Raw genomic sequence first — 114,211 nt, forward strand, 5'->3', positions numbered from 1 at the left:
GGCCCGGATTCAGGCGTCCGGGGAGAAGCGGATGGCGGCGGCGGGCAGCCGTGCCTCGCACCACACGCGGGCGCCGGCGCGCAGTTCGTTGTCGGCTCCCACCTCGGCCCCGTCGCCGACGACCGTGCCGTCGAGGACGGTCCGCGCGCCGACCTCGGCGCGGGCGCCGATCAGGCTGGCGTTCACCTGGGCGTCCGGGCCGATGACGGCGTCGTCGAGGACGATGGAGCCCTGGACGACCGCTCCGGCCCCGATCCGGGCGCCCGCACCCACGACGGTGCCCCCGGACAGCTTGGCCCCGGCCGCCACCTCGGCGCCGGGCAGGACCAGGTACTCGCCGCGGCGTCCGGGGACGGCCGGGGAGGAGACCACGCCGCGTACGAGGTCGGCGGAGGCCTGGATGATCGACTCGGGCTTGCCGAGGTCCATCCAGTACGTGTTCTCGGTGACGCCGTGCAGCTTGGCCCCGGCGGCGAGCAGACCGGGGAAGGTCTCGCGCTCGACGGAGACCGGCCGGCCGGCCGGGATGGAGTCGATCACGCTGCGGCGGAAGACGTAGCAGCCGGCGTTGATCTGGTCGGTGATGATCTCCTCGGGGGTCTGCGGCTTCTCGGTGAAGGCCAGCACCCGCCCCTCGGAGTCGGTGGGGACCAGGCCGAAGGCGCGCGGGTCCTCGACGCGGACCAGGTGCAGGGAGACGTCGGCGTCGGCCGCCTCGTGCGACTCGACCAGCCCGGCGATGTCCAGGCCGGTGAGGATGTCGCCGTTGAAGACGAGGACGGAGGAGTCCGGGCCGCCGGTCAGGCGTGCTCCGGCGTTGCGGATGGCGCCGCCGGTGCCGAGGGGCTCGTCCTCGACCACGTATTCGAGGCTGAGGCCGAAGTCGGAGCCGTCGCCGAAGTAGGGCTCGAAGACCTCGGCCAGGTAGCAGGTGGCCATCACGATGTGCGTGACACCGGCGGCGGCGGCCCTGGCTATCTGGTGGGCGAGGAACGGGACGCCGGCCGTGGGGACCATCGGCTTGGGCGTGTTCACCGTCACGGGGCGCAAGCGCGTCCCTTGTCCGCCGACCAGCAGGATCGCTTCCGTCATTGCGTTCTCCCCAACCGATTCCGGCGTACGAAGGTCCAAATTTAGCCCATGCGGGTGCCCCCACGGGCGAGGTGTGCGTCGCCTGCGCCGCAGGCCAGGGCCTCAGGCGGCGAACGGGTTCGCGTGGCCGGGCAACTGCTGCCCCGGGCGCAGGAATCGCTGCCCGCCCTGCTCGTCGCGCACCGCGAAGCACCCGGCTTCCGTCAGGCGCCGGGCCAGTTGCTTCCGGCGGAGCTGCCCGCCCTTCAGCGCCACTGTGAGGATCACCACGAGGCTGCCGCCGGAGGCAAGCGCCTCGACCCGCGGGCCGGTGGCGAGCTGGAGCGCGGTCACGAGCACGCAGCCGAGGTAGCACAGCACCATCTGGCCCCGGCTGGTGACGAAGCGGGCCGCGAGGTCGAAGGCGATGAGGTCCTTCAGCACGGCCACGGCGCCGGCCGCCTCGGGGACGGGCTTCAGCGACCCGGGCTCCAGCCCCGGCACCGTCCCGCCGATCCCCGCCCGCGGATGGGCGGTGAGGGTGGCCGCCTCGCGGGAGCGCGCCCCGGGACTCGGGTCCCGGTACATCCGCAGGAGGATCTGCGCGTCCTTGTACCCGGTCGCGTGGGCCGAGCCGTACACGTAGCCGTACTGCTCCGCCACGTACGCGAGGGCGGCCGCCTTCGGGCGGGAGCCCTGGGGGCCTATCTCGATGACGTCCTGCTGCCGGGCGATCTGCCGGAGCATCGCCGATATCTGACGTTCCGCGGACATCCCGCTCCCCCCTGGGCCCCGCGCCCGGGGGCCGACCGGCGGACAGCCTAGGGTGCGCCGCCGGCCCGTCGCACGTGGCCCCCGGCCGCACGCCGGGAGCCACGTGTTCGGGCGGGGCCGGGCCCCTACGGCAGGTTGCGGGCCATGACGATCCGCTGGACCTGGTTGGTGCCCTCGTAGATCTGCGTGATCTTGGCGTCGCGCATCATGCGCTCCACCGGGTAGTCACGGGTGTAGCCGTAGCCACCGAGGAGCTGAACGGCGTCCGTGGTGACCTCCATGGCCACGTCGGAGGCGAAGCACTTGGCCGCGGCGCCGAAGAAGGTCAGATCGCCGTCGACGCGCTCGGACTTGGCCGCGGCCGAGTACGTGAGCTGACGGGCGGCCTCGATCTTCATGGCCATGTCCGCGAGCATGAACTGCACGCCCTGGAAGTCGCCGATCGGCTTGCCGAACTGCTTGCGCTCCTGGACGTAGCCCTTGGCGTAGTCCAGCGCGCCCTGGGCGATGCCGAGCGCCTGGGCCGCGATGGTGATGCGGGTGTGGTCCAGGGTCTTCATCGCGGTGGCGAAGCCGGTGCCCTCGGCGCCGATCATGCGGTCGGCCGGGATCCGGACGTTGTCGAGGTAGACCTCGCGCGTCGGGGAGCCCTTGATGCCGAGCTTCTTCTCCGGGGCGCCGAAGGAGACGCCCTCGTCGGACTTCTCGACGACGAAGGCGCTGATGCCCTTGGAGCGCTTCTCCGGGTCGGTGACGGCCATGACCGTGTAGTACTCGGAGACGCCCGCGTTGGTGATCCAGCGCTTGACGCCGTTGAGGACCCAGAAGTCCCCGTCGCGCACGGCGCGGGTCTTCATGCCGGCGGCGTCGGAGCCCGCGTCCGGCTCGGAGAGCGCGTACGAGAACATCGCGTCGCCCTTGGCCAGCGGGCCGAGGTACTTGGCCTTGAGCTCCTCGGAGCCGGAGAGGATCACCGGGAGCGAGCCGAGCTTGTTCACGGCCGGGATGAGGGAGGAGGAGGCGCAGACACGGGCCACCTCCTCGATCACGATCACGGTGGCGAGGGCGTCGGCACCCGCGCCGCCGTAGGTCTCGGGCACGTGGACGGCGTGCAGGTCGCTGGCGACCAGGGCGTCCAGGGCCTCCTGCGGGAAGCGGGATTCCTCGTCGACCGCGGCGGCGAACGGCAGGATCTTCGCCTCGGCGAGCGAGCGGACCGACTCGCGGAGCATGTCGTGCTCCTCGGCCGGGCGGTACAGGTCGAAGTCGGCAGAACCCGCCAAGATCTCTCACTCCCCAGGGTGATGCGTGATGCTAACTACCGTTAAGTAACCCAAGCCTAGTGGTCCGGTCACGGATGGCGATATGGACGGACCACGTGAGATGGGTGACAGCGGGGGTCTCCTGGGGAACGTCCCCGCTGGTGGGCCCGACTATGCTCAGTGGCCGCAAACGGCCCCGCACCTCTGGAGCACCCATGGCCCCCCTCAGGATCACAGTGATCGGCACCGGATACCTCGGTGCGACCCACGCCGCCGCGATGGCGGAGCTGGGATTCGAGGTGCTGGGGCTGGACGTGGTGCCCGAGAAGATCGAGATGCTGTCCTCGGGCCGGGTCCCGATGTACGAGCCCGGACTCGAGGAACTGCTGGCCAAGCACGTGGCCGGACTGCCCGGCTCGACCGGACGCCTGCGCTTCACGACCTCCTACGAGGAGGTCGGCGCCTTCGGCGACGTCCACTTCGTCTGCGTGAACACCCCGCAGAAGCACGGCGAGTACGCCTGCGACATGTCCTACGTGGACTCCGCCATCGCCTCGCTGGCGCCGCACCTGACGCGGCCGGTCCTGGTGGTCGGCAAGTCCACGGTGCCGGTGGGCTCGGCGGAGCGGCTCGCGGTGAAGCTCGCGGAACTGGCCCCGGCGGGCACTGACGTGGAGCTGGCCTGGAACCCGGAGTTCCTGCGGGAGGGCTTCGCGGTGGACGACACCCTGCACCCCGACCGGATCGTGATCGGGGTCCAGGGCGACCGCGGCGAGAAGGTGCTGCGGGAGGTGTACGAGACGCCGATGTCGGAGGGGACCCCGCTGGTGGTCACCGACTTCCCGACCTCGGAGCTGGTGAAGACCGCCGCGAACTCCTTCCTCGCCACGAAGATCTCCTTCATCAACGCGATGGCCGAGGTGTGCGAGGCGGGCGGCGGCGACGTGGTCAAGCTGGCGGAGGCCATCGGCTACGACGAGCGGATCGGCGCGAAGTTCCTGCGCGCCGGGATCGGCTTCGGCGGCGGCTGCCTGCCCAAGGACATCCGGGCCTTCATGGCGCGCGCCGGTGAGCTGGGCGCCGACCAGGCGCTGACCTTCCTGCGCGAGGTCGACTCCATCAACATGCGGCGCCGCGGGCACATGGTCGAGCTGGCCCGGGAGGCCGTGGGCGGTTCGTTCCTCGGCAAGCGGGTCGCCGTGCTCGGAGCCACCTTCAAGCCCGACTCCGACGACGTACGGGACTCCCCCGCGCTGAACGTGGCCGGGCAGATCCACCTCCAGGGCGGCCAGGTCACCGTCTACGACCCCAAGGGCATGGACAACGCCCGCCTCGTCTTCCCGACCCTCGGCTACGCGGACTCCGCACTGGAGGCGGCCCGCGGCGCGGAGGTCGTCCTGCACCTCACCGAGTGGCGCGAGTTCCGTGACCTCGACCCGGCGGAGCTGGCCGGCGTGGTGACCGACCGGCTCGTCCTGGACGGCCGCAACGCGCTGGACCCGGTGCGGTGGCGTGCCGCGGGCTGGACGTACCGTGCGATGGGCCGTCCGCGGGCCTGAGCCGTCCGCCGGTGCGGCGCCGTTGCGGGGGCGCTGCCCCCGAACCCCCGCGCCTCGATCGCCGGCGGGGCTGTTTCTGGCGGGGCCGAGCTAGCGGCGGTGGCCGGCGGCGCGGGAGGTGAATTCCGCGTCGCGCAGGACGCGCGCGGCGTTGCCCCAGGTCAGCAGGGCCACCTCGGACTCCGGCCAGCCGCGCTCCAGGAGCTCCGCGATCAGCCGCGGATAGCCCGAGGGGTCGGTCAGGCCCGTCGGGCGGGGGTGGCCCGGTCCGGTGCCGAAGGTGGCGCCGAGTCCGACGCCGTGCGGGCCCGCGATGGCCCGTACGTGGTCCAGGTGGTCGGCCACCGCGTGCAGCGAGTCCCCGGTGCGCGCGGTGTCGAAGGTGACCATCGCCAGGCCGTTGGCCTCCCGCAGCGCGGCCAGGACCTCGTCGGTCACGTTCCCCGGATGCGGGTTCAGCGAGGCCGCCCCCGTGTTCGAGATGATCACCGGCGCCTTGGAGGCCCCGGCGAGCCGGCGGGCGACCGCCGGCGCGCAGCCCGTGAGGTCCAGCAGGATGGCCAGCCGGTTCGCCTCACGGACCACCTCGTGGCCGAAGGCCGTCAGCTCGTCCCGCGCCCAGGGCGCTCCCGCGGGCGCGAGGATCCGTACGCCCAGTGCGTGGAAGGCGCGCAGCGCGCCCAGGGAGCCGGTCAGGGTGCGGCCGGGCACCGGGCCCAGGAACGAGGCGATGCGGCCCCGGTTGCGGGCGTCCGCCAGATCGCCGGCGCCGAGGGCCAGGCAGAGGCTGTCGGGGTAGCTGCGCAGCAGGGTCAGCGCCGTGTCGATCTGGTCCAGCGTGTCGGAGAGCACCTGGTCGCAGGGGGCGTCCTCGCCCGCCCGCGCCGACGGCACCAGCAGGGACCAGAACTGGGCCCCCACTCCCCCGGCGCGCAGCCGCGGGATGTCGGTGTCCACACCCGTGTCCGAGGTCTCGATGTCGTGGTACGGGCTCTGGTGCAGGGTCCGGACCAGGGTGTTGCACCCGTCGGCCACGGGATGGACGGCCAGCAGCGCCACGGCCCGGTCCAGGGCGCCCGCCGCCACCGCCACCGCGGGTGCGGGGAGGTCTTCGGCTCCGATGCCCCCGGAGTGGGGTTCGTCCTGCAGGTCGGCCATGGCGTTCGCTCCGGTCTCGGCGGCAGCGGGGAAGAGGCGCTGCCACCGTGACACGCGGGACGGCCGGGCCGCCCGGCGGACGCGGCGTTCGGGTGACCCGCAGGTCACACCCTGTCACCGCGTCCGCCGGGTGGTGCGTCCGCTATCGGATCACCGCGTTCGACGGGCCCCGGGAGGCCGACAGGTCGCGGGCCACCGACTCCGCGTCGCGCAGCACCCGTACCGCGTTGGTCCAGGTCAGCTTCGCCAGGTCGGCCCTGGACCAGCCGCGCGTGAGCAGCTCGGCGACGAGGTTCGGGTAGCCCGCCACGTCGTCCAGGCCGGACGGGGTGAAGGCCGTGCCGTCGTAGTCCCCGCCGATGCCGATGTGGTCGATGCCGGCCACCTCGCGCATGTGGTCCAGGTGGTCGGCCACCGTCGCGGCCGTGGCCACGGGGCGCGGGCGCCCCTCCTCGAAGGCCCGGTGCAGGGCCATCGCCTCGGGGGTGGTGTCCAGGTGGTGGAAACCGTGCGCCCGCAGGTTCTCGTCCGCGGCCAGGGTCCACTCGACGGCCGCCGGGAGGATGAACTTCGGTACGAAGGTGGCCATCGCCACGCCGCCGTTGCCCGGCAGCGTCGCCAGTACGTCGTCGGGGATGTTGCGCGGGTGGTCGCAGACCGCGCGCGCCGAGGAGTGCGAGAAGACCACCGGAGCGGCCGAGACCTCGATCGCGTCCCGCATCGTCGTCGCCGCGACGTGCGAGAGGTCCACCAGCATGCCGACGCGGTTCATCTCGCGGACGACCTCGCGGCCGAAGTCGGTCAGGCCGCCGTGCCGGGGCTCGTCGGTCGCCGAGTCCGCCCAGTCGATGTTGTCGTTGTGCGTGAGCGTCATGTACCGCACGCCCAGCTGGTGCAGGGCGCGCAGGGTGGCCAGCGAGTTGTTGATGGAGTGGCCGCCCTCGGCACCCATCAGCGAGGCGATCCGGCCGTCGGCGCGGGCCGCTTCCATGTCGTCCGCCGTCAGCGCCCGCACCAGGTCGCCGGGGTAGCGGTCGATCAGCTGGGCGACGACGTCGATCTGCTCCAGGGTGGCGCTGACGGCCTCGTCACCGGCGTAGTCGGAGCGCACGTAGACGGACCAGAACTGCGCGCCCACCCCGCCGGCGCGCAGCCGGGGGATGTCGGTGTGCAGGTGCGCGGACTGGTCGCCCGCGATGTCCCGTCGCGCCAGGTCGTAGCGCACCTGCTCGCGCAGCGCCCAGGGCAGGTCGTTGTGGCCGTCCACGACGGGGTGTTCGGCCAGCAGCTCGCGCGCCTCGTCCAGACGCTGCGCCGCGCTCACTTCCCGAACCCGAAGGACTCCGCGTTCGCGACCTTCGTGCGCAGCCGCTTGCCCTTCTCGGTGGCCTGGTCGTTGAGCTCCTGCTGGAAGTCGCGCATCCGGGCCAGCAGCTCCGTGTCGTGCGCGGCCAGCATCCGTACGGCCAGCAGGCCCGCGTTGCGCGCTCCGGCGACCGAGACGGTGGCGACGGGGACCCCGGCCGGCATCTGGACGATCGACAGCAGCGAGTCCATGCCGTCGAGGTACTTCAGCGGCACCGGCACGCCGATGACGGGCAGCGGGGTGACCGAGGCGAGCATGCCGGGCAGGTGGGCGGCTCCGCCCGCGCCCGCGATGATCGCCTTCAGCCCGCGGTCGGCGGCCCGCTCCCCGTACTCGACCATCTCGCGCGGCATCCGGTGGGCGGAGACGACGTCGACCTCGTAGGGGATCTCGAACTCGTCGAGGGCCTGGGCGGCCGCCTCCATGACGGGCCAGTCCGAGTCGGAGCCCATCACGATGCCGATGACGGGGCCTGCGGCGGTGGTGCTCATGCGGTGACCGTTCCTCTGAGGTAGTCGGCGGCGTGGCGTGCGCGCTCCAGCACGTCGTCCAGGTCGTCGCCGTAGGTGTTGACGTGGCCGACCTTGCGACCGTGTTTCACGTCCTTGCCGTACATGTGGATCTTGAGCTGGGGGTCGTGGGCCATGCAGTGCAGGTAGGCCGCGTACATGTCGGGGTAGTCCCCGCCCAGCACGTTCGCCATGACCGTCCAGGTGGCACGGGGACGCGGGTCGCCCAGCGGCAGGTCCAGGACCGCGCGCACGTGGTTGGCGAACTGGGAGGTCACGGCCCCGTCCTGGGTCCAGTGACCGCTGTTGTGCGGGCGCATCGCCAGTTCGTTGACCAGGATCCGGCCGTCGGTGGTCTCGAACAGCTCCACGGCCAGGTGGCCGGTCACGCCGAGTTCCTTGGCGATGCGCAGGGCGAGGGCCTGGGCCTCGCCCGCGAGGGCCTCCGAGAGGTTCGGGGCCGGGGCGATCACCGTGTCGCAGACCCCGTCCACCTGGCGGGACTCGACGACGGGGTAGGCCACCGCCTGGCCGTGCGGGGAGCGGACGATGTTCGCCGCGAGCTCGCGGACGAAATCGACCTTCTCCTCCGCGAGGACCGGGACGCCCGCCTTGAAGGGGGCCGCCGCGTCCTCGGGGGTGCGGACGAACCACACGCCCTTGCCGTCGTAGCCGCCCCGCACGGTCTTGAGGATGACGGGGAACCCGCCCACCTCTTCGGCGAAGGCGGCCACGTCGTCCGGATCGCCCACGATCCGGTGGCGGGGGCTGGGCGCGCCGATCTCGTCGAGCTTGGCGCGCATCACCCCCTTGTCCTGGGCATGCACCAAAGCGTCGGGCCCCGGGCGGACGGGGATGCCGTCCGCTTCCAGGGCCCGAAGGTGCTCCGTGGGTACATGCTCGTGGTCGAAGGTGATCACGTCACAGCCGCGCGCGAAGGCACGCAACGTCTCCAGGTCGCGATAGTCGCCGATGACGACATCGCTCACGACCTGGGCCGCCGAATCCTGCGGGGTGTCACTGAGGAGCTTGAATCTGATGCCGAGGGGGATGCCCGCCTCGTGGGTCATGCGGGCGAGCTGGCCGCCGCCGACCATACCGACTACCGGGAACGTCACTCCTCCAGGGTATCCGCCGGTATTCGGCCATCGGGACCCGCATGGACACGGCCCCGGCCCGGTCCGCCCGTGTGCCGTGTGTCGCAGGGTGCCGGAAGGCACAGACGCGGCGCAGGGGGGAGACTTAGCATGGGTGGGTTGACGGAGAACACCGGACGCCCCGTAAGCGGGCGGTGACCGACAGGACTGACCTACTGATGAGCACGCCTGGCGGATCTGTCGTCGAACGTGTACGCGGCCTCGTACGAGAGGTGGCCAAGTTCGGGGCGGTCGGCGGTCTGGGTGTCCTGGTCAACCTGGGTGTCTTCAACCTGATCCGCAACACCACCGATCTGCAGGTGGTGCGCGCGAGCGTGATAGCCACCGTCGTGGCCATCGCCACGAACTACATCGGCTTCCGCTACTTCGCCTACCGGGACCGCGCCAAGAGCGGCCGCACCCGCGAGCTGGTCCTGTTCGCCGCCTTCAGCGGCATCGGCCTGGTCATCGAGAGCGGCGTGCTCTACACCGCCACCTACGGGTTCGGCTGGGACGGCCCGCTCGCCAGCAACGTGTTCAAGTTCATCGGCATCGGGACCGCCACCGTGTTCCGCTTCTGGTCGTACCGGACCTGGGTCTTCAAGGCCCTGCCCGCGCCGGCGGAGCCGGCCGAGCCGATGCCGGAGCCGGCGCCCCTGCCGAAGCCGGACCGCAGGCCGGAGCCGATCCCCGAGCCGGCACCCGCGAGCAACTAGTACGCCTCAATGCCCCTGGGGACGGCTCAGCGGACCGTGGCCTGCGGTTCGGCCCGTTCCGGGGCCGTGCGGCTGAGGAACAGCGCGAACACCGGCGGCTGGGTCTGGAGCAGCTCCAGGCGCCCGCCGTCCGCCTCCGCGAGGTCCCGGGCCACGGCGAGGCCGATCCCGGTGGAGTTGCGGCCGCTGATGGCCCGCTCGAAGATCCGGTTGCCGAGGTCCGGCGGGACGCCCGGTCCCTCGTCCGTGACCTCCAGCACCGCCTGGTTGCCGATCACCCGGGTGCGCAGCGCGACCGTGCCGCCGCCGTGCATCAGGGCGTTCTCCACCAGCGTGGCCAGCACCTGCGAGACCGCGCCCGGGGTGCCGACGGCCCGTACGCCCTGGCGTCCGGAGCGCACGATGGCCCGGCCCGCGCTGCGGTAGGCCGGCCGCCACTCCTCGACCTGCTGCTTGACGACCTCGTCCAGGTCGAAGGGGACCGCCGAGCCCGTCCGCGGGTCCCGCGAGTTCGTGAGCAGCCGCTGCACCACGTCCGTGAGCCGCTCCACCTGGGTCAGGGCGATCGTCGCCTCCTCCCGGACGGTCGCCAGGTCGTCGGTGACCGTGATCTCCTCCAGCCGCATGGAGAGCGCGGTGAGCGGGGTGCGCAGCTGGTGGGAGGCGTCGGCGGCCAGGCGCCGCTCGGCCGTCAGCATCCGGCCGATCCGCTCGGCGCTGGAGTCCAGCACGTCCGCGACCCGGTCCAGCTCGGGAACTCCGTAGCGCTTGTGCCGGGGCCGCGGGTCGCCCGATCCGAGCCGCTCCGCGGTCTCGGCCAGGTCGGTGAGCGGGGAGGCCAGCCGGTTGGCCTGCCGTACGGCGAGCAGGACGGCCGCCACGACGGCCAGCAGGGCCACCGCGCCGACCACGGCCAGGGTCCGCCCGACCTCGCGGGTCACGGTGGCGCGGGACTCCTCGACGACCACGACCTCGCCCTGCTCCCCGCGGGCCGTGCCGCGGATCACGCTTTCGGGGATCGGGGTGCCCACGTCCACGGCCGGCTGGCCGGGGACGGTGATCCGCGCGTGGTGGCCGGCGTCCAGCTGCTCGCCGAGGGCCACGGGGTCGATCGGCTTCTTCTCCAGGACGTTCGCCTCGACGACGCCCACGAGCCGCAGCGCCTCGGACTCGATGCGGTCCTGGGCGCTGCTGGTGATGGTCCGGGTCTCCACGATGACGAGGGAGACCCCGAAGACGGCGATCACGACGAGCACCACGGCGAGCGTGGAGTTGATGAGGCGGCGGCGCATGCCCTAGAGCATGCCCCAGGTGGGGCCGGAGGAGGCGGTCAGCTCTTCTCGAAGCGGAATCCGACGCCCCGCACGGTGGCGATGTACCGGGGGTTGGCGGCGTCGTCGCCCAGCTTCTTGCGCAGCCAGGAGATGTGCATGTCGAGGGTCTTGGTGGAGGACCACCAGGTGGTGTCCCACACCTCGCGCATGAGCTGGTCGCGGGTGACGACCCGGCCCGCGTCGCGGACCAGGACCCGCAGCAGGTCGAACTCCTTGGCCGTGAGCTGGAGCTCTTCCTCGCCCATCCAGGCCCGGTGCGATTCGACGTCGATCCGCACGCCGTGGGTGGCGGGGGGCTGGAGGGCCTCGGTGGCGCCGCGCCGGAGCAGGGCCCGGACCCGGGCGAGCAGTTCGGCCAGCCGGAAGGGCTTGGTCACGTAGTCGTCGGCGCCGGCGTCCAGGCCCACGACCGTGTCGACCTCGTCCGCCCGGGCGGTGAGGACCAGGATCGGGAATCCGTGGCCCTCGGCGCGCAGCCGGCGGGCGACCTCCAGGCCGTCCATGCCGGGCAGGCCCAGGTCGAGGACGACGAGATCGACGCCGCCCTGCAGTCCCGCGTCCAGGGCGGTGGGGCCGTCCTCCCGGACCTCGACCTCGTACCCCTCCCGGCGCAGGGCGCGGGCCAGGGGCTCCGAGATGGATGCGTCGTCCTCGGCGAGCAGTACACGCGTCATGTGGGTGATGTTAGTCCGCGGCGGCTGAAAGCAGAGGCCCCCGGGAAGGCCCCTCTCTATCTGGGCTTATGAACTACTAAGCGCCTTCGAATATGGTCGAACGGTTCCCGGCGCGCCTTGTGATCCATCTCTCAAGTCCTTTCATATGCCGCAGTGTCGTGTCGTATGGTGGCGAGACGCCTGATGCAATACCTCAGGGACCTTTGTGCCGAAAAGCAGCGCAAAGGTCTCTATTTCTGTCCTGAACCGGACGGACGGTCCTCTGGGGGGCCGGCCCGGCCCGTCTTGACGACAGTGAATGACCTGTTGGCCGGGCCCCTCGCGTGATGACTGCGCGGGCGGGCGTGGATCCCGGATACGGATGTCCTTCCGCCCCCATCCCGTGGGGCGGGCCCCGAGGCGTGGGGTGGGAGATCCGTCCGCCGGTGCCGGCCACCCCCCACCGGGCGCGGATGAGCTCACGAAGCCGATGCGTCCCGAGCAAGCAAGGATCGACCATGGCTTCCAGCCTGACGACGGCTTCTCCGAGCCCCGCTCACGAGAAGACCCTCCTCGGCCACCCGATCGGCCTGGCCACGCTGTTCATGACCGAGATGTGGGAGCGCTTCTCCTACTACGGCATGCGTGCGCTTCTCGTCCTGTACTTGGTCTCCGGCGGTGTCGACGCCGCGACCGGCAGCCAGGGCGGCGGCCTCGGCTTCACTGCGGCGACGGCCACGGCGATCTACTCCGTCTACGTGGCCATGGTCTACCTGATGGCCATGCCCGGCGGCTGGTTCGGTGACCGCGTCTGGGGCGCCCGCAAGACGGTCGCCATCGCCGGTGTCGTGATCATGGCGGGCCACGTGTCGCTCGCGCTGCCCGGCCAGATCGCGTTCTTCGTCGGTCTGCTGCTGGTCGCGGTCGGCTCCGGTCTGCTGAAGGCCAACATCTCCACGATGGTCGGCCACCTGTACCGCGGTGTGGACGACCCGCGCCGTGACAGCGGCTTCACGATCTTCTACATCGGCATCAACGTGGGTGCCCTCCTCGCCCCGGTCGGCATCGGCATCGTCGGCGAGACCGTGAACTGGCACCTCGGCTTCGCGCTGGCCGCCGTCGGCATGGCCATCGGCCTCGTGGTCTACCTGCTCGCCGGCCGCACCCTGAGCCCGCAGAGCAGCATCGTCCCGAACCCGCTGAGCGCGGTCGAGCGCAAGGCCGTGATCGTCAAGGCCCTGGCCGTCCTGGCCGCCGTCGCCGTCTTCTACGGCGCCGTGGTCGCCGCGGACATGTTCACCATCAAGTGGGCGCTGTACCCGATCACCATCGCCGGTCTGCTCATCCCGGTCGCCGTCCTCGTGCGCATCAAGCGGGACAAGGACCTGTCCGCCGTCGAGCAGACCCGGATGAGCGCCTACATCTGGTTCTTCGTGGCCGCCGCCGTGTTCTGGATGATCTACGACCAGGGCGGTTCGACGCTCTCGCTCTTCGGTGACAAGAACTCCGAGCGCTCCCTGTTCGGCTGGGAAGTCCCGACCACCATCTTCCAGTCGCTGAACCCGCTCTTCGTGGTGGCCCTGGCCCCGGTCTTCGCCGCCGCCTGGGTGGCCCTGGCCCGCCGCAACCGCGAGCCCAGCACCATCGTGAAGTTCTCGGTGGCCCTGGTCATCGTCGGCGCCTCGTTCTTCGTCTTCGCCCTGCCGCTGAGCCAGACCTCCGGCAACGACACCAAGGTCACCATGTGGTGGCTGGTGCTCATCTTCCTGATGCACACCCTCGCCGAGCTGTGCCTCTCCCCGGTCGGCCTGTCGGTCACCACGAAGATGGCGCCGCAGAAGTACGGCTCCCAGATGATGGGCGTCTGGTTCCTGGCCGTCACCGCCGGTGACTGCATCACCGGTCTGATGGGTCTGGCCGACGTGCAGCTGAACGGCGTCGGAGTCATCCTCTTCCAGGCGGTCGCCGCGACGCTCGCCGGCCTCGCGATCTTCATGTACCGCAAGAAGGTCAACGCCCTCATGGGCGGTATGGGCTGACGCGTTCACGCCCCGTACGACGGAAGCGGCCCGGCACACCGGAAGGTGTGCCGGGCCGCTTCCGTGTCAGCGGGTGCCGCGCAGGCGGCGCCACGGGGTGAAGGTGAACACCGCGCCGCCGAGCAGGATCACCGTGCCGGCGACCAGGGCCAGGGCCTTGATTCCGCCCTCGTCCTGCGCGCCGGTCTCGGCGAGGCCGCCCGAGGTGGCGCTGCCGGTGGTGCTCGTGGAGGAGCCGGAGCCGCCCGGCTGGGCGGTGGTGTCCAGTTCCAGCGAGACGCCGCTGCTCGTCGCCTTGCAGGGCACGTTGATCGGCGTGGATCCGGGGGCCATCGTGACGTCGATCGTCAGCTGGTCCGGGCTGAGCGTCACCTTGCCGGACTTGCCGGGCTTGTAGGTGCCGGTCATGTCGCTGAGGCTGACCGGGGCCTTGTCCGGGATCGGCTCCGCGTTGGCCGGGCCGGAGACCTTGACCGTGCCGCTGTCCGCCCCGCCGAGCTTCACGTCCATGGAGGGCTTGAGCGCTCCGGCGGGCAGGGCCATGGGTGCCGCCATCGCGCCCTTGGCGGTCTTGACCGTCAGGTCGTAGCTGCCGCCGTTCTTCTTCGCGTTGATCGTGACCGGGGTCTTGATGCCGCCCGGGACGACCGGCCCGCAGTCGAAGGCCACCTCGACCGCCTTGCCCGGGAAGTCGGTCTGGCCGCCCCCGCCGCCGGTGGTCGTGCCACCAGTGGTCGTACCGCCGGTCGTCGTGCCGCCCGTGGTGGCCCCACCGGCCGTCGTGCCGCCGGTCGTCGTGCCGCCCGTGGTGGTTCCACCGGTCGTCGTGCCACCGCTGGAGCCGGCCGCCACGTCGATGGTGGCCCCGACCCCCACGCTGCCGGTCGGGGCGCACTTGGTGACGAAGGTGCCGAAGGAGAAGGTGACGGCCACGTCGTACTTGCCGGGGGTCAGCGTGATCTTCCCGGCCTTGGTGAGCTTCAGCTTGCCCTTCATCACGGACATCACCATGGGCGCCTTCTTCGGGATCGGCGGGTTCTTCTTCTCCCCGACGACCTTCAGCTCACCGCCGCCGCCCACGGTGATCCAGCCGGTGGGCTGGACGGCGTCCTGCGGGATGTCCATCAGGTCCGTGTTGTTCGAGGCCGGCTTCACCGTCTCCCAGGACACGTCGACCTCGTCGCCGACCTTCGCCGAGGCGGGAGCGGTGACCTTGGCGGTGGTCTCCCCCTCCACCGGACCGCCGCCCCCGGCCGGGGGAACGCATTTGACGTTGAACTTGGTCTCCGCGGCCTGGGCGGGAGTGGCTCCGATGGCGATACCGGCGCCGCCGAGCAGCAGCGCGATCACGGCCGCGCTCACCCTCCGTTGGGTATTCACGAATGTCCCTTCGTCGTCGAACGGTTCTCAGACGGTGCGGACGCCTGTGGTGCTGTGCCCGGCGGGTTGTCCGGGGTGAACCACGGCAGGACCGCCGTGGTGGTCTGGGGGGACCGCTCCGGGTGGTCGGGGCCCGGGGGCGGCTCGGGGGTCCGCGGGGCCCCGAGCCTCGGCAGCCGGGCCGTCACCGCGGAGGCGGAGGCCGGGGGACCCGTACCGCGGTGCCGGCCGGCGGCGGGCGCGGCGCGCGGGCGCACCCGGTCGACGATCGCCATGCCGATACGGAAGACCGCGGCCGGGACCACCAGCAGGAGCAGGGCCCGGAAGAGCAGCACCCCGTACGGCCGGTCCACGCCCCAGGGCTGCGTGGCCACCACGGTCTCGCCGTACTTGAGGGAGATCGTGTAGTCGCCGTGGGCGCCGGCGGCGAGGCCCACGTCGAGCGCGATCTCCGCCTTGCCGCCGGGCGCGATGGTGCCCTTCCAGCGGGCCTCCTCCCACAGCGGGGCGAACACCCCGTGCGCGGTGCCGAGCTGGAAGACCGGGTCCTTGACCGGGACCGGGCCGAGATTGCCGACGGTGACCTTGAACTTCCGGGTGGGCGGGGCACCGAACCAGGTCAGCACCCCGTCCTCGCCCTCCAGCCGGACCCCGGTGAGCATCGCGAGGCGGGCCGTGCCGGATTCGGCGGGCAGCTCGGCCACCGGGTGGTCGGTGATCTTCAGGGGGGTCGCGACGGTGGACCGGTCGCCGTTGACGGAGGTGGCGTTGACGATGCAGGGGCACGGTTTGGGCGGTGCCACCACGGGCAGCCGGGCGGTGAACCGGCCGTCGTCGCCGACCGAGACGGCGGCGCCGTCGGCGTTGGCGCAGCTGTTGGTACCGCCGATCATGTTCTGGCCGCAGACCAGCAGCATCACCAGCGTCCTGGCCGGCCAGCCGGTACCGGTGACGGTGATCCCGGTGCCCTTGGCGGCCTCCTGGAGCGAGAGCGACACGGCCGGGTTGCCCTCGGCGGCGGCGGCCGGGCCCGCGGGGAACAGGGCGAGGGCGCACACCGCCAGCCCCGCGGCCAGCAGCGCTCCGACTCTTCTCACCTGGCGGCTCCCGTCAGTTCGTGGTGCGGTGCTGGGGGCGTCGGGCCGGCCGCGGGCGGCGCGTCCGGCGCCGGGCCCGGGCCGGGCACGGCCCGTCGGCCCCGTACGAGGTACAGCGCGGCGGCGGTGGCCGCGCCGAGGCCGAGCAGGCCGGCCCCGGCCCGGCCGGCCGGGCCCCCGGGGACGAGCCAGCGCGAGCCGGTGCCCACCGCGCGGGCGCCGCCGGGGGCGGTCACGGTGAGGGTGACGCGGACCCGGTCGAGGGCCGGGGCGCCGGGCCAGGGCTCGGTGAGCTCCACCCGACGGCCGGGGAGCAGTTCCACGGGCAGGGCGCGGCCGCGGGGCGGGTCGGACACCTCGCCGAGGAAGCCCTCGGCACGGATCCGGAGCTCGGGGGCGAGGGCCACGTTGCCGCGGTTGACGAGGGTGTAGGCGATGACGGCGGCCGGGCCCCGGCCCCGTACGGCGACGTCCTCGACCGTGAGGGCGGCCAGGGCGGGACCGCCGACCCGCAGGTGGACCCGTACTCCGACCTCGTGGCCGCCCTCGGTGGCGATCACGGCGGCGGGGTGGTCGCCGGGCGGCGACGCGGGCGGCACGGTGAGGGTGAAGGGGACCACGGCGCGGGTGCGGGGCGGGACCTTCACGGTGGCGGCCGCACCGAAGCTGATCCAGGAACCGGCCGCGTCGGCCCCGCGCAGGGTGATGGTGCGCTCCTGGTCGGAGGTGTTCGCCAGGGTGAGGCGGTCCTCCAGCACGGTGCCGGCGGCACCGGCCAGGTAGAAGTACGGGCGGACGGTGGCCGCCGCTCCGGAGGCGGGCTCGGCGGTCCAGCCGGGTTCGCCGGCCGCCGCGGGGCGCGCGGGAGCCGCGTACAGCGTCACGGCGGCGAGCAGGAGGACGGCGGCGGCGCGCCTCGGGGTGCGGAGCACGGGCATGACCGGGGTGCTCCGTTCAGGACCCGGCCCGCCGGCCGCGCCGGGTCAGCCAGAGCACGCCGACGGCCCCGGAGAGCAGCACGGTGCCGCCGAGGGTGCCGAGGGCCGGGGCGGAGTCGGCGGGCCCGGTCTGCGGGAGGGTGTCGCCGGTGGTTTCGGCGCCGGACTGCACGGCCCCGCCGCCGGGTGCCTTGACGTCGAGCTCCAGGGAGGGCTTCGGGCTGTTGCCGGGGGTGCAGGTCGTGGTGGTGCCCATCGCCATGATGGTGAGCACCCCGGCGGTGAAGGTGACCTTGCCGCTCTTCTTGGGCGTGTAGGTGCCCGAGAGGTCGGTGATCTTGATGGGGGTGTCCGGGGGCACGGCCTCGGGGTTGGACGGACCCGAGACCGGTACGGACGCCTTCTCGGCGCCGTCGACGAGGATGACGGCGCTGGGGCTCATCGCCCCCTTGCCGAGTTCGATCGGGCTGGACGAGACACCCTTCTGGAAGGTCATCGTCAGCTTGTATCCGCCGCCCTGCTCGACGGCCTTGATGTCGATGGGCGACACCGCCGACTTGTCGCCGATCGGGGTCTTGCAGTCGTAGGCGACGTCGACGACGGCGGCATGGGCCGCGGGGGCGGTGAACAGCACCGCCGATCCGGCCAGCGCGGAGGCCAGCGCGAGCGCGGTGGAGCGTTTGCGGTCGGACACCTTCGTCTTCCCCTCGGGCCACGGAAAACTGACGACACATCAGATCGGTGGCTCAAGGTAAGCCCGGGGGCCTACGGAGGGAAGACAAAGGACAACCCGGGATTGACCGTTCGTCAGTGCACGCGGCGGCCCCGCTGCCAGACGCCGGAAACGAGCGGTACGCCCGGCCGGTAGGCGAGGTGGACATGGCTCGGGGCGTCCAGCAGGGCCAGGTCGGCGCGGGCCCCCGGGGCCACGCGGCCGATGTCCTCGCGGCGCAGGGCGCGGGCGCCGCCGGCGGTGGCCGACCAGAGGGCCTCGTCGGGGGTCATCCGCATGTCGCGGACGGCGAGCGCGATGCAGAACGGCATCGAGCTCGTGTAGGAGGACCCGGGGTTGCAGTCCGTGGACAGGGCGACGGTGGCGCCCGCGTCGATCAGGCGCCGGGCGTCGGGCCACTGGGCGCGCGTGGAGAACTCGGCGCCGGGCAGCAGGGTGGCGACGGTGGTGCCGGCGGCCTGCGCGAGGGCGTCCACGTCGGCGTCGGTGAGGTGGGTGCAGTGGTCGGCGGAGGCGGCCTCCAGCTCCACGGCGAGCTGGACGCCGGGTCCGTAGGAGAGCTGGTTGGCGTGCACGCGGGGGATCAGCCCGGCGGCGGCCCCGGCGGTGAGGATCGCGCGGGCCTGGTCGCCGTCGAAGGCGCCCTTCTCGCAGAAGACGTCCACCCAGCGGGCGTACGGGGCGCAGGCCTCCAGCATCTCGCCGGTGACGAGGCCGACGTAGCCGGCCGGGTCCTCGGCGAAGTCGGGGGAGACGATGTGCGCGCCGAGGTAGGTGACCTCCTCGGTGTGCGCCGCGGCGATGCGCAGGGCGCGGGCCTCGTCGGCGACGGTGAGGCCGTAGCCGGACTTGGTCTCGAAGGTGGTGGTGCCCTGGCGGCGGGCCTCGTCGAGGTGGCGCACCAGATTGGCCTCGAGCTCCGCGTCGGTGGCGGCGCGGGTGGCGGCGACGGTGGTGCGGATGCCGCCGGCGGAGTAGGCGCGGCCCGACATCCGGGCGTTGAACTCCTGGGTGCGGTCACCGGCGAAGACGAGGTGGGAGTGGGAGTCGACGAAGCCGGGGATCAGAGCCCGGCCCTGCGCGTCGAAGCTCTCGTCGGCGGCCGGGGCCTGTGCCGTCGGGCCGACCCAGGCGATGCGGTCGCCGTCGATGACGACGGCGGCGTTCTCGATCAGACCGAGGGGGCTGCCGTCGCCGAGGGCTGGGTCGTTGGTGACGAGGCTGCCGACATTGGTGATGACGGTGGTGGTCATGGGGTCCTCTCAGAGGGTTCGTTCCCCCACCCCGCCCTTTCGCCGTTTCCTGGGGCTCCGCCCCGGACCCCGCGCCTCAAACGCCGGCGGGGCTGTATTTCAGCCCGTCCGGCGTTTGAGGACCGGGTCCGGGCAGAGCCCGGTTTCAGGAAGGGGCGGGGTGGGGGAAAGCCCGCCGCAGGCGGCACGGTCAGGAGCGCAGGGCTGCGATGGACTCGGCAAGGGCGGACGGGACGTCGGCGACCAGGGTGTGGTGGCCGTCGCGGACGATGTGGCGGCCGCCGACCACCGTGTGGCGGACGTCCGAGGCGGTGGCGGCGAACACCGCCGTCTCGGCGCCGAGGCGCGCCGGCGGACCCGCCGTGCGTACGGAGTCCAGCGCGATCGTGGTGAAGTCCGCGAGCGCGCCCGCCTCCAGACGGCCCGCGTCCGGGAGTCCGAGGGCGGCGTGGCCGTCCCCGGTGGCGGCGGTCAGCAGGGCGTTCGCCGTCCAGTGGCCCCGGGTGCGGCTGCGCAGGCGCTCGTCGAGCTCCATCGCGCGGGCCTCTTCGAGCAGGTCGATCACCGCGTGGCTGTCGCTGCCCAGGGACAGCGGGCTGCCCGCGTGCTGGAGCCGGGTCGCCGGGCCGATGCCGTCCGCGAGGTCGCGTTCGGTGGTGGGGCACATGCACGTACCGGTCGTGGTCCCGCCCAGGAGGGCGATGTCCGCATCGGTGAGGTGCGTGTTGTGGACGCCGGTGGTGCGCGGGCCGAGCACGCCGTGGTCGGCCAGCAGCTGGGTCGGGGTGCGCCCGTGGGCGGCCTGGCAGGCGTCGTTCTCCGCGGTCTGCTCGGAGAGGTGGACGTGCAGGGGCGCCCGGCGCTCCTCGGCCCAGCCGGCCACGGTGGCCAGTTCGGCGGCGGGTACCGCGCGGACCGAGTGGACGGCCGCGCCGATCAGGGCGTGCTCGCGGGGCTTCAGCGCGCTCGCGCGCTCGGCCCAGGCCTCGGCGGTGCCGTCGGAGAAACGCAGCTGGTGGGTGTTGGGGGCTTCGCCGAAGCCCGAGGACAGGTACGCGGTGTCCAGGAGCGTGATCCGGATGCCGGCCGCGGCCGCGGCCTCGATCAGGGCCTCGCCCATCGCGTTCGGGTCGGCGTAGGCGGTGCCGCCGGGCGCGTGGTGGACGTAGTGGAACTCGCCGACGTTGGTGATGCCGGCCAGCGCCATCTCCGCGTACACCGCGCGGGCGAGCGCGAAGTAGCTGTCGGGGGTGAGGTTCTGGGCGACCTTGTACATGAGGTCGCGCCAGGTCCAGAAGGTGCCCGAGCCGACCTGGACCGTGCCCCGCAGGGCCCGGTGGAAGGCGTGGCTGTGCGCGTTGGCCAGCCCGGGGACCGTCAGGCCGCGCAGCACCTCGGCGCCCGGCGGCGGGGTCTGCACCCCGGTGCGCAGGGCGCCGATCCGCCCGTCTTCGGTGACATCGAGGGCCACGCCCGGCTCGACATGAGTGCCGAGCCAGGCGTGCTCCAGCCAGTACGTCGTCAACGACATGCCAGGCCTTCCAGTACGTCGGCGAGGGCGAGGACGCCGGCCACGCAGTCGTCCTCGGCGGCGAACTCCCGCGGGGAGTGGGAGACGCCGGTCGGGTTCCGTACGAACAGCATCGCGGTCGGCACGGCGGCGGAGAGGATTCCGGCGTCGTGTCCCGCTCCGGTACCGAGGACGGGGACCGAACCTCCCAGGATCCGGTTCATCTCGTCGCGCAGGGCGTGCTCGAACTCGACGACCGGGGTGAAGGACTCCCGGACGATGCCGAGGTCGATGCCGTCCTGGTCGGCGCGCTCGCGGGCGGCCTTCTCGATGGCCGTGACGACCGTGTCGAGGGTGGCCTGGTCGGCGGCGCGGGAGTCGAGCCAGCCGCGCACGAGCGAGGGGATGGCGTTGACCCCGTTGGGCTCGACCGAGATCTTCCCGAAGGTGGCGACGGCGCCGGCGAGGGCCGCCTCCGTACGGGCGGCCAGCACGGTCGCCGCGTACGTCAGCATCGGGTCGCGCCGGTCCACCAGGCGGGTGGTGCCGGCGTGGTTGGCCTCGCCGCGGAAGTCGAACCGCCAGCGGCCGTGCGGCCAGATCGCGGAGGCGATGCCGACCCGGTCCCCGGACAGGTCCAGGGCCCGGCCCTGTTCCACGTGCAGCTCGACGAAGGCGCCGATCCGGCCGAGGCGTTCGGGGTCGGCCCCGATGGCCTCGGGGTCGTATCCGGCGGCCTCCATGGCCTGGGGCAGGGAGATGCCCTCGGCGTCGCGCAGCTCGTACGCCTTGTCCTTGGTCAGCTGCCCGGCGGCGAGCCGGGAGCCGACGCAGGCGAGCCCGAAGCGGGCGCCCTCCTCGTCACCGAAATTGGTGATGGCGAGCGGCCGGGAGAACTCCGCGCCCCTGCTGCGGAGCTCGTCCAGGGCCGCGAAGGAGGACACCACGCCGAGGGGGCCGTCGAAGGCCCCGCCGTCGGGGACGGAGTCCAGGTGCGAGCCGGTGACCACGGCGTCCCCCGCGAGGGGGTCGCCGAGCCAGGCCCACTGGTTGCCGTTGCGGTCCGTCTCGTACGTCAGCCCGCGCGCCTCGGCCTGCTCCTGGAACCAGGTCCGGCAGTCGGCGTCGGCCCCGCTCCAGGCGTACCGGCGGTATCCGCCGGTACCGGCGTCGCGGCCGATGGGCGCGAGCTCGGCCCACATGTCGTGGAAGGTCACGCGTCGTCGCCCTCACGCATGGGGACGCGGACGCCGCGCTCGTCGGCGACCGTCTCGGCGATGTCGTAGCCGGCGTCGACGTGGCGGATGACGCCCATGCCGGGGTCGTTGGTGAGGACGCGGCGGATCTTCTCGCCGGCCAGCGCGGTGCCGTCGGCGACCGTGACCTGGCCCGCGTGGATCGAGCGGCCCATGCCGACGCCGCCGCCGTGGTGGATGGAGACCCAGGAGGCGCCGGAGGCGACGTTGACCATGGCGTTGAGCAGCGGCCAGTCGGCGATCGCGTCGGAGCCGTCGAGCATGGCCTCGGTCTCGCGGTACGGGGAGGCCACCGAGCCGCAGTCGAGGTGGTCGCGGCCGATCGCCAGCGGGGCGGCGAGGGTGCCGTCGGCCACCATCTCGTTGAAGCGCTCGCCGGCCTTGTCGCGCTCGCCGTAGCCGAGCCAGCAGATGCGCGCGGGCAGGCCCTGGAAGTGGACGCGCTCGCCGGCCATCTTGATCCAGCGGTGCAGGGACTCGTTCTCCGGGAAGAGCTCCAGCATCGCCTTGTCGGTCTTGTGGATGTCCGAGGCCTGGCCGGACAGGGCGGCCCAGCGGAAGGGGCCCTTGCCCTCGCAGAACAGCGGGCGGATGTAGGCCGGGACGAAGCCGGGGAAGGCGAAGGCGCGGTCGTAGCCGGCCAGCTGGGCCTCGCCGCGGATGGAGTTGCCGTAGTCGAAGACCTCGGCGCCGGCGTCCATGAAGCCGACCATGGCCTCGACGTGCTTGGCCATGGACTCGCGGGCGCGGGTGGTGAAGCCGGCCGGGTCCTTGGCGGCGTAGGAGGCCATGTCGTCGAAGTCGACGCCCACGGGCAGGTACGACAGCGGGTCGTGGGCGGAGGTCTGGTCCGTCACGATGTCGATCGGGGCGCCCTCGGCCAGCATCTGCGGGAGCAGCTCGGCGGCGTTGCCGAGGAGGCCGATGGAGAGCGGCTTGCGGGCGTCGCGGGCCTCGACGGCCAGCTGGAGGGCGTGGCGCAGGTTGTCGGCCTTGACGTCCAGGTAGCGGTGCTCGATGCGGCGGTCGATGGCACGCGGGTCGACGTCGATGCAGATCGCGACGCCGTCGTTCATCGTGACGGCCAGCGGCTGGGCGCCGCCCATGCCGCCGAGGCCGGCGGTGAGGGTGATGGTGCCGGCCAGGGTGCCGTTGAACTTCTTCGCGGCGACGGCGGCGAACGTCTCGTAGGTGCCCTGGAGGATGCCCTGGGTGCCGATGTAGATCCAGGACCCGGCGGTCATCTGGCCGTACATGGTCAGGCCGAGGTGCTCCAGGCGGCGGAACTCCTCCCAGTTGGCCCAGTCGCCGACGAGGTTGGAGTTGGCGAGCAGGACGCGCGGCGCCCACTCGTGGGTCTGCATCACGCCGACCGGGCGGCCGGACTGGACCAGCATCGTCTCGTCCTGCTTGAGGGTCTGCAGGGTGCGGACCATCGCGTCGTACGAGCGCCAGTCGCGGGCGGCCTTGCCGGTGCCGCCGTAGACGACGAGCTTGTCGGGGTGCTCGGCGACCTCGGGGTCGAGGTTGTTCTGCAGCATCCGCAGGGCGGCTTCCTGCTGCCATCCCAGGGTGCTGAGCTCGGTGCCTCGCGCGGCACGTACGGGGCGGGGTCCTGACATGGCGTTGCCTCCTCCGATGTTGGTCAATCTATTCATATCCTCCCGCCCTGAATAGATTCAGTCAACAGCTGCGGGCGGCCCCGTCGAATGATGGGATGGCCGACATGGGCACCGAGGACGCCGCCGAGAGCGCCGCCGCGAGCACTGCCGCGCGCCGTGACCTGGCCGTACGAGCCGCCGTCGAGCAGGGGATCGTCGGCGGGGCCGACCCCGCACCGCCCCTGGTCTGCCTGCTGGACGTCACCGGGATCCGGGCCTCCGCAGCCGCCCTGACCGGTGCCTTCGCCGCCGCCCCGGCGCCCGGCACCCCCGTCCTGCACACCTTCGCCGTCAAGGCCTGCCCGCTCGTCCCGGTACTGCGGCTGCTCGCCGCCGCCGGGCTGGGCTGCGAGGTGGCCAGCCCCGGCGAGCTGGCACTGGCCCGGGCCGCAGGAGTCCCCGCCGACCGGATCGTCCTGGACTCCCCCGCCAAGACGGTGGCCGAGCTGCGCGAGGCCCTGGCGCTCGGCGTCGCCGTCAACGCCGACAACCGGCAGGAGCTGGAACGCCTCGACGCGCTCGTCGGCCGGGCGCCGACCACGTCCCCGATCGGCGTCCGGATCAATCCGCAGACCGGCGCCGGGGCCATCGACGCCCTGTCCACGGCGACCGCGACCTCGAAGTTCGGCATCGCCCTGCGCGACCCGGGCGCGCGCGCCCGGCTCGTCCGGGCCTGCCTGGACCGGCCCTGGCTCACCCGCCTGCACGTCCACTCGGGCTCCCAGGGCGTCCCCCTGCCCCTGATCGCGGAAGGCGTACGGGACCTGCACGCCCTCGCCGAGGAGATCAACGCGGCGGCCGGGCGGCGGCAGATCGACACCCTCGACATCGGCGGCGGCCTGCCGGTGAACTTCGCCTCGGACGAGGAGACCCCCACCCACGCGCAGTACGCGGCCGCCCTGCGCGCGGCGGTCCCCGCCCTGTTCGACGGCTCGTACGGCCTGGTCACGGAGTTCGGCCGGTCCCTGCTGGCCAAGCACGGCCTGGTCCTGGCCCGGGTGGAGTACACCAAGAGCAGCGGCTCCCGGCCGATCGCGCTCACCCACGCCGGGGTCCAGCTGGCGACCCGCACCGCGTACGCCCCGGCGGCCTGGCCCGTGCGGATCCTGCCCTACGACGCGAAGGGCGCCCCGAAGACCGGCGACCCGGTGGCCCATGACATCGCGGGCCCCGCATGCTTCGCGGGCGACCTGCTCGCCGCGGCCCGCGAGCTGCCGCCGCTCGCCCCCGGCGACCTGATCGGCGTCCCGGACACCGGCGCGTACTTCTTCACGGCCCACTACGGCTACAACAGCCTGCCCCGCCCGGCGGTCCACGGCTTCACGCTCACCCCGTCGGGCGAGGTCCGCTTCAGCCTCGTCCGACCCGCACAGGACCTGCCGTCGATCGTCGCGGAGGCGGGCGGCGCACTGCGCGACGCCCTGCTGTAGCGGGCCCAGGCCGTCTCTTCCGGAGCACCCTGCTGCCGCTGCTCGCCCGCATCCCGGCGCTGCGCGACCGCCTCGCCGCCGAGCTGGCGGAGCTCAACTACCGCTGAGACTCATTCCACGGCTCACTCCACGAAGAGGCCACGGGCCGCGGCCCGCGCGTCGAAGGCCTCCAGACGGGCCTGCGCGTCCGGCAGGGCGTCCGCCATCGACTCCAGCAGCACCCGGCCCAGGAGCATCGGCGCACAGGCCGTGTCGAAGGCCAGCCCGGTGCCGACCTGCGCCGGGATCAGCAGGTCCGAGTGGCGCGCCACGGGGGCGAAGGCCGAGTCAGCGACCGTGACCACCGTGAGGCCGGCCCGCCGCGAGCGTTCCAGCGTGTCCACGACCTCCCGGGAGTGGCGGGGCAGCGCGAAGCAGATCAGCGCCGTGGCCCCCTCGTAGCGCGCCGCGTCGATGCGGTCCTCCATCATCGAGCCGCCCTCGTCGAGGAGCCGGACGTCCGGGTGGACCTTCGACGCGAAGTACGCGAACCCGCGCGCCTGCGAGGAGGCCGCCCGCAGCCCGAGCACCAGCAGCGGGGTCGAGGCGGCGAGCAGCCGCCCCGCCTCCTGGACCGGCGCGGGATCGGCGAGCATCGCCGCCAGCTGCCGGAGGTTCTCGATCTCGCCGAGGACGGCCTGCTGGTACTCGTTGTACGAATCCTCGTGCGCGGCCTCGGGCCGCTCGGCGGGGGCCACCTCGCGCAGGTGGCGGCGCAGCGCCGGATATCCGTCGAAGCCCAGTGCCACGGCGAAGCGGGTCACCGAGGGCTGGCTCACCCCGGCCAGTTCGGCGAGCTCGACGCTCGACAGGAAGGGCACCTCCGCCGCCCCGCGCACCATGCAGTGCGCGATCCGCCGCTGGGTCGGCGTCAGCCGGTGCCCCTCGAACAGCTTCTGCAGCCGCGCGGCCGGGCTGTCACTCATCCCGTCCCCTCCGTCCCGGTGAAATATTCAGTCACGGAGCACTCTGCATGCGGTTATGCAGCGGGGCAAGCCGTGCCCGCGATCCGGATACGGGGGCTAGCCCCCGTGCCGGGGCGGGCCGGGGTTCCTACGGTGGGGGCATGGACGCCCACGCCCAAGAGCTGAAGAAGGAATTCGACGCGACGATGGACGCCCGGCGCGAGCTGGGTCCGGAGTACGAGGCCGCGCTCGTGGACTCGTTCGTCGAGAAGGTCGACACGCAGGTCCGGCGCCGGCTCGCGGAGGAACGCCTGTCCGCGGCCCGCGGTGGCGGCCGAGCGCCCGCCACCGCACCGGGGGACGGGAACTTCGGCGAACGCTTCGGATTCGCGATCATCACCCTGGTCCTGGCGATCCCGCTGTCGGCGATCGCCGCCACGCAGGCGCGGCTGCCGGGGCTGATCGTCGCCTGGGCGGGGATCGCGGGCGTGAACTTCATCCATGCCCATCGCCTCCGGCGCGGTACGCAGGACCCCGGGGACTGACCCCGGGCCGCCGCCGCCACCGCGGAGGCGAACGGAGCCCCGGAAAAGCTTGCGCGGGGACCGCCGCACCCTCGGTCGCCCGAGGGGCGGGACGACGGCGGTCCCCGCGATGGACACGGCCGGGTCAGGGCCGTCCGCGTCCGTGGCGCACGCGCTGTCCGGGAGCCGCTCCGGAGGCACGCACACGCCGTTCCGTGGTGCCGGCCGGGTTCCGGTCTCCCGGACCTCCCTGCCGACAACCACCACTGTGCCGGAGCCGTGTTAAGCCGGTGCTGCCGTCACGTGTCATGCCCGTACCGTTTGCGCGAAGGCCGCGCCATCCGCCGGGTGCCCGGGGCGGGAGGCGGGCCGTGGGCCCGCGCCCCGCCCCCGGGCGCGCCGCGGGCTACTTCGCGGACTTGGCCAGGAAGGCCAGCAGGTCCTGACGGCTCACCACACCGGTGGGCTTGCCCTCGACCAGCACGATCGCCGCGTCGGCCTCGCCGAGCACCGACATCAGCTCGGACACCGGCTCACCGGAGCCGACCTGCGGCAGCGGGGAGCTCATGTGCTTCTCCAGCGGGTCCGTCAGGGAGGCCCGCTGGGCGAACAGCGCCGCCAGGAGCTCCTTCTCGACGACGGAGCCGATGACCTCGGCGGCCATCACGTCCGGGTGACCGGCGCCCGGCTTGACGATCGGCATCTGGGAGACGCCGTACTCGCGCAGGACCTCGATGGCCTCGCCGACGGTCTCCTCGGGGTGCATGTGGACGAGGGAGGGGATGCCGCCCTCCTTGTCGTTCAGCACGTCACCGATGCGCGCGGCGGGTCCGGCCTCCTCCAGGAAGCCGTGTCCCGCCATCCACTCGTCGCTGAAGATCTTGCTGAGGTAGCCGCGGCCGCTGTCCGGCAGCAGGACGACGACCACGTCGTCCGGGCCGAGGCCCTCGGCGGCCTTCAGCGCCGCGACGACCGCCATGCCGCAGGAGCCGCCGACGAGCAGGCCCTCCTCCTTGGCGAGGCGGCGGGTCATCTGGAAGGAGTCCTTGTCGGACACCGCGATGATCTCGTCGGTGACGTTGGGGTCGTAGGCGGTCGGCCAGAAGTCCTCGCCGACGCCCTCGACGAGGTACGGACGGCCGGAGCCGCCGGAGTAGACCGAGCCCTCGGGGTCGGCGCCGATGACCTTGACTTTCCCGCCGCTGACCTCCTTGAGGTAGTTGCCGGTGCCGGAGATCGTGCCGCCCGTGCCGACGCCCGCGACGAAGTGGGTGATCTTCCCGTCCGTCTGGTCCCACAGCTCGGGGCCGGTGGTCTCGTAGTGCGAACGGGGGTTGTTCGGGTTGCTGTACTGGTCGGGCTTCCAGGCGCCGGGCTCACGCGCGAGGCGGTCGGACACGTTGTAGTACGAGTCCGGGTGCTCGGGGTCGACGGCGGTCGGGCAGACCACGACCTCGGCGCCGTACGCGCGCATCACGTTGATCTTGTCCATGGACACCTTGTCAGGGCAGACGAAGATGCACTTGTAGCCCTTCTGCTGGGCCACGATGGCGAGTCCTACCCCCGTGTTGCCGCTGGTCGGCTCCACGATGGTGCCGCCGGGCTTGAGGGCTCCGCTCTGCTCGGCGGCCTCGATCATCCGTACGGCGATCCGGTCCTTCACGGATCCACCGGGATTGAAGTACTCGACCTTCGCAAGGACGGTGGCCTGCAGGCCTTCGGTCACACGGTTGAGCTTCACCAGCGGGGTGTTGCCGACGAGGCTGATCATCGAGTCGTGGAATTGCACCATGTTCTCCAAGGAGGGGACTCCACGGGTTCTCCGGGAGGTCTGGCCAGAGTATGCGGAAAGGGATTGGCCGACCGTCCGTACGGGGCAGGTAGGGATCAATGAGGACCGAGGAGGTGGCCTGAAGGATGTCCAGGGCGAGAACAGCCCGCCGGATCGCGGCGGGGGCAGCGTACGGCGGAGGCGGACTCGGACTGGTCGGGGCCGCCGCGGTCGGGCTGGTGGTGGCCGAGATGCAGTTCGCCAGGCGGGCGGTGGGCTCGGGGCTGCCGGAGCCACCGCGGGCCGACGGGCTGTACGGGAGCGAATTCGGCGGGCCGGAGCAGAGCCCGGGCCCGCTGCACCTGGGCATGCTGGGTGATTCCACGGCCGCGGGACTGGGCGTACGGCGGGCCCGGCAGACTCCCGCGGCCCTGATGGCCTCCGGGCTGGCGGCGGTGGCGGAGCGGCCCGTGGAGCTGCGCAACGTAGCCCTTTCGGGGGCCATGTCGGACGACCTGGACCGGCAGGTCGGCCTGCTGCTGGACGGCCCCGGGCCGCCCCCGGACGTCTGCGTGATCATGATCGGGGCGAACGACGTGACCCGCCGGATGCCGCCGACGCAGTCGGTGCGGCTGCTCACCGCGGCCGTGCGCAGGCTGCGCATGGCCGGTTCCGAGGTCGTCGTGGGCACCTGCCCCGACCTGGGCACGATCGAGCCGGTCTACCAGCCGCTGCGCTGGCTGGCGCGCCGGGTCTCGCGCCAGCTGGCGGCCGCGCAGACCATAGGAGTGGTCGCGCTGGGTGCCCGTACGGTCTCCATGGGGGACCTGCTGGGCCCGGAGTTCGCCGCGAACCCGCGCGAGATGTTCGGCCCGGACTCCTACCACCCCTCGGCCGAGGGGTACGCGACCGCCGCCATGGCCGTGCTGCCGACGCTGTGCGCGACACTGGGCCTGTGGCCGGAGTCGGACCGGCTGGACGTGTCCCGGGACGAGGACATGCTGCCGGTGGCGAAGGCCGCGTCGGCCGCGGCGGGCCAGGCGGGCACGGAGGTCACGGCCGCCCGCGGCCCCTGGGTGCTGCTCAAGCACCGCCGGAGGCGGCGGGTGCCGGCCACGGACCCGGCCCAGCCGGTGGTGCCGTAGGCCCCGGCCGGGTGGTCCGTGCGGGTTCGGACGGCCCGCCGCGACGCCCTGACCGTCGTCGCGTCCGGCGCCCACGGCCCGATGCCGCGGGCGAGTGCGGCCCGTGTCACACGCCCCGGCCGGTGACCTGGACCGTACGGGGCGGTAACTTCGCTTGCGGTCCCGCTCAGAGCCGCAACACACCCTTGGAGTCCCGATGCCCGAAGCAGTCATCGTTTCCACCGCCCGCTCCCCCATCGGGCGCGCCTTCAAGGGGTCCCTCAAGGACGTGCGGCCGGACGACCTGACCGCGACGATCATCCAGGCCGCCCTGGCCAAGGTCCCCGGCCTGGACCCGCGCGAGATCGACGACCTGATGCTCGGCTGCGGCCTGCCCGGCGGTGAGCAGGGCAACAACCTGGCCCGCATCGTGGCCGTGCAGATGGGCATGGACTTCCTGCCCGGCACCACCATCACCCGCTACTGCTCCTCCTCGCTGCAGACCTCCCGGATGGCCCTGCACGCCATCAAGGCGGGCGAGGGCGACGTGTTCATCTCCGCGGGCGTGGAGACGGTGTCGCGGTTCGCGAAGGGCAACTCGGACTCCTGGCCCGACACCCACAACCCGCTCTTCGGCGACGCGGAGGCCCGTACGGCCGCCGTCGCCGAGTCGACCGGCTCCGACTGGCACGACCCGCGCGAGGACGGCCTCGTCCCCGACGCGTACATCTCGATGGGCCAGACCGCCGAGAACCTGGCCCGCCTCAAGGGCGTGACCCGCCAGGACATGGACGAGTTCGGCGTCCGCTCCCAGAACCTGGCCGAGGAAGCCATCAAGAACGGCTTCTGGGCCCGCGAGATCACCCCGATCACCACCCCGGACGGCACGGTCGTCTCCACGGACGACGGCCCGCGCGCGGGCGTGACCCTGGAGGGCGTGCAGGGCCTCAAGCCCGTCTTCCGCCCCGACGGCCTGGTCACGGCCGGCAACTGCTGCCCGCTGAACGACGGCGCCGCCGCGCTGGTCATCATGAGCGACACCAAGGCCCGGGAGCTGGGCCTGACCCCGCTGGCCCGGATCGTCTCCACCGGTGTCACCGGCCTCTCCCCCGAGATCATGGGCCTGGGCCCGGTCGAGGCGTCGAAGCAGGCCCTGAAGCGGGCCGGCCTGACCGTCGGCGACATCGACCTCTTCGAGATCAACGAGGCCTTCGCGGCCCAGGTCATCCCGTCGTACCGGGACCTGGAGATCCCCCTCGACAAGCTGAACGTCAACGGCGGAGCCATCGCCGTCGGTCACCCCTTCGGGATGACCGGCGCGCGCATCACCGGCACTCTGATCAACAGCCTGCAGTTCCACGACAAGCAGTTCGGTCTCGAGACCATGTGCGTGGGCGGCGGCCAGGGCATGGCCATGGTCATCGAGCGGCTGAGCTGAGCCGTAGCGGAGGGTAGGGGTCGTTCTGAGGCACGAAGAACGGCACCTGCCCGCAGCGGTGGCGAAGCTCAGCGCGACCACGAGATCGAGCGTATGAGCTAATTCGATCAAGAGCTCGACCCAGACGCCGCAAGGGATCCGGCCGGATCCCTTGCGGCGTACTGACACCGGATCTAACCCGGTCGCAGCCGACCTGTGACCAAATTTCCCCCAGGATGTGACCTATCTCCTGGGGGATCAATGTTTACGCAGGTCAAGGCTGGTACAGATGCGACCTGTGTGACCAAAGCCCTGTCCATTTCGTGACGTAATGCACTGCACGCCATTCCCAGGTCGGGACACTCTGATGTAGGAAGTCGGGGGATCGAATCACCTCAGGAGTTAGTCAGTGAGCGCCATGTCTCTTGCCCTGCTGCTGACCACGGCCGCTGCCACGGCCGTGGGCGCTGCTGCGCTGCACGCCGTCCATGGTCTGCGCAAGCAGGTCGCCGCCCTGCGCACTGAGCTTTCGGTGCCGGTCCACCCCCGCGGTGCGACCGTCCCGCACGCCCGCAGCGCCGTGGAGTCCCCCGCCGCGGAGATACGAGCCGCTGTGGCCGAGGCCCTCGCCGAGGAGCGCGAGCGCGAGCTCGCCGAGGCGCGGGCCTTCTGGGCCGCGCAGGAGGCCCGTGACGCCGCCGACGCCCCCTCGCTGCTGGGCGGCCTGCCCGGGCTCGGCGAGGACAGCCCGGTCTTCCTGCCCCGGCAGGCCGACCTGGTGGGGCTGGAGCCCGTGCTCGGCGAGGAGATCCTCGACGAGCTCCCCGGATATCCCGAGGATTCGGCCGAGCTGGCCGCCGCGCGCCGGCGCCACCCCTCGCACCCCGACTTCGTACCGGTCCAGGCCGCGCACCCCGGCGCCGACCACGAGCGCACCGTGAACCGCCTGGAGGAGCTCGCAGAGGCCCGTACGGCCCTCGCGGACGTCCGTCCGGGCCCGCTCGGCACGCTCGACGTGTACGTCTTCACCGACGGCACGACGCTGTGCATGACCCCGGGGCACCGGGAGACCGCGGAGCGCCTCGCCGAGGCCCTGCGCTCGGGCACCGCGCCGGTCCTGCTGGGCGGCTCGGGCATCTCCGGCGCCTACGCGCTGACCTTCTCCTGCGGTGACGCCGAGGACCCCGACAGCAACGTCTACATCCTCGCGGACCGCGTCATCGCATCGCTCTGATCTCCGCCTGCTCCACCAGCCGCACGGCCTCGTCCAGCACCTCGGACGGGGCCTTCGCGCCGTCCGGGGCCGAGGCCGGGGCCGCGCCGCGCAGTGCTTCGGCGAGGTCCAGCCCGGTCACCGCCACCTGGTCGCCGACGACGAAGAGGCCGACGTCCGGCACCTCCTTCGGCTCCTGACCGGGCGTCTCGATCCGCTGGGCCCGTACGGAGAGTTCGCGGGCCAGGTCCAGTGCCGCGGCGGCGGCGCCCTGCTGCAGGCGGCTCTGCGGTGCGGCCCGCAGCCGGTCGGCGAAACGGTCCACGACGGCGGTCAGGGGCGAAGTATCAAGCACCCGGCCGACCTTACGCGCCGCCCGGGCACCATTGCCAACGGGCGAACTCTCCGGCACGGTGGCGTGAAGAGAACAGCACGGCGATACCTCCGGAGGCGCCCATGTCCGTAGAGTTCTCCGAGCAGACACACCGCAACATGATCGACAGAATCCCCCAGACCACCGGTCGTGAAGTCTCCGACTGGCTCCGCACCGTGGACGACGGCCCCTCGCTCGTCCGGTTCGAGGAGAAGGTCAGCTGGCTCCGCGGCGCGCACGAGCTGTCGTACGGCCAGGCCAAGGCGATCATCCACGAGTACGACCTGCGCAGAGCCGCACGCCGGTTCGGCTGAGCCCCCCTCCCCCGATGTCCGACCGTTCCCGCACCCTGGATGCGGGAAGGCCCCGCGAGCGGTGTGCTCGCGGGGCCTTCCCCATGCCGTGCACGCGGGCCGGTGGCCGGCCCGCGGGTCCTGCTAGTCGTCGCCCGAGAGGATCGAGAAGATGCGCAGCATCTCGACGTAGATCCACACCAGGGTCATGGTGAGGGCGAAGGCCGCCAGCCAGGCCTCCTCGCGCGGGGCACCGTAGGCGATGCCGTCCTCGACCTGCTTGAAGTCGAGGGCGAGGAAGCAGGCGCCGAGGATGACACCGATGGCGCCGAACAGCAGGCCGAGGCCGCCGCTGCGGAAGCCGAGGCCGTCACCGCCGCCGAAGACCGCGAACAGCGAGTTCACGAGCATGAGCAGGATGAAGCCCAGCGTCGCCGCCATCACGAAGCCGTAGAAGCGGCGGGTGACGCGGATCCAGCGCATCTTGTACGCGAAGAGCACGGCGGCGAAGACGCACATCGTGCCCATCACGGCCTGCATGACCACGCCGGGGCCGAGGTACGTGCTGACGGCCGCGCTGATGACGCCGAGGAAGACACCCTCGAACGCCGCGTACGCCATGATCAGGGCCGGGACGGGCTTGCTCTTGAAGGACTGCACCATCGCCAGGACGAACGCGACGAGGGCCGCGCCGATGGCGATGCCGTACGACATGCCGAGGTTGTCGGGGTCGACCGGCAGCGCCACCCAGGCGAGGGTCGCCGTCACGATGAGCGTGCCGAGCGTCATGGCCGTACGGCTCACGACGTCGTCCATGGTCATCACGTTGGCGCGGGCCGGGGCCTGCGGCATGCCGGTGGCCGGGTCGGCGGCGTACGGGTTGGTCGCGTACGGGTTGGTCCCGGCCTGCTGCGGCTGCGCGTCAAAGCCCGCGTAGCCACCGTTGTCGCGGCTGAACCCCCGTCGCGAGAAGACCGGGTTACTGCTCCTCATCTCACTCCTCCATGGCCACCGAGCGCGGCCTTGCAACAAGAGTAATGCGCTCGCAAAAAAAGCACCCTACTGCTGGAGGAGGATCTTAGGAGAGGCCGCGACGGAGCGCAGTGAATAAAGGGACGGTATGACCGACGGCCGGACCGGCCCGGACCGGAGACCCCGGGTCCGGTCGCCGGGGGCACGCGCCCGGCCGCGGCCCGGTTCCCGTGCTTCACCCGGCCCGGCGGGCGACGGGCGTCCGCCCGGTTGACGTCGTCGGGAAGGACCTCGGCCGGTCCTGCGGGCCGGACACCGTGCCATTGATGGTGCCCGGAGCCGGACTTGAACCGGCACGGCCCGAAGGCCAGCGAGGTTTAAGCTCGCCGTGTCTGCATTCCACCATCCGGGCAAGGCGTGGCGGCCCCCGTGAAAAAGCCTTGAACGCTGAGCCGAGCCTATCCGGATCGCTCCCCCTGCCAACCTGCGAACTTTCCGATGTTGTCTGATTTTATTGGCGCTTGAGGGTTCGTCAGACCCGAGAACGCACGGTCGGCCCGCCCTGGACGTCGATCATCCCCTGTACGGGAATGACGGGATTTCGATGGCCCTCGCCACCCCCCGCGCCACCCTCCCCGCCACCCCGGTCGTCCCCCGCTGATCAGGGTCCTGTCATACCAGAGGAGGACACGGGCCCGCCCGCCGTCAGACTCCAGTGGGCCGAGGAACAGGCACGGCGGCTGATCCGGGGCGGGGGTGCCCGCGGTGAGGATGGAGACGTCCCCGCACAGCAGACCGAGGAGCCGTCCCGTGACCACCATGAACTACGCCCCGCACACCGCCCAGGCCGTGGCCGCCCGCGCCACCGGCCTCTCGAAGGTGTACGGCCAGGGCGAGACCCAGGTGGTCGCGCTCAACAAGGTCACCGTGGACTTCGCGCAGGGCCAGTTCACCGCGATCATGGGCCCCTCGGGCTCCGGCAAGTCCACGCTGATGCACTGCGTCGCCGGCCTCGACACCTTCTCCGAGGGTTCCGTCCGCATCGGCGACACCGAGCTGAGCAGCCTCAAGGACAAGCAGCTCACCCAGCTCCGCCGGGACAAGATCGGCTTCATCTTCCAGGCCTTCAACCTGCTGCCGACCCTGACGGCCCTGGAGAACATCACGCTCCCCATGGACATCGCCGGCCGCAAGCCCGACAAGCAGTGGCTGGACTCGGTGATCAGCATGGTCGGCCTCTCGGGCCGCCTCTCCCACCGCCCCACCCAGCTCTCCGGCGGCCAGCAGCAGCGCGTGGCCGTGGCCCGCGCCCTGGCCTCCCGCCCCGAGATCATCTTCGGTGACGAGCCCACCGGAAACCTCGACTCCCGCTCCGGCGCCGAGGTCCTCGGCTTCCTGCGCAACTCGGTGCGCGAGCTCGGCCAGACCGTGGTGATGGTCACCCACGACGCCGTCGCCGCCTCCTACGCGGACCGCGTCATCTTCCTCGCCGACGGCGAGATCGTCCACGAGATGCTCAACCCGACCGCCGACAGCGTGCTCGACCGGATGAAGGCCTTCGACGCCAAGGGCCGTACGAGCTGATCCGGGCCACCCCCGCAGCCCTCCTCCAGACTTCCAGCCCCAGGACTCGAATCCCATGTTCCGTACAGCCCTGCGCAACGTCCTCGCGCACAAGGCCCGGCTGCTGATGACGGTGCTCGCCGTCACCCTCGGCGTCGCCTTCGTCTCCGGCACCCTCGTCTTCACCGACACCCTCAAGAAGTCCCTCTCCGGCCAGTCCGCCAAGGACTACGCGGGCGTCGCCGTCTCCGTCACCTCGTACGGCCAGGGCCGCAACGACCAGGGCGAGAAGGAGGGCGAGCCCGGCCTGAGCCAGGCCACCCTCGACAAGGTCAAGGCGCTCCCGGGCGTCGCGACCGTCTCCGGACGCGTCACCGGTTTCGCCGGTGTCGGCGACGAGCACGGCAAGCTGATCGGCGCCGGCTGGTCCAACCAGGGTGCCAACTACACGCCCGTCAAGGACGGCAAGGACCCGCGCTACACCTTCGTCCAGGGCGCGGGCCCGGCCAAGGCCGACGAGGTCGCGCTCGACAAGGCGACCGCGGACACGGGCAAGTACCAGGTCGGGGACAAGGTCCGCGTCGCCACCAACGGCCCGGTCAAGGAGTACTCCCTCGCCGGTGTCTTCACCACCGAGGACGGCGGCGTCCAGGCCGGCGGCAGCCTGGTGCTCTTCGAGACCAAGGTCGCCCAGGAGCTCTTCCTCAAGCCCGGCTACTTCCAGGAGATGTCGGTCGCGGCCAAGGACGGCACCTCCGCCGACAAGCTCCTCGCCGACGTCAAGCCGCTGGTCGACAGCAAGCACACCGAGGCGCAGACGGGCGCCGCGCTCGCCGCGAAGCAGTCCAAGGACATCGAGAAGGGCCTCAGCCAGGTCAGCACCATGCTGCTCGTCTTCGCCGGCATCTCGCTCTTCGTCGGCATCTTCCTGATCTACAACACCTTCACCATGCTGGTCACCCAGCGCACCAAGGAGCTGGCCCTGCTGCGCGCCGTCGGCGCCAACCGCGGTCAGGTCATGCGCTCGGTGCTCGCCGAGGCCCTGGTCGTCGGCGTGCTGTCCGCCATCATCGGTCTGATCAGCGGTATCGGCCTGGCGATCGGCATCCGGTCCGTGATCGCTTCCTTCGGCGCCAAGCTCCCGGGCGGCGGCCTCGTGATCGCCCCGGGCACCATCGTCGCGGCGCTCGTCATCGGCGTCCTGGTCACGACGATCGCCGCGGTGCTGCCGGCCTGGCGCACCGGCCGGATCGCCCCGGTCGCCGCCATGGGCAGCGCCCACCTGCCGGCCACCGCGAAGTCCCTGCTCGTCCGCAACATCATCGGTTCGATCATCAGCGCCCTCGGCATCGGCCTGGTCCTGCTCGGCGTGTCCAACGGCGGCAACCCCGGCCGCATGACCATCGGCGCGGGCGCGTTCTTCATGCTCATCGGCATGATCGTGCTGCTGCCGCTGCTCTCCAAGCCGGTCATCGGGGCCATCCGCCCGCTGCTGCAGAAGGTGTTCGGCGTCGCCGGCAAGCTGGCCGCCCAGAACGCCGTCCGCAACCCGCGCCGCACCGCCGTCACCGCCGCCTCCCTGGCGATCGGCCTGACCCTGGTCACCACCCTGTCGGTGCTCGGCATCACCGTCGGCAAGGTCGTCGACCGGATGAGCACCGAGAAGCTCAAGGCCGACTACAAGGTCTCCATGGCCGACAACAGGGGCTACCTCGACAAGTCGGTGGCCGAGACCCTGGCCAAGACCCCCGGCATCAAGGCCGTCTCCCCGCAGACGGCCGGCTACTTCATGGTCAACGACGACTTCCGGGCCGCCTCCGGCGTCAACCCGGCCGCCATCGGCCAGCTGCTGAACATCGAGACCGTCAGCGGCTCGGTGGACTCCCTCGGCAAGGGCGAGGTCCTGGTCGCCGAGAAGACCGCCAAGAAGGCGAACCTCGGCCCCGGCTCCACCATCAAGGTGAAGTACGAGGACGGCCAGGACGGCACCCTCAAGGTCGGCGCGGTCTACAAGGACATGGAGGGCCTGCTCTCCCCGTACGTCCTCGACGACAAGATCCTCTCCCAGCACAGCGAGGAGAGCGCCGTCGCCGAGGTGTACGTCAACGTCGAGGGCGGGGCGGGCAAGGCCGGCCAGCAGAAGGTCGTCGACGCCCTGGGCAAGAACCCGGCCATCAACGTCGCCACCCGGCAGGACATGCGCAACGAGATGGGCGGCCAGATCAACCTGATGCTGAACATCATGTACGGCCTGCTCGGCATGGCGCTGATCATCTCGGTGCTCGGTGTGGTCAACACCCTGGCGATGTCCGTCTTCGAGCGGACCCAGGAGATCGGCATGCTGCGGGCGATCGGCCTCGACCGTGGCCGGGTCAAGAACATGATCCGCCTGGAGGCCGTGGCGATCTCGCTCTTCGGGGCCGTCCTGGGCGTCGCCATCGGTGTCTTCCTCGCCTGGGCGGTCGGCAGCACGATCGCGAAGTCCATGCCGAACTACGAACTGATCCTCCCGTGGGACCGGATCGGCATCTTCCTCCTGCTGGCCGCCGTGGTCGGTGTCCTGGCCGCCATGTGGCCGGCCCGCAGCGCCGCCCGCCTGAACATGCTCACCGCCATCAAGACGGAGTAGCAGCGGCAGGGACAGCGGAAGGGCCCCGGGGCATGTCGCCCCGGGGCCCTTCCCGTTTCCGTTCCCCGTTCCCGTTCCCCGTTCCCGTTTCCGTGCCTCTTGCCCGGCGCCCTGCTAGACCGTTTCTGCGTCCCATGTGCGCAGCCGCAGCGGCAGCCGGGAGTCCCCGGCGACCGTGGGACGCACCGCCAGCACCTGGTTGACGCCCAGTCGGCCCCGCTCGAAGCCGAGCGCGCAGGCCGCCATGTAGAGCTGCCAGACCCGGGCCCGCCCCGGCGAGGTCAGCCGGACCGCCTCCGCCCAGTGCTCCTCCAGCCGGGCCACCCAGGCCCGCAGGGTCAGCCCGTAGTGCTCGCGCAGTGCCTCCACGTCGCGGACCTCGAAGCCGGCCCGCTCGAGTTCCCCGACGGTGGTGCCGAGCGGGGAGAGCTCGCCGTCGGGGAAGACGTAGGCGTCGATGAACTCGTCGATCCGGTACGCCTCCTCGTCCGGCTCCGGCGGACGGGCGATCTGGTGGTTCAGCAGCCGCCCGCCGGGACGCAGCAGGGCGTACAGGGTCCGGGCGTAGTCGCGGTAGCGGTCGGCCCCGACGTGTTCGGCCATCCCGATGGAGGAAATGGCCTCGTACGGTCCGTCCTTGACGTCCCGGTAGTCCTGGATCCGGATGTCCACCTGCTCGGTCAGTCCCTCGTCCGCGACCCGTTTACGGGCGTACACGGCCTGCTCGCGGGAGAGCGTGACGCCGGTGACCCGGACGCCGTACTCCCGGGCGGCGTGCAGCGCCATGGAGCCCCAGCCGCAGCCGACGTCGAGCAGCCGGTCCCCGGGCCGCAGGGCGAGCTTGCGGCAGACCAGGTCGAGCTTGTCGTGCTGGGCCCGGTCCAGGTTGGAACCGGGGCTCCAGTAGGCGCAGGAGTACACCATGGACGGGCCCAGGACCCGTTCGTAGAAGTCGTTGCCGACGTCGTAGTGGTGACTGACGGCCCGGCGGTCGCGGCCCTTGCTGTGGCGGGTTCCGCCCCGCCTGGAGGCCGCCTCCTCGGCAGGGGGCGCGGGCGGCGGCAGCGGTCCGGCGAGGGCGATCAGCTCGCGCGCGGCGGCCCGGTGGGCGGCGTCGCGCCACCTCGCCCCCGGCAGGTCGCGCAGCGCGGGGAGCCCGGCACGGCGCGCGATGTTCCCGAGGGCCGCGAGCGGTCCGGGAGCGGCCGGGGCCGCGGAGAGCGCGGGGCCGACAGGCGACAGGTCCGGCTCGCGTTCCCACAGCAGGCCCGCCACCCGGTCCAGCAGATCGAACAGGTTGCCCTCGACCGTCAGTTCGCCCGCCACCCAGGCCCTGGCCAGCCCCAGCTCGCCGGGCCTCCACAGCATCCGGCGCACGGCGCGGCGGTCGTGGATGACGAGCACGGGCCCGTCGGGCGGGCCGGCCTCGCTGCCGTCCCAGGCCCGCACGCGTACCGGCAGCGGGGCACCCAGCAGGGTCTCGGCAACAACGGCGAGCCGCGGCGCGGCGTCGGTCATGGCGCACCTCCACAAAAGCTCCGACCCCTCCGTCTACCCATCCCGGGCCCCGGGTACGCCGAAGGGGCCGCCCGCACCACGGATGGCGGGCGGCCCCTTCGGGGTCGTACAGGTCGTACGGGGTGGAGCGGGTGGGGCAGGTGCGGCTCAGCGCCTGCCGGTCACACCGGTCGCTCCGGTCAGGCCTTGGCCTTCGCGGCCGGAGCAGCGGCGGCGGCCGGGGCCGGCGCCGGCTTGGCGGCCTCGTAGAACTCCTCGCGGGGGGTCTCCAGCGCACCGAGGGAGACGACCTCGCGCTTGAGGAACATCGCGAGGGTCCAGTCGGCGAAGACGCGGATCTTGCGGTTCCAGGTCGGCATGGCCATGCCGTGGTAGCCACGGTGCATGTACCAGGCCAGCCGGCCCTTGAGCTTGATCTTCGTCTTGCCCATGACGATCATCGCGACGCCCTTGTGGAGGCCGAGACCCGCCACCGCACCCTTGTTGGAGTGCGAGTACTCGGCCTGCGGGAAGCCCCGCATGCCCGAGATGACGTTGTCGCCGAGGACCTTGGCCTGACGCAGCGCGTGCTGGGCGTTCGGCGGGCACCAGGCGTTCTCGACACCGGCCTTGCGGGCGGCGACGTCCGGGACCTGGGCGTTGTCGCCCGCGGCCCAGATGTAGTCGGTGCCCTGGACCTGGAGGGTCGGGGCGGTGTCGACGTGGCCGCGGGGGCCCAGCGGCAGGCCGTAGCGGGCCAGGGCCGGGTTCGGCTTGACGCCGGCGGTCCACACGATGGTGTTGGAGTCGACCTCGAGGCCGTTCTTCAGCACCACGTGGCCGTCCACGCAGGAGTCCATGGAGGTGCTGAGGTAGATCTCGATGCCGCGGGACTCGAGGTGCTCCTTGCCCCAGGTGCCGAGCTTGGGCCCGACCTCGGGAAGGATCTTGTCGGCCGCGTCGACCAGGATGAAGCGCATGTCCTCGCGCTTGATCGTGGAGTAGTACTTCGCGGCGTCCCGGGCCATGTCCTCGACCTCACCGATGGTCTCCGCACCGGCGAAGCCGCCGCCGACGAAGACGAAGGTGAGGGCCTTGCGGCGGACGTTCTCGTCCGTCGTGGACTCGGCCTTGTCGAGCTGCTCGAGGACGTGGTTGCGCAGGCCGATGCCCTCTTCGACGCCCTTCATGCCGATGCCCTGTTCGGCGAGGCCGGGGATCGGGAAGGTGCGGGAGACGGCGCCGAGCGCGATCACCAGGTAGTCGAAGGGCAGCTCGTACGCCTCGCCGACGAGCGGCGTGACGACGGCGACCTTGCGGTCCTGGTCGATGCTGGTGACCCGGCCGGTGAGAACCTCTGCCTTGGGCAGCACGCGTCGCAGCGGGACGACGACGTGCCGAGGCGAGATGCTGCCTGCGGCCACTTCAGGGAGGAAGGGCTGGTAGGTCATGTACGAGCGCGGGTCGACGACCGTGACGGTCGCCTCGCCGTAGCGCATCTTCTTCATGATGCGCTTGGCTGCGTACAGGCCTACGTACCCACCTCCTACAACGAGGATCCTGGGACGCTCCGTGGTGCTCATGGAACGAGTATCCAGCACCCAATGGGGTGTCGCTCGTGAGCCCCTTCACAAGGACTGAGAGACCCTCTGCTACACTCCGCCGCCCACGTGACGGAGGTCATGGTGCGCGACGGGAACCCAAGGGCGTCCGGAGTCGTTGTTCACCCGTCCTGAACTGGCCTCCAAGGCCGAAAGCGGACTGGACCACAGGGGTTCGTCCATACCTCTGACGCGGATCCCGTCGCCTCCGCCGATCGCACGAACGCACGCGAAAAAGGGCCTGAGGGCCTCCGGAAGCCCCCAAAGGGCCCTTCCGTCGAGCCAACAGACCCTTTTTCCTTGTGAAGAACTTCACGAAGTTGGTGTGGATCACGGGCCCAAGAGCCCCTCACAACCTGCTTCGAAGGTCGTTCAGGCGATGGACCAAGCGATTCCATCCAGCATTCCCCCTGAACCTGCACTCGCGTGGCCACCCGACGCGTGTACACGCCCTGGCGTACACTGATGGCATGAGTGAGAACGCCGTGACCGTGCGTGAAGCCCGGGCCCACCTCGCCGACCACATCAACCGTGCCGAACAGGGCTCCCCGACCGTCATCACGCGCAACGGTGCCCCGGTCGCCGCCCTTGTTCCCATCGCCGACTTCAACGCCCTGGAAGAAGCGGCCGACGAACTCCTCGCCCGCGAGGCCGAGGCCGTTCTGGCCGAGGGCGGCCCGACGGTGACGATGGCCGAGCTGCTCGCCGACCTGTTCGCCGAACGAGGTGAAGGCGCGGCGTGAAGTACGCGTTCCGTTTCACCGCGGCGGCGCAGCGGCAGCTGCGGGCGATCGACCGGCCGGCGGCCATGCGCATTCTCGCCGCGCTGACCGCGCTCGGGGACGACCCCTACCGCGAGGACGCAGACGTCAAGAAGCTGACCGGGCCGTCGGGGCTGTACCGGCTCCGCGTCGGCAGCTACCGGATCGCCTACCAGGTGCTGGACGGCGAGCTCGTCGTCCTCGTCGTCAAGGTCGGCGACCGCCGCGACGTCTACCGCAACATCTGAACCCGGCCACGGCGCTCCGGCCGATTCGCCGGAACGCCGCAGCCCGCTCTGCCCGCAGGTCAGGGCCTGTGCTTCGCCGTCTCCACCGCTTCCGCCGTCGCGAAAGCGATTCCATCGAGGATGTCGTGCTCCGACACGACAACCTCGGAAGCGCCGATGCGCTCCATGATCGCCAGCAGTACGAGCGCGCCGGCGCCGATCACGTCCACCCGGCCCGGATGCATCACGGGGATCGCCGCGCGCTCGGCGTGCGTCGTCGTGAGCATCCGCTCGCTGATCTCCCGCACCTGCTCGCAGGAGATCCGGGAGTGGTGGATCGCGGACGAGGTGTACTCCGGCAGCTCCAGCGCGATCCCGGCGACCGTGGTCACCGAGCCGGCCAGGCCCACCAGCGTGCGCGCCTCGGCCAGCGGGACGGTCTCGGCGGCCAGGTCCAGCGCCGCCTCGATGTCGGCGCGGATCGCGGCGACCTGCTCCGCGGTCGGCGGGTCGGTGACGACCCCGTCCACCACCAGGTGCCGCTCGGTCATCCGGACGCAGCCGATGTCCACGGACCGCGCGGCCCGTACGTGCTCCTCGCCGACCACGAACTCGGTCGAGCCGCCGCCGATGTCCACCACCAGGAACGGCCGCTCCAGGTGGTCGTGGGCCGTCAGCTCCTTGGTGGCGCCGGTGAAGGAGAACTCCGCCTCCTGGTCACCGGAGATCACCTCGGGCTCGACCCCCAGGATGTCCAGGACGCCCCGGACGAAGTCCGCCCGGTTCTCGGCGTCCCGGGAGGCGGAGGTCGCCACGAAGCGCACCCGCTCCGCGCCGAACTCCTTGATCACTCCCGCGTACTCGCGGCAGGCGGCGAAGGTGCGCTCCAGCGCCTCCGGGGCCAGGCGCCCGGTCTTGTCCACGCCCTGGCCGAGCCGGACGATCGTCATCCGGCGGTCCAGCTCGACCAGCTCGCCGGTGGCCGGGTCGCAGTCGGCCACCAGCAGCCGGATGGAGTTCGTACCGCAGTCGACGGCGGCGACCCGGGTCACGCCCGCGACTCCTCGTCGTCCGCCTTCTTCTCCCCGCACGGGACGACGCAGGCACCCTTGGCCCACCACTCCGGCAGCATCGCCAGGGCCTCGTCACCGAACGGGTTCACCCCCGGGCCGGCGGCCAGGGAGTGGCCGACCAGCACGTGCAGGCACTTCACCCGGTCCGGCATGCCGCCGGCGCTCGGGAAGCCCTGGAGCACCTCGATGGCGTCGCGCCGCTGGATGTAGTCCTCGTGGGCGGCCTGGTAGGCGGCGGCCAGTTCCTTGTCCTCGGCGAGCCGGGCCTGCATCTCCTTCATCACGCCGTTGGCCTCCAGCGTGCCGATCGCGGAGGCCGCGCGCGGGCACGTCAGGTAGTACAGCGTCGGGAAGGGGGTGCCGTCGGGGAGCCGCGGGGCGGTCTCCACCACGTCCGGCTGCCCGCACGGGCAGCGGTGCGCGATGGCGCGCAGCCCGCGCGGCGGGCGGCCGAGCTGCTGCTCGAACGCCTCGATGTCCGCGTCGGTCGGCTCGGTCCGGTCGGTCTGGGGCGGGGGCGTCTGCATGCCTGGAGGAAGTCTCTTCGTTCTCGTGGATGGGTGCTGCGGTACGGCGGTACGGATCACTCGCCGGGACGGTCGGCCTTGTCGACCCCGTCCCAGACGTTCGAGTACCAGGGGCGGTCGGAGCCGGCGTGGCCGGTCCGGTGCGGCTGCGAGGGCTGGGCCCCGGGGTCGCTCATGATGTAGCCGATCTCCCCCGGGCGCAGGAAGTGCAGGTGCTTGCGCGCCTGCTGCTCCGCGTAGGCGTCGTCCTGCCAGCGGGCCTTCTCGTCGCGGAGCCGCTCCAGGCGGTCCCGCGCGGCCGCGGCGGCCCGCTGCTGCTTCGCGATCTCCGAGCGCTGGGAGACGTACTGGCGCATCGGATACGCGAGGGCGACGACCAGCGTACAGAGGACGAGCACCAGGAGCGCGGCGCGGCCGGTGAGCCGGCTGCGGCGGACCTGGCGCCGCGACTGCGACCGGTAGACGTGGGCGGCGGTCCGCTCGCCGAGCTGCTTGAGCCTCGTCGCGGTGGAGAAGGTGGAGAACCGATCCCGGTTCCCGGCCATGTCCGCCTCCCCTAGGTACGCACTACGCAATACGTCCCCGCACACGGTACGGGACCGAGTGCGGGGACGTACGGAGGCCAGCCCCTCAGGGGGGTGATTAGCCCTTGAAGCGCGGGAAGGCGCTGCGGCCCGCGTACACCGCGGCGTCGTCGAGGATCTCCTCGATGCGCAGCAGCTGGTTGTACTTGGCGACGCGGTCCGAGCGGGCCGGGGCGCCGGTCTTGATCTGACCGCAGTTCACGGCGACGGCGAGGTCGGCGATGGTGACGTCCTCGGTCTCACCGGAGCGGTGGGACATCATGCACTTGAAGCCGTTGCGCTGGGCCATCTCGACGGCGTCCAGGGTCTCGGTCAGCGAACCGATCTGGTTCACCTTCACGAGCAGGGCGTTCGCGGAGCCCTCCTCGATACCGCGGGCCAGACGCTCCGGGTTCGTGACGAACAGGTCGTCACCGACGATCTGGACCTTGGCGCCGAGGCGGTCGGTGATGGTCTTCCAGCCGTCCCAGTCGTCCTCGAACAGCGGGTCCTCGATGGAGACCAGCGGGTACGCCTCGACGAGCTCGGCGTAGTAGTCGGTCATCTCGGCGGCCGAGCGGGACTTGCCCTCGAACTCGTACTGGCCGTCCTTGTAGAACTCGGACGCGGCGACGTCGAGCGCGAGCGCGATGTCCTTGCCCGGGGTGTAGCCGGCCTGCTTGATGGCCTCGATGATGAGGTCGAGCGCGGCGCGGTTGGACTCCAGGTTCGGGGCGAAGCCGCCCTCGTCGCCCAGGCCGGTGGAGAGGCCCTTGGTGTGCAGGACCTTCTTGAGGGTGTGGTAGACCTCGGCACCCCAACGCAGCGCCTCGGAGAAGGACTCCGCGCCGATGGGGGCGATCATGAACTCCTGGATGTCCACGTTGGAGTCGGCGTGCGACCCACCGTTGAGGATGTTCATCATCGGAACGGGCAGCAGGTGCGCGTTCGGACCGCCGAGGTAGCGGAAGAGCGGGAGGTCCGAGGCCTCGGACGCGGCGTGCGCGACGGCCAGGGACACGCCGAGGATGGCGTTGGCGCCGAGCGAGCCCTTGTTGTCGGTGGCGTCCAGGTCGAACATGGCCTGGTCGATCAGACGCTGCTCGGTGGCGTCGTAGCCGACGAGCTCCGGGCCGATCTGCTCGATGACGGCGAGGACGGCCTTCTCGACACCCTTGCCGAAGTAACGGTTGGGGTCACCGTCACGGAGCTCGATGGCCTCGAATGCACCGGTGGAGGCGCCGGACGGAACTGCAGCACGGCCGGTGCTGCCATCGTCGAGGCCCACCTCGACCTCGACCGTGGGGTTGCCTCGGGAGTCCAGGATTTCCCGGGCTACGACGACGTCGATGGACGGCACGAGCATCTCCTTCTGGGATGTGACGCTGAGTGTGCGGTGGCGTGTCAGGCCGTGGGATGGCCTTGCCGCCTAGAGCCTAACCGGCTCCGGGCACTGGGCCGCCCGACCGCCCGGACCCTGGGACGAAAAACCGACCGAATACCCCTCTTCTGGGACATATTCAGCTTGATCATCGCCACTCGGAGGCCACACGCAGCACCGCCCGGCGCGTGGGACACGCGCCGGGCGGTGGAAATCCTGCACGGGGTCAGCTGACGCCGTGTACATGTTTCCGCGGCTTTGCCGCGGTGTTCAGCTGAGCTTCAGCTTCTGACCCGGGAAGATCAGGTCGGCGTCCGAGACGATGTCCTTGTTCAGCTCGAAGAGCTGCTGCCAGCCGCCCTTGACGCCGTTGGCCTCGGCGATGGTGCCCAGGGTGTCGCCCGGCTTGACCTCGTACGAGCCGTTGCCGGTCTTCGGCGCGACCGGGGCCTCGGCGCGCTCGGAGCGGGTGGTCGGAGCCTCGGCGCGCTTGGTCTCCTTCTTCGGCGCGGCCTTGGTCTCGACCTTCTTGGTCTCGGTCTTCTTCGTCTCGGCCTTCGGCTGCGGCTTGGACTGCGGCTTCGACGAAGCCGGGGTCTCGGAGCCGCCACCGGTGTAGGCGGAGTTCGACAGGCCCTTGCCGCAGGACGGCCAGGCGCCCTTGCCCTGGCTCTTGAGGACCTTCTCGGCGATGGCTATCTGCTGCGACTTGGAGGCCTGGTTGGCCTGCGGGGCGTACGACTTGCCACCGAACCCGGCCCACGTGGAGGGCGAGAACTGCAGACCGCCGTAGTAGCCGTTGCCCGTGTTGATGGCCCAGTTGCCACCCGACTCGCACTGCGCGACCTTGTCCCACTCGGACGTGGTGGCGGCGCTGGCGGTGCCTGCGGCCATCAGGGGGGCGGCCACGGCCACACCGGCGACACCGGCGAGCGTGACGATCCGGACAGACCGCTCGATTGCAGTACCGCGACGGTGCTTGCCCTTGCCGGAAAGCAGCATGGAGTTTCTCCTCACCGACGCCTACGAGGTGAGCTGTCGGGTTCGGGCGAGTGAGTTGCCCGGCCGTGCGACCTAGCGCACGTCTTAACCCCTAGCCGGTGGCGTGACCGTCTCTCAACGGCCGCTCCCGGCACCTACCTTGGTTCCCCCGCTCCTGCCTTCGGCGCTTGACGCGACGACTGTTCCCTCCGTCCGCCGGCAGGATTCGGCGATGCGGTCGAAGGAGCTCGCGGTGGCGAGCGATTCAGAAGGTAGACAGGTCTCTCCCCGATGTTCAACGAGGAACATCGGGGAGAAACGGCCCTACTTGCGCCCTCCTCGGGGACATTTGCGCAGGTGAGGACGGGGTTTGCGCAAGCCCCGGGGCGGGACACGCCAGTTGACCGGAAGAGACACATGTCTCACTTACAGAAATCCGACATTCGAGTCTTTCCGGATAACTCAACTGTCCTTATTGCGGGGTTAGATCCAGGTTCTGACCGGGCTTGATGAGGTCGGCGTCCTCGCCGATCACTTGCTCATTGGCCTGGTAGAGCCCGTTCCAGCCCCCCTTTACGCCCTTGGCAACCGCGATGGTCGCCAGGCTGTCGCCCGCCTGGACCGTGTAGGTGGGGTCGGACGCGGCACCGGACGGGGCCGTCGGCTCGGTCTCCGGCGCACCGCGGTGCTTGCCGCTGCCCTCGACAGGAGTGGTCGAGGTGGTCTGCGGAGTCTCGGGGGTCACGGGGGCCGTGGGGTCGACCGGGGGCAGTCCCGGCGTACTGGGCGAGGTGGTGGGCGCGGTCGGGTCCACCGGCGTCGTCGGCGCCGTCGGGGCGACGGGGGTCGGCGTACCGGTCGGACCACCCGGCTGGACCGGCGGCGTCGTCGGGACGTCCGGCGCGGGCATGACGGGCAGTCCGATGGACGGCGCGTCGGGAATCAGGAACGGGGTGCTGGACGGGCTCGGCGCCGGGGCCGGGGTCGGGGACCCGTAGTCCGTGGACGGCTTGCCGCCCCCGGTGGACGGGACGGCGTCGTCCGGGCGGGACGGCGCGGGGGCGACCGGGGCGTGGCTGCCGGGCAGGCCGGGGTCGACCTGCGCGGCGGGGCTCTCCTTGACCAGACCGGCCGAGGCCGCGCAGAGCGGCCAGGCCTGTGGTCCCGTCGAGCCCAGCACCCGCTCGGCCACGGCTATCTGCTGGGAACGGCTCGCCAGGTCGGGGCGCTCGGCGAAGTCGAGACCGCCGGCGCTCTGCCACTCCTCCTGGGTGAACTGGAGTCCGCCGTAGGCGCCGCTGCCGAAGTTCGCGCTCCACGAGCCACCGCTCTCGCACTCGGCGACCTTGTCCCATGTGGACGTGTCGGCGGCGGTGGCGCTTGTGGCGGCCAACAGCGGCATGGCCAGCGCAGAGCCAGTGACTCCGGCTGTGACGACCAGCGCGGGGACCTGGCGGGGGCGTCTGTGACGGCCGTTCCCGGAGAGCATGAGGGATCACCTTTCGCATAACAGCGGGGTAACGGCAGAACCTAGCGGCCTTCGAACGATTGTCACAAGTTCAAGCTGAACCTGACTTTTAATCAACTTTCGCGCAACTGTTTTGAGCCGCGAATCGGACGGGAAGGGTACGCAGCCCGCGCATGATCAACCCCCCTCGCCAGCGCAGGTCTTGGGGTGGAACGGCAAGTTCCATATCGGGCAGACGCGTCAGCAAAGTCGCGAGCGCGGTCTGTCCTTCGAGCCGGGCCAGCGGAGCGCCCAGGCAGTAGTGGATGCCGTGCCCGTATCCGAGGTGCTGGTTGTCGGTCCGGGAGAGGTCGAGGGTGTCCGGGTCCGCGAAGCGCTCCGGATCCCGGTCGGCCGCGGCGAGGACGACGAGAACCGGATCGCCCGCCGCGACGTCCTTGCCTCCGAGGGTCAGCGGCTCGGTGGCGAACCGCCAGGTCGCCAGCTCCACCGGACCGTCGTAACGCAGCAGCTCCTCGACCCCGGTGGCCAGCAGGTCCTCCTCGCCCGCGGCGAGGGAGAGCTGAAGGCGCTCGCGCTGGTCGGGATTCATGAAGAGGGAGTGGACTCCGTTGCCGATGAGGTTCACGGTGGTTTCGAAACCGGCAAAAAGCAGGATGAAGGCCATGGCGGTGGCCTCGCCCTCCGTCAGGTGGTCGCCGTGATCGCTCGCCCGGATCAGATCGGAGATCAGATCGTCGCCCAGATCATCCCTTTTGCGGTGAATGAGTTCACCTAGGTAGGTCCGCATCTGTTTGACCGACCTGGCCACTCCGCCGCGCGGGCCGCCGCCGTGGCGGATCATCATGCCGGCCCAGTCGCGGAAGTCGTCCTGGTCCTCGCGCGGTACCCCGAGCATCTCGCAGATGGCGTAGATGGGGAGCGGGAAGGCGAACTCATGAATGAGATCGGCCTCACCCCTGCCCGCGAAGGCGTCGATCAGATGGTCGGTGAGCGCCTGCACCCGCGGGGCGAACTCGGCGACCCTGCGCGGGGTGAAGGCCTTCGACACCAGCCGCCGCAGCCGGGTGTGGTCCGGCGGGTCGATGTTGAGCAGGTGCGTCATCAGCTCGGCCTTGCGCTCCCCCGGGATCCCGGTCTTGCCCTTGGCGTGCGCGGGCTCCGCGTGGTGCGCCGGATTCTTGCTGAGCCGCTGGTCGGCGAGGGCCTGGCGGGCGTCGGCGTACCGGGTGACGAGCCAGGCCTCGACCCCGCTGGGCAGCTTGGTGCGGTGCACGGGGGAGTGTTCGCGCAGCCAGGCGTACGCCGGGTAGGGATCGGTCGCGAACTCCCAGTCGAAGAGGGTGGGGCCCTCGGCGGAAGAGGCGTCGGCGGGCGTGTCCGCAAGGGGCTCGGCGGGGGTTTCGGCGGGGGTTCCGGAGGTCTGCTCGTGCACCTGATGACCGTATCCCGACACCGAAGCCCCATCCGATATGGGTGATTGGTCGCGGCTGTCCGTAGATCGGCCATCCCTTGACGTGCACTTCTCCGGCATTCCTACTTTCGGTTTTGTGGATGTCAGGATCTTGAAAAGCAGTTTCGCGGTGGTGGAGAGACGCGCCGAGCACGCCGTCAGGTTCTTCTACACCCACCTCTTCTGGCACAACCCCGGAGTCCGCGCCCTCTTCCCGGACTCCCTCCACGACATGGAACGCCAGCGGGACCGGCTCTTCGCCGCGCTCACCCATGTGATCGCCCACCTCGACGACGAGACCCTCGGCCCCTACCTGCGCGACCTGGGACGTGACCACCGCAAGTTCCTGGTCCGCCCCGAGCACTACGCGGCCGTCGGCGCCAGCCTGCTCGCCGCACTCGCGGAGACCTCCGGCCCGGCCTGGACGGCGCCGGTCGAGAAGGCCTGGGCCGAGGCCTACCAGGTGATGGCCGACGCGATGACGGCCGGCGCCGACGCGAGCGAGGACCCGCCCTGGTGGAACGCGGAGGTCATACGTCACCTGCAGTACGGACCGGACATAGGCGTCCTCACGCTGCGGCCGCACGCCCCCTTCCCCTATCTCCCCGGCCAGTACACGAGCGTGAGCAGCGACCGGGTCCCCACGACCTGGCGCACCTACTCCATCGGCAACGCCCCCCGCCCCGACGGCACCGTCGACCTGCACGTCAGCCGGGTCGACCGGGGACGGCTGAGCACCGCCCTGGTCCGCGAGACCCGGCCCGGCGACGTACTGCGGCTCGGCGCCGCCGGCGGGCAGCTGACCTTCCGCCGCGAGGACCGCCCGGTCAGCCTGATCGCCGCCGGCACCGGCTGGGCGCCCATCCGGGCCCTGCTGGAGGATCTCGCGGCGCGCCCCTGCGATCAGGACGTACGGCTCTTCGTGGTGGCCCGGGACGGCGCGCACCTCTACGACCGCCCGCTCATCGACGCGTACGCCGCCAGCTGCGCCTGGCTCGCCGTCACCTACATCACGCCCGCCCCCGGGCGCCACCGCAACCAGGCCACCGACCGGCTGGCGACCGCGCTGGGCAACCGGGGCCTGTGGCCGGACCAGGACGTCTACCTCAGCGGTCCGCCGCAGTTCATCGCCGAGACCGCCCACCTCCTCCAGGAGCTGGGCGCCCGCCCCGGCCGCCTCTTCCACGACGCCGTGCCGGCCGGGGGCCACGGGTACGGGGAGCGCCCGCTCGGATTCGGCGAGTGGTTCCTGGACCCTCCGGCACCCCACTGGCACGACCCGGCGGCCCGCGCGCCGCGGACGTACTGAAGGAGGGTCCGGGGCGCTGCCCGCCCGGGGACCCCTACGCGCCCGGCTCCGCCACGCCCTCGGCCGCCCGGATCGCGTCCCGGTAGGCCCGGGCCGCCGCGCGCAGTGCGGTCTCGGGGTCGATGCCCTCCGCCTCGGCGCGGGCCGCGAGCTCCAGCAGCTCGTACCCGATGCCCTCGCCCCGCGGCAGTTCCACGGCCACGCCGCCCGCCCGGACCCGGCCCGCGAGCTTGGCGGCGAGCGCCAGGCCGGGCTGGCCCACCGGGATCCCGTCGGTGACCGACTCCCGCCGCTTCTCCACCGCCTTGGTGCGCTGCCAGTGCGCGTTGACGTCCTCCGGGGTCTCGGCCTCCGCGTCGCCGAAGACGTGCGGGTGCCGGTGGATGAGCTTGGTGACGAGTGCCCCCGCCACGTCGTCGATGGAGAAGGCCCCGACGGCGTCCTCGCCGTCCTCGCCGTCCTCGCCCTCCTCGCCCTCCTCGCCGTCGCCGCCCGCCTCCTCGGCGATCCGGGCGTGGAAGACCACCTGGAGCAGCACGTCGCCGAGCTCCTCGCGCAGCTCCTCCCGATCACCGTCCTCGATGGCCTCGACCAGCTCGTACGCCTCCTCGATGGCGTACTTGGCCAGGCCCTCGTGGGTCTGCCGGGAGGTCCACGGGCACTCGCGCCGGACCCGGTCCATCACCTGGACCAGGTCGAGCAGGCGCGCGCCCGGCAGGTCGTAGGAGCCCGGGAGCAGTTCCAGGTCGGGCATGGCGACCCGGCCCGAGCCGGCCAGCCGGGCCAGCCCGTCGGTGAGCCGCTGGTCGCCCTCGCCGCCCGGAAGCACCACGACCGTACGGCCGCCCGCGCATGCCTCGACCAGCGCGTGCGCGTCCGGGCTCTCGAACGCGACCTCGATGCCCGCCTCCCGCAGGTACGGGAGCTGCGGGTGGCCGGGGTCGGCGCACAGCACCCGGTCCGCGGCGTGCAGGGTCTGCCACGCCGGCCAGGACAGCACCCCGGGGGCGACCCGGTGGCTGGTGGTCAGCAGGACGATGCGGCCCGTGGGCTCGTCGGCGTCGGGGGTGGCGGTGGGTTCGGAGTGGTCGGTCACCCTCCGAACCTACCTCCGGCGGCCCGGCCCGTGGCCCGGGGGGACCCCGGAGCCTCAGGCTCCGGCCGGCGCCGCCTCGGGCCGCGTGCGCTGGGTGATCCAGGGCGTCTCCCCGGTGCCGAGCTTGATCTCCTTGGCGTCCCAGGCGCCGTAGCGCGGGTTCACCTCGATGTGCAGTGCCTTGACGGCGGCGCGGGCGGGCTCCTCCAGCTTCCCGGCCCCGTACTTGGCGGTGAGCGCGGTGAGGAGCACCCGGTCCCGCAGGAAGCGGTCGACCTGGCCGGGAGCCATGGCCCCCTTCTGCAGGAGCAGTGCCTCGAACTGCTCGTTGCCGCCGTTCTCGTCGACGTACGCCTTGCGTTCGTCCTCGATGTCCTTCTGGGTGGCCGTGAGCCCGGCGGTGTCGGCCATCTTGTCGATGATCCGGCTCTGGAGGAGCGAGTCGAGCTTCTGCCGCTCCAGGTGGGGGGTGCTCGCGATGAGCTCGGCGGCGGCCTGCCCGGAACGGTTCTGCGCCGCGCGGACGTCGTTGACCTGGGCCTGGAGCGCGGAGGTGGTGATCCGTTCGCCGCCCACGACGGCCGCGGTGCCGGGTCGCGGCTCGCCCGAGCAGGCGGACAGCAGGGGCGCCGCGAGGAGCAGGGCGGCGGAGACGGAGAGCGCTGTGCGACGGTGCAAAGGAGCCTCCAGGGCCGGGAGATTGTGCGTCGGTGCACAAAGGGCCGTGCGGTGATCGATGGTATGAGGTCACGGTGATCCGGACCACCGGTTCGACCAACGATTCACGCGCGGACCGAACACGCACCGTTCATAGGCGAGTCGGCGGGCGCCGACGGGTCAGGCGCGCCACCCGTCACCCGTTCTGGGGACCCCGCCCCGCTCACGGCGCCCGGATCGGCCACCGGCAACCCTGAGGCCATCCTTCGGTCACCCGGCCCTGCCAAGGTCGCCCCACCATGTCGACAACGCACCGCTCGCCGCGCCGCCGGAGCCTGCTCGGCTCGGCGCTCGCCGCCCTGCTCACGGCGGTGTCCGTGTGCGCCGGCGACGCCGCCGCCCGGGTGTTCCCCTACGGACCGCGCCACCGCAGCATCAACGACCTCGGCAACCAGTTCGTCCCCTTCCACGCGCAGCTGTGGGACCTCCTGCACGGCCGCGCCGAGGGCGGCCTGCTGTTCAACTGGCGCTCCGGATACGGCATGAGCTTCCTGCCGGACCTGGGCACCTATCTGACCAGCCCGTTCGCCGTCCTCGTCGGCCTCTTCCCGCGCGCGGACATCGACCTCGCCGTGTACGTCGTCACCGTTCTCAAGACCTCGGCCGCCGCGGCCGCGATGGCCTGGCTGCTGCGCACGCAGCGCCGCGGGCCCTGGTGGGCGGCCGGGCTGCTCGGGGCCTCGTACGCACTGTGCGGCTGGTCGGTGATAGAGGCCTCGTACAACCCGATGTGGCTGGACGGGCTGATCGCCTTCCCCCTCTTGTGCCTGACCGGCGAATGGGCCCTGCGCGGACGCCGGCTCCTGCTCGCGCCGCTGGTCGTCGCGGTCTGCTGGACGGCGAACTTCTACACCGCCTACATGGCGACACTGGGAGCGGCACTGGTGCTGCTGGTACGGGTGGTGCTCACCCGGGACGGCGCCCGGGCCCGGCTTCCGGTGATCGCGCGCGGCGCCGGGACGACGCTGCTCGGGATCGTGCTGGCGGCGCCCGTGCTGCTCCCCCTCTTCCTCAGCTCCGGGCGGGCCTACCCGGGGTGGGTCAAGGAGTTCCGGCCGGTGAGCTGGGCCGACCTGTTCGCCCGGCTGCTGCCGGGGACGTACTCCTTCTCCTCCCCCGCGGTCTTCGTGGGCACCGGGACCCTGCTGCTGGTGGCCGCCCTGCCCTTCCACCGGGCGGTCCCGGCGCGCACCCGGCTGTGGTGGGCGGGGCTGACCGTGGCCGTGGCGCTCTCCCTCCAGTGGGCGCCGACCCATCTGGCCTGGCACCTGTTCGCCACCCCGAACGGAAGCCCGTACCGGCAGACCTTCGTGCTGGCCGGGATCGCCGTGATCGCCGCCTGGACCGGGCTGGCCGCGGGCCTGCCGCGGCCGCCGGCGCTGGCCGCGGGTGCGGGCGCCTTGGCGGCCGCCGTGCTGTGGGCGCGGAGCAGCCCGCTGGTGACGGCGGTGGGCTACGCGCTGTTCGCCGGCGGGCTGGTACTCGCGGGTGCGGCCTGGTGGGCACTGCGCCACCGCCGTCTCGCGCGGCCCGCGGCCGCACTGCTCGCGCTGGTCCTGCTGGCACAGGCCGCCGCGACCACCGCCTACGGGCACAAGGGCAAGCTGGGCGGCCTGGACGACTACCCGTCCTGGGGGGCGGCGCACACCGCGCGCGCCCAGGCCCTGGCCGCGGCCGAGGGCTGGCCCGCCTACCGCACCGACCCGAGCCGGCCCGCCCTGACGGGCAACGACCCGCTGCTGCTCGGCGGCGAGGGCGGCGCGTACTACAGCAGCCACACCCCGGATGTGTTCACCCGCACGATGGTCGCGCTCGGGGCGGGCTGGACCTCGCGCGGACGCAACGTCCAGAGCATCGACAACCCGGTGACGGACGCCGTCTTCGCGGTCGGCGCGCGCCTGCAGGGCGACGGCACGGTCCGGCGCGCCCAGGTGCCCCCGCTGGTGACGGTCCGGCCGCCCGGCGCCCCCCTCTCCTACGCCGACGACTCCCCCTTCACCAACCAGGAAGCACTGCTGGGCGCCCGGGTGTACGAGGACCCGCTCGCACCCGGCATCTGCCGCGCGGGCACGGAGGCCTACCTGTGGGCCCCCGAGTACAACGCCACGGCCCGCCTCGCGGACGGCCCCGCCTTCCGGCTGAACGGCAACGCCCCCCGCAACCGGGCCGCCCTCCAGCCGATGGGCGCCTCCCGCGGGGAGTCCTCGGCCCTGGTCTTCGACGCGGCCCCGCCCCCGCGGTGGGCCCTGTCCTGCCTGGACCGGGCTCGGCTCGACGCCGCTGTGGCCGGCCTGCGGGCCACCGCGGCGACCTCGGTGCGGGTCGGCTCCTCCGGGGTCGACGCCACGCTCCCGCCGGGCGCGACCGGCACGGCGGTGCTCTCGGTTCCCGCGATCGCCGGCTGGACCTGCAACGGCCGCCCGGCCGCCGACCACCTGGGCCTGGTGGCGGCCCCGCTCTCCCCCGGCACCACCCGGGTGAGCTGCGAGTTCCGCCCGCCGGGTCTGGTGCCGGGGCTGGCGGCCGCGTCGGGCGCGCTGGGAATCCTGCTGTTCGCGGCCCTGCGGGGCCGCCGCGCCCGCCCGGTCAGCGGACCTGGCTGAGCCAGTGCAGGGTGCGGCGGATCTCGGCCGGGAAGGGATGGGCCGGGCCGTGCAGCCGCTCCGCGTCGAACAGCAGCCGGGCCAGCGTGTCGTGGGCCGCCTGGCGGTCGCCGAGGGAGAGCAGCAGGTGGGCTATCCGGCGGCGGACCTCCAGCGGCAGACCCGGGTCCGGGTTGGCGTAGTGGTTCTCGAAGAACGGGAGCAGCGAGCGGTACTCCGCCAGGGCGGCGGCCGGCTCGCCCAGTTGCTCCAGGCACTGGGCCGAGTCGTAGCGGAAGCGCAGCGACTGGGGGTCCCCGGCCGGGAACTCGTCGGCGAGGCGGCGCAGTTCCGGCAGGGCTCGCCGGTACTGGCCGTCGTCCATCAGCGTGGCGGCGTACTGCTTGCGCAGGGAGCGCACCACCGGGGAGTGCTCACCGTGCTCGGCGGCCGCCGCCGGAAGGATGCCGCCGAGGATGTCCACGGCCTGGGTGAGGCGCCCCTCGTCCAGGGCCTTGCGGGCCTCGTCCACGGCGCCGGGGACGTCGGCCTTGGGCGGCGCGGGCGGGGTGCTCGGCCGCGGGGGGACGACGGTGGCCCGGTCCGGCCAGGGTGCCTGCGGGCGCAGGAAGGGCCGGGTCGGGTCGAGGGGGCCGGACGGGGTGCGGCTGCCGCGGGCGGGCAGCAGCGGGGCCAGGGCCTCGTAGACCTCCTGGGCGGAGGACGGCCGGTCCTGCGGGTCCTTGGCGAGGAGGTGGAGCAGGAGCTTCTCCAGCTCCGGCGGGACCTCCGGGCGTATCTGGCGGACCGGGAGCGGGGGCTCGTACAGGTGGCGGTGCAGGACGCCGAGGGCGGTGGACCCGGCGAAGGGGACGTTGCCGGTGAGGAGTTCGTACAGCAGCACGCCGAGGGCGTACAGGTCGGTGTACGGGCCCACGGCGCCGCCCATGGCCTGCTCGGGCGCCATGTACGCGGGGCTGCCGATGGGCGAGCCGGTGCTGGTGAGGCGGGTGGTGTCGGTGTCCATCACCGAGGCCACGCCGAGGTCCAGGACGAGCACGGTGCCGTCCGGGCGGACCATCACGTTGCGCGGCTTCAGGTCCCGGTGCACGATCGGCACCGCGTGCACGGCGGACAGGACCGAGCACAGCTGCGCGACGACGGCGACCGCCCACTGCCAGGGGTAGGGGTCGTGCTCGGCGAGGTGGTCGGCGAGGTCGGCGCCCTCCACGTAGCCCATGACGAGGAAGAGTTCGTCGCCGTCGCTGCCCGCGTCGTGCACGGTGACCAGGCCGGGGTGGTCGACCTGTGCGGTGACCCGGCACTCGCGCACGAACCGGCGGCGCAGCTCCTCGGCGACCGTGCCGGGGCCCGCGACCTTGTCGGGGCGCAGCAGTTTGACGGCGACGCGGCGGTCGAGGCGCCGGTCGTACGCGGTCCAGACCTGGCCCATGCCGCCCTGGCCGAGGACGGTCGCGAGCTGGTAGCGGTCGCCGATGAGCCGGTCGGTCACTGCTGCGGGTCCTGGTACGGGGTCTGGTGGGGATCGTGGCGGGGGCCCCCGGTCGGCGGGGTCTGCTTGCGCAGCAGCTCACTGAGCTCGTCGAGTTCGGCGCGGACCTGCCCGATGCGCGGGGGCGGCGTCGGCTGCGGCGGCACCTGCGGAGGGGCCGGCGCCGGCGCGGGGGTGGGCGTCGGGGTGGAGGGCCGGGTGGTGGCCGTGGCGGGCGGGTACCCGTAGGCGGGCCCGGACTGCTGCGGGTGGACGTACGGAGCGGACTGCGCCGGGTACCACTGCGCGGTCGGGGCCGACCGCCGGGCCTCGTGGTGCTTGATGTCGGCGACGAGGAAGTACACGCAGATCGCGAAGCCGGTGAAGATCGAGCCGCCGGCTCCCAGGTTGCCCTGCCAGCCGTTGACCTCGGGCGTGGGGTCGGCCTGGATGAGCGCCATCCACACGACGGCGAGCACGCCACTGGTCACCATCAGCGCCCAGTCCCGGGACTTGCGCGTGACCAGGGCGAGCCGCAGCAGCGACCCCCAGGCGAGAAAGCCGCAGCTGAGGATGGGCAGCAGCACGAACACCACGCGCAATGCCATCACACCCCCCGGATCGGACTGGGGGCCGTGCTGCGGCGGAAGGCCGGGGCCGTGCATCGCTGCTCCTGACGGGCCGTGCGGAAGAAGTTTCGGGTCTGAGGGTATACAGCGTTCCCGGCCAGGGGTGAGGGGATGCGCGCAACCGTTGCACGCTCGCTGCACGGCCGTTCACTCCGGCGTGACCGTGCCGTCGGAGAGGCCGTCGTGGAATCCCTGTACGAGTTGTTCGCCGAGCCGCCCCGCCAGGCGCAGCGCGTCCTCGAACTCGGCGAGCGCACGGAAGCGGTGCCCGTAGGCCTGCTGTTGCGCCAGGGGCAGCCGGGGCAGCTGGAGCCGGCGTACGTCGAGCCGGGTGGCGGTGGAGGCGTGGCTGCTGGCGCGGCGGGTGTTGGCGGTGCCGCGCAGGAATCCGGCCAGGAACCACGGGTCGAGGGCGTCGGGGTCGGGGCGCAGCAGGGCCAGGCCGCGGCCCGGTACCGCGCCCGCGAGGGCTTCGCCCACGACCCGGGCGATGGCGGCGCCGCCGACGAGGGGGACGAGGACGTCGCCGGGCGCGGTGAGCACGGGCTCGTCGGCGGTGGGCACGAGGGTGCCGGAGGGGCCGTTCCCCGTGTAGATGTCCTGTTCGGTGAGGACGGGGGCCGTGCCGGTGCCGCCGCCGGTGCCGGTGTGCAGCTCCAGGGCTCCGGCGCGGGCGAGTTCGCCGACGGTGGTCATCGGCGGCCGGGCCGGTCCCCCGGCGGGCGCCGCGGCGGGCGGCGGGGTGAGCCGGGCGGCCCGTCCGAGGGTCTCGCCGAGCCGCTCGCGCACGGCGGTCAGTTCGGCCGGACCGCCCCCGGCGGCCGGCGGGGGCAGGTGGCGGGCGGGGGTGAGGTCCACGTCGTCGTCCAGCAGCTCGATGACGGGGACGACGCGGACGGCGCCCGGCTCGTCGGCGAGGGAGCCGGTGCGGTCGTACGTGCTCCAGGCGTCCGCCACCGCGCCGTGCACGGCGGACCAGGCGGAGCGCAGCGGGGTGTCGGCGGCGAGCGCCGCGGTGTCGACGAGCAGCAGCCCGGCCGGGGGCGCCGCCTGCGGGGCGGGCCGGCGCAGCACCCACAGGTGCAGCGGGATCCCGTACGGGGGCGCGGCGCCGGCCGGGAGCGCGACGACGGCCCGCAGGGCGCCGCGGCGCAGCAGGTCGGCCCGGATGCGGCGGCCGGAGCGGCGGGCGGCCACGGCGGGCGGCATGAGCAGGACGGCGGTGCCGCCCTCGCGCAGGTGGGCCAGGGAGTGCTGGACCCAGGCGAGTTCGGATTCGGTGCGGGCGGGGAAGCCGTACTCCCAGCGCGGGTCGTAGGCCAGTTCCTCGTGGCCCCAGCCGCGTTCGTTGAACGGCGGGTGGCAGAGCACGGCGTCGACGGTGTCCTGGGCGAAGGCGTCGGCCCGCAGGCTGTCGGCGGCGGCCGCCCGGACCCGGGGCGTTCCGTTCAGGGCGAGGCGCAGGGCGGCGAGGGCGGCGAGTTCGGGCGCGGAGTCCTGCGCGTACAGGGCGGTGGCGCCGGGGACGGCCCGCAGCAGGGTGCCGGTGCCGCAGGCGGGGTCGAGGACGGTACGGGCCGAGGGACCGGCGAGGGCGGCCATGAGCCCGGCGAGGCCGTCCGGGGTGAGCGTGTACTGGCGGGGGTTGGCGTCGAGGTGGCGCCCGAGGAGGAACTCGAAGGCCTGGCGGGCCCCGAGTTCGGCGGCGAGTTCGGCGGCGGCCCGCAGCAGCGGCATGGCGGCCGGGCCCGGCGGGATCTCGGCGAGCGCGTGGCCGGGGCCGAGGCGCGCGGCGAGCACCTGGTCCAGGACGGGCCGCAGCAGGGTGGCCATGCGCGCGTCGGAGACGGCGGTCAGCTCCAGCCAGTCGGCGGGCCGGTCCCGTACGACGAGCAGGGCGCCGCCCGCATTGACGAGTGCGGCGACGGCGCCGCCGGGGTGGGCGGCGATCTGCTGCCAGACGCGTTCGCGCAGCGGGACCTCGGCGAGCTTTCCCTGGGCACGCAGCCAGCGCTCCACCTCGTCCAGGGAGAAGGAGGGGCTGGTCTCGGTGCCGCCGACGGGCTTGGGGAAGTCGGCGTGGCGGCGCCGCCAGTTGCTCACGGCCGCGCGGCCGACTCCGGCCAGGCGGGCGACCTCGGCCGCGGTGACCTCTGCTGCGGCGTTCTCCTCGGACATGCCGGGGAGCATACCCGCTCACACCCGAGAGACCGATTCACAGCGTGAACTCAGAAGTACTCGCGAATCATGTTGACCCGGTTCACAAGAATCTGCTGTGATCGACACGTCTACACCCGCCGGATCGCCGCGATCCGAAATGGGCGGAATATGATCTTCCGCTTCTCCTTTAGTCTCTTTTTACCCACTTTCAGCTGTCCCGGAGAGTCCCCATGCGCACCGCTCACCGCTTCACCGCCACGGCCGCCCTCGCCTGCGCCGCCGCCCTCGGACTCACCGGATGCTTCGCCTCCGGCCCGTTCGCGGACCTCTCCGGCTCCGAGGTGGCGGACAAGTCCGTGGACACCCTGCGCGGCGCCGCCTCGCTCACCGTCAGCGGCACGGTCCGGGACGAGGGCAAGCCGGTACAGCTGGACATGGCCGTCAGCAAGAGCGGCGACTGCCGGGGCACGATCGCCGGGCCGGAGGGATCCTTCGAGCTGATCCGCAACGCCGAGTCCGTGTTCATCAAGGCGGACGAGCCCTTCTACCGCTCGCAGATGAAGGACCTGCCCAAGCCGGAGGCGGACGAGGCGGTCAAGCAGCTGGCGGGCCACTGGCTGAAGTCGAAGGCCTCGGACGCCGACGCCAAGGACCTCGCCTCCCTGTGCGACCTGGACGAGCTGCTCAAGGAGTTCGACGACAGCAAGGGCGCGGAGAAGGGCAAGGTCACCTCGGTCGCCGGCCAGAAGGCCCTCACCCTGACCACGAAGACCGACGAGGGCACCGAGACGCTGCAGGTCGCCACCGAAGGCACGCCGTACCTGCTCAAGGCGGGCATCACCGGCAAGGAGCCGGCCGAGATCTCCTTCTCCGGCTTCGACGAGCCGGTGAAGACCGAGCTCCCGGCCGGCGAGAAGGTCGTGGACGCGGACAAGCTGGGCTGAGCGGCGCACGCGCGAACGGCCGTGGCCGGGAACCTGTGAGGTCCCCGGCCACGGCCGTTCCCGTCGTCACCGCGCCCGGCGCGGCCGCCACGGCCCCTACGAGCCGAGGATGGTGGTGAGGAACTCCCCCGTCCAGGCCAGCAGTTCCCGCCCGACCACCGGCTTCCCGCCGATCCTGCCCGCCTTCGGGCGCGGGACCAGCACCTGCGAGGTGGCGGGCTTGAGCACCGTTCCCGGATAGAGCCGCTTGAGCCGCAGCTCCTGCGACTCGCGCAGTTCCACCGGACCGAACCGGACGTTGTTGCCCTGGAGCGTGATGTCCCCGACCCCGCAGGCCCGGGCCAGCATCCGCAGCCCGGCCACCAGCAGCAGGTTCTCCACCGGCTCCGGCAGCTTGCCGTAGCGGTCGGTCAGCTCCTCCCGTACGGCCTTGATGTCCGCCTCGGAGGTGGCCGAGGCGATGGACCGGTACGCCTGCAGGCGCAGCCGCTCGCCCGGCGCGTAGTCGTGCGGGACGTGCGCGTCGACCGGCAGCTCGATCTTGACCTCCAGCGGCGGCTCCTCCTCCACCTCGCCCTCGACCGCGGCCCGGTAGTCGGCCACGGCCTCGCCGACCATGCGGATGTAGAGGTCGAAGCCGACGCCCGCGATGTGACCGGACTGCTCGCCGCCGAGCAGGTTGCCCGCGCCGCGGATCTCCAGGTCCTTCATCGCCACGTACATGCCCGCACCCATCTCGGTGTGCTGGGCGATCGTCGCGAGCCGCTCGTGCGCGGTCTCGGTCAGCGGCTTCTCCGGCGGGTAGAGGAAGTACGCGTACCCGCGCTCGCGGCCGCGCCCGACGCGGCCGCGCAGCTGGTGCAGCTGGCTCAGGCCGAAGTTGTCGCCGCGTTCCACGATCAGGGTGTTGGCGTTGGAGATGTCGATGCCCGACTCGACGATCGTGGTCGACACGAGCACATCGAACTTCTTCTCCCAGAAGTCGACGACGACCTGCTCCAGGGCCTGTTCCGTCATCTGGCCGTGGGCCGTCGCGATCCGCGCCTCGGGCACGATCTCGCGCAGCTTGGCGGCTGCCCGGTCGATGGACTCGACCCGGTTGTGGATGTAGAAGCACTGGCCCTCGCGCAGCAGTTCGCGGCGGATGGCCGCGCCGATCTGCTTCTCCTCGTACGGGCCGACGAAGGTCAGGACCGGGTGGCGCTCCTCCGGCGGGGTGGTGATCGTCGACATCTCGCGGATGCCGGTCACCGCCATCTCCAGGGTGCGCGGGATCGGGGTCGCGGACATGGTGAGCACGTCCACGTTGGCGCGGAGCTTCTTCAGCTGCTCCTTGTGCTCCACGCCGAAGCGCTGCTCCTCGTCGACGATGACCAGACCGAGGTCCTTGAACCTCGTCTCCTGCGAGAACAGCCGGTGCGTGCCGATGACCACGTCCACCGAGCCCTCGTGGAGACCTTCCAGGGTGGCCTTGGACTCGCTCTCGCTCTGGAAGCGCGAGAGCGCCTTCACCTTGACGGGGAACTGGCTGTAGCGCTCGGAGAAGGTGCCGAAGTGCTGCTGCACGAGCAGGGTCGTCGGGACGAGGACGGCGACCTGCTTGCCGTCCTGGACCGCCTTGAACGCGGCTCTCACGGCGATCTCGGTCTTGCCGTAGCCGACGTCGCCGCAGATCAGCCGGTCCATCGGGACCGACTTCTCCATGTCCTCCTTGACCTCGGCGATGGTGGTGAGCTGGTCGGGCGTCTCCGCGTAGGGGAAGGCGTCCTCCAGCTCGCGCTGCCAGGGGGTGTCCGGCCCGAAGGTGTGGCCCGGGGCCGCCATGCGCGCGCTGTAGAGCTTGATGAGGTCGGCGGCGATCTCCTTGACCGCCTTCTTGGCGCGCGCCTTCGTCTTGGTCCAGTCGGCGCCGCCGAGCCGGTGCAGGGTCGGGGCCTCGCCGCCGACGTACTTGGTGACCTGCTCCAGCTGGTCGGTGGGGATGTAGAGGCGGTCGCCGGGCTGCCCGCGCTTGGCCGGCGCGTACTCCACCAACAGGTACTCGCGGGTGGCGCCCTGCACCGTGCGCTGGACCATCTCGACGTAGCGGCCCACGCCGTGCTGCTCGTGGACGATGTAGTCGCCGGCCTCCAGGGTCAGCGGGTCGATGGTCTTGCGGCGCCGGGTCGGCATCCGGCCGAGGTCCTTGGTGGCGGTGCGCTGGCCGGTCAGGTCGGTCTCGGTGAGGACGGCCAGGCGCAGCACCGGGTCGACGAAGCCGTTGTCGAGCGAGCCGCAGGCGACGTGGACCAGGCTCGGCTCCAGGACGCGCAGTTCCGGCTCCAGCCGGGCCGCGATGCCCTCGCCGCCGAGCACCTCGACGGTACGGGCCGCCGGGCCGTGGCCCTCGGTGAGGTAGACGGTGTGCCAGCCGTCGGCGATCCAGCCCTTGGTGTCGGCCAGCGCCCGGGCGGTGTCGCCGCGGTAGGCCTCCGGGGCGTGCATGCCGAGCTTGAGGGTGTCGCTGCCGCCCGCGCCCGCGTCGGCGGCGAAGGGGGACACCGACCACCACATCATGTCCAGCTCGCGGGCCCGGTCGCGGACATCGGCGATCCCGCGGAGCGAGGCCGCGCCGACGTCGATGGGGGCCTCGCCGCCGCCCGCGGTGGCCGCCCAGGAGGCCATCAGGAACTCCTGGCTCGTCGCCACCAGATCGGCGGCCCGGGTCCGGACCCGCTCCGGGTCGCAGACCACGGCCATCGACCCGGCGGGCAGCACGTCGATCAGCAGTTCCATCTCGTCGACGAGGACCGGAGCGAGGGACTCCATGCCCTCCACGGCGATCCCCTCGGCGATCTTGTGCAGCAGCTCGCCGAGTTCGGGGTGGGCCTCGGCGAGGGCCGCGGCCCGCTCCCGTACCGCGTCGGTCAGCAGCAGTTCACGGCAGGGCGGGGCCCACAGCCCGTGCTCGGCGATCTCCAGGGAGCGCTGGTCGGCGACCTTGAAGTAGCGGATCTCCTCGACCTCGTCGCCCCAGAACTCGATGCGCAGCGGGTGTTCCTCGGTGGGCGGGAACACGTCCAGGATGCCGCCGCGCACGGCGAACTCCCCGCGCTTCTCGACGAGCTCGACCCGCGCGTACGCGGCGGCGGCCAGCGCCTCGGTGATCTCGCCGAGGTCGGCGCCGCCGCCCTGGCGCAGGCTGACCGGGACCAGGTCGCCGAGCCCCTTGACCTGCGGCTGGAGCACGGACCGGATGGGCGCGACGAGCACGCTCACCGGGCCCGCCGCCGGGTCGTCCTTGCTCGGGTGCACCAGGCGGCGCAGGACGGCGAGGCGGCGGCCCATGGTGTCGCTGCGCGGGCTGAGCCGCTCGTGCGGGAGCGTCTCCCAGGACGGGTAGTCCACCACCTCGTCGGGGGGCAGCAGCGAGCGCAGCGCGGCGGCCAGGTCCTCGGCCTCGCGCCCGGTGGCGGTGACCGCCAGCACGGTCCGCCCGGTCTGCCGGGCCAGCGCGGCGATGGCGAAGGGCCGCGCGGCCGCGGGGCCGACCAGGTCCACGTGCATGCGCTTGCCGTCCCCGGCCGCGGTGACCGCCTCGGCGAGGGCGGCATCACGGGTGACGGCGTCGAGCAGTCCGTGCAGGCTCATGAAAGAGGCTTTCCGTCCGGTGAAGGTCTGAAGGGCGAAGGTCTGCGGTGCGGTGGTGCGGGGTGCGGGGTGCGTTGCGGTGGTGCGGGGTGCGGGGGCAACGCGAAGGGCCCGACACGTCGCACGGGCCGGGGGTTCCACCCTACGACGACGCCCCTCGCGCCGCTTTACGATGTTCTTGTTCTGACTGTCCGAGCTCGCCGTGTCGTCTTCCGCCGGGGAGACACTGCCCCCGGAGGAGCACGAGTCCGTGACGAGCGATGCGATAGCCCGCCCGGCGCCGGTGGTACCGGCATCCGCGAAGCCGGACCGGTACGCCTGGGCACCGCCCTGGCTGGTGGCCGCCGGGCTGTTCGCCGTCTACCTCATCCTGTCCGTCGGCCGGTTCCGGCGGATGGACTGGGCCTCCTGGGACCTGGGGATCTTCGAGCAGGCGATCCGCGCGTACGCGCACCTCCAGGAGCCCGTCGCCGACCTGAAGGGGCCGGGGGCCAACATCCTCGGGGACCACTTCAGCCCGATCATCGCGCTCGTCGCCCCCGTCTACCGGGTCTTCCCCGGTCCCCTCACCCTGCTGGTCGTGCAGTCGGCGCTGTTCGCGCTGTCCGCCGTGCCCGTCACCCGGGCGGCCGTACGGTTCCTCGGCCGGGCCCGCGGGGTCGCCGTCGGCATCGCGTACGGGCTGTCCTGGGGCATCCAGCGGGCCGTGGAGTTCGACTTCCACGAGATCGCCTTCGCCGTGCCCCTGCTCGCCTTCGCCCTGGAGGCGGTGCTCGCCCGGCGCTGGCGGGCCGCCCTCCTGTGGGGGCTGCCGCTGGTCCTCGTCAAGGAGGACCTCGGCTTCACCCTCGCCGCGCTGGCCGTGGTGGTGGCCTGGCGGGCCCGCGACAGCAACCGGCGGATCGCCGTGACCGCGCTCGGCGTCGCCGCCGCGGCCTGCGTCTTCGCCGTCCTGGTGTTCACCGTCGTCATACCGGCCTTCGCCACCGCGGGATACGGATACTGGGACAAGATCGACGGGGCCGGTCCGCTCGGTGGCGTCGGCACCAAGCTCACCACCCTGGCCTGGGTCCTGGTCCCCACCTCCGGGCTGCTCGCGCTGCGCTCGCCGCTGCTCCTGGTGGCCGCGCCCACCCTCGGCTGGCGGTTCCTGTCGGGGGACGACCACTACTGGTCCACCGACTGGCACTACAGCGCCGTCCTCATGCCCGTCGTGGCCCTCGCCCTGGTCGACGCCATCGACGCCGTCCGGTGGAGCGAGCGGCCCCGGCTGCGCTCGTACGCCCAGCAGCTGCCGGCCGCGGTGCTGGCCGCCGCCCTCGCCCTGAGCGCGACCGCCATGCCGACGGCCAAGCTCGTGGAGGCCCGTACGTACGAGAAGCCCGAGCGCGTCACCGCGATCGAGCGGCTCCTGGACCGGATTCCCGACGGGGCGACCGTGGAGGCGGACACCACCCCGCTGACCCGGCTGACCTCGCGCTGCCGCGTGCTGTGGATCGGCGGCAGCAAGGGCGTGGTCCCCGACTGGATCACCATCGACAACTCCTCGAAGTGGGCCGGCGAGGACCCGACCGGTTACGCCTCCCAGCTCCACCCCGGCGAGCGGTACGCCCTGGTGGGCGAGGCCGGCGGCATCGTCCTGATGCAGCGGCAGTGACCGGGGGCCGCCCCCGGGAACGACGCCGGTCCGGGACCCCGAGGTCCCGGACCGGCATTCCCCCGAACGAACGCGAGCCGGTTACTCGCTCGCGATCGCGTTCAGTACGTTCATCCGCCCTGCCCGGAAGGCCGGGACCAGTGCGGCGAACAGGCCCACGAAGGCCGAGGCGGCGAACACCCCGAGGATCGTCGGCCACGGGATCTCCAGCACCTTCAGGCCCTGGAGCGCCAGCAGCTGCTGGGCGCCGATCCCCCAGCCCATGCCGAGCCCGAGGCCGAGCACGGCGCCGAAGAGGGCGATGACCACCGACTCCAGGCGGATCATGCGGCGCAGCTGGCGGCGGGAGAGGCCGATGGCGCGCATCAGGCCGATCTCGCGGGTCCGCTCGACCACCGAGAGGGCCAGGGTGTTCACGACGCCCAGGACCGCGACGATGATCGCGAGGCCGAGGAGCCCGTAGACCATGTTCAGCAGCTGGCCGACCTGGTCCTTCAGCGCCTGCTTGTAGTCGGTCTGGTTGCGCACCTTGTACTGCGGGTACTCGGCCATCGCCTTCTTGACCGACTCGTACACGGTGGCGTCCGACTTCCCGTCCTGCGCGCTGGCCAGCAGCATGAAGGGGAGCGGCAGCTTGTCGGCCGGGACGTTCGCGCGGGCCGTCTCGGTGCTGATGTACTTCATGGTCTTGTCGAGGTTGCCCTCGTCGCTGGTGATCGCGGCGACCTTCAGCTTGACCGTGCTGCCGCCGGTGAAGGCGACCGTCAGCGCGTCGCCGACCTTGACCCCGTGCTTCGTGGCGTACTCGGAGCCGACCGACATCGCGTTCGCCCCGTACGCCGCGGCGTGCTCGCCGGCGACCATCTTGCGCCGGATGTCCTTGGCGTACGTCGGGTCGGTGGCGCCGAGGCCCACCTCCTCGAAGGTGCCGTCGGGGGCGGTGACCTTGGCCGGCACCTCGCGGTAGGCGGTGACGTGGTCGAGGCCCCCGGTGGCGCGCAGGGCCTGCTCGGCCTGCGGCAGTACGGGCTGGCCGGTCTCGGAGTTGACGATGTAGTCCGCGCCGACCGACTTGTCGAGCTCCTCGGTCGCGGAGGCCACCATCGAGGAGCCGACCACCGACAGGCAGGCGACCAGCGCGAGGCCGATCATCAGCGCGGCGGCGGTGGCACCGGTGCGGCGCGGGTTGCGCAGGGCGTTGCGCTCGGCGAGCCGGCCCACGGACCCGAAGGGCCGCAGCACCACGCCGGACAGCACCCGCACCACGCCCGCGGCGAGCAGCGGGCCGATCACGATGAAGCCGATGAGGCTGAAGACGACGCCCAGGCCCAGCCAGAGCGAGCCGGGTCCGGCCTTCTCGGCGGCGGTGGCGAGGTAGAGCCCCGCGCCGCCGATGCCGGTGAGGACCAGGCCGAGGACGGCGCGGACCACGCCGGCCTTCTTGTCGCCCGGGGTGCCGGACTCGCGCAGCGCGGCCATCGGGGAGACCTTGCCGGCCCGGCGGGCCGGGATGAAGGCGGAGACGACGGTGACCTTGATGCCGAGGTAGAGGCCGATGACCGGGGTGGTCCAGGCGATCGTCAGGTCGTCGGTGGACAGGTGCATGCCCATGGAGCCCATGAGCTCCATCAGCCCGACGGCCAGGCCCACGCCGGCGCCGATCCCCAGGACCGAGCCGACGATCCCGAGGAGGAACGCCTCCAGGACCACGGACTTCAGGATCTGCCCGCTGTCCGCGCCGATGGCGCGCATCAGGCCGATCTCGCGGGTGCGCTGGGCCACCAGCATCGAGAAGGTGTTGAAGATCAGGAAGATGCCGACGAGGAAGGCGATACCGGCGAAGCCGAGCATCACGTACTTCATGACGTTGAGGAAGGAGCCGACGTCCTTGCGGTTGGCGTCCGCGGCTTCCTTGGCGGTCTGCAGCTTGTAGGTGTCCGCGCCGACGGCGGCGGCGATGTTCTTCTTGAGCTGCTCGTCGCTCACCCCGTCCTCGGCGGTGACGTTGACGTGCGTGAAGGAGCCGGGGGAGCCGAGCAGCGACTGCTGCGAGGTGGCGGTGTCGAAGTAGACGATCGCCGCGCCCGGGTTGGTCACGGTGAAGGTGGCGATACCGCTGATCCTCGCGCGGATGTCACCGGTGATGGTGATGGTGCGCAGTTCGTCACCGAGCTTCAGGTGGTGCTTCTCGGCGGTGTCGGCGTCGACCATCACCTCGGTCGGGCCGCGCGGAGCGTTGCCCGAGGTGATCTTCATGGACTTGAGCTCGTTGTCGTTCCAGTTGCCCGCGATGGTGGGGGCGCCGGTGGTCGAGCCCATGTTCTCGTTCTTGGCGTTGACGACCGTGACCGCCATGGACACGACGCCGCCCTCGGCGCCCTTGACGCCCTCGGCCTTGCGCACCTGCTCGACGACCGAGCCGGCCAGGGTCTCGGGGCGGCCGCGCTGCGGGGTCTCCTCCCCCGCCTCGGCCTCCTTCGGGCTGACGGTCACATCGGAGCTGGTGACGGCGAACAGCTTGTCGAAGGTGGTGTTCATGGTGTCGGTGAACACCAGGGTGCCGCAGACGAAGGCGACGGAGAGCATGACCGCGACGGCGGAGAGCGCCATCCGTCCCTTGTGGGCGACGAAGTTGCGCCGCGAGGTCTTCAGGACGGTGTTGCTCATGAGGTCCGCCCGCGCGCGTCGAAGTCCTTCATGCGGTCCAGGACCTGGTCGGCGGTGGGACCGTACATCTCGTCGACGATCCTGCCGTCGGCCAGGAAGATCACGCGGTCCGCGTAGGAGGCGGCCACCGGGTCGTGCGTGACCATGACGATTGTCTGGCCGAGCTCGTCCACCGAGCGGCGCAGGAAGCCGAGGACCTCGGCGCCCGCCCGGGAGTCCAGGTTTCCGGTCGGCTCGTCGCCGAAGATGATCTGCGGGCGGGCGGCGAGGGCGCGGGCGACCGCCACGCGCTGCTGCTGGCCGCCGGAGAGCTCGGTCGGGCGGTGCTTGAGGCGGCCTGCGAGGCCCACCGTCTCCACGACCCGGTTCAGCCACTCCGCGTCGGGCTTGCGGCCCGCGATGTCCATGGGGAGCGTGATGTTCTCCAGGGCGTTGAGCGTGGGCAGCAGGTTGAAGGCCTGGAAGATGAAGCCGATCCGGTCGCGGCGCAGCTGCGTGAGCTTCTTGTCCTTCAGGCCGGTGATCTCGGTGTCGTCCAGGTGGATCCGGCCGCTGCTCACCGTGTCGAGACCGGCGAGGCAGTGCATCAGCGTGGACTTGCCGGAGCCGGAGGGACCCATGATCGCGGTGAACTGGCCGCTCATGATGTCCACGTCCACGTCGTCGAGGGCGACGACTCGCGTCTCCCCGGAGCCGTAGGCCTTGACGACCTTTCGTGCCCGGGCCGCGACGGCTGCATGCCCTCCAGTACCCCCGTGCCTGGTTTCGGTCATAGCCGTTGTCACGGTCTTTCTCCCTCTTCGAATGCGTGCGTCTGCGTCGGTGTGCGACTGTGCGCTCGTCGCCGTCATGAAGTCTCGGCCGGACGGAGGTGCGGCGCGCTGGTGCCCATCGCCGTATCCGCCCGGGGGTTAACCCCACCCCCCGGCCCGTGGTGCGTAGGTTCCAGTCAAGGAGAGTTCCGGGCGGCCCACCTCCTCCGCCGGGAGGAACGGCCCCTGGCCCGTTGTGCGGAGGGCCCCCTAGGGGATCTGCACCGTTCGGCGTACGGACTCTGGGGGATACCGCCCCGCACGCGGCGGTGAGATGGTGTTCCCCGCGGTTACGTGCAGGGGGAAGGAATCTCGGTGGCAGCGGCGGAGAGCACGGGCGCGGGCCCCGACGGCATACCCTCCGGGCCCGCGGCCGATACCCCCGGGGCCGGGGTTCCGGCCGGGAACCGGCCCGGCGCCGCACCCTCGGCCGGGCCGGCCGAGGGGCCGTCGGCCCCGGTCGTCGCCTCGCTGATGCTCGGCATGGCCCTCGTCGCCCTGGACAGCACCGTCGTGGCCACCGCCGTCCCGCAGATCGTGGGCGACCTCGGCGGATTCTCGGTCTTCTCCTGGCTCTTCTCGGGCTATCTGCTCGCGGTGACCGTCACCCTGCCCGTCTACGGGAAGCTGTCCGACACCTTCGGCCGCAAGCCCGTCCTGCTCTTCGGCATCGGCCTCTTCCTCGTCGGTTCGCTGCTGTGCGCGGCCGCCTGGAACATGGCCGCCCTCATTGCCTTCCGCATCGTCCAGGGCCTGGGCGGAGGCGCCCTCCAGGGCACGATCCAGACCCTGGCCGCCGATCTGTACCCGCTCCGGGACCGGCCTCGGATCCAGGCCCGGATGTCCGGCGTCTGGGCCACCTCGGCCGTGGCCGGCCCGGCGCTCGGCGGGCTGCTCGCCTCGTACGCGCACTGGCGGTGGATCTTCCTGATCAACCTTCCGCTGGCCGGGCTCGCCCTGTGGATGATCGCCCGTCACCTGACCGAGCCCGTACGGTCGCCCGGGCGCCGGGGGCCGGTCGACTGGGCGGGGGCACTCGCCGTCTTCGCCTGCGGCGGACTGCTGCTCTTCGCCCTGGTCCAGGGCGGGGTCGCCTGGCCCTGGCTGTCCGCGCCCTCGCTCGGCCTGCTGGGCGCGAGCGCGCTGCTGGCCGCCGTCGTGGTCCGGGTGGAACGCCGGGCTCCGGAGCCGATCCTGCCCGGCTGGGTGTGGCGCCGGCGCACCATCGCCGCCGTCAACCTGGCCATGGGGGCACTCGGCCTGCTGATGGTCGCCCCCATGGTGTTCATGCCGACCTACGCGCAGTCCGTACTGGGCCTCGGCCCCGTCGGCGCCGGCCTGGTCATGTCGGTGATGACCCTGAGCTGGCCGGTCACCGCAGCCTGCAGCCAGCACGTCTACCGGCGGATCGGCTTCCGCAACACCGCGGCCGTCGGGATCGCGCTCGCCGCCGTGATCCTCTTCTCCTTCACGCTGCTGCCCCACCCCGCCCGGCCCTGGCAGCCCGCACTGGTCATGCTGCTGCTGGGCGGCGCCCTCGGCCTCTTCCAGCTCCCGCTGATCGTCGGGGTCCAGTCCACCGTGGGCTGGGCCGAACGCGGGACGACGACGGCCTCGGTGCTGTTCTGCCGGCAGGTCGGCCAGAGCGTGGGCGCCGCCCTGCTCGCAGCCGTCGCGAACGCCACGATCGCCGCGCGCCTGGCGGATGCCCCCGTACCCGGCCTCCCGGAGCACCTGGACGACGTGGCGAAGGCGCTGGAGCGGCCGGAGCTGCTGCCCGCCGCTGCCGCCGGCTACCTGCGCGAGGCCGTGGCCGCCGCCGTGGAGCACATCTTCCTCGGCGCGACGGCGGCCGCCGTGGCGGCGCTGCTGGTCCTGCTGCTGGTGGCGCCGCGCCGGTTCCCCGTCCTGCCGGAACTGCGCGAGGAGCAGGAGGAGTAGCCCGTGCGCGGAGCGTCGCCTTGTCATGGCCGGGCCATTGAGTGACCCTCGTGCCAGGACCGTTTCCGGGGGGACGACGACATGGCATCCGCACTCTGCGCACTCGCGTTACTGGCCGCGCTGGCCGGCCCGATCTGCCTGCGGCTCGGCCGCAGTCCGGGCTTCGTCACCGGCCGCGACGGCCGCCTCTCCACCTCGACGGCGCTCGCCCTCGCCTGGACGGTGATCCTGGTCTGGCTACTACTGGCGATCCTCGGCTACGGGCTCACCGCGGGCGGCGGCATCGCGTACTTCCGGGGCGCCGACGGCCCGCTGTCCACCCTGACGACGGTGTACCTGCCGCTGCTCGGCGGCCCGTACGTGGCGCTGATCGCCGCGAAGGCGGTCGTCGGCCTGCGCGTGGAACACGGCAGCATGGCCAAGCCCGCCGCGCGGCCGACGGTGTCGGGCCGGCGGCCGCTGCGGGAGCTGATCGCGAACGACAGCGGGCGCACCGACCTCGTCGACCTCCAGTACGTCGCCCTCAGCGCGGTCACCATGCTGTACGTGGTGCTGTTCTTCCTCGCGGACGTGGGCGGCGGACTGCCGCGCCTGCCCGCCGAGATGTGGGCCCTGACGGGCGCCCCGGCGGGCGCGTACCTGGTCAACAAGATGGCCGTCCGCGCCAACCCGGTGATCACGCACGTCGCGCTGGAGGACGGCCGCCTGACGGTCGAGGGCGGCGGCTTCACCCCGGACCCGGCGGGCCCGCCGCCCCTCCTCACCGTCGACGACACCCCCCTCCCGGCCCGGGTCGACCCCCTGACGGGCGCCCTGACCGCCACCCTCCCGGCCCCGGGAACACCCCCGTTCACGGTGGTCGTCACGGCGCGCGGCCTGCGCAGCGACCCGTACCGCTACGAGTCCCCCGCGAAGCCGGCCGTCCCCGCCCAGCAGCAGCCGGCGGGCTGACCCGTGACCTGGTCCCTCGTCGAGCCGACCTGGCGCTCACCCCTGAAGGCGTGGCTCCGGCCCGTGCACACCCGCGAGCGGCACGCCGTGTTCCCCACGGCCCACGGCACCTACGCGCTGTGGCGTGACCGCGGCCCGCGGCGAAGCCCCGACGCCGAGGCCGAGGCATGGGAACGCCGGCAGTTCCTCCTCGGCGGGGAAACCGTCCTGGAGATCGAGGACGCCGCGATGCCGTGGCAGGGCATGCGCAAGCGGCTGCGCAGCGGCGTCCACGGCCACCTCGACGGCGTGCCCTTCACGGCGCGGGCCGCGGGCAGATCACTGCTGCCCGGCCGCCGGGGCATCCGCTTCGCCCTCGACGACGGGCACACCCTGTCGATCACGGCGCGCCCCTTCCACCTGCGTCTCGTCCGGGAGAACGGCGACGGCGGGGCCGAGGTGCTCGCACGCACCCGCGCCGGCTCCTGGGAGCCCGGACGGATGGACCGGGGTGAGCTGGCCCTCCTGTGCTTCATCGCCGTCTCGGGCGCGGCACAGCTGCTCAGGTCCCCGCTCCAGGAGATCTTCGGAGCCGTCCTGTCCTAGGCCGTCTCTTCCGGATCTTGCCGGGCCCGCGGCGTCCGGCACCGCGCCTGGCCGCGTTGTCGGGGCGCCCGAGTACGTCCAGTACGCGGTGCGTCCCTCCGCCTTGCCATCCACGGCACCGGACGCCGCGGGCTCGGCCGACAAGATCCGAAAGAGACGACCTAGGCGGGGGTCTCGCCCTTGTGGCGGGCGTAGTAGCGGGCCACCCGGGCCCGGTTGCCGCAGACCGACGCCACGCACCAGCGGCGCCGGGGGTGCGCCGGCAGGAAGAGCAGGACGCAGTCGTGCGCCTCGCACTCGCGCACCTGCGCCACCCTGGGGTCCGTCAGCAGCTCCGCGACCGCATCGGCCAGCTCCGCCGCGAGCCGCCGGGCCGGGTCGGCCGGCCGGTGCGCACCGGCGGTGACCGCGCCCGCCGCGGTCCAGGCCAGCACGCGGTGCGCGGGCGCCGCGGCCAGGGCCCCGTTCAGCGCGGCGAGCGCCGCCGCCGGGGGCCGTGCGCCGCGCCGCACGGCGTCGAGCGCCGGACGCGCGGCCTCCCGTACGGCCCGTACGGCGGCCACCTCGGCGACCCCCACGACGTCGACGGGGGTCAGCCGTCCGGCCTGCGCGGCCAGCCAGGCCGTGAGCCCCGCCGGGTCGGCGACGAGATCACCCACCGCGGCCTCGGTGTTGAGGAGGTCCAGCGCGAGGGGCTCACCGGTGAGCGGAAAGGTCACTGTCACGCGACTAATGCTACTGCAATCACTTGACCCATTAGAGATCACGGGCAAGGCTAATGGAAACAAGGACGCAGGAGGCATGTGATGACCGTTCGTCGCACCATTCCCACCATCCGGCACCGCAGCGTCGACGTGGCCGGGGTCCGCGTCGCCTACCGCGAGAGCGGCCCCACCGACGGCCCCGTCCTGCTGCTCCTGCACGGCTTCCCCACCGCCTCGCACCAGTTCGCCCGCCTGATGGACGCCCTCGGCGACACCCCGTACCGCCTGATCGCCCCCGACTACCCCGGCTTCGGCCGCACCGAGGCCCCGGCCGGGTTCACGTACACCTTCGACCGGCTCGCCGACATCACGGAAGGCTTCACCGACGCCCTCGGGCTGGACCGCTTCGCCCTGTACGTCTTCGACTTCGGCGCCCCGGTCGGACTGCGGCTCGCCACGCGCCGGCCGGAGCGGGTGACCGGACTGATCGTCCAGAACGGCAACGCCTACGAGGAGGGCCTCTCCGACGCGGCGCGCGAGTTCGCCGGACTCCGGCGCGAGGTCCCCGGCAACGAGGAGCGCGTCCGGGGGCTCTTCACCCCGGAGGGCACCCGCTTCCAGTACGAGACCGGCGTCGCCGACACCGACCTCCTCTCCCCCGACGGCTGGACCCTCGACCTGCACCACCTCGGCCTGCCGGGCCGCACCGACGCCCAGGCCGACCTCGCCTTCGACTACGCCTCCAACTTCGCCCACTACCCCGCCTGGCAGGCCTGGCTGCGCGAAGCCCGGATCCCGGTGCTGGTCGTATGGGGCGCGGGCGACCCCTTCTTCACCCCGGCGGGCGCGAAGGCCTACCTCCGCGACGCCCCGGAGGCCCGGATCCACGTCTTCGAAGGGGCGGGCCACTTCGCCCTGGAGACCCACCTCCCGCAGATCGCCCCGCTGATCGAGGAGTTCCTCACCGAACTCCCTCGACGGAAACAGGGTTCGCGGAGCGCCGGCATCGCATAGTCTTCCCCTCGTCAGCAAAACAGTGTCTGGGGGAAACAGTAATGCTCGGTGTCATCCTCGCCGCCACCACCGCCGCACTCGTCACACCCGTCGCCGGACTGCTCGGCCACCGCGCCGTGCGGCGCTCGGCGAACGCCGCGCTCATGCGCATCGACGCGCCGACCGGCATCGACGAGCAGGGCTTCGTCCGCATCGGCGGAATCGACCAGTGGATCTCGATCCGCGGCGAGGACCGCACCAACCCCGTCCTCCTGGAACTCCACGGCGGCCCCGGGGCCGCCAACTCCCCCTACGGAGCCCGCACCCGCGCGTGGGAGAAGCACTTCACCCTCGTCCGCTGGGACATGCGCGGCGCCGGCCTGACCTTCGCCCACGCCCCCGCCGACCAGGGCGGACCCGTCACCTTCGCCCGGCTCTACCAGGACGCCCTGGAGGTCACCCGGTACGTCCTGGACCGGATGCGCGCGGACCGGGTGGTGCTGATGCCGAACTCCTACGGCACCACCTTCGGCCTCCGCCTGGCCCGCAACCACCCCGAGCTCTACTCCGCGTACGTCGGCACCGACCAGAACATCCAGGAGGCGGGCCGGGACACCTCCGCCTACGAGGGCACCCTGGAGCGGCTGCGGGCCGCGGGCCGGACCAAGGACGTGGCGGCGATCGAGGCGATGGGGCCCGACCCCCGGCACTGGACCCCGGCACAGCGGTCCTCGTACGACAAACTGTGCGCCGGCAGCGACCCCCTGACCCTGGACACGGTCAAGAAGGTGATCATCGGATCACTGTGGCTGTCACCGCTCTACACCCTCGGCCGGATCAAGGCCTACTTCGACGGTCAGCGCTTCTCGGAGTCCGTCACCGAAGGAGCGTCGGAGTTCGACGACCTGGCCGACGGGACCCGCTTCGAGATGCCGTTCTTCATCTTCCAGGGCGCGCTCGACGTGATCACCCCGGCGGCACGCGCCAAGGCGTACTTCGACGCCGTCGAGGCACCGGTGAAGGCCTTCGAACTGATCGAGGGCGCCTCCCACTTCGCCGCGCTCCGGCACCCGGACCGCTTCCTGGACCTCCTCCTGACCCACGTCCGTCCGGCGGTCACCACCACCGGCCACCGAGGAACGGCCTGAGCCGACTCTTTCGGATCTTGCCGGGCCCGCGACGCCCAACAAGATCCGAAAGAGACGGCCTAGCCCTCCGCCGGGGCGCGGCCCGTCAGCGCCGCCAGGCTGGAGCGGACGTGGTTCATGTGCGCCCGCACGTCCTCCGCCGCCTCCCCGTGCTCCCGCAGGATCCCCCGCGTCTCGCGCCCGATCCGCTCCTCCGTCACCCGCGCCTGCGCGATCAGCTCGGCCGCCCGCGCCTCCGCGTCCTCCTGCCCGTGCCGCGCCGACTCCTCCGCCTCGGCGAACTCGCGCCGCGCCTCCGCCAGCCGGGCCTCGGCCTGCCGCTCCAGCTCCGCGTGGCGCGCCTCCAGGTCCGCCTCGCGCGCCGTCAGCTCCCGCTCCGCCGCTTCCCGGCGCTCCGTCCGCTCCTGCTCGCGCTCCGCCCGCTCCGACTCCGCCCGCCGCCGCGTCTCCGCCAGCGCGGCCGTCGCCTGCGCCCGCCACGCCGCCGCGTCCTCCCGCGCCCCCGACCGCACGTCGTCCGCCTCGCGCTGCGCCCGCAGCAACCCCTGCCGGGCCCTGACCTCCGTCTGCTCCCGCACCGCCTCCGCGTCGCCCCGCGCGAGCTCCGCCGCCCGGTCGGCGCGCGCCTCGGCCGCGCCCAGCGTCGCCGCGGCGTCCACCCGCGCGTCCGCCCGCAGGGCGTCCGCCTCCTCCTCGGCCAGCAGCAGGATCCGGCGGGCCCGCTCGCTCAGCTCGTCGTACGTCTGCGGAGCCAGCGCGGCGACCGCCGCCCGCAGCCGCGCCGCGTCCGCCTCCATCTGCTTGGCCAGGACCGTCAGCCGTGCCACCCGTTCCCAGGCCTCGTCCCGGCTCCCGGAGAGCCGGGCGAGGTACCGGTCGACCTCTTCCATGCGGTAGCCACGACCGCGCACGGTCGCAAAGGGTGCACTCATCCGGGATGCGCCTCTCTCGCGGGGATTCCCGTCAAGGATGCGCCATTTGATCCCAGAAGCCGGAATGGCCGGGCCGAGACCCTGTTCGAAGGTCCCGACCCGGCCATCCATCCGATCACATGATCACTCGATCAGCCGATCACAGCAGTCCGTCCCACATCTGCTCCAGCAGCACCGACCACCAGCTCTCCGGCGAGGACAGCGCCGCGCTGTCGAGCCCCGCCAGGTTCGCCTGGAAGTCGACGGTCCAGCGGCCCGCCTGCTCCGGCGTCAGATGCTGGCGCAGCCGCCACATGTGACCCAGCATCGCGATGGACCGGACGAACTGCGGCAGGCTCGAATTCACGAACTGCGGCGGTACGGGAGCACCTCCCGGGCCACCCTCCACCGGCACCGCCACGATGTGCGCGGTGCCGTACTGGACGCACAGCGCCTTGCCGAAGTCACTGCCGATGACCAGGTACGAGCCCGCGTCCGAGGCCGGCTGCACCTGCCGCTGCTGGGCCAGCTCGGCCAGCGTCGGCACCGGCTGCCCCGGCACCGCCTGCGCCCAGAAGAACGGCCCGAAATCGACCGGCAGGCCCGCCCACATCAGCGTCTGCGCCACGATCTCCGGCACGCCCTGGCGGGACACCGCCCGCTGGTCGAAACGGAACACGCCCTGCGGCCCGAACGCCGCCGCCAGCTCCTGCCCGATCGCCTCCAGCGGGATCGCCGGCTGCAGCGGGACCTGCGGCAGCGGCGCCCGTACCGGCGCGGGGCGCGCCGGACCGTCCGCCACCTGGTGCAGCTCCCCCTGGTGGGTGAGCAGGTGCCGCATGCCCTGCTGACGGCCCGCGTGGTCCTTGCCGTACGGGGCCACGCTCGTGATCCGCACCTGCGGCCAGGTCTCCCGGATCATCCGGGCGCAGTAACCGCCGGGCAGCTCACAGGACTCCAGCTCGGTGTGCAGCTCCAGCACCTGCTGCGGCGGCACGTTCATGGCGCGCAGCTCGTAGAGGATCTGCCATTCCGGGTGCGGGGTACCGGGCGCCGAGCGGCGGATGAGCTGCTGCTCGGAGCCGTCGGGCGCGCGGTAGCGGAGCACGGCCTGGTAGCCGGGGCCCACGGTGGGCGCACCGGTCGGGACCGGGGGCTGCCCTCCGGGACCACCCGGACCAGCCGGACCAGCCGGGCCTGCGGGTACGCCGGGCGGCGGGCCGGGGGGCCCGGGCGGCTGCACCATGGCGGGTCCGGCCAGCATCGTCGCGGCGTGGTCGAGCCCGCCACCGGGGGCGGCGGGAGCCCCGGGCGGACCGGGCGGCTGCGGTACGCCGGGACCCGCGAGCATGGTGGCGGCGTGATGGGCCCCGCCACCGGGAGCACCGGGCGCACCCGGAGCCCCGGGCGGACCGGGGGGCGCCGGCGGCTGACCCGTGACGGCCGGACCGGCCAGCATCGTCGCGGCATGGTCGAGCCCACGCCCCAGCGACCCCGGAGCACCGGGCGGACCGGGAGGCGCAGGCGGCTGACCCGCACCCGGAGCCCCCGGCGGACCGGGAGGCGCCGGCGGCTGACCCGTGACGGCCGGACCGGCCAGCATCGTCGCGGCATGGTCGAGCCCACGCCCCAGCGACCCCGGAGCACCGGGCGGACCGGGAGGCGCAGGCGGCTGACCCGCACCCAGAGCCCCCGGCGGACCGGGCGGACCGGGCGGCTGCGGAACACCGGGACCGGCCAGCATGGTGGCGGCATGGTCGAGCCCGCCACCGGGCGCGCTGGGCGCACCGGGCGGACCCGGCGGCGTCGACGGCCGGGAGATCTGGGCCTTGCTGGTCGGGGCGTCCGCGATGTCATTCGCGGCCGGACCGCCCTGCGACCCGCCCTGCGACCCGCCCTGCGCATCGCCCTGCGCCCCCAGCGCGGGCACGACCGCGGTCCTCGGCAGCTGGCTGCCGCCCGGCATCAGCGTGGTCCTCGCCTCCGGGGCCACCCCGGACGACGGCGCGTCCTCCAGGTCCGACCCGGACAGCGGCGGCGCGAACACGGTCGCGGGCAGCGGTACGGACGCGTCGTCCGCACCGGAGTTCACATCGGTGCCCGCCCAGGGCGTGGCACCGATCGGCACCACGGCCGGAGCCGGAGCCGGAGCCGGGTCCGAATCCGGGCCCGCAGCCGTCACCGGCACCCCGTCGTTGGCCGTGGGCTCGTACGGGATCTCGCCCCCGCGCCGCAGCGGCACGGCCGGGGCGGGCGCCGGAGCCGCAGGAGCCTGCGCGGGCGCCGGCTCGGGCACGACCTCGGCGGGCGCGGCCGCAGCCGGCGCGGGCGCCGACCTCGGCGCGATCCCCGCCCGGTCCGCGGCCTCCTGCAGCCACTCCGGCGGACTGAGCATGAACGACGTCTGCTCCGAGTCGATCCGCGGCGTCGGGACCGAAGCCTCCGAAACGGCCGCGGCCACGGCCCCGTACTCCTCCTCGTACCGGCGGATCACCTCACCCACCGGCAGCCCCGGCCACAGCGTCACCTCCCCGCTGTCCCGCGCGATGACCAGCCGCTGCCGCCCACCACCGGACACCGGACCGGCCGCGCGGTCCTCCGCCCACACCACGAACCCGAGCCCGAACTCCCGTACGCGCACCTCCCGGTGCTGGTACGCGGGCACGTCCCCGTTGATCCACTCCTCGGCGCGCTCCTGCGCCTGCGCAAACGTCACCATCGCGCGCTCACCCCTCCACCGGTGCCGAACCCGACACCGGAACCGAACGTGCGAATCCGCCGTCCACCATCAGACCGGCCACCGTCTCCAGCTCCGGCGGGTTGCCGGCCAGCCGCTCGAGGAAGGCGTCGAAATCAGCACCGCACGGCAGCAACAACCGCTCCACGCGCTCCTGGACCGACCAGCCGTCCCGGTCGCGGGCATCGTCGTACGGGGAGAACCACACCGAGCCGATGCCCTCACCCTTGACCTTCAGCGCGAGCAGCCCGCCCTGGACGAAGGCCACGCACAGGTAGTCCTTCGTCAGGTGGTCCCGCAGACACTTGTTGACGTACACCAGATCATTGACCGCCGCCTCCTCACGCACCGTGAAGAAGGGCTGGTCCACCAGCAGACCGAGGTCCACGTCCAGGCCCGCGCCCACCGGCGCGCAGCCGCCCGCGGCCTTCAGGAAGGAACGGTACGGCTCCGGCAGCCGGTAGCCGAGGTCCTCCTCGACACCCTGCACCTGCTCCTCGGAGACCGACACCACCGACTTCGGCAGCCCCAGGTGCGCCGGGCGCACCTCCTGCAACGGACGCGTCCCGCGCTTGTCGTGGTCCACCGGAGCCGTCGCCAGGCCCGCGTGATGCCGCAGCAGCGCCTTCACCTCGACCGGGACCAGCTCCATCCGCCGCGAACCCGCCACGTGGTGCCAGGTCCAGCCGTGCGGGGTCGCCACCGGCCCGACCGTGTCCCACAGCTCGTGCCCGGCGGCCTTCATCGCGGCGTTCGCGGACACGTAGTCCGTGAGCCGCAACTCGTCCACGCCGAAGCCCTCCGGCGGTTCGGCGATCTCCACGGCCGCGCGCGCGTAGGCGGAGAAGTCCGGATGCCCATTGCCGTCCATCCGCACACCGTGGGGATGCCGAGCGGCCCGGACCGGGTCCGGGAAATGCACGACCTGCCCCGAGTAAGCGGCGTTGGGTGGCGCGGCCTGCTGCCCGAGCCGACCTGTCGTCATGGCGGTAGCCCCCTGCTGGATCTGGCTGGTTCACCACAGCCTATGCGCTGGGGCAAGAGCCTTACCCGCGCCCGACCGGCGCACCCGCCCAAGGGCCAGGAACATCCGAATTGATACGAATATTCGACCCCGCTTCCGCATGACAGGAGACATTTGGCAGGCTGTCCCCGCAGCACGGGGGCGTGAGCGACAGCGGTCACCACCGCCGCCACGGGAGGGAAAGCGCGAGCATGCACAACACGGCAACACGCACAGAATCCGGCGACACCGCGCCGGACGCACCCGGCGCACCGGGCGCACCGGGCTCGACCGGCCCGGCCGGCGAAGCCGCCGGGCCCACGGGCGATCCCCGCCTGCGCTGGAGCAGTACCGACGGCCGCCCCGCCGTACCCGTCCTGCGCTTCCGCCGCGACGGCATCCTCCCCACCGTCGCCGCCGCCCTCTCCGTACGCGGCGAGACCCTCACCGGCACCGCCGGCAAGGCCGACCAGCCGCCCGCGCTCCATCCGCTCGTCCAGGACTTCCTCGACACCCTCACCAGCGGCCAGCGCGAACGCTTCACGGGCCGGTGTCCGGAGGCGATCCTGCTCTCCCGCCACCTGACCGCCGTCGAGGGCGCCCGGTCCCGGCGCGCCTCCCGCAAACCCCTCTCCGCAAGCGAAGCCCGCCGCTCCCTCAAGCAGGCGAAGATCACCGCCCGCCGCATCCGCGAGGACGGCGACCCCCTCCACGGCAGCTACGCACCGCCCTGCCGCTCCTGCGACGCACTCCTCGCCCACTTCGGCGTACGCCCCGTCGACCTCACCCCCTCCGAGTAGCCATGACCGCCGCCTCCGCCTCCTACGACCGCTCCTCGGCCACCCGTTTCCCGGTCGCCGTGGACTCCGCCCTGCGCACCGCCGGCTGGGAACCCGGCCGCTGGGACATCAAGCAGGCCGAGTACTGGGCCGATGCCCTGCGGGACCACACCACGCCCGCGGGACACCGGCACACCGTCTTCCCCGCCGCCGTCGAAGCCTGGGCCGAGTTCGGCGCCCTGGCGGTCGCCGCGCACGGCCCCGGCCGCCAGATCGCCCCCACGTCCGTCCGGATCGACCCCCTCACGGGACTCCACCTCGCGCGCACCTTCGCCGACCTGGGCCGGGCCCTGTCCACCCAGCTCTGCCCGCTGGGCGTCGAGGCCGACGGCGGCTCCCACCTCGCGATCGACCGCGAGGGCCGGGTCTACGGCATCGACCACACGGGCGACTGGTACCTCGGCTCCACCGTCGACGAGGCCCTCACCCTCCTGCTGACGGGCCTCCAGCCGACCCGCCTGACCACGTAGCCCGGGCCCTGCGGTTCGGCTCCGGCGGGTCGGTGGTGGCGGGGTGCTGCCCCGGGCCCCGCGCCTCAAGCGCCGGCGGGGCTGGGTGGTGTGGGGCGGTGCCCCGCCGGAGTGTCTCCTCGGCTCGCGCGGTTCGGCATGTCGCGGCCGTGAGCGGTGGTGCGCGCTCGTCCTGCGGGGACACTCCGCCGTGTCCCCGCCCCACGGCAGTGCTCCGACAGCACCCCGAAGCCGCCCCGACGCGTGGGGAGCGGGGACGGGGAGGGGTGTCCCCGCAGGACGAGCGCGCAACCACCGGGTACTGCCGGGACGTGCCCGCACGCGCCGAGCCGAGGAGACACCCCTCCCCGGCCCCGCGCACCAGCCCCCGCAGGACGACGCGACCCGGACCCGTGCCCCGGCAGTGCCCCGAAGCCGCCCCGGCGCGTGGGGAGCGGGGACGGGGAGGGGTGTCCCCGCAGGACGAGCGCGCAACCACCGCACACAGCCGAGACACGCCCGCACGCGCCGAGCCGAGGAGACACCCCTCCCCGGCCCCGCGGACCAGCCCCCACCGCGCCCGGACCCGTTCCGCCCCGCGGGAGCGACCAGGCCCCGCCGAGGGGAGGGCTAGGCAGTCGGGAGGATCGCCGAGACCTTGAAGCCGCCCGTGTCCGTCGGCCCGGACACGAACACCCCGCCCAGCGCGAGCACCCGCTCCCGCATCCCGACGAGCCCGTTCCCCCCGCTGGGCAGTCCCGGCTCGGGGGCCTTGCCGTCGCAGGGGCCGTTCTCCACCTGCATGGCCACCTCACCGGCCCGGTGCGCGAGCCGCACCACGACCCGCGCGCCCGGGGCGTGCTTGTGGCAGTTGGTGAGCGCCTCCTGCACCACCCGGAACCCCGTCTGCTCGACCTCCGCCGCGTACGCCGCCCACTCGCCGTGCACCAGCATCTCCACGGCCATCCCCGCCGCCCGCGACTGGCCGACCAGCGCCTCCAGCTCGCCGAGCGAGGGCCCGTCCTCCACGGCATCGGCGCCCCCGGCGCCCCCCGCGCCCCCGGCGAGCGCCACCGCGACGACGGACACCGCGGGCACGGGAGCCGGCGCCGGCTTGGGCGGCGCCCGCAGCACGCCGAGCATCTCGCGCAGCTCCGTCAGCGCCTGCCGCCCCATGTCCCCCACCAGGGCCGCGTTCCTCGCCGCCCGCGCCGGGTCCTTGACCACGACCGCCTCCAGGGCGGCCGCGTGCACCACCATCAGCGACACCCGGTGCGCGACCACGTCGTGCATCTCCCGCGCGATGCGGGTGCGCTCCTCCGTACGGGCCCACTCGGCCCGCTCCTCCGCCCGGTCCGCCAGCAGCGACAGCTCCCGCTCCAGCGAGTCCGCCCGTTCCTGCAGGCTCTCCATCAGCCGCCGCCGGGCCCCGATGTAGAGCCCGAACAGCACCGGCGGCACGGTCAGCGCCACCGCGACGAAACCGGACAGCACGACCACGAGCGTCGTGTCGGCCTCCACGTCCCCGCGGGTGCGCAGGTACATCACGACGAAGGTGGCGGCCAGTGACATCGATGCCAGCGTGGCCGTGATCCGCCGGGGCACCTCCGAGGAGGCCAGCGTGTACATGCCGACGACCGAGAGCAGAAACCCCATCGAGGCCGGCGCCACTGCGGTCCCGACGAGCACCACGGCGATCGGCCAGCGCCGCCGCAGCACGAGCGTGGCCCCCACCACGAACCCGAACAGCACTCCGACCGCGGTCGGCAGCCCCGCCTCGGCGGCGAAGGGCACGCCCTCCCACGCGCACTCGAGGGCGGACACCCCGCCGAGCATCAGGTCCCCCACGGCATCCCGCCGCCGCACCCACCACAAAGGCGGCCCGGCCCGGCCTTCCACTGCTTCCCCCGTTTTGGTCATGCCGTCCAGCGTACGGGCGCCTCTCGGCACAGACCCGAGCAAAATTCCAGCAAACCAACGGTAATCGCACGTACGACTGAATCGTCCGTACATCAGGACCTGAATCCCGCATTCCGGACGACATTGACGGCATGAACGAAATCCGACGTCGCCCCGGCGACGGCACCGGAGGCCTCCGCACCGGAACTGCGACCTTCGAAGGCCTCCGCGAGCAGGCCGTCTCGCTCCGCCACGAGGGCCTCAGCCGTCGTGAGATCCGCGACCGGCTCGGCGTCCACAACAACGACATCCTCAACCGCCTCCTGGAGGGCGAAGCGCCACCCGAATGGACGAAGCGCCCGAACGCGAAGGACGGCCTTCGCGCCAAGGCTCGCGAACTCCGCCTCCAGGGCATGACGTACGACCAGATCCAGTTCGAACTCGGCTGTTCGAAGAGCTCGATCTCCCTCTGGGTCCGCGACCTCCCGAAGCCGGACCGCAAGCGCACTCCGGAAGAGGCTTCGGAGATCTCCCGCCGGGGCTGGGAGCAGACCATGCAAAGGCGTGAGGCAGAGCGGCAGCAAACCAGGCGAGCCGCTGCCGCGGAGCTGGGCGCGATGACCGAGCGTGAACTGTTCCTCGTTGGCGTCGGGCTCTATTGGGCCGAGGGATCGAAGAGCAAGTCGTACGCCCTGCGGGAGCGAGTGACCTTCGTCAACAGCGATCCGAACATGATCCACGTCTTCCGTGCATGGCTCGCCGTTCTGGGGGTGAAGCCCGAGCGCATCCGTTACCGGGTGATGATCCACGAGTCCGGGGACGTCGACGGAGCCGAGCAGTACTGGGCCGACCTGGTGGAAGTTGATCGTTCCCAGCTCCAGCGGACCACTCTCAAGAAGCACAACCCGACCACTGTGCGCAAGAACGTCGGCCCCGACTATCGCGGCTGCTTGGTCGTGCTCGTGCACCAGAGCGCCGACTTCTACCGCCGAATCGAAGGGTGGTGGTCGCAGATGGCAGTGGAGGCACGGCGCTTGACCGCGTAGGCTGACGCCTGGCAATCCCGGGTTGCTCTGTCGGCAGGGGCGACCAGACTTTGAATCTGGGTACGACGCAGGTTCGACTCCTGCCCCGGGAGCCTGCAGGTTCGGGTCCTGACCGCAAGGTCGGGACCCGGCCTCGTTTCGGGACCTTGACCCCCCGGTATCCTTCACGGGTCCACCCCCGAAGCCGAAGGGCATCCCCGTGAGCGCCAACCGCCCGGCAGCCGTCGTCGTACTCGCAGCGGGTGAAGGCACCCGCATGAAGTCGGCGACTCCCAAGGTTCTCCACGAGATCTGCGGGCGCTCGCTCGTCGGTCACGTCGTCGCCGCCTCCCGTGAGCTGGACCCCGAGCACCTCGTCGTGGTCGTCGGGCACGCCCGGGAGCAGGTCATCGCGCACCTGGCCGGCATCGACGCCGACGTCCGCACCGCCGTCCAGTACGAGCAGAACGGCACCGGGCACGCCGTCCGCATGGCCCTCGAGGAGCTCGGCGGCGGCATCACCGGCACCGTGATCGTCGTCTGCGGCGACACCCCGCTGCTGACCGGGGAGACCCTGGCCGGGCTCGCGCGGACGCACGAGGCCGACGGCAACGCCGTCACCGTGCTGACCGCCGAGGTCCCTGACTCCACCGGCTACGGCCGCATCGTCCGCGACGCGGGCGGCGCCGTGACGGCCATCGTCGAGCACAAGGACGCCTCCGACGCCCAGCGCGCGATCCGCGAGATCAACTCGGGTGTCTTCGCCTTCGACGGCGCGCTGCTCGCCGACGCCCTCGGCAAGGTCCGTACCGACAACAGCCAGGGCGAGGAGTACCTCACCGACGTCCTCGGCATCCTGCGCGAGGCCGGGCACCGCGTCGGCGCGGCCGTCGGCAGCGACCACCGGCAGATCCTCGGGATCAACAACCGCGTCCAGCTCGCCGAGGCCCGCGCGCTGCTGAACGCGCGCCTGCTGGAGCAGGCCATGCTCGCGGGCGTCACGGTCGTCGACCCGGCCGGGACCTTCATCGACGTGACGGTCACCTTCGGGCAGGACGCGATCGTGCACCCGGGTACCCAGCTGCTGGGCACCACGCACATCGCCGAGGGCGCCGAGGTCGGTCCCAACACCCGGCTGAAGGACACGCACGTGGGCGAGGGCGCCCGGGTGGACAACACGGTCGCCGAGAGCGCGGTCGTGGGCCCGCGGGCGAGCGTGGGTCCCTTCGCGTACCTGCGTCCCGGCACGAACCTCGGCGCGAAGGCCAAGGCCGGTACGTACGTCGAGATGAAGAACGCGACGATCGGCGAGGGCACCAAGGTCCCCCACCTGTCCTACGTGGGCGACGCGACGATCGGCGAGTACACCAACATCGGCGCCGCGAGCGTCTTCGTGAACTACGACGGTGAGCACAAGCACCACACCACCGTCGGCTCACACTGCAAGACGGGCTCGGACAACATGTTTGTGGCTCCCGTCACCATCGGGGACGGCGCCTACACGGCCGCCGGGTCCGTGATCACCAAGGATGTGCCGCCCGGCGCCCTGGCCGTGGCCCGGGGCCAGCAGCGGAATATCGAGGGCTGGGTGGCCCGCAAGCGTCCGGGCAGTGCGGCTGCCACGGCGGCGCAGTCGGCGGCCCCGGAGGACGCCGAGCGCCCCTGAGGTGAACTGACCGGAAACAGGTACGCCCGCGACGGCGTACCGTGATAGGTGCACGCAATTCGGCTGGCTCACCGTGTGCGGGACGGACGCACATGGGGGCGAGCAGCTTCAACACGTCTGAGGAGACTGTGCTGTGACCGGGATCAAGACGACCGGCGAGAAGAAGCTGATGCTCTTCTCCGGCCGCGCCCACCCCGAGCTGGCCGAGGAGGTTGCGCACCAGCTGGGCGTCGCCCTCGTGCCGACCAAGGCTTTCGACTTCGCGAACGGCGAGATCTACGTCCGCTTCCAGGAGTCGGCGCGCGGCGCGGACTGCTTCCTGATCCAGAGCCACACGGCTCCGATCAACAAGTGGATCATGGAGCAGCTGATCATGATCGACGCGCTGAAGCGCGCGTCGGCACGCTCCATCACCGTGATCGTCCCGTCCTACGGGTACGCCCGCCAGGACAAGAAGCACAAGGGCCGCGAGCCGATCTCGGCCCGCCTGGTCGCCGATCTGCTGAAGACCGCGGGTGCGGACCGCATCCTCACGGTCGACCTGCACACGGACCAGATCCAGGGCTTCTTCGACGGCCCGGTGGACCACCTCTCGGCCCTGAACGTCCTCGCGGACTACGTCGGCGCCAAGGTGGACCGCACGAAGCTCACGATCGTGTCTCCGGACGCCGGCCGTGTGCGCGTGGCCGACCGCTGGTGCGACCGTCTGGACGCGCCGCTGGCGATCGTGCACAAGCGCCGCGACAAGGACGTCGCCAACCAGGTGACCGTCCACGAGGTCGTCGGTGAGGTCCGGGGCCGCGTCTGCGTCCTGGTCGACGACATGATCGACACCGGTGGCACCATCTGCGCCGCGGCCGACGCGCTGTTCGCGCACGGCGCCGAGGACGTCATCGTGACAGCCACGCACGGCATCCTGTCGGGCCCGGCGGCCGACCGCCTGAAGAACTCCAAGGTCAGCGAGTTCGTCTTCACGAACACCCTGCCGGACCCGTCCGACCTGGAGCTCGACAAGATCACGGTGCTGTCGATCGCCCCGATGATCGCGCGTGCCGTGCGCGAGGTCTTCGAGGACGGCTCGGTCACCAGCCTCTTCGAGGAGCAGCAGTAACCGCTGCGCGGTAGATCCTTTTGGTGCGGCCTTCCGTGCCGGGTACACTCCATGAGTTGCTCGGCGAGGGAGGCCGTACCTGTTTTCCGGTACGGATGCTCCGTTATCGACGCGCTCTTCGTAGCAGGCCGTTTCGGCCGGGTGACGTCCGTCCATTTCCGTCACCCCACGAGGAGTGAGCATGTCCGAGGTCAAGCTTTCCGCCGCCCTGCGCGACACCTTCGGCAAGGGCTCTGCCCGCCAGGCCCGTCGCGACGCCCTGACCCCCGGTGTCATCTACGGTCACGGCACCGCCCCCAAGCACGTCAACGTCGAGGCCCACGGCCTGATGATGGCGCTGAAGACCCCGAACGTCCTGCTCTCCCTGGACATCGCGGGCGACGGCACCGAGCTGGTCATCCCCAAGGCGATCCAGCGTCACCCGCTGAAGCGCACGATCTCCCACGTCGACTTCCTGATCGTCCAGAAGGGCGAGAAGGTCACCGTCGAGGTTCCGGTCGTCACCGAGGGCGAGCTGGCCGCCGGCGGCAACCTGCTGGAGACCCTGCTGACGACCATCTCCGTCGAGGCCGAGGCCACCCACATCCCGACCGAGGTCACCGTCTCCATCGCGGGCCTGGAGGCCGGTGCCACCGTGACCGCCTCCGACCTGGTCCTGCCGGCCGGCACCACCCTGGCCGTCGACGGTGAGACCCCGGTCCTGCAGGTCGTCGCCCCGCAGGCCGAGGAGCCGGCCGCCGAGGCCGCCGAGGGCGAAGAGGCCTGAGCCTCGCCCCATCGCCTCAGCAGTTGCTGACCGACCGCCGTCCGGCTCCACTGGAGCGGGACGGCGGTCGTCTTCGTAGAGGAACCGAGGAGCTTTTGATGTCGGACGACGCGGCGCCCTGGCTGATCGTGGGCCTGGGGAACCCTGGACAGGAATACGCGGGCAACCGCCACAACATCGGGTTCATGGTGGCCGACCTGCTGGCGGAGCGGATCGGCGGGAAGTTCAAGGCGCACAAGGCCCGGGCCCAGGTGGTCGAGGGCCGTATGGGTCCGCCGGGGCCGGCCAACCGCCGGGTGGTGCTGGCCAAGCCGATGACGTACATGAACCTGTCCGGCGGCCCGGTGACGGCGCTGCGCGACTTCTACAAGGTGCCGCTGGAGCGGATCGTCGCGGTCCACGACGAGCTGGACATCGACTACCCGACGCTGCGGCTGAAGCTGGGCGGCGGGGACAACGGGCACAACGGTCTGAAGTCGATGACCAGGTCCATGGGTCCCGACTACCACCGGGTGCGGTGCGGCATCGGGCGGCCGCCGGGCCGGATGCAGGTGGCGGACTTCGTGCTGAAGGACTTCTCGTCCACCGAGCGCAAGGAGCTGGAGTGGTTCGTGGACCGGGCGGCGGACTCCGTGGAGTGCCTGGTCCAGGAGGGCCTGGAGCGCGCCCAGTCGGCGTACAACTCCTGACGGACACGACGAAGCCCCCGCACCGGCCGGTGCGGGGGCTTCGTCGTGTCCGGGGCGTCCGGGCCCGCGGGGGTTCAGCCGGTGTTGCGCAGGCCTGCGGCGACGCCGTTGACCGTGAGCAGCAGGGCGCGGGCGAGCAGCGGGTCGGCTTCCTCGCCGCGGGCGGCGGCCGCGCGCTGGCGGGCGAGCAGGGAGACCTGGAGGTAGGAGATGGGGTCCAGGTAGGCGTCGCGTACGGCGAAGGTCTGCTGGAGGACCGGGTTCGAGCCGAGGAGTTCTTCGGCGCCGGTGATGCGCAGGACCTCGCGGACGGTGAGTTCGTGCTCGGCCTCGATGCGGGCGAAGACGTGCTTGAGGTGGTCGGGCACGAGGGTGTCGACGTAGTGGCGGGCGATCCGCAGGTCGGTCTTGGCCAGCGTCATCTCGACGTTGGACAGGAAGTTGCGGAAGAAGTGCCAGCGTCCGCCCATCTCGGCGAGGACGTCCTCCTGGCCGGCCTCGCGCAGGGCCTTGAGGCCGGAGCCGACCCCGTACCAGCCGGGGACGATCTGGCGGGACTGGGTCCAGCCGAAGACCCAGGGGATGGCGCGCAGGCCGTCGAGGCCGGCGCCGGAGTCGGGGCGGCGGGAGGGCCGGGAGCCGAGGTGGAGGTCGGCGAGCTGGTCGACGGGGGTCGCGGCGAAGAAGTAGGCGGGCAGGTCGGGGTCCTCGACGAGCTCGCGGTAGGCGGCGTGGGCGGCGTCGGAGACGACGTCCATGGCCGCGTCCCAGCGGGTGAGGGCTTCGTCGGACTGGCGGGGGGCGGTGTGCAGGGCGGAGGCCTGCAGGGTGGCGGCGACGGTCAGTTCGAGGTTCTCCCGGGCCAGTGAGGGGACCAGGTACTTGTCGGAGATGACCTCGCCCTGCTCGGTGACCTTGATCTCGCCTTCGAGGGTGCCCCAGGGCTGGGCGAGGATCGCGTCGTGGGAGGGGCCGCCGCCGCGGCCGACGGTGCCGCCGCGGCCGTGGAAGAGGCGCAGGCGCACGCCGTAGCGGTGGGCGACGTCGCGCAGTCGGCGCTGGGCGCGGTGGATCTCCCACTGGGAGGTGGTGATGCCGCCGAACTTGGAGGAGTCGGAGTAGCCGAGCATCACTTCCTGGACGTCGCCGCGCAGGGAGACCAGGCGCCGGTAGGAGGGGTCGGCGAGCATCTCGTCGAGGATGACGTCGGCGGCGCGCAGCTCGTCGGTGGTCTCCAGGAGCGGGACGATGCCGATCTTGGCCCAGCCGGTGTGGAGGTCGATGAGTCCGGCCTCGCGGGCGAGGACGGCGGCGGCGAAGACGTCGTCGGCGCCCTGGCACATCGAGATGATGTAGGACTCGATGACTTCGGGGCCGAACTTCTCGAAGGCGTCCTTGATGGCGCCGAAGACGCCGAGGGTCTTGGCTCCGGCGGCGTCGAGCGGGGCCGGGGTGGGGGCCAGCGGGCGGCGGGAGCGCAGTTCCTTGGCGAGGAGCTTCTGGCGGTATTCGCGCGGCATGTCGGCGTAGCGCCAGGACTCCTCGCCGAGGCGGTCGAAGAGCTGGCCGAGGGTGTGGTGGTGGGCGTCGGCGTGTTCGCGGACGTCCATGGTGGCGAGCTGGAGCCCGAAGGCGGCCAGGGTGCGGATGGTGCGGTCCATGCGGCCGTCGGCGAAGAGCGCGCCGCGGTGTTCGCGCAGGGAGGTCTGGATGAGGGTGAGGTCGGTGAGCAGCTCGGCGGTGCCGAGGTAGTCGCGGCCTTCCTCGTGCGGGATGCCCTTGGCGAGGCGTTCGCGGGTGTTGAGGAGCTTCTGGCGGATGCAGGTGGCCTTGAGGCGGTACGGCTCCTCGGCGTTCAGCCGCTTGTAGCGCGGGCTGATCTCGGGGAGGCGTTCCAGGTCGGCCTGGAGGGAGGCGAGGAGTTCCTCGGTGGCTCCGGTGTAGCGGATGGAGTTGGAGAGGAGTCCGCGCAGGAAGTCGATGAGTTCCAGGGCGTCGCTGATGCCGTGCTCGTGCTGGAGGATCAGCACGTCGCGGGTGACCTCGGGGGTGACGTTGGGGTTGCCGTCGCGGTCGCCGCCGATCCAGGTGCCGAAGGTCAGGGGGCGGGTGCCGGCGGGGATCTCGACGCCGACGCGCTGGAGCTCGGCGGCGAGGTCTTCGAGGACGTCGCCGACGGCACCGGCGTGGAGCTCGTCGAGGTAGTAGATGGCGTTGCGGGCCTCGTCGGCGGGTTCGGGGCGGACGACGCGCAGTTCGTCGGTCTGCCAGACGAGGTCGATGTTCTCGGCGAGGCGCAGGTCGTGGCGGCGGCGGTCGCCGGCGCCGGTGACGGGCTCTTCGAGCAGCGTGGCGATGCGGCGCAGCTTGTTGAGGACGCTGCGGCGGGCCGCTTCGGTGGGGTGTGCGGTGAAGACGGGGCGGACGTTGAGGTTCTTGACCGTCTCGCGCAGGTGTTCGGGGTCGGCGTCCTTCAGCATGTCGGCGGTGCGGGCGAGGAGCCCGCCCTCGGCGGCACGGTGGGCGCGCAGTTCCTTGCCGCGGTGCACCTGTTCGGTGACGTTGGCGAGGTGGAAGTAGGTGGAGAAGGCGCGCACGAGCTTGGCGGCGGTCTCCAGGTCGGTGTCGCCGAGGAGGGCGGCGGCGGCCTCGCCGTCGGTGCGGGTGAGGGCGCGGACGCGCTCGACGAGGTCGAGGAGGTCCTGGCCCTCCTGGCGTACGAGGGTCTCCCCGAGGAGGTCGCCGAGGCGGCGGATGTCCGCGCGCAGTTCCGCGTTGGCGGTGTCGGCCGGGGTGACGGGGGCCTGGCCCTGGGGGGCCTGGTCAGCACTGCTCACAGGTGCGGCTCCTTGCAGTGTTCGAGCGCTACTGGGCGGTGGGCTCCCGGCGGCGTGCGGTGATGCCTTCCCCGGACTGGGTCCGGGGGCGGGATCTCCGCTCCTGATGCGCAGCTCGGGCTGCCCGTGCGGACCGCGCTGTCCGACGGGACCCAGGATAGGTGTCCGATGCGTGTGCCTGGACAAACGTCTCATCAGGCGGCGCGTGAACACCTCGCGCGCGCTCCTTCTCGCGGCGCTGCCCCTCTTGCCCGCGTTCCCCGCTTTGCCATACTTACGATGCCGTAGGTTACGGGTCCGTAGGGTTTCGTAACCAGGGAGCCCGCCGACTTCTCTCACCCCCCAGGGGACACCCATGACCACCAGTCCCGATCTGATCGAGGGTGCCTCCGCGCCCTCCGACACGTCCGAGCCGTCCGCGACACTGGGCGGCGAGAACAAGCGGTCCATCGAGCAGATCGCTCTGCTGCTGTTCATCACCGTGCCCTTCGTGGCCCTGCTGGCGGCGGTCCCGCTGGCCTGGGGCTGGGGGGTGAGCTGGCTGGACCTCGGTCTGATGGTCTTCATGTACTTCCTGGCCTGCCACGGGATCACCATCGGTTTCCACCGCTACTTCACGCACGGTTCCTTCAAGGCGAAGCGGCCGCTGCGGATCGTCCTCGCGGTGATGGGGTCGATGGCGGTGGAGGGGCCGCTGGTGCGCTGGGTGGCGGACCACCGCAAGCACCACAAGTTCTCGGACCACGAGGGTGACCCGCATTCGCCGTGGCGGTTCGGGGAGACGCTGCCGGCCCTGGTGAAGGGGCTGTGGTGGGCGCACATCGGCTGGCTCTTCGACGAGGAGCAGACCGATCAGCAGAAGTACGCCCCCGACCTGGTCAAGGACCCGGCGATCCGCCGGATCTCGCGGGACTTCATCTTCTGGACGATGTTCTCGCTGGCGATCCCGCCGCTGGTGGGCGGTCTGGTGACGATGTCCTGGTGGGGTGCGTTCACGGCGTTCTTCTGGGGGTCGCTGGTGCGGGTCGCGCTGCTGCACCACGTGACGTGGTCGATCAACTCGATCTGTCACGCGGTGGGCAAGCGGCCGTTCAGGTCCCGGGACCGCAGTGGCAACGTGTGGTGGCTGGCGGTGCTCTCGTGCGGGGAGTCCTGGCACAACCTGCACCACGCCGACCCGACCTCGGCGCGGCACGGGGTGCTGCGCGGCCAGGTCGACTCCAGCGCGCGGCTGATCCGCTGGTTCGAGCAGCTGGGCTGGGCGACGGACGTCCGCTGGCCGTCGGCGGCCCGCATCGACGCCCGACGCAGGGAAAACGAGTCGAACGCGGCATGATGGGGGGCGTGGCGATCGACGGCAGTAATTCCAGCAGCGACAAGCCCAGGCGTGGCCGCCGGGTCCGGATGACGGGCGCGGAGCGACGCCAGCAACTGCTGGACATCGGCCGGACGCTGTTCGCGGAGAAGGGCTTCGAAGGCACCTCGGTGGAGGAGATCGCGGCGAAGGCCGGGGTGTCCAAGCCGGTGGTGTACGAGCACTTCGGCGGCAAGGAGGGCCTGTACGCGGTCGTCGTGGACCGGGAGATGCGCCAGCTGCTGGACGGGGTGACGGGTGCGCTGACGGCCGGGCACCCGCGGGAGCTGCTGGAGCAGGCGGCCTTCGCGCTGCTGGACTACATCGAGTCCTACACGGACGGTTTCCGGATCCTGGTGCGCGATTCCCCGGTCGCCCAGTCGACCGGCACCTTCGCCTCGCTGATCAGCGACATCGCCACGCAGGTCGAGGACATCCTGGGTCTGGAGTTCAAGGCGCGGGGCTTTGACCCCAAGCTGGCGCCGCTGTACGCGCAGGCGCTGGTCGGCATGGTGGCGCTGACCGGGCAGTGGTGGCTGGACGTGCGCAGGCCCAGGAAGGCGGAGGTGGCGGCGCACCTGGTGAATCTGGCCTGGCACGGGCTGGACGGGCTGGAGTCGAAGCCGCAGCTGGTGGGCCGGCGCAAGAACTGAGCCCCGTACGCACGACGCGACGGCGCCCCGTCACCGGATCTCCGGTGACGGGGCGCCGTCGCGTCGTGCGTTCTTATGCGCAGGGTTCCAGCGCCGCCGGTTCCGGGCGGTGCCGTTCCAGGAATTCGAGCCGGTTGCCGACGGGGTCCTCGGAGTAGAAGCGGCGGTGGCCGGGCAGGTCGTCGTCCCAGACCACCTTGGCCCCCCGCTCCCGCAGTCTGCTCGCGTACGCCTCGATGTCGGTCACCCGCAGTCCCGGGTGGGCCTTGCGGGCGGGCCGGAAGTCCTCCTCGACGCCGAGGTGCAGCTGGACGGGTCCGGCGGCGAACCAGCAGCCCCCGCGGGCGGCGAGGACGGGCGGCTTGGGGATCTCGGTCATGCCGAGGACGTCCGTGTAGTACGCGCGGAGCCGGTCCTCGGAGTCCGGTGGTGCGGCGAGTTGCACGTGGTCGACTGCGGTCAGCACGGTCATGCCTCCTTGCGGGCTACGGCGAAGATGCGGCGGAACGGGAAGACGGTGCCGCGCGGGCCGGTCGGGTAGGCCGCGCGCAGCCGGTCGCGGTATTCGGTGAGGAAGGCGTCCACGGCGTCGCGGTCGTCGCCGAGGGCGGTGAGGACGGGCCGCAGTGCGGTGCCCTTGACCCAGTCGAGTACGGGGTCGGGACCCTGGAGCAATTGGTAGTAGGTGGTTTCCCAGATGTCGGCGGCGCAGCCGAGCTCGGTGAACCGGGCGAGGTATTCGGCGGGTTCGAGGAGATGGATGTAGCGGGCGCCGTGGCCGGCGAGCCGGGCCCGCCAGCGCGGGGTGTCGCACTGCTCGGCGAGCAGGGCGTGGCTGGGGGCCGTGAAGTTGCCGGGGATCTGGAAGGCGAAGGTCCCGCCGGGGCGCAGGCCGTTGATCCAGGCGCCGAAGGAGCCGGGGTGGCCGGGGACCCACTGCAGGGCGGCATTGGAGACGATCAGGTCGTAGGGCTCCTCGGGGAGCCAGGTGGCCAGGTCCCCGTGGCGGAAGTCGAGGCGGCCGCCGCCGGGGGTGGGCCCGGCGTACTCCTGGTCCGCGCGGTGGAGCATCTCCCGGGAGAGGTCGAAGCCGGTGATCCGGGCCTCGGGCCAGCGCCCCGCGAGGAGGGTGGTGACGTTGCCGGGGCCGCAGCCGAGGTCGGCGATACGGGCGGGGTGCTGGGGGAGCTCGGGTATGCGGGTGAGCAGGTCGAGGAAGGGCCGTGTGCGGTGGCCCGAGTGCCGGAGGTACTGCTGGGGATCCCATGTGGGGGCGGAGGGCGCGGTGGACGTGGGGGTCCCGGCGCGCGCGGTATCGGAATACATGTTCGAGCCTCCCTGCTGGCGGGGCGATCGGAAGCGGAATCCGTTCCGGCCCCCTCCATGCCCCATGCTCACTCCATTTATATCTCGATGTCAAGATACTCGTGATCGAGAGACTCGATATGAAGAGACTTCACGTCGACAGACCCCTTACACTGATCGGCATGGAGGACGAGGTCGACCGACTGGTGGCGGCATGGCGGCGGGAGCGCCCTGACCTCGACGTGGAACCGCTCGAGGTACTGAGCCGCGTCAGCAGGCTCGCGCGCCACCTCGACCGCGCCCGCAGGCTGGCCTTCTCCGAGCACGGCCTGGAGCCCTGGGAGTTCGACGTCCTGACGTCGCTGCGCCGCGCCGGCGCCCCTTACCAGCTCTCCCCCGGCCAGCTGCTGACCCAGACCCTGGTCACCTCCGGCACCATGACCAACCGCATCGACCGGCTCGCCAAGAAGGGCCTCGTCGAACGGCTCCCCGACCCCAGCGACCGCCGGGGGGTCCTGGTGCGGCTCACCCCCGAGGGCCGGGACCGCGCCGACCAGGCCCTCGCGGGGCTGCTGGCCCAGGAACGGGCGATCCTGGCCCAGCTCTCGCAGAGCCAGCGCGGCGATCTCGCCGGGCTGCTACGCCAGTTGACCGCTCCGTTCGACAACATCCCCGGCTAGGTCGGCCGGTCGTACCCCGGCCCGCCGGGCCAGTGCCACCGCGGCCAGCGTGGAGTGCACCCCGAGCTTGCCCAGCACGTTCTGCATGTGGGTGCGGACCGTGTGCGGGGACAGGAACAGCCGCGCCGCCACGTCCTTGCGGCCCAGCCCCGCCACCATGCAGCGCAGCACCTCGTGTTCGCGCGGGGTCAGCGACTCCACCAGCCGCTCGCTGTCCGTACGGTGCTTGCGCGCCGCGGTCAGCTCCCGGAGCACCCCGGTGAGCAGTGCGGGCGGCAGGTGGGTCTCCTCGCGCAGGACCCCGCGGATCACGGCCAGCAGCCGGGAGAGCGAGCAGTCCTTCGCGACCCAGCCCGAGGCTCCCGCCTGGAGCGCGAGGGCGGCCCGGCGGGGGTCGTCGCGCTCGGCGAGCACGACGGTGCGGACCCCGGGGTGGGACACCCGCACCCCCGCGACCAGCGCGATCCCGTCCGAGGCGGGCGGCGGCGGTGGCCCGGAGCCGGACTCCCGCTGGGCGGGCACGGCCCCCGGGACCGCGCCGAGATCGGCGTCGACCAGCAGGACGTCGAAGCGGCGGCCCTCGGCCGCCGCACGTTCGAGGCAGCGCAGCGCGGCGGGGCCGCTGCCGGCCGCGGACACGTCCACGTCCGGCTCGGCCGCGAGCGCGGCTGCGAGCGATTCGGCGAAGATGCGGTGATCGTCGACGACGAGAACCCGGATACGAACCACAAAACCCCCAAGGGTAGGGGAACGGACGACGGCGGGTACGGCGCCCGGACCGGGTGATCCGCAGCTGCCCCGGCCGCCGCCGTGACATCTCTGCATTACCCCGGACCGGACGACGTACCCGACTTGTCTCGACCCCTGAATCAACACCGGCCCCCACCGGTGTCACGCATCAGCGTAGGGCCGGGGGCGTCCGGCGGTTGGCCGAATAGCAGAAGTTTTCCCGGGGATTTTCCGGCGCGGGCGTTCCGAACCTCCTCCATGGTGGCTCGAAATCACCCATGGAGAAGGTCCGGATGGCGGCTTCGGTACCGGCGTGTGCCGCGGGCAGTTGCACGGGGTGCATTTCACCCGGCGTGTGCACGCCGGGCGCCCGCGCACAGCGCCCGTCCGCAGCGCACGCCCGACACGCACACGCCCCCCGCACCGATCGGGGTGCGGGGGGCGTGCGGGACCGGGGACGGTTTTCAGGAAGCGTGCGTACGCGCGAAGTTCCACGCGTCCGTGATGATCCCGGTGAGGTCCGGGCGGCTCGGGGTCCAGCCGAGGCGCTCGTGGGCCGTGCGCGCGGAGGCGACGAGCATCGCCGGGTCGCCGGCCCGGCGCGGGGCGACCACCTCGGGGATCTCCCGGCCGGTGACCTTGCGGACGGTCTCGACGACCTCGCGGACCGAGAACCCGTTGCCGTTGCCCAGGTTGCAGATCAGGTGCTCCCCGGCGGTGGCGCCCTGAAGGGCGGCCAGGTGGGCCTCCGCGAGGTCGGCGACGTGGATGTAGTCGCGTACGCAGGTGCCGTCCGGGGTCGGGTAGTCCTCGCCGAACACCGAGATCGACTCCCGCTCGCCCAGCGCGACCTGGAGGACCAGCGGGATCAGGTGCGTCTCGGGGGTGTGGCGCTCACCGAACTGCCCGTAGGCGCCGGCCACGTTGAAGTAGCGCAGGGACACCGCGGCCAGGCCGTGCGCCACGCACTCCCCCGCGATCATGTGGTCCACGGCCAGCTTCGAGGCGCCGTAGGGGTTGGTCGGCGCGGTCACCGAGGCCTCCGTCAGCAGGCCCTCCGTCGGCTCCCCGTAGGTGGCGGCGGTGGAGGAGAACACCAGCTTGCGCACGCCCGCGCCGCGCATCGCGGCCAGCAGGGCCAGCGTCCCGCCGACGTTGTTCTCCCAGTACTTGCCCGGGTTCACCACGGACTCGCCGACCTGCGAGGAGGCCGCGAAGTGCAGCACCGCCTCGTAGGAGCCGTCCACGTACCGGGCCGCGTCCTGGATCCGGCCCTCGATGAAGGTGGCGCCCTCCGGGACCCCCGCGCGAAAGCCCGTGCTCAGGTCGTCGAGGACGGTGACCTCGTGGCCGGCCTCCAGAAGGTGGGCCGCGACCACGCTGCCGACGTATCCTGCGCCACCGGTTACCAGGTACTTGCTCACTCGCCTACTGCCTCTCGCGCGGGAGCACGCGCGGGTACGTGCGCGTGCTTGGACACTGGCTTACCCGATTCCGCGCCCATGGGGAAATCGGGGCCCCGCCCGGCCCGGCCCCGGCCCGTGGGTCAGCCGCGCGCGGCGGCCGACGGGAGCGTGGGCAGCGCCCGGTCCAGCAGACCGGTACGGGCGGCCAGCGCGGCCGCCTCCAGCCTCGATCCCACGCCCAGCTTCATCAGCACGCGCTGCACGTGCGTACGCGCGGTGCTCGGGGCGATCTCCATGCCCGCGGCGATCAGCCGGGTGTCCTCGCCCTCGGCGACCCGCACCAGCACCTCCACCTCGCGCGGGGTGAGCAGCCGCAGCAGGCGGCTCCCCTCGTCGTCGGGCTGGGCGGCGGGGTTCAGCAGCTCCGCGAAGGCCCCCTGCAGCAGCTGCGGGGCGATGGCCACCTCCCCCGCCCTGGCCTTGGCCAGGGCCCGCTCCACGCCCTCGATGCGCTCGTCCTGGCGTACGTATCCCGAGGCGCCGGCGGCGAAGGCGGCCGCGATCCCGCGCGGGCTGGGCACCGGGCCGAGGACGACCACGGCGATCTGCGGGCGCTCCCGCTTGATGCGGACGACGGGCTCGAAGATCCCGGGCTCGGCGGGGGTGGCGGTGCCGAGCAGGCAGACCTCCGGGGCGCGGCTGATGACCAGCTCGGCGGCGCCCGCCGCCGGTGCGGCGGCGGCCAGTACCCGGTGCCCGCGCAGTTTCAGGGCAGAGGCGAGTGCCTCGGCCAGCAGCCGGTGCTCGTCGACCACCACGACCCGTACGCCCATCGAGGAAACACCCCCCACCCTTCTGCCCCGGCAAGCTACACGCTTGTTCGACGGTGCGAGGGGGATACCGCGCAGAAGCCCCCGATCGGTGCGGACCGTTCGGGGGCTTTCGGCGGTGTTGTGCGCCGTCGGCGCGGTTCCGTCAGCTCGCGGTGAAGGAGACGAAGAGGTACTCCGGGTCGGCCTTGTCGGAGTACGGCTTGGAGACCGTCGTGCGCGAGATGAAGAACTTGCCGCCCCGGTAGCGGTACTCGGAGTACTCGGGCGAGTAGCCGGTCTCGGCGCGCCGGCTCATCTTTTCCTCCGGGTTCTCCATGAGGACGGTCTCCTTCATCGTCCTGCTGTCGATGCTGACGACCTGACCGCCCTTGTCGTACGGGGGGTTCTTGTAGGCGATGATGTTCGACCCGTCCATGCGCAGCGGGAACATCGTGTACCGCTCGCCCGCGTCCGCGCGGTCGGTGGTCTGCTTGCCGGTCTCCAGATCGAAGGAGAGCAGCTCGTTGGTGCGGCCGCTGGACGTCTGGCCCTGGTGCTCGTACGACGGCAGGTAGAGCCTGCCGTTGCCGACCACCATGTTGGTGCACTTCTCGACCTCGGATCCGCACTTGCCGCCGAAGTCTCCGGAGGCGAGCGGGATACGGGCCTTCAGCTCGCCCTTGGGGTCGACGACGAAGAGGTCGCTGATGCCGGTGGCGTTCTTCGCGGTCTTGCCGACGTCGGCCGCCACGATCAGGGGCTTGGTGGCGACGATGTACGCGTCCTCGATGCCCTGGGAGAGCTTGTACGAGGCCGTGGGCGCGCCGGTGGCCGGGTCGAGGAGCTGACCGAACAGCGTGTAGTTGGGGCTCTGGCCGCACTTGCGGATGGCCGCGAGGGCCTCGCCGCCGGCGTAGCCCACGTCGCGGCAGCCTTCGCCGTCGACCTTGGGCAGCCACAGGGACTTGCCGTCGGCGAGGTTCCAGGCGGCGCCGCCCGTGGAGATGCCGGCCGCGGCGACCGTCTTGCCGCTGAGGGTGACGTTGGAGAAGGTGACGGGCTTGTCGCCGCCGGTGGCGCTCTTGGCGTTGCCGGACCAGACGAGCTTGCCGCTCTCCAGGTCGATGACGCCGACCTCGGTGCACTGGACGTACTTGTTCTCGGGCGTCGGCATGGCGGCCTTGAAGAGGACGGCCGCCTTGTTCTCGCTGACGTGCTTGGTCGCGCCGCAGAGCTCGCCGGGGAAGGGCAGCTCCCACTTCTTGCCGCCGTCGACGAGGTTGTAGCCGACGACCTTCGCCACATCGGACTTGATGTAGGTGGAGTCGGTCAGCCAGGAGCCGGCGACGACGGCGAGGTCGGCCGGGACCGGGCTCGGCAGGTTCAGGAGCGGCTTCGACTTCGTGTTGCCGGGCACCTTCTCGGTGCCGGCCACGTAGTCCCCGGGCTTGTCGTTGCCCGGGGAGGCGCTCGGGTTGCTGTCGGCCTTGTTCCCGCTGTCGCCGTCGCCGTCGCCGGAGGTGTACCAGAGACCGCCGCCGACGATGAGGGCGATGGCCAGGACGGCGGCGCCGACGATCGTCAGCTGGGTGCGCTTGGCGTTGCCGGTTGCCGGGGCCGCGGCCGGGGGCTGCGGGGCGGGCACGGGGGCGCCGCCGGGGGCGCCGTACGGCGACGGGGTGCCGGGCTGCTGCGGGTAGCCGTAGCCGGGCCCGGTCTGCGGGTACCCGTACGCGGGCTGCGCGGGCTGCGGCGCGGCCGGTTCGGACGGCGGCACGGGCGCGCCGAAGCCGCCCGGCGGCGGGTCCTGGGGCGCGCCGAAGCCGCCGGACGGCGGCTGGCTGGGGGGCGGCGGGATACTCATCGGTTGCTGTTGCCTCTCGGTGGGCGGGTCGTGGGACGCGTGTTCACTTGCCGAAGGCCATCAGGAGCTTCTCGTCCTTGTTCTCGCCCCGCAGCCGGGTGACGGAGAGGAAGAACCGCCCGTCCGCGTAGAGGGCGCTCTGGGAAGTCAGGAAGGAGCCTTCGATCCGTGCGGAGGCGCCCGAGGGGAGCTTCAGCAGCGACTTGGGCTCGCCTCCGGCGGCCGGGAACGAGACGATCTCGCCGGGCGCGCGGGCGACGCCGACGTCGGCGCGGTAGGCGGTCAGCCTGCCGTTCGCGGCCTCGAGCGGGACGAGGACCTTCTTGTCGCCGGCCTTGGTGCGCCACTTGACCTTGCCCGTGCCGAGGTCGAAGGCGACGATCTCGCTGCCGGTGGACGCGTCCCCGGCGGCGAGGTAGACGGTGTCCGCGTCGACCGCGGAGTTCCCGCAGTGCTGGAGGCCCTCGCTGGTGCTGCTGCCACCGCAGTTGACCACGAAGTTGCCTTCGCCGGAGAGCGTGTTGCGCTTCTGCCCCTTCTCGTCGAGGACGAGGATGGCCCGCTGCTTGGTGTCGCGGTTGCCGGCGTCGATGACGGTGGGGCTGACCGAGTAGACGGCGTTGACGTTGTAGCCCTTGGGCAGGCGGTAGCTCCAGGTCTTCTTGCCGGTGTTCGGGTCGGCGTCCTGGATCTCGATGGTCCGGTCGTCGTCCATGCAGAGGGCCACGGCGATCATCCTGTTGTTGCCCGCGGCGTAGGTCATGGGCTTGCAGCCCTCGGGGCCCGCGTCGGAGAAGAGCTTGTCGCCGGTGCTCAGGCGGTAGGCGCCGTGGCCCCCCAACCAGGCGAGGGCGAAGGTGTCGCCGTCGAGGGAGACCGTGGCGGATGAGGCTTCCTTGAACGGCCCCTCCATGACGACCTCCTTCGTCCAGCCCTCCTTGCCGGCCTTGAGGTCGATGAGCTTCGTCTGGTTGCAGTTGGAGCCGTCGGCGTTCTTGACGACCATGACGGTCTTGCCGTCGGGGGTGGTCTGACCGGTGTGTCCGCAGATCTCCGCGCGGAGGTCGAGCTTCCACTTCTCTTTGCCGTCGCTCACGCCGTAGCCGATGACGGACTTGTCGACGGTCTTGACGACGGTGTCGCCGACGACCCACAGGCCCTGGGCCGGGATACCGGCGCCCGGGCCCTCCATCTTGGCGGTCTTCAGCCAGAGGGCCTTGTCCTCACCCGGCTTGCGGCCCTCGTTGAGGTCGGTCGGGATGTCGCTGCCCGCGCCGTTGCCGTTGCCGTCGCCCTTGTCCACGGACGGGGAACCGGAGGGCTTGGCGTCGGCCGGCTCCTGCGCGACCGGCTTCGGGTCCTCGTCGTCGCCGGAGAGGGCCGCGTAGCCGACGCCGCCGAGGACGAGCACGGCAGCCACCGAGGCGGCGACCAGCAGCTTCAGCTTCTTCTTCGGCGCCGCGCCGCCCGGGCCGGAGCCGGGGCCGTGCGGGCCCACCGGCTGCTGCGACACGGTGGGCGGCTGCGGAGGGTACGCGGACTGCTGGGCGTACGGGTTCGCGCCCTGCGGCACAGGCCCGTACCCCTGCTGCGGCGGACCGGGCAGGTGACCGTAACCGGAAGGCGTCGGCGGCTGGTTCGGCGGCTGGGGCAGCTCGGTCATCAGCGCACGCTTTCGGCATCGGGGAGGGAGGGGAGGATGACCTTTCTATCACTGACATCGTTCATACATCGGGCCGGTCCGCCCCCTGTTCCCAAGGGAGGACCGGCCCGTGACGCCGTCGTTATACGGCCGGTTGCCCCCGAAGTCCGCCGGAATCCAGGCCTCCTCGGCCGCCTCGCCCCGGCGCGTCGCCAAATCCGGCCTCTCCGGACGGAGTTCGCGCGGCCCCGCGCCGGCCCGGACGCGACGTCACTTGCCGAAGACCATCAGGAGCTTCTCGTCCTGGCCCTGGGCCCGCAGGTGGGTGGAGGAGATGAAGAACCGTCCGTCCACGTAGTCCAGCTTCGGGAGGGTGAAGGTCCGCTCGATCGGGGCCGCGGGGCCCGAGGGGTGGCGCAGGAGCGCGGTCGGGGTGCCGCCGGCGGCCGGGACGGCGAGGACCTCGCCGCCCTGGTCCTCCTCCGCCTTCCGGTAGGCGATGAGCTGCCCGTTCACGGCCTTGAGCGGGGTGAGCGTGCGCTTGCCCCCGGCCGGGACCCGCCACTTGTCCTTGCCGGTGGCCAGGTCGAAGGCGACGATCTCGTTGGCCTTGCCGGTACCCGCCGCGGTGGGCAGGTAGAGGGTGTTCCCGTCGACGACCGCCGAGGGACAGGTCGACAGGGACCGGAAGAGCCCGGTGTCGCCGCAGCCGACGGCGAAGCTGCCCTCGCCGGCCAGGGTGGCGGTCTGCTTCCCGTCGGGCCCCAGGACCACGATGGAGCGCTGCTTCGTCTGTTCGTTGCCGATGTCGATGACGGTCGGGTTCACCGAGTAGATGCTGGTGACCTTGAACTTCGCGGGGAGCCGGTAGGTCCAGCCCTTCGCGCCGGTGACGGGGTCGATGCCGTGGACCTCGGCGGTGGAGTCCTCGTCCGTGCAGGTGACGAGGCCGATCATCCTGCCGTTGCCCGCTTCGTAGGAGTCCGGGTTGCAGCCGTCGCCCACGGGGCTCGCGAAGAGCTTGTCACCGTTGCTGATCCTGAAGGCGCTGGCGTTGCCGCCGCGGCTGACGGTGACGGTGTCCCCGGTCATGGACAGGGCGGGGCTGGTGAAGATGTCGAAGAGCCCCTCCTTGGGCACCTCCTTCGACCAGACCTCCTTGCCCGTCTTGAGGTCGACCACGCGCATCTGGGTGCAGGAGGTGTTCTCCCCCTCCCCGTCGCGGTACATGACGACCGTCCTGCCCTCGGCCGTGGTCTGCGGGGCGACGGAGCAGATCTGCGCGGGGAAGGGGAGTGTCCACTTCTCCTTGCCGTCGGTGACGGAGTAGCCGGTGAGGTTCCTCCAGAGGCTCTTGACCACGGTGTCGCCGATGACCCACTGGCCGGCGGCGTCGACGCCCATACCGGGGCCGTCGATCTTGGTGGTCTTGAGCCAGAGGGCCTTGTCCTCGCCCTGCTTGCGGCCGGAGTTCAGGTCCGTCTGCTGTGCTCCGCCGTCACCGTTGCCGTCGCCCTTGTCCACCGACGCGGAACCGGAGGGCTTGGCGTCGGCCGGCTCCTGCGCCACCGGCCCCGGGTCCTCGTCGCCGCCGGAGAAGGCCACGTAGCCGACGCCGCCGAGGACGAGCACGGCAGCCACCGAAGCGGCGACCAGCGGGATCAGCTTCTTCTTCGGCGCCCCGCCCGGGCCCGGGCCGTGGCCGCCGGGGCCGCCGGGGCCGCCGGGGCCCGCCGGCCACTGCTGCGGCACGGTGGGCGGCTGCGGCGGGTACGCGGGCTGCTGGGCGTACGGGTTCGCGCCCTGCGGCACAGGCCCGTACCCCTGCTGCGGCGGACCGGGCAGGTGACCGTAACCGGAAGGCTTCGGCGGCTGGTTCGGCGGCTGGGGCAGCTCGGTCATCAGCGCACGCTTTCGGCATCAGGGGATCGGTGAGGACGCCCTTTCTATCACTGACCCCGGCAGGCCCCGCTCAGGCCTCCTCGGCCAGCTCCAGCCAGCGCATCTCCAAATCGTCGCGGTCCGAGAGGAGTTCGCGCAGCTCCGCGTCGAGCTTGGCCACCTTGTCGTAATCGGTGGAGTTCTCGGCGATCTGGGCGTGCAGATTGCCCTCGCGGTCGGACAGCTTGTTCAGCTGCCGCTCGATCTTCTGGAGCTCCTTCTTCGCGGCGCGCGAGTCCCCCGAGGAGGTGGACTTCGCGGCGGCGGCCGGCGCGGGCGCCGGGGCGGCAGCCTCGATCATCCGCTGGCGGCGCTCCAGGTACTCGTCCAGACCGCGCGGCAGCATCCGCAGGCTCGCGTCGCCGAGCAGCGCCATCACCGTGTCGGTGGTGCGCTCGATGAAGAAGCGGTCGTGGGAGATCACGATCATCGAGCCGGGCCAGCCGTCGAGGAGGTCCTCCAGCTGGGTCAGGGTCTCGATGTCGAGGTCGTTGGTGGGCTCGTCGAGGAAGAGGACGTTGGGCTCGTCCATCAGCAGGCGCAGGATCTGCAGGCGGCGGCGCTCACCGCCGGAGAGGTCGCCGACCGGCGTCCACTGCTTCTCCTTGGTGAAGCCGAACTGCTCGCAGAGCTGGCCCGCCGTCATCTCGCGGCCCTTGCCGAGGTCGACGCGGTCGCGCACGCGCTGGACGGCCTCCAGGACGCGCAGGGACGGGTCGAGTTCGCCGACTTCCTGGGAGAGGTAGGCCAGCTTGACGGTCTTGCCGACGATGATCTTTCCGGCGGCGGGCTGGACCTCGCCCTGGGTGCGGGCGGCCTCGGCGAGGGCGCGCAGCAGGGAGGTCTTGCCGGCACCGTTGACGCCGACGAGGCCGACGCGGTCGCCGGGGCCCAGGTGCCAGGTGAGGTGCTTGAGGAGTTCCTTCGGGCCGGCGTGGACGCTGACGTCTTCCAGGTCGAAGACCGTCTTGCCGAGGCGGGCGTTGGCGAACCGCATCAGCTCCGACTTGTCGCGCGGCGGCGGCACGTCGGCGATGAGCTCGTTGGCGGCCTCGATGCGGTAGCGCGGCTTGGAGGTCCGGGCGGGGGCGCCGCGGCGCAGCCAGGCGAGCTCCTTGCGCATCAGGTTCTGCCGCTTGGTCTCCTCGGTTGCGGCGATGCGTTCGCGTTCGGCGCGGGCGAAGACGTAGTCGCTGTAGCCGCCCTCGTACTCGAAGACGTCTCCGCGCTGGACGTCCCACATGCGGGTGCAGACCTGGTCGAGGAACCAGCGGTCGTGGGTGACGCAGACGAGCGCGGAGCGGCGCTCCTGGAGGTGTTTGGCCAGCCAGGAGATGCCCTCGACGTCGAGGTGGTTGGTGGGCTCGTCGAGGATCAGCAGGTCCTGGTCGGCGATGAGCAGCTTGGCGAGGGCGATGCGCCGTCGCTCGCCGCCCGAGAGCGGGCCGATGACGGTGTCGAGCCCCTGGCCGAAGCCGGGCAGGTCGAGGCCGCCGAAGAGTCCGGTGAGGACGTCGCGGATCTTGGCGTTGCCGGCCCACTCGTGGTCGGCCATGTCGCCGATGATCTCGTGGCGGATGGTCGCCGCGGGGTCGAGGGAGTCGTGCTGGGTGAGGACGCCCATGCGCAGGCCGCCGGACTGGGTGACCCGGCCCGTGTCGGGCTCCTCCAGCTTGGCGAGCATCCGGATGAGGGTGGTCTTGCCGTCGCCGTTGCGGCCGACCACGCCGATCCGGTCTCCCTCGGACACGCCGAGGGAGATGCCGTCCAGCAGGGTACGTGTGCCGTACACCTTGCTGACTGCCTCGACATTGACCAGATTGACGGCCATCAGACGCGCTCCAGGGAAAGGGTGTGGATCAGCCCCTCAGCCTAACCCTCCCGGCCGGGGCAGACCGTTCTACGAGATACCAGCCGCCCAGCGCCATCGCGATCGCGGCCGGCGCGGTGACGGGCAGGGCGATCAGCATGGCGCTGTGCCCGTCGAGCAGGCCGCCGAGGCCGGTCATGGAAAGACCCAGGACGCCGAGCAGGCACAGGGTGATCCCGAGGGCGGCGACGGGGCCGCCCGCGCGCCGGGCGGCGGCCGGGGCACTGGGCCGGGGCGCCTCGAAGCGGCGGAACAGCGTGACGAGTGCGCCCGTGACCGCGGCCGCGGCCAGGATCCGTACCGGCACCTGCGCCCACCAGGCGGCCGTGGCGGGGGTCGGCAGGTCGAGGCCGAGGGCGAGCTGGGCGGCGTACACGCCGAGCATGGCGGTCAGGTGCCACAGGAAGGCGGTCATGGCGAGGCCGTTGGCCGCGACCACCCCGCGCCAGACGCGCGGGCGGCGCAGCCAGGCGGTGGCGGGCCGGGCCGCCAGCTGGACGGCGCCCACGAGCCACAGGCCGTGGCAGAGCAGGGCGAGGGTGGGCGGGGCCATGTTGGAAACCTTCTCGCCGGGCATCCCGACCATGGACAGCGGGTACGGGCCGTACGCCACCAGAAGGGCGGCCGAGGCGAGTCCCGCGGCGGCGAGGACGGCGGGCCTGCGGATGCGGCCGTCGGCGCGCAGGAAGCCGAGCTGGTGGACGGCGAGCCAGACGAGGGCGAAGTTCAGGAACTCCACGTAGGGGACGCCGAGAGCGAAGCGCAGCACGTCGACCAGGGCGGCCGCCCCGGCCAGGGCGGCGAAGGCGGCCCAGCCGTGGCGCTCGTGCAGCTTCAGCAGCGGCGGGGTGAAGGCGACCATGGCGAGGTAGATCCCGATGAACCACAGCGGCTGGGTGACGAGGCGCAGGGCGGCTCCGGTCAGGGTTCCGCCGCCGTGGCCGGCGAGCTGGACGGCGAGCGCGGCCGCGGCCCACACCAGGACGAAGACGAGGGTGGGGCGCAACAGCCGCTGGAGCCGGGCCCGCAGGAAGGCGGCGTAGACCGGCCCGTCGGTGCGGCGGGCGAGTGAGCGGTAGGACAGGGCGTGCGAGAAGCCGCCGACGAAGAAGAAGACGGGCATGATCTGCAGCCCCCAGGTGAGCACCTGGAGGGCGGGCACGAGGGCGAGCAGGTTCCCTATGCCGTCGCCGCTGACGGCGGCCATCAGCCAGTGTCCGGCGATGACGGTGCCGAGCGAGGCGACGCGCAGCAGGTCGACGTACCGGTCACGGTCGGCGGGGGTGGCCTCGGCCAGGGCGCGTGCGCTTGCTGTCATGGGGCCACGGTGTCTCCTGCCGGGTGTCTCCCGACAGGGTGCGGATACTCAACTCCCGCCTGAGTACGGGTGCGGCACCGTCTCCCAGGGCTCCGCCCCGGACCCCGCGCCTCAAACGCCGGCGGGGCTATTTCTCAGCCCCGCCGGCGTTTGAGGCGCGGGGGTCCGGGGGCTGGCCCCCGGCACACCGGCCCGCGGGGTCAGGACGGCAGGACCGTGGCTCCCGGGGCGGGGCTGGAGGCGATCCGGGTGGTCCGGCAGGTGCCGGAGGCTTCGAGCGCGGCAGCGACCTTGGCGGCGGCTTCCTCGTCCGCGACGAGGAACGCCGTCGTCGGCCCCGAGCCCGAGACCAGCGCGGCGAGCGCGCCGCCGTCCACGCCGGCCGCCAGCGTCTCCGCCAGCGACGGCCGGAGCGAGAGCGCGGCCGCCTGGAGGTCATTGGCCAGCGCCGCGCCCAGCGCGTCCGCGTCGCCCGAGGCCAGGGCCGCCAGCAGCGCCGGGGAGGCCTCCGGCTCGGGGATCCGCGTCCCCGCGGCCTCGGCGAGGCGGTCGAACTCGCGGAAGACCGCCGGCGTGGACAGCCCGCCGTCGGCCACCGCGAAGACCCAGTGGAAGGCCCCCGCACCGACCGGCGTGAGCAGCTCACCGCGGCCGGTGCCGAGCGCGGCCCCGCCGACGAGGCTGAAGGGGACGTCGCTGCCGAGCTCCGCGCAGATGTCGAGCAGCTCGGCGCGCGGGGTGTTCAGGCCCCACAGGGTGTCGCAGGCCAGCAGGGCCGCCGCGCCGTCCGCGCTGCCGCCCGCCATGCCGCCCGCGACCGGGATGTTCTTCGCGATGTGCAGGTGGACGGCGGGTTCGATGCCGGCCCGGGCCGCGAGGACCTCGGCGGCGCGCGCCGCGAGGTTGGTGCGGTCCAGCGGCACCTGGTCGGCGTCCGGCCCCTCGCACGTGATGGTCAGGACGTCGGCCGCGGTGGCGGTGACCTCGTCGTACAGGGAGACGGCGAGGAAGACGTTGGCCAGGTCGTGGAAGCCGTCGGGGCGGGCCGCGCCCACCGCCAGCTGGACGTTGACCTTCGCGGGGACCCGTACGGTCACGGGCGTCCGGAGCGCGCTCACAGGGCCGGCCTCTCCGCCGCGGGCTTGTGCTCGGCGATCGCCGCGAACTCCTCGACCGTCAGGGACTCCCCGCGGGCCTGCGGCGAGACACCGGCGGCGACCAGCGCGGCCTCCGCGCCCGCCGCCGAACCGGCCCAGCCGGCCAGCGCGGCGCGCAGCGTCTTGCGGCGCTGGGCGAAGGCGGCGTCGACGACCGCGAAGACCTCGGCCTTGGTGGCGGTGGTCTTGATCGGCTCGGTGCGGCGCACCAGCGAGACGAGACCGGAGTCGACGTTCGGGGCGGGCCAGAAGACCTTGCGGCCGATGGCACCGGCGCGCTTGACGTGCGCGTACCAGTTGGCCTTGACGGAGGGCACTCCGTAGACCTTGTTGCCCGGTTCCGCCGCCAGCCGGTCGGCGACCTCGGACTGCACCATCACCAGCGTGCGCTCGATGGTCGGGAAGCGGTCGAGCATGGTGAGCAGGACGGGCACGGCCACGTTGTACGGCAGGTTCGCGACGAGCGCGGTCGGCGCCGGGCCGGGCAGTTCGGTCACCAGCATCGCGTCGGAGTGGACCAGCGCGAAGCGGTCCTTCTTCGCGGGCATCCGGGCCTCGATGGTGGCGGGCAGGGCGGCGGCGAGGATGTCGTCGATCTCGACGGCGACGACCCGGTCCGCGGCCTCCAGCAGCGCGAGCGTCAGCGAGCCGAGCCCCGGGCCGACCTCGACGACCACGTCGTCGGGGCGGACCTCGGCGGTGCGCACGATCCGGCGGACCGTGTTGGCGTCGATGACGAAGTTCTGCCCCTTCTGCTTCGTCGGGCGTACGCCGAGGGCGGCGGCCAGCTCCCTGATGTCGGCCGGGCCGAGGAGGGCGTCGGGCGCGGCGGGGGAGGTGTTCTCGGTGTTCTCGGGCTGCTGCTCTGCGGTGCTCACCGGTAAAGCGTACGGCCGCAGTGCGGCCACGGACTCGCCCCCCGCTGCACGTAGAGCTTCTTCGCCCGGTACGTCTGTTCCGTGCCCGGGGCGTCCTGCGGGCGTCCGCTGCCGCCGAGGGCCTGCCAGGTGCGGACGTCGAACTGGTACAGCCCGCCGTAGGTGCCCGAGGCGTCGGTGGCGGAGGCGCGGCCGCCGGATTCGCACTGGGCGAGGGCCGCCCAGTTGAGGCCGTCGGCGCCGGCGACGGAGCTCGGCAGCGTCCTGGTGCCGACCTTGACGAGCTGGGTGACGGGTTCGCGGACGACCTCGTCGGCGATGGGCCGGGGTGTCTGCCGGACCCCGTTGACGGTGCGCAGGCTGTAGGTGACCCGGCGCGCCCCGGGGCGGCCGACGCGTTCGACGACCTCGGTGCCGGCGAACAGCTCGGGGTCGTCGACCCTCTCGGTCTCGTACGGGATCCGCTCCTCGCGGACCTCGCGGGTGCCGGTGATGCGGAGCACGGTGACGGTCTGGCCGTCGCGCGGGAAGTCGGTGGGCGGTACGGAGGTGGTGTCCTGGTCCTGGAGGGTGATGCCGGCCTGGTCGAGGGCCTCCTGGACGGTGGCGGCGTTGGTGCGGATGGTGCGTTCGCGGCCGTCGGCCATGAAGGTGACGCTGCGTTCGGTGCGGACGCTGAGGGTCAGCCCGGCGCGCGGGACGGGGGCGGTGCGGGGGGCGGAGAGGTAGGCGCCCTCGGCGCGGATGCCGAACTGGCGCAGGGCGCCCTCGACGGTGCGGGCGGTGGTCCACACCTGGCGCTGCTGTCCGTCGAGGGTCAGGTGCAGGGGGCGGCCGTAGCGGACGACGACCTCCTCGCCGTCGCCGAGGGGTTCGCCGGGGGCCGGGGCGACGAGGTCGTGGGGGCCGATGCCGAGGCCTTCGGCGGCGAGCAGTTCGCCGATGTCGTCGGCGAAGGTGTGGAGGTTGCGCGGGACGCCGTCCACGGTGAGGCGTACGGACTTGTCGGCGGCGACGAACGCCGTGGTGCCGCCCGCGAGGAAGGCGACGACGAGGGCCTGCGGCACGATCCGCCGCCAGTTCCCGCCGAGGATCTCGGCGGGGGCGCCGCGGCCCCGGGCGCGGCGGCGGCCCGGCACGGCGGGGGTGATGAGGGTGGGAGTGGGGGCGGGGGCCGCGGGTGCCGCGGCCCTGCGGCGGCCCGGGCCGGGCGCGACGGGCGCCGCGGCCAGGGTGTCGGCCTCCGACAGCTCCGCCGGTGACGGGCCGGCGCGGCGGCGCCCGCCGCGCGGGCCCGGGACCGGGCCCGGGACCGGGACCGGGGGCGGGCCCGGAACCGGGGGCTGCGGGTACCACGCGGCGGGCCCGGGATCTCCCGTACCGGCCGGCCAGGCCGCCGGTACGGACGAGTGCTGGGCCCCGTACGCCTCGTACGCCTCGGGGACGGGACCGCCACGGCGGTGACTGCCCTGCGTATCGCTCACGACGCTCGCTCCACTGGTGATCCGGCACCCTCCGGTGCGGGCACGGCACCCTAGCGGAGGAGCCGTCACACTCCAAAGCGAAACGATTACTCAGCGTGTCGAAGCGGGTGGGGCGTCAGTGGCGGTCAGTAGTCGAAGGCGCGCGCCGTGTTGGCCGCCAGGGCCGTGGCCATCGCGTCCTCGTCGATACCGCGGACCGCGGCCATCGCCCGGACCGTCAGCGGAATGAGGTACGGCGCGTTGGGCCGTCCGCGGTACGGCGCAGGAGTGAGGTAGGGCGCGTCCGTCTCGACGAGCACCAGCTCCAGCGGGGCCACCGCCAGGGCCTCGCGCAGCGGCGCGGCGTTCTTGAAGGTGACGGTCCCGGCGAAGGACATGTAGTACCCGGCGGCGGCGCACTCGCGGGCCATGTCGGCGTCCCCGGAGTAGCAGTGGAAGACGGTGCGCTCGGGGGCGCCCTCCTCGCGCAGGACGCGCAGCACGTCCGCGTGGGCGTCCCGGTCGTGGATGACGAGCGCCTTGCCCTGCCGCTTGGCGATCTCGATGTGGGCGCGGAAGGAACGCTCCTGCGCCGCCATGCCCTCGGGCCCGGTGCGGAAGTGGTCCAGGCCGGTCTCGCCGACCGCCTTGACGTGGTCGAGTGCGGCCAGCGCCTCGATCTCGGCGAGCGCCTCGTCGAGGGCGGCCTCGCCGCCGCCGGGCCGGGCGCCCTGGCGCGACCATCCGTCGGGATCACCGAGCACGATGCGCGGCGCTTCGTTCGGGTGAAGTGCGACGGCCGCGTGGACGTTCTCGTACGCGGCCGCGGTCTCGGCGGCCCACCGGGAGCCCTTCACGTCGCAGCCCACCTGGACGACGGTGGTCACACCCACCGAGGCGGCCTTCGCCAGGCCCTCCTCGACGGTCCCCGACTGCATGTCGAGGTGGGTGTGCGAGTCCGCGACCGCCACCCGGAGGGGTTCGGGCAGCGGCGGCGGTGCGTCCTTGGGCTGCGTCTTGTCCACGCGTGTGCTCATACGGCCGATCTTATGACCGGCGGAAGAGCCCCTTCAGACGGGCGAGCAGGCCCCGGCGCTCCCCGGCGGGGCCTGCGGCCACCGGCCCCGGGGCGGCGTGGGACCGGGCGGGCTTGCGCGGCTTCGGCGTCCGGGGGACGTTCGCACCGGCCGGCACGGGTCCGGCGATCCCGGGGGCGATCTGGTGGTGGTAGATGTGGTCGATCATGCCGAGCACCGAGGAGACCTGCCCGGCCCGCATGATCCGTACGACGTGTCCGCCGCAGTTGAGGCAGGTCGGGTTGGACAGGGGGGAGGGCACCCGCTCGCCGTCGACCTTGTACATGATGAACGGCTCGCCCTTGCCGTCGACGTGGTGCTCGATCGCGTACGCCTGTTCCCAGCCGTACCCGCACCTCATGCACGCGAAGGAGTAGGCCTCGTACACGGTGTGCACGTCGGAGGCGGTCACAGCGACAGGGACTGCGGCGGGGACGGGTACCGGGGTGTCTGCGATCTCACTCATGCCAGCTCCTCTTGTTCCACTGGTGCCATTGCCAGTGGACGCCTCTACGGGCGGGAGCGCATCAGGCCCTGTCTACTGTTGGACGGTCTTTGGGCGACTCATTCCGAAAGTGCCCGGTGCGCGGTCTGAGCTTTGCTTTTCAGGCTAGCTCTTTACCGACCTGCGGCATCTTTTGTGCCGCGTTCTTTGCCGCTACCACAGCGTCGAACACCTCGCGCTTGGGTACGCCCGCCTCGGCCGCGACCGCCGCGATGGCCTCCTTGCGCCGCTCACCGGCCTCTTCGCGCACCCGCACCCGGCGCACCAGCTCCTCGTCGTCCACGTCTCCGGGCGCGGCGGCCGGGGCGCCCTCGACCACGACGGTGATCTCTCCGCGGACCCCTTCGGCGGCCCAGGCGGCGAGCTCGCCGAGCCCGCCGCGCTTGACCTCCTCGTAGGTCTTCGTCAGCTCGCGGCAGACGGCTGCCCGCCGGTCGGCGCCGAAGACCTCGGCCATCGCGGTCAGGGTGTCGTCGAGCCGGTGCGGGGCCTCGAAGTAGACGAGCGTGCGCCGCTCGCCCTCGACCTCGCGCAGCCGGCCCAGGCGCTCCCCCGCCTTGCGCGGCAGGAACCCCTCGAAGCAGAACCGGTCCACCGGCAGCCCGGACATGGCGAGCGCGGTGAGTACCGCGGACGGCCCGGGGACGGCGGTGACCTTGATGTCCTTCTCGACGGCGGCGGCGACCAGCCGGTAGCCGGGGTCGGAGACCGACGGCATGCCGGCGTCCGTCACGAGCAGCACGCGCGCTCCGCCGGCCAGGGCCTCGACGAGCTCCGGGGTGCGCGCCGACTCGTTGCCCTCGAAGTACGACAGGACGCGCCCGGTGGTGTGCACGCCGAGCCCCTGGGTCAGCCGGCGCAGCCGCCGGGTGTCCTCGGCGGCGATCACGTCGGCCCGCTCCAGCTCGGCCGCCAGGCGCGGCGGGGCGTCCGCGAGATCGCCGATGGGGGTGCCGGCGAGCACGAGGACGCCTTCGGTCGTGGTGGGCCGGGTATCGCGGGGCTGGTCAGTCGTCACCCGCCCATCCTCTCAGTCCCGTGCCCCGCCGCCCCCCGCCCCTGGTGGCGCACACAGATCTCTTCCCTACGATGTGCCGGTGACCAGTACCGCGACGCCACCGCCCAGCCCCGCGGGGGCCCCGCCCGCCTCACCGGTGGGACGCGAGGACGAACCGCCCACCTGGCTGCGCCGGCTGCGCGGCTTCGGCTACGTGCCGCCCGCCGCCGCTTCCGCGCGCTCGGACGTCCGCACCCGCCTGGTGCCCCCGTACGCGAGGCCCTCCAAGCAGCTGTGGATGACCTTCGGGCTGCCGCCCCAGGTGTGGGGGACCTGGCAGCTGATCTTCTCGTGGGCGGGGCCGCTGCTGGTGGCGCTGGTCGCCGGGGTGCTGCGGTTCGTGCACCTGGGCAACCCGAAGGCGGTGATATTCGACGAGACGTACTACGCCAAGGACGCCTGGGCCACGATCCGGCAGGGCTACGAGGCGAGCTGGCCCAAGGACATCGACGCCTCCATCCTCGCCAACCCGGACGCGGTCGCCCTGCCGACCGATCCGGGCTACGTCGTGCACCCGCCCGTCGGCAAATGGGTGATCGGGCTCGGCGAGTGGATGTTCGGCTTCACGCCCTTCGGCTGGCGGTTCATGACCGCCGTGCTCGGCACCCTGTCGGTGCTGATGCTGTGCCGGATCGGGCGCCGCCTCTTCCGCTCGACCTTCCTGGGCTGCCTGGCGGGTGCGCTGCTCGCGGTGGACGGGCTGCACCTGGTGATGAGCCGCACCGCGCTGCTCGACCTGGTCCTGATGTTCTTCGTGCTCGCCGCCTTCGGGGCCCTGCTCATCGACCGGGACCGGGCCAGAGCCCGGCTGGCGGACGCGCTGCCGGTGGACGAGGAGGGCCGGACCCGGCCGGACACGAAGATCGCCGAGACGCTGCGGCTGGGCTGGCGGCCGTACCGGATCCTGGCGGGCGTGTGCCTGGGCCTGGCCGGGGGCACGAAGTGGAACGGCTTCGTCATCCTCGCCTTCTTCGGTGTCCTCACCGTGCTGTGGGACGCCGCAGCGCGCCGCACCGCGGGCGCGGGCGCCCCGTACGCCTCGATGCTGCGCCGGGACGCGCTGCCGGCCTTCGTCTCGACCGTCCCGGTCGCGGTCGTCACGTACCTGGCCTCGTGGTCGGGCTGGATCCTCAGCCCGGACGACGGCAAGGGCGGCTATCTGCGCGACTGGGCCGCCAAGTACGACCAGGGCAGCTCGCTGGCCTTCCTGCCGGAGTGGCTGCGCAGCCTGTGGCACTACGAGACCGAGGTCTACAAGTTCCACGTCGGTCTGACCTCGGGGCACACCTACGAGTCCAACCCGTGGAGCTGGCTGGTCCTGGGCCGGCCCGTCTCCTACTTCTACGAGTCCCCCGAGCCGGG

At 72.2% G+C, this 114,211-nt stretch carries 93 protein-coding genes, 2 tRNA genes and 1 riboswitch (1 of these 96 only partly in view); of the genes, 34 read left to right on the plus strand and 61 right to left on the minus strand.

Annotated features, from left to right (window positions below; all coding sequences use genetic code 11):
• Positions 1-9: 9 nt before the first annotated feature.
• The 3 genes from manB to ACXNSR_RS15610 all read right to left on the minus strand — a co-directional run bounded on the left by manB (position 10) and on the right by ACXNSR_RS15610 (position 3,128).
• On the minus strand, positions 10-1,092 hold the full coding sequence (manB, locus tag ACXNSR_RS15600; RefSeq protein WP_458642617.1) for a mannose-1-phosphate guanylyltransferase: 1,083 nt from the start codon (positions 1,090-1,092) through the stop codon (positions 10-12).
• A 102-nt stretch (positions 1,093-1,194) separates the two neighbouring features.
• Positions 1,195-1,845, minus strand: a complete 651-nt coding sequence (locus ACXNSR_RS15605) for a hypothetical protein (RefSeq protein ID WP_458642618.1) — start codon at positions 1,843-1,845, stop codon at positions 1,195-1,197.
• Positions 1,846-1,970: 125 nt separating this feature from the next.
• On the minus strand, positions 1,971-3,128 hold the full coding sequence (locus ACXNSR_RS15610) for an acyl-CoA dehydrogenase family protein (RefSeq protein ID WP_030387007.1): 1,158 nt from the start codon (positions 3,126-3,128) through the stop codon (positions 1,971-1,973).
• 194 nt (positions 3,129-3,322) lie between these two features.
• On the opposite strand from ACXNSR_RS15610, the gene ACXNSR_RS15615 reads away from it, so the two are divergent.
• Complete coding sequence (locus ACXNSR_RS15615) at positions 3,323-4,666, plus strand: UDP-glucose dehydrogenase family protein (protein WP_458642619.1); 1,344 nt, start codon at positions 3,323-3,325, stop codon at positions 4,664-4,666.
• Between the two features lie 90 nt (positions 4,667-4,756).
• Here the strand turns inward: ACXNSR_RS15615 and ACXNSR_RS15620 are convergent, their stop codons facing one another.
• The 4 genes from ACXNSR_RS15620 to ACXNSR_RS15635 all read right to left on the minus strand — a co-directional run bounded on the left by ACXNSR_RS15620 (position 4,757) and on the right by ACXNSR_RS15635 (position 8,817).
• A complete protein-coding gene (locus tag ACXNSR_RS15620) occupies positions 4,757-5,824 on the minus strand; it encodes a membrane dipeptidase (RefSeq protein WP_458642620.1) in 1,068 nt (355 codons plus the stop codon).
• Between the two features lie 142 nt (positions 5,825-5,966).
• The gene (locus ACXNSR_RS15625; protein ID WP_458642621.1) at positions 5,967-7,148 is read right to left on the minus strand and encodes a dipeptidase; all 1,182 of its coding nucleotides are present in this window, start codon (positions 7,146-7,148) and stop codon (positions 5,967-5,969) included.
• A complete protein-coding gene (purE, locus tag ACXNSR_RS15630) occupies positions 7,145-7,681 on the minus strand; it encodes a 5-(carboxyamino)imidazole ribonucleotide mutase (RefSeq protein ID WP_458642622.1) in 537 nt (178 codons plus the stop codon). Before purE ends, ACXNSR_RS15625 begins: the two co-directional genes overlap by 4 nt.
• Positions 7,678-8,817, minus strand: a complete 1,140-nt coding sequence (locus ACXNSR_RS15635) for a 5-(carboxyamino)imidazole ribonucleotide synthase (RefSeq protein WP_458642623.1) — start codon at positions 8,815-8,817, stop codon at positions 7,678-7,680. Before ACXNSR_RS15635 ends, purE begins: the two co-directional genes overlap by 4 nt.
• 197 nt (positions 8,818-9,014) lie before the next feature.
• Between ACXNSR_RS15635 and ACXNSR_RS15640 the strand changes: the two genes are divergently transcribed.
• Positions 9,015-9,551 carry a GtrA family protein gene (locus ACXNSR_RS15640; protein WP_458642624.1) on the plus strand — a complete coding sequence of 179 codons (537 nt, stop codon included), beginning with the start codon at positions 9,015-9,017 and terminating at the stop codon, positions 9,549-9,551.
• Positions 9,552-9,577: 26 nt separating this feature from the next.
• Here ACXNSR_RS15640 and ACXNSR_RS15645 read toward each other — a convergent pair whose 3' ends face one another.
• Both ACXNSR_RS15645 and ACXNSR_RS15650 read right to left on the minus strand, forming a co-directional pair.
• Positions 9,578-10,843: an ATP-binding protein gene (locus tag ACXNSR_RS15645; RefSeq protein ID WP_458642625.1), complete on the minus strand. Its 1,266-nt coding sequence runs from the start codon at positions 10,841-10,843 to the stop codon at positions 9,578-9,580.
• Between the two features lie 38 nt (positions 10,844-10,881).
• The gene (locus tag ACXNSR_RS15650) at positions 10,882-11,559 is read right to left on the minus strand and encodes a response regulator transcription factor (RefSeq protein WP_030724697.1); all 678 of its coding nucleotides are present in this window, start codon (positions 11,557-11,559) and stop codon (positions 10,882-10,884) included.
• Between the two features lie 497 nt (positions 11,560-12,056).
• Between ACXNSR_RS15650 and ACXNSR_RS15655 the strand changes: the two genes are divergently transcribed.
• The gene (locus ACXNSR_RS15655; RefSeq protein ID WP_458642626.1) at positions 12,057-13,577 is read left to right on the plus strand and encodes a peptide MFS transporter; all 1,521 of its coding nucleotides are present in this window, start codon (positions 12,057-12,059) and stop codon (positions 13,575-13,577) included.
• Between the two features lie 66 nt (positions 13,578-13,643).
• Here ACXNSR_RS15655 and ACXNSR_RS15660 read toward each other — a convergent pair whose 3' ends face one another.
• The 8 genes from ACXNSR_RS15660 to hutU form a co-directional block, all read right to left on the minus strand.
• Positions 13,644-14,939, minus strand: a complete 1,296-nt coding sequence (locus ACXNSR_RS15660; protein ID WP_458642627.1) for a hypothetical protein — start codon at positions 14,937-14,939, stop codon at positions 13,644-13,646.
• Between the two features lie 14 nt (positions 14,940-14,953).
• The gene (locus tag ACXNSR_RS15665; RefSeq protein WP_458642628.1) at positions 14,954-16,054 is read right to left on the minus strand and encodes a hypothetical protein; all 1,101 of its coding nucleotides are present in this window, start codon (positions 16,052-16,054) and stop codon (positions 14,954-14,956) included.
• Positions 16,051-16,992: a COG1470 family protein gene (locus ACXNSR_RS15670; RefSeq protein ID WP_458642629.1), complete on the minus strand. Its 942-nt coding sequence runs from the start codon at positions 16,990-16,992 to the stop codon at positions 16,051-16,053. The genes ACXNSR_RS15665 and ACXNSR_RS15670 overlap by 4 nt, the downstream gene beginning before the upstream one ends.
• A gap of 16 nt (positions 16,993-17,008) precedes the next feature.
• Positions 17,009-17,686, minus strand: coding sequence for an LPXTG cell wall anchor domain-containing protein (locus ACXNSR_RS15675; RefSeq protein WP_458642630.1), 678 nt, complete (start codon positions 17,684-17,686; stop codon positions 17,009-17,011).
• A gap of 113 nt (positions 17,687-17,799) precedes the next feature.
• Positions 17,800-18,978, minus strand: a complete 1,179-nt coding sequence (gene hutI / locus ACXNSR_RS15680; protein WP_458642631.1) for an imidazolonepropionase — start codon at positions 18,976-18,978, stop codon at positions 17,800-17,802.
• 190 nt (positions 18,979-19,168) lie between these two features.
• Positions 19,169-20,509, minus strand: coding sequence for a formimidoylglutamate deiminase (locus ACXNSR_RS15685; protein ID WP_458642632.1), 1,341 nt, complete (start codon positions 20,507-20,509; stop codon positions 19,169-19,171).
• On the minus strand, positions 20,500-21,690 hold the full coding sequence (locus tag ACXNSR_RS15690) for an allantoate amidohydrolase (protein ID WP_301374663.1): 1,191 nt from the start codon (positions 21,688-21,690) through the stop codon (positions 20,500-20,502). Before ACXNSR_RS15690 ends, ACXNSR_RS15685 begins: the two co-directional genes overlap by 10 nt.
• Before the next feature lie 11 nt (positions 21,691-21,701).
• Positions 21,702-23,366 (minus strand): urocanate hydratase, encoded by a 1,665-nt coding sequence (hutU, locus tag ACXNSR_RS15695; protein WP_458642633.1) that lies wholly within the window; start codon positions 23,364-23,366, stop codon positions 21,702-21,704.
• 95 nt (positions 23,367-23,461) lie between these two features.
• On the opposite strand from hutU, the gene ACXNSR_RS15700 reads away from it, so the two are divergent.
• A complete protein-coding gene (locus tag ACXNSR_RS15700; RefSeq protein WP_458642634.1) occupies positions 23,462-24,835 on the plus strand; it encodes a type III PLP-dependent enzyme domain-containing protein in 1,374 nt (457 codons plus the stop codon).
• 122 nt (positions 24,836-24,957) lie between these two features.
• On the opposite strand, the gene ACXNSR_RS15705 is transcribed toward ACXNSR_RS15700, so the two are convergent.
• Positions 24,958-25,800, minus strand: a complete 843-nt coding sequence (locus tag ACXNSR_RS15705; RefSeq protein WP_458642635.1) for a MurR/RpiR family transcriptional regulator — start codon at positions 25,798-25,800, stop codon at positions 24,958-24,960.
• 140 nt (positions 25,801-25,940) lie between these two features.
• Between ACXNSR_RS15705 and ACXNSR_RS15710 the strand changes: the two genes are divergently transcribed.
• On the plus strand, positions 25,941-26,324 hold the full coding sequence (locus ACXNSR_RS15710) for a hypothetical protein (protein ID WP_458642636.1): 384 nt from the start codon (positions 25,941-25,943) through the stop codon (positions 26,322-26,324).
• Positions 26,325-26,709: 385 nt separating this feature from the next.
• Here ACXNSR_RS15710 and ACXNSR_RS15715 read toward each other — a convergent pair whose 3' ends face one another.
• Entirely contained in the window at positions 26,710-28,092 is a 1,383-nt protein-coding gene (locus ACXNSR_RS15715; RefSeq protein ID WP_376620111.1) for a cystathionine beta-synthase, read from the minus strand.
• Positions 28,093-28,220: 128 nt separating this feature from the next.
• Between ACXNSR_RS15715 and ACXNSR_RS15720 the strand changes: the two genes are divergently transcribed.
• From ACXNSR_RS15720 to ACXNSR_RS15730, 3 genes are all read left to right on the plus strand, one after another.
• Positions 28,221-29,219 carry an SGNH/GDSL hydrolase family protein gene (locus tag ACXNSR_RS15720; RefSeq protein WP_458642637.1) on the plus strand — a complete coding sequence of 333 codons (999 nt, stop codon included), beginning with the start codon at positions 28,221-28,223 and terminating at the stop codon, positions 29,217-29,219.
• Between the two features lie 196 nt (positions 29,220-29,415).
• The gene (locus tag ACXNSR_RS15725; protein ID WP_458642638.1) at positions 29,416-30,636 is read left to right on the plus strand and encodes an acetyl-CoA C-acetyltransferase; all 1,221 of its coding nucleotides are present in this window, start codon (positions 29,416-29,418) and stop codon (positions 30,634-30,636) included.
• A 397-nt stretch (positions 30,637-31,033) separates the two neighbouring features.
• Positions 31,034-31,849, plus strand: coding sequence for a hypothetical protein (locus tag ACXNSR_RS15730; RefSeq protein WP_458643313.1), 816 nt, complete (start codon positions 31,034-31,036; stop codon positions 31,847-31,849).
• Here the strand turns inward: ACXNSR_RS15730 and ACXNSR_RS15735 are convergent.
• The gene (locus tag ACXNSR_RS15735; RefSeq protein WP_458642639.1) at positions 31,833-32,183 is read right to left on the minus strand and encodes a hypothetical protein; all 351 of its coding nucleotides are present in this window, start codon (positions 32,181-32,183) and stop codon (positions 31,833-31,835) included. The genes ACXNSR_RS15730 and ACXNSR_RS15735 overlap by 17 nt on opposite strands.
• Before the next feature lie 101 nt (positions 32,184-32,284).
• Here ACXNSR_RS15735 and ACXNSR_RS15740 point away from each other — a divergent pair, with 101 nt between their 5' ends.
• Positions 32,285-32,515 carry a DUF4287 domain-containing protein gene (locus ACXNSR_RS15740; protein WP_030010339.1) on the plus strand — a complete coding sequence of 77 codons (231 nt, stop codon included), beginning with the start codon at positions 32,285-32,287 and terminating at the stop codon, positions 32,513-32,515.
• Positions 32,516-32,638: 123 nt separating this feature from the next.
• On the opposite strand, the gene ACXNSR_RS15745 is transcribed toward ACXNSR_RS15740, so the two are convergent.
• Complete coding sequence (locus tag ACXNSR_RS15745; protein WP_458642640.1) at positions 32,639-33,487, minus strand: Bax inhibitor-1/YccA family protein; 849 nt, start codon at positions 33,485-33,487, stop codon at positions 32,639-32,641.
• A gap of 306 nt (positions 33,488-33,793) precedes the next feature.
• Positions 33,794-33,878, minus strand: a tRNA-Leu gene (locus tag ACXNSR_RS15750).
• A gap of 407 nt (positions 33,879-34,285) precedes the next feature.
• Between ACXNSR_RS15750 and ACXNSR_RS15755 the strand changes: the two genes are divergently transcribed.
• A complete protein-coding gene (locus ACXNSR_RS15755) occupies positions 34,286-35,050 on the plus strand; it encodes an ABC transporter ATP-binding protein (protein WP_458643314.1) in 765 nt (254 codons plus the stop codon).
• 55 nt (positions 35,051-35,105) lie between these two features.
• Positions 35,106-37,658, plus strand: coding sequence for an ABC transporter permease (locus ACXNSR_RS15760; RefSeq protein ID WP_458642641.1), 2,553 nt, complete (start codon positions 35,106-35,108; stop codon positions 37,656-37,658).
• Positions 37,659-37,772: 114 nt separating this feature from the next.
• Here ACXNSR_RS15760 and ACXNSR_RS15765 read toward each other — a convergent pair whose 3' ends face one another.
• Both ACXNSR_RS15765 and ACXNSR_RS15770 read right to left on the minus strand, forming a co-directional pair.
• Positions 37,773-39,176, minus strand: a complete 1,404-nt coding sequence (locus tag ACXNSR_RS15765) for a class I SAM-dependent methyltransferase (RefSeq protein WP_458642642.1) — start codon at positions 39,174-39,176, stop codon at positions 37,773-37,775.
• A 179-nt stretch (positions 39,177-39,355) separates the two neighbouring features.
• A complete protein-coding gene (locus tag ACXNSR_RS15770; protein ID WP_030724662.1) occupies positions 39,356-40,738 on the minus strand; it encodes an NAD(P)/FAD-dependent oxidoreductase in 1,383 nt (460 codons plus the stop codon).
• Positions 40,739-41,226: 488 nt separating this feature from the next.
• Here ACXNSR_RS15770 and ACXNSR_RS15775 point away from each other — a divergent pair, with 488 nt between their 5' ends.
• Together ACXNSR_RS15775 and ACXNSR_RS15780 are read left to right on the plus strand one after the other, a co-directional pair.
• A complete protein-coding gene (locus tag ACXNSR_RS15775) occupies positions 41,227-41,499 on the plus strand; it encodes a type II toxin-antitoxin system Phd/YefM family antitoxin (protein WP_458642643.1) in 273 nt (90 codons plus the stop codon).
• The gene (locus ACXNSR_RS15780; RefSeq protein ID WP_458642644.1) at positions 41,496-41,765 is read left to right on the plus strand and encodes a type II toxin-antitoxin system RelE family toxin; all 270 of its coding nucleotides are present in this window, start codon (positions 41,496-41,498) and stop codon (positions 41,763-41,765) included. Before ACXNSR_RS15775 ends, ACXNSR_RS15780 begins: the two co-directional genes overlap by 4 nt.
• 59 nt (positions 41,766-41,824) lie before the next feature.
• On the opposite strand, the gene ACXNSR_RS15785 is transcribed toward ACXNSR_RS15780, so the two are convergent.
• From ACXNSR_RS15785 to ACXNSR_RS15815, 7 genes are all read right to left on the minus strand, one after another.
• A complete protein-coding gene (locus ACXNSR_RS15785; RefSeq protein WP_458642645.1) occupies positions 41,825-42,796 on the minus strand; it encodes a Ppx/GppA phosphatase family protein in 972 nt (323 codons plus the stop codon).
• Positions 42,793-43,344, minus strand: coding sequence for a DUF501 domain-containing protein (locus tag ACXNSR_RS15790; protein ID WP_458642646.1), 552 nt, complete (start codon positions 43,342-43,344; stop codon positions 42,793-42,795). Before ACXNSR_RS15790 ends, ACXNSR_RS15785 begins: the two co-directional genes overlap by 4 nt.
• Before the next feature lie 56 nt (positions 43,345-43,400).
• Positions 43,401-43,889 (minus strand): FtsB family cell division protein, encoded by a 489-nt coding sequence (locus tag ACXNSR_RS15795; RefSeq protein WP_458642647.1) that lies wholly within the window; start codon positions 43,887-43,889, stop codon positions 43,401-43,403.
• A 97-nt stretch (positions 43,890-43,986) separates the two neighbouring features.
• Complete coding sequence (gene eno, locus ACXNSR_RS15800; RefSeq protein ID WP_189735525.1) at positions 43,987-45,267, minus strand: phosphopyruvate hydratase; 1,281 nt, start codon at positions 45,265-45,267, stop codon at positions 43,987-43,989.
• A 291-nt stretch (positions 45,268-45,558) separates the two neighbouring features.
• Positions 45,559-46,290: a transglycosylase family protein gene (locus tag ACXNSR_RS15805; protein WP_458642648.1), complete on the minus strand. Its 732-nt coding sequence runs from the start codon at positions 46,288-46,290 to the stop codon at positions 45,559-45,561.
• A 3-nt stretch (positions 46,291-46,293) separates the two neighbouring features.
• Positions 46,294-46,466: riboswitch (cyclic di-AMP (ydaO/yuaA leader) on the minus strand.
• Between the two features lie 275 nt (positions 46,467-46,741).
• On the minus strand, positions 46,742-47,671 hold the full coding sequence (locus ACXNSR_RS15810; RefSeq protein WP_458643315.1) for a transglycosylase family protein: 930 nt from the start codon (positions 47,669-47,671) through the stop codon (positions 46,742-46,744).
• A 175-nt stretch (positions 47,672-47,846) separates the two neighbouring features.
• Positions 47,847-49,172, minus strand: coding sequence for a cytochrome P450 family protein (locus ACXNSR_RS15815; RefSeq protein ID WP_458642649.1), 1,326 nt, complete (start codon positions 49,170-49,172; stop codon positions 47,847-47,849).
• 148 nt (positions 49,173-49,320) lie between these two features.
• Here ACXNSR_RS15815 and ACXNSR_RS15820 point away from each other — a divergent pair, with 148 nt between their 5' ends.
• Positions 49,321-50,499, plus strand: a complete 1,179-nt coding sequence (locus ACXNSR_RS15820) for a globin domain-containing protein (RefSeq protein WP_458642650.1) — start codon at positions 49,321-49,323, stop codon at positions 50,497-50,499.
• A 34-nt stretch (positions 50,500-50,533) separates the two neighbouring features.
• Here ACXNSR_RS15820 and ACXNSR_RS15825 read toward each other — a convergent pair whose 3' ends face one another.
• Both ACXNSR_RS15825 and ACXNSR_RS15830 read right to left on the minus strand, forming a co-directional pair.
• Positions 50,534-51,595, minus strand: coding sequence for a nucleoside triphosphate pyrophosphohydrolase (locus tag ACXNSR_RS15825; RefSeq protein ID WP_458642651.1), 1,062 nt, complete (start codon positions 51,593-51,595; stop codon positions 50,534-50,536).
• A 54-nt stretch (positions 51,596-51,649) separates the two neighbouring features.
• Complete coding sequence (locus tag ACXNSR_RS15830; RefSeq protein WP_458642652.1) at positions 51,650-52,273, minus strand: SurA N-terminal domain-containing protein; 624 nt, start codon at positions 52,271-52,273, stop codon at positions 51,650-51,652.
• A 278-nt stretch (positions 52,274-52,551) separates the two neighbouring features.
• On the opposite strand from ACXNSR_RS15830, the gene ACXNSR_RS15835 reads away from it, so the two are divergent.
• Positions 52,552-54,915, plus strand: coding sequence for a YfhO family protein (locus tag ACXNSR_RS15835; RefSeq protein ID WP_458642653.1), 2,364 nt, complete (start codon positions 52,552-52,554; stop codon positions 54,913-54,915).
• On the opposite strand, the gene ACXNSR_RS15840 is transcribed toward ACXNSR_RS15835, so the two are convergent.
• The 3 genes from ACXNSR_RS15840 to ACXNSR_RS15850 all read right to left on the minus strand — a co-directional run bounded on the left by ACXNSR_RS15840 (position 54,899) and on the right by ACXNSR_RS15850 (position 59,193).
• Positions 54,899-56,407, minus strand: a complete 1,509-nt coding sequence (locus ACXNSR_RS15840) for a protein kinase domain-containing protein (protein WP_458642654.1) — start codon at positions 56,405-56,407, stop codon at positions 54,899-54,901. The genes ACXNSR_RS15835 and ACXNSR_RS15840 overlap by 17 nt on opposite strands.
• Entirely contained in the window at positions 56,404-56,994 is a 591-nt protein-coding gene (locus ACXNSR_RS15845; protein WP_458642655.1) for a hypothetical protein, read from the minus strand. The genes ACXNSR_RS15840 and ACXNSR_RS15845 overlap by 4 nt, the downstream gene beginning before the upstream one ends.
• 168 nt (positions 56,995-57,162) lie before the next feature.
• On the minus strand, positions 57,163-59,193 hold the full coding sequence (locus ACXNSR_RS15850; RefSeq protein WP_458642656.1) for an N-6 DNA methylase: 2,031 nt from the start codon (positions 59,191-59,193) through the stop codon (positions 57,163-57,165).
• Between the two features lie 212 nt (positions 59,194-59,405).
• On the opposite strand from ACXNSR_RS15850, the gene ACXNSR_RS15855 reads away from it, so the two are divergent.
• Positions 59,406-60,119, plus strand: coding sequence for a hypothetical protein (locus ACXNSR_RS15855; RefSeq protein ID WP_458642657.1), 714 nt, complete (start codon positions 59,406-59,408; stop codon positions 60,117-60,119).
• A gap of 96 nt (positions 60,120-60,215) precedes the next feature.
• Here ACXNSR_RS15855 and mfd read toward each other — a convergent pair whose 3' ends face one another.
• Positions 60,216-63,749 (minus strand): transcription-repair coupling factor, encoded by a 3,534-nt coding sequence (gene mfd, locus ACXNSR_RS15860; RefSeq protein WP_458642658.1) that lies wholly within the window; start codon positions 63,747-63,749, stop codon positions 60,216-60,218.
• A 250-nt stretch (positions 63,750-63,999) separates the two neighbouring features.
• On the opposite strand from mfd, the gene ACXNSR_RS15865 reads away from it, so the two are divergent.
• Positions 64,000-65,406 carry a DUF2079 domain-containing protein gene (locus tag ACXNSR_RS15865; protein ID WP_458642659.1) on the plus strand — a complete coding sequence of 469 codons (1,407 nt, stop codon included), beginning with the start codon at positions 64,000-64,002 and terminating at the stop codon, positions 65,404-65,406.
• 81 nt (positions 65,407-65,487) lie between these two features.
• Here the strand turns inward: ACXNSR_RS15865 and ACXNSR_RS15870 are convergent, their stop codons facing one another.
• Entirely contained in the window at positions 65,488-68,073 is a 2,586-nt protein-coding gene (locus ACXNSR_RS15870; RefSeq protein ID WP_458642660.1) for an ABC transporter permease, read from the minus strand.
• The gene (locus ACXNSR_RS15875) at positions 68,070-68,846 is read right to left on the minus strand and encodes an ABC transporter ATP-binding protein (protein WP_458642661.1); all 777 of its coding nucleotides are present in this window, start codon (positions 68,844-68,846) and stop codon (positions 68,070-68,072) included. The genes ACXNSR_RS15870 and ACXNSR_RS15875 overlap by 4 nt, the downstream gene beginning before the upstream one ends.
• Positions 68,847-69,200: 354 nt before the next feature.
• On the opposite strand from ACXNSR_RS15875, the gene ACXNSR_RS15880 reads away from it, so the two are divergent.
• The 3 genes from ACXNSR_RS15880 to ACXNSR_RS15890 all read left to right on the plus strand — a co-directional run bounded on the left by ACXNSR_RS15880 (position 69,201) and on the right by ACXNSR_RS15890 (position 72,362).
• Complete coding sequence (locus ACXNSR_RS15880) at positions 69,201-70,826, plus strand: MFS transporter (RefSeq protein ID WP_458642662.1); 1,626 nt, start codon at positions 69,201-69,203, stop codon at positions 70,824-70,826.
• Positions 70,827-70,907: 81 nt separating this feature from the next.
• Positions 70,908-71,777 carry a hypothetical protein gene (locus ACXNSR_RS15885; protein ID WP_458642663.1) on the plus strand — a complete coding sequence of 290 codons (870 nt, stop codon included), beginning with the start codon at positions 70,908-70,910 and terminating at the stop codon, positions 71,775-71,777.
• A 3-nt stretch (positions 71,778-71,780) separates the two neighbouring features.
• Positions 71,781-72,362 (plus strand): hypothetical protein, encoded by a 582-nt coding sequence (locus tag ACXNSR_RS15890; protein WP_458642664.1) that lies wholly within the window; start codon positions 71,781-71,783, stop codon positions 72,360-72,362.
• A gap of 161 nt (positions 72,363-72,523) precedes the next feature.
• Here the strand turns inward: ACXNSR_RS15890 and ACXNSR_RS15895 are convergent, their stop codons facing one another.
• Positions 72,524-73,087 carry a CGNR zinc finger domain-containing protein gene (locus ACXNSR_RS15895; RefSeq protein ID WP_458642665.1) on the minus strand — a complete coding sequence of 188 codons (564 nt, stop codon included), beginning with the start codon at positions 73,085-73,087 and terminating at the stop codon, positions 72,524-72,526.
• A gap of 81 nt (positions 73,088-73,168) precedes the next feature.
• Here ACXNSR_RS15895 and ACXNSR_RS15900 point away from each other — a divergent pair, with 81 nt between their 5' ends.
• Positions 73,169-74,080 carry an alpha/beta fold hydrolase gene (locus tag ACXNSR_RS15900; RefSeq protein WP_458642666.1) on the plus strand — a complete coding sequence of 304 codons (912 nt, stop codon included), beginning with the start codon at positions 73,169-73,171 and terminating at the stop codon, positions 74,078-74,080.
• A gap of 41 nt (positions 74,081-74,121) precedes the next feature.
• Positions 74,122-75,207, plus strand: a complete 1,086-nt coding sequence (locus ACXNSR_RS15905; RefSeq protein ID WP_458642667.1) for an alpha/beta fold hydrolase — start codon at positions 74,122-74,124, stop codon at positions 75,205-75,207.
• A 59-nt stretch (positions 75,208-75,266) separates the two neighbouring features.
• On the opposite strand, the gene ACXNSR_RS15910 is transcribed toward ACXNSR_RS15905, so the two are convergent.
• The 3 genes from ACXNSR_RS15910 to ACXNSR_RS15920 form a co-directional block, all read right to left on the minus strand.
• Positions 75,267-76,139 carry a DivIVA domain-containing protein gene (locus ACXNSR_RS15910; protein ID WP_458642668.1) on the minus strand — a complete coding sequence of 291 codons (873 nt, stop codon included), beginning with the start codon at positions 76,137-76,139 and terminating at the stop codon, positions 75,267-75,269.
• Between the two features lie 139 nt (positions 76,140-76,278).
• Positions 76,279-78,837, minus strand: a complete 2,559-nt coding sequence (locus tag ACXNSR_RS15915; protein ID WP_458642669.1) for an SUKH-4 family immunity protein — start codon at positions 78,835-78,837, stop codon at positions 76,279-76,281.
• A 7-nt stretch (positions 78,838-78,844) separates the two neighbouring features.
• Complete coding sequence (locus ACXNSR_RS15920) at positions 78,845-79,840, minus strand: SMI1/KNR4 family protein (protein ID WP_458642670.1); 996 nt, start codon at positions 79,838-79,840, stop codon at positions 78,845-78,847.
• Positions 79,841-80,070: 230 nt separating this feature from the next.
• On the opposite strand from ACXNSR_RS15920, the gene ACXNSR_RS15925 reads away from it, so the two are divergent.
• Positions 80,071-80,658 (plus strand): YwqJ-related putative deaminase, encoded by a 588-nt coding sequence (locus ACXNSR_RS15925; RefSeq protein WP_458642671.1) that lies wholly within the window; start codon positions 80,071-80,073, stop codon positions 80,656-80,658.
• Between the two features lie 2 nt (positions 80,659-80,660).
• A complete protein-coding gene (locus ACXNSR_RS15930; protein ID WP_458642672.1) occupies positions 80,661-81,167 on the plus strand; it encodes an SUKH-3 domain-containing protein in 507 nt (168 codons plus the stop codon).
• Positions 81,168-81,776: 609 nt separating this feature from the next.
• Here the strand turns inward: ACXNSR_RS15930 and ACXNSR_RS15935 are convergent.
• Positions 81,777-83,066, minus strand: coding sequence for a sensor histidine kinase (locus ACXNSR_RS15935; RefSeq protein ID WP_458642673.1), 1,290 nt, complete (start codon positions 83,064-83,066; stop codon positions 81,777-81,779).
• 131 nt (positions 83,067-83,197) lie between these two features.
• Between ACXNSR_RS15935 and ACXNSR_RS15940 the strand changes: the two genes are divergently transcribed.
• From ACXNSR_RS15940 to pth, 6 genes are all read left to right on the plus strand, one after another.
• Positions 83,198-84,091: a hypothetical protein gene (locus ACXNSR_RS15940; RefSeq protein ID WP_458642674.1), complete on the plus strand. Its 894-nt coding sequence runs from the start codon at positions 83,198-83,200 to the stop codon at positions 84,089-84,091.
• Positions 84,092-84,106: 15 nt separating this feature from the next.
• Positions 84,107-84,183 (plus strand) — tRNA-Gln (locus ACXNSR_RS15945).
• A 107-nt stretch (positions 84,184-84,290) separates the two neighbouring features.
• Positions 84,291-85,736: a bifunctional UDP-N-acetylglucosamine diphosphorylase/glucosamine-1-phosphate N-acetyltransferase GlmU gene (gene glmU, locus ACXNSR_RS15950; RefSeq protein WP_458642675.1), complete on the plus strand. Its 1,446-nt coding sequence runs from the start codon at positions 84,291-84,293 to the stop codon at positions 85,734-85,736.
• A gap of 133 nt (positions 85,737-85,869) precedes the next feature.
• A complete protein-coding gene (locus tag ACXNSR_RS15955) occupies positions 85,870-86,847 on the plus strand; it encodes a ribose-phosphate diphosphokinase (protein WP_030386186.1) in 978 nt (325 codons plus the stop codon).
• A 181-nt stretch (positions 86,848-87,028) separates the two neighbouring features.
• The gene (locus ACXNSR_RS15960; protein ID WP_458642676.1) at positions 87,029-87,613 is read left to right on the plus strand and encodes a 50S ribosomal protein L25/general stress protein Ctc; all 585 of its coding nucleotides are present in this window, start codon (positions 87,029-87,031) and stop codon (positions 87,611-87,613) included.
• 98 nt (positions 87,614-87,711) lie between these two features.
• Entirely contained in the window at positions 87,712-88,302 is a 591-nt protein-coding gene (pth, locus tag ACXNSR_RS15965; protein WP_458642677.1) for an aminoacyl-tRNA hydrolase, read from the plus strand.
• Between the two features lie 74 nt (positions 88,303-88,376).
• Here the strand turns inward: pth and ppc are convergent, their stop codons facing one another.
• Positions 88,377-91,139 (minus strand): phosphoenolpyruvate carboxylase, encoded by a 2,763-nt coding sequence (gene ppc, locus ACXNSR_RS15970; protein ID WP_458642678.1) that lies wholly within the window; start codon positions 91,137-91,139, stop codon positions 88,377-88,379.
• 355 nt (positions 91,140-91,494) lie between these two features.
• Here ppc and ACXNSR_RS15975 point away from each other — a divergent pair, with 355 nt between their 5' ends.
• A complete protein-coding gene (locus tag ACXNSR_RS15975) occupies positions 91,495-92,475 on the plus strand; it encodes an acyl-CoA desaturase (protein ID WP_458642679.1) in 981 nt (326 codons plus the stop codon).
• Positions 92,472-93,146, plus strand: a complete 675-nt coding sequence (locus ACXNSR_RS15980; protein WP_314254327.1) for a TetR/AcrR family transcriptional regulator — start codon at positions 92,472-92,474, stop codon at positions 93,144-93,146. Before ACXNSR_RS15975 ends, ACXNSR_RS15980 begins: the two co-directional genes overlap by 4 nt.
• Positions 93,147-93,219: 73 nt before the next feature.
• Here the strand turns inward: ACXNSR_RS15980 and ACXNSR_RS15985 are convergent, their stop codons facing one another.
• The gene (locus ACXNSR_RS15985; RefSeq protein WP_189735710.1) at positions 93,220-93,612 is read right to left on the minus strand and encodes a VOC family protein; all 393 of its coding nucleotides are present in this window, start codon (positions 93,610-93,612) and stop codon (positions 93,220-93,222) included.
• A 2-nt stretch (positions 93,613-93,614) separates the two neighbouring features.
• Positions 93,615-94,472 (minus strand): trans-aconitate 2-methyltransferase, encoded by an 858-nt coding sequence (locus ACXNSR_RS15990; protein ID WP_458642680.1) that lies wholly within the window; start codon positions 94,470-94,472, stop codon positions 93,615-93,617.
• A gap of 161 nt (positions 94,473-94,633) precedes the next feature.
• On the opposite strand from ACXNSR_RS15990, the gene ACXNSR_RS15995 reads away from it, so the two are divergent.
• Positions 94,634-95,131, plus strand: coding sequence for a MarR family winged helix-turn-helix transcriptional regulator (locus ACXNSR_RS15995; protein WP_030659599.1), 498 nt, complete (start codon positions 94,634-94,636; stop codon positions 95,129-95,131).
• Here the strand turns inward: ACXNSR_RS15995 and ACXNSR_RS16000 are convergent.
• The 14 genes from ACXNSR_RS16000 to rsmI all read right to left on the minus strand — a co-directional run bounded on the left by ACXNSR_RS16000 (position 95,090) and on the right by rsmI (position 112,810).
• Positions 95,090-95,860: a response regulator transcription factor gene (locus ACXNSR_RS16000; protein ID WP_189735472.1), complete on the minus strand. Its 771-nt coding sequence runs from the start codon at positions 95,858-95,860 to the stop codon at positions 95,090-95,092. The genes ACXNSR_RS15995 and ACXNSR_RS16000 overlap by 42 nt on opposite strands.
• A 464-nt stretch (positions 95,861-96,324) precedes the next feature.
• A complete protein-coding gene (gene galE / locus ACXNSR_RS16005; protein WP_458642681.1) occupies positions 96,325-97,284 on the minus strand; it encodes a UDP-glucose 4-epimerase GalE in 960 nt (319 codons plus the stop codon).
• 122 nt (positions 97,285-97,406) lie between these two features.
• Positions 97,407-98,099 (minus strand): response regulator transcription factor, encoded by a 693-nt coding sequence (locus tag ACXNSR_RS16010; protein ID WP_030008909.1) that lies wholly within the window; start codon positions 98,097-98,099, stop codon positions 97,407-97,409.
• Between the two features lie 142 nt (positions 98,100-98,241).
• Positions 98,242-99,942: an outer membrane protein assembly factor BamB family protein gene (locus ACXNSR_RS16015; RefSeq protein ID WP_458642682.1), complete on the minus strand. Its 1,701-nt coding sequence runs from the start codon at positions 99,940-99,942 to the stop codon at positions 98,242-98,244.
• Positions 99,943-99,985: 43 nt separating this feature from the next.
• Entirely contained in the window at positions 99,986-101,605 is a 1,620-nt protein-coding gene (locus ACXNSR_RS16020) for an outer membrane protein assembly factor BamB family protein (RefSeq protein ID WP_458642683.1), read from the minus strand.
• 249 nt (positions 101,606-101,854) lie between these two features.
• A complete protein-coding gene (locus ACXNSR_RS16025; protein WP_458642684.1) occupies positions 101,855-103,486 on the minus strand; it encodes an outer membrane protein assembly factor BamB family protein in 1,632 nt (543 codons plus the stop codon).
• Between the two features lie 70 nt (positions 103,487-103,556).
• Positions 103,557-105,356: an ABC-F family ATP-binding cassette domain-containing protein gene (locus tag ACXNSR_RS16030; RefSeq protein WP_458642685.1), complete on the minus strand. Its 1,800-nt coding sequence runs from the start codon at positions 105,354-105,356 to the stop codon at positions 103,557-103,559.
• A gap of 28 nt (positions 105,357-105,384) precedes the next feature.
• Positions 105,385-106,713: an acyltransferase family protein gene (locus ACXNSR_RS16035; protein WP_458642686.1), complete on the minus strand. Its 1,329-nt coding sequence runs from the start codon at positions 106,711-106,713 to the stop codon at positions 105,385-105,387.
• A gap of 200 nt (positions 106,714-106,913) precedes the next feature.
• A complete protein-coding gene (locus ACXNSR_RS16040) occupies positions 106,914-107,831 on the minus strand; it encodes a 4-(cytidine 5'-diphospho)-2-C-methyl-D-erythritol kinase (protein WP_458642687.1) in 918 nt (305 codons plus the stop codon).
• Positions 107,828-108,748, minus strand: a complete 921-nt coding sequence (gene rsmA / locus ACXNSR_RS16045) for a 16S rRNA (adenine(1518)-N(6)/adenine(1519)-N(6))-dimethyltransferase RsmA (RefSeq protein WP_266595651.1) — start codon at positions 108,746-108,748, stop codon at positions 107,828-107,830. The genes ACXNSR_RS16040 and rsmA overlap by 4 nt, the downstream gene beginning before the upstream one ends.
• Positions 108,745-110,232, minus strand: a complete 1,488-nt coding sequence (locus ACXNSR_RS16050; RefSeq protein ID WP_458642688.1) for a ubiquitin-like domain-containing protein — start codon at positions 110,230-110,232, stop codon at positions 108,745-108,747. The genes rsmA and ACXNSR_RS16050 overlap by 4 nt, the downstream gene beginning before the upstream one ends.
• A gap of 125 nt (positions 110,233-110,357) precedes the next feature.
• Entirely contained in the window at positions 110,358-111,248 is an 891-nt protein-coding gene (locus ACXNSR_RS16055) for a TatD family hydrolase (RefSeq protein ID WP_458642689.1), read from the minus strand.
• A gap of 10 nt (positions 111,249-111,258) precedes the next feature.
• The gene (locus ACXNSR_RS16060) at positions 111,259-111,753 is read right to left on the minus strand and encodes a hypothetical protein (protein ID WP_458642690.1); all 495 of its coding nucleotides are present in this window, start codon (positions 111,751-111,753) and stop codon (positions 111,259-111,261) included.
• 139 nt (positions 111,754-111,892) lie between these two features.
• Positions 111,893-112,810 (minus strand): 16S rRNA (cytidine(1402)-2'-O)-methyltransferase, encoded by a 918-nt coding sequence (rsmI, locus tag ACXNSR_RS16065; RefSeq protein ID WP_458642691.1) that lies wholly within the window; start codon positions 112,808-112,810, stop codon positions 111,893-111,895.
• A gap of 79 nt (positions 112,811-112,889) precedes the next feature.
• Here rsmI and ACXNSR_RS16070 point away from each other — a divergent pair, with 79 nt between their 5' ends.
• Positions 112,890-114,211: the 5' portion of a dolichyl-phosphate-mannose--protein mannosyltransferase gene (locus tag ACXNSR_RS16070; protein WP_458642692.1), read on the plus strand. Its footprint extends 448 nt past the window's final position; only the first 1,322 of its 1,770 coding nucleotides appear in the window; it begins with the start codon at positions 112,890-112,892; the stop codon falls past the right edge of the window.

The organism is Streptomyces sp. NC-S4 (assembly GCF_054353315.1).

Excerpts from the sequence above, each read along its gene's own strand:
- ACXNSR_RS15775 (WP_458642643.1), top strand. The coding sequence starts at position 41,227 with ATGAGTGAGAACGCCGTGACCGTGCGTGAAGCCCGGGCCCACCTCGCC.
- ACXNSR_RS16055 (WP_458642689.1), bottom strand. The coding sequence starts at position 111,248 with ATGAGCACACGCGTGGACAAGACGCAGCCCAAGGACGCACCGCCGCCG.
- ACXNSR_RS15670 (WP_458642629.1), bottom strand. The coding sequence starts at position 16,992 with ATGCCCGTGCTCCGCACCCCGAGGCGCGCCGCCGCCGTCCTCCTGCTC.
- ACXNSR_RS15885 (WP_458642663.1), top strand. The coding sequence starts at position 70,908 with ATGGCATCCGCACTCTGCGCACTCGCGTTACTGGCCGCGCTGGCCGGC.
- ACXNSR_RS15870 (WP_458642660.1), bottom strand. The coding sequence starts at position 68,073 with ATGAGCAACACCGTCCTGAAGACCTCGCGGCGCAACTTCGTCGCCCAC.
- ACXNSR_RS15875 (WP_458642661.1), bottom strand. The coding sequence starts at position 68,846 with ATGACCGAAACCAGGCACGGGGGTACTGGAGGGCATGCAGCCGTCGCG.
- ACXNSR_RS16010 (WP_030008909.1), bottom strand. The coding sequence starts at position 98,099 with ATGGGCGTACGGGTCGTGGTGGTCGACGAGCACCGGCTGCTGGCCGAG.
- ACXNSR_RS16015 (WP_458642682.1), bottom strand. The coding sequence starts at position 99,942 with ATGAGTATCCCGCCGCCCCCCAGCCAGCCGCCGTCCGGCGGCTTCGGC.
- ACXNSR_RS15645 (WP_458642625.1), bottom strand. The coding sequence starts at position 10,843 with ATGCGCCGCCGCCTCATCAACTCCACGCTCGCCGTGGTGCTCGTCGTG.
- ACXNSR_RS16060 (WP_458642690.1), bottom strand. The coding sequence starts at position 111,753 with ATGAGTGAGATCGCAGACACCCCGGTACCCGTCCCCGCCGCAGTCCCT.
- ACXNSR_RS16035 (WP_458642686.1), bottom strand. The coding sequence starts at position 106,713 with ATGACAGCAAGCGCACGCGCCCTGGCCGAGGCCACCCCCGCCGACCGT.
- hutI (WP_458642631.1), bottom strand. The coding sequence starts at position 18,978 with ATGACCACCACCGTCATCACCAATGTCGGCAGCCTCGTCACCAACGAC.
- ACXNSR_RS15730 (WP_458643313.1), top strand. The coding sequence starts at position 31,034 with ATGTCTCTTGCCCTGCTGCTGACCACGGCCGCTGCCACGGCCGTGGGC.
- ACXNSR_RS15770 (WP_030724662.1), bottom strand. The coding sequence starts at position 40,738 with ATGAGCACCACGGAGCGTCCCAGGATCCTCGTTGTAGGAGGTGGGTAC.
- ACXNSR_RS15710 (WP_458642636.1), top strand. The coding sequence starts at position 25,941 with ATGGACGCCCACGCCCAAGAGCTGAAGAAGGAATTCGACGCGACGATG.
- mfd (WP_458642658.1), bottom strand. The coding sequence starts at position 63,749 with ATGAGCCTGCACGGACTGCTCGACGCCGTCACCCGTGATGCCGCCCTC.
- ACXNSR_RS15685 (WP_458642632.1), bottom strand. The coding sequence starts at position 20,509 with ATGTCGTTGACGACGTACTGGCTGGAGCACGCCTGGCTCGGCACTCAT.
- ACXNSR_RS15940 (WP_458642674.1), top strand. The coding sequence starts at position 83,198 with ATGAACGAAATCCGACGTCGCCCCGGCGACGGCACCGGAGGCCTCCGC.
- ACXNSR_RS15605 (WP_458642618.1), bottom strand. The coding sequence starts at position 1,845 with ATGTCCGCGGAACGTCAGATATCGGCGATGCTCCGGCAGATCGCCCGG.
- ACXNSR_RS15620 (WP_458642620.1), bottom strand. The coding sequence starts at position 5,824 with ATGGCCGACCTGCAGGACGAACCCCACTCCGGGGGCATCGGAGCCGAA.
- ACXNSR_RS15790 (WP_458642646.1), bottom strand. The coding sequence starts at position 43,344 with ATGCAGACGCCCCCGCCCCAGACCGACCGGACCGAGCCGACCGACGCG.
- ACXNSR_RS16025 (WP_458642684.1), bottom strand. The coding sequence starts at position 103,486 with ATGACCGAGCTGCCCCAGCCGCCGAACCAGCCGCCGAAGCCTTCCGGT.
- ACXNSR_RS16020 (WP_458642683.1), bottom strand. The coding sequence starts at position 101,605 with ATGACCGAGCTGCCCCAGCCGCCGAACCAGCCGCCGACGCCTTCCGGT.
- ACXNSR_RS15805 (WP_458642648.1), bottom strand. The coding sequence starts at position 46,290 with ATGCTGCTTTCCGGCAAGGGCAAGCACCGTCGCGGTACTGCAATCGAG.
- ACXNSR_RS15910 (WP_458642668.1), bottom strand. The coding sequence starts at position 76,139 with ATGAGTGCACCCTTTGCGACCGTGCGCGGTCGTGGCTACCGCATGGAA.
- ACXNSR_RS15905 (WP_458642667.1), top strand. The coding sequence starts at position 74,122 with ATGCTCGGTGTCATCCTCGCCGCCACCACCGCCGCACTCGTCACACCC.
- ACXNSR_RS15765 (WP_458642642.1), bottom strand. The coding sequence starts at position 39,176 with ATGACCGACGCCGCGCCGCGGCTCGCCGTTGTTGCCGAGACCCTGCTG.
- ACXNSR_RS15990 (WP_458642680.1), bottom strand. The coding sequence starts at position 94,472 with ATGTATTCCGATACCGCGCGCGCCGGGACCCCCACGTCCACCGCGCCC.
- hutU (WP_458642633.1), bottom strand. The coding sequence starts at position 23,366 with ATGTCAGGACCCCGCCCCGTACGTGCCGCGCGAGGCACCGAGCTCAGC.
- ACXNSR_RS15900 (WP_458642666.1), top strand. The coding sequence starts at position 73,169 with ATGACCGTTCGTCGCACCATTCCCACCATCCGGCACCGCAGCGTCGAC.
- manB (WP_458642617.1), bottom strand. The coding sequence starts at position 1,092 with ATGACGGAAGCGATCCTGCTGGTCGGCGGACAAGGGACGCGCTTGCGC.
- ACXNSR_RS15920 (WP_458642670.1), bottom strand. The coding sequence starts at position 79,840 with ATGACGACAGGTCGGCTCGGGCAGCAGGCCGCGCCACCCAACGCCGCT.
- ACXNSR_RS15925 (WP_458642671.1), top strand. The coding sequence starts at position 80,071 with ATGCACAACACGGCAACACGCACAGAATCCGGCGACACCGCGCCGGAC.
- ACXNSR_RS15795 (WP_458642647.1), bottom strand. The coding sequence starts at position 43,889 with ATGGCCGGGAACCGGGATCGGTTCTCCACCTTCTCCACCGCGACGAGG.
- ACXNSR_RS15855 (WP_458642657.1), top strand. The coding sequence starts at position 59,406 with ATGCGCACCGCTCACCGCTTCACCGCCACGGCCGCCCTCGCCTGCGCC.
- ACXNSR_RS15755 (WP_458643314.1), top strand. The coding sequence starts at position 34,286 with ATGAACTACGCCCCGCACACCGCCCAGGCCGTGGCCGCCCGCGCCACC.
- ACXNSR_RS15850 (WP_458642656.1), bottom strand. The coding sequence starts at position 59,193 with ATGTCCGAGGAGAACGCCGCAGCAGAGGTCACCGCGGCCGAGGTCGCC.
- ACXNSR_RS15700 (WP_458642634.1), top strand. The coding sequence starts at position 23,462 with ATGGCCGACATGGGCACCGAGGACGCCGCCGAGAGCGCCGCCGCGAGC.
- ACXNSR_RS15725 (WP_458642638.1), top strand. The coding sequence starts at position 29,416 with ATGCCCGAAGCAGTCATCGTTTCCACCGCCCGCTCCCCCATCGGGCGC.
- ACXNSR_RS15960 (WP_458642676.1), top strand. The coding sequence starts at position 87,029 with ATGTCCGAGGTCAAGCTTTCCGCCGCCCTGCGCGACACCTTCGGCAAG.
- ACXNSR_RS15740 (WP_030010339.1), top strand. The coding sequence starts at position 32,285 with ATGTCCGTAGAGTTCTCCGAGCAGACACACCGCAACATGATCGACAGA.
- ACXNSR_RS15845 (WP_458642655.1), bottom strand. The coding sequence starts at position 56,994 with ATGGCATTGCGCGTGGTGTTCGTGCTGCTGCCCATCCTCAGCTGCGGC.
- ACXNSR_RS16030 (WP_458642685.1), bottom strand. The coding sequence starts at position 105,356 with ATGGCCGTCAATCTGGTCAATGTCGAGGCAGTCAGCAAGGTGTACGGC.
- ACXNSR_RS15915 (WP_458642669.1), bottom strand. The coding sequence starts at position 78,837 with ATGGTGACGTTTGCGCAGGCGCAGGAGCGCGCCGAGGAGTGGATCAAC.
- ACXNSR_RS15760 (WP_458642641.1), top strand. The coding sequence starts at position 35,106 with ATGTTCCGTACAGCCCTGCGCAACGTCCTCGCGCACAAGGCCCGGCTG.
- purE (WP_458642622.1), bottom strand. The coding sequence starts at position 7,681 with ATGAGCACCACCGCCGCAGGCCCCGTCATCGGCATCGTGATGGGCTCC.
- ACXNSR_RS15705 (WP_458642635.1), bottom strand. The coding sequence starts at position 25,800 with ATGAGTGACAGCCCGGCCGCGCGGCTGCAGAAGCTGTTCGAGGGGCAC.
- ACXNSR_RS15650 (WP_030724697.1), bottom strand. The coding sequence starts at position 11,559 with ATGACGCGTGTACTGCTCGCCGAGGACGACGCATCCATCTCGGAGCCC.
- ACXNSR_RS15935 (WP_458642673.1), bottom strand. The coding sequence starts at position 83,066 with ATGACCAAAACGGGGGAAGCAGTGGAAGGCCGGGCCGGGCCGCCTTTG.
- ACXNSR_RS15690 (WP_301374663.1), bottom strand. The coding sequence starts at position 21,690 with ATGTGGGCCGAGCTCGCGCCCATCGGCCGCGACGCCGGTACCGGCGGA.
- ACXNSR_RS15975 (WP_458642679.1), top strand. The coding sequence starts at position 91,495 with ATGACCACCAGTCCCGATCTGATCGAGGGTGCCTCCGCGCCCTCCGAC.
- ACXNSR_RS15835 (WP_458642653.1), top strand. The coding sequence starts at position 52,552 with ATGTCGACAACGCACCGCTCGCCGCGCCGCCGGAGCCTGCTCGGCTCG.
- ACXNSR_RS15745 (WP_458642640.1), bottom strand. The coding sequence starts at position 33,487 with ATGAGGAGCAGTAACCCGGTCTTCTCGCGACGGGGGTTCAGCCGCGAC.
- ACXNSR_RS15995 (WP_030659599.1), top strand. The coding sequence starts at position 94,634 with ATGGAGGACGAGGTCGACCGACTGGTGGCGGCATGGCGGCGGGAGCGC.
- ACXNSR_RS15615 (WP_458642619.1), top strand. The coding sequence starts at position 3,323 with ATGGCCCCCCTCAGGATCACAGTGATCGGCACCGGATACCTCGGTGCG.
- ACXNSR_RS15720 (WP_458642637.1), top strand. The coding sequence starts at position 28,221 with ATGTCCAGGGCGAGAACAGCCCGCCGGATCGCGGCGGGGGCAGCGTAC.
- ACXNSR_RS15810 (WP_458643315.1), bottom strand. The coding sequence starts at position 47,671 with ATGCCGCTGTTGGCCGCCACAAGCGCCACCGCCGCCGACACGTCCACA.
- ACXNSR_RS15655 (WP_458642626.1), top strand. The coding sequence starts at position 12,057 with ATGGCTTCCAGCCTGACGACGGCTTCTCCGAGCCCCGCTCACGAGAAG.
- pth (WP_458642677.1), top strand. The coding sequence starts at position 87,712 with ATGTCGGACGACGCGGCGCCCTGGCTGATCGTGGGCCTGGGGAACCCT.
- ACXNSR_RS15640 (WP_458642624.1), top strand. The coding sequence starts at position 9,015 with ATGAGCACGCCTGGCGGATCTGTCGTCGAACGTGTACGCGGCCTCGTA.
- ACXNSR_RS15980 (WP_314254327.1), top strand. The coding sequence starts at position 92,472 with ATGATGGGGGGCGTGGCGATCGACGGCAGTAATTCCAGCAGCGACAAG.
- ACXNSR_RS15930 (WP_458642672.1), top strand. The coding sequence starts at position 80,661 with ATGACCGCCGCCTCCGCCTCCTACGACCGCTCCTCGGCCACCCGTTTC.